General features: G+C 65.1%; 102 protein-coding genes and 1 pseudogene (1 of these 103 running past the window's edge). 58 read left to right on the plus strand and 45 right to left on the minus strand.

Features of this window, described 5'->3' with window-relative positions; genetic code table 11:
* The 3 genes and pseudogenes from ILT44_RS30720 to yddG all read left to right on the plus strand — a co-directional run.
* A pseudogene (locus tag ILT44_RS30720) lies at positions 1-77 on the plus strand (beta-ketoacyl-ACP reductase); the annotation flags it as partial.
* Between the two features lie 73 nt (positions 78-150).
* Positions 151-897: an SDR family NAD(P)-dependent oxidoreductase gene (locus ILT44_RS05975; RefSeq protein WP_204238658.1), complete on the plus strand. Its 747-nt coding sequence runs from the start codon at positions 151-153 to the stop codon at positions 895-897.
* A 433-nt stretch (positions 898-1,330) separates the two neighbouring features.
* Positions 1,331-2,206, plus strand: coding sequence for an aromatic amino acid exporter YddG (yddG, locus tag ILT44_RS05980; protein ID WP_204238659.1), 876 nt, complete (start codon positions 1,331-1,333; stop codon positions 2,204-2,206).
* Here yddG and ILT44_RS05985 read toward each other — a convergent pair.
* Complete coding sequence (locus tag ILT44_RS05985) at positions 2,178-2,942, minus strand: GNAT family N-acetyltransferase (protein WP_204238660.1); 765 nt, start codon at positions 2,940-2,942, stop codon at positions 2,178-2,180. The genes yddG and ILT44_RS05985 overlap by 29 nt on opposite strands.
* 34 nt (positions 2,943-2,976) lie before the next feature.
* Positions 2,977-3,744 carry a hydroxyacylglutathione hydrolase gene (gene gloB, locus ILT44_RS05990; protein ID WP_204238661.1) on the minus strand — a complete coding sequence of 256 codons (768 nt, stop codon included), beginning with the start codon at positions 3,742-3,744 and terminating at the stop codon, positions 2,977-2,979.
* 118 nt (positions 3,745-3,862) lie between these two features.
* On the opposite strand from gloB, the gene ILT44_RS05995 reads away from it, so the two are divergent.
* The 3 genes from ILT44_RS05995 (at position 3,863) to ILT44_RS06005 (ending at position 7,206) form a co-directional block, all read left to right on the plus strand.
* A complete protein-coding gene (locus ILT44_RS05995; RefSeq protein WP_204238662.1) occupies positions 3,863-4,606 on the plus strand; it encodes a class I SAM-dependent methyltransferase in 744 nt (247 codons plus the stop codon).
* A gap of 133 nt (positions 4,607-4,739) precedes the next feature.
* Positions 4,740-5,693: an acetyl-CoA carboxylase carboxyltransferase subunit alpha gene (locus tag ILT44_RS06000; RefSeq protein ID WP_204238663.1), complete on the plus strand. Its 954-nt coding sequence runs from the start codon at positions 4,740-4,742 to the stop codon at positions 5,691-5,693.
* Positions 5,694-5,931: 238 nt separating this feature from the next.
* A complete protein-coding gene (locus ILT44_RS06005) occupies positions 5,932-7,206 on the plus strand; it encodes a L,D-transpeptidase family protein (RefSeq protein WP_204238664.1) in 1,275 nt (424 codons plus the stop codon).
* Between the two features lie 156 nt (positions 7,207-7,362).
* On the opposite strand, the gene ILT44_RS06010 is transcribed toward ILT44_RS06005, so the two are convergent.
* The 3 genes from ILT44_RS06010 to ILT44_RS06020 form a co-directional block, all read right to left on the minus strand.
* Positions 7,363-8,070: a protein phosphatase CheZ gene (locus ILT44_RS06010; protein ID WP_204238665.1), complete on the minus strand. Its 708-nt coding sequence runs from the start codon at positions 8,068-8,070 to the stop codon at positions 7,363-7,365.
* Positions 8,071-8,075: 5 nt separating this feature from the next.
* The gene (locus ILT44_RS06015) at positions 8,076-8,459 is read right to left on the minus strand and encodes a response regulator (protein ID WP_239467953.1); all 384 of its coding nucleotides are present in this window, start codon (positions 8,457-8,459) and stop codon (positions 8,076-8,078) included.
* Positions 8,460-8,643: 184 nt separating this feature from the next.
* Entirely contained in the window at positions 8,644-10,266 is a 1,623-nt protein-coding gene (locus tag ILT44_RS06020; protein ID WP_204238666.1) for an ABC-F family ATP-binding cassette domain-containing protein, read from the minus strand.
* A 222-nt stretch (positions 10,267-10,488) separates the two neighbouring features.
* Here ILT44_RS06020 and ILT44_RS06025 point away from each other — a divergent pair, with 222 nt between their 5' ends.
* Both ILT44_RS06025 and ILT44_RS06030 read left to right on the plus strand, forming a co-directional pair.
* The gene (locus ILT44_RS06025; protein ID WP_204238667.1) at positions 10,489-10,929 is read left to right on the plus strand and encodes a c-type cytochrome; all 441 of its coding nucleotides are present in this window, start codon (positions 10,489-10,491) and stop codon (positions 10,927-10,929) included.
* A 68-nt stretch (positions 10,930-10,997) separates the two neighbouring features.
* The gene (locus tag ILT44_RS06030) at positions 10,998-11,840 is read left to right on the plus strand and encodes a DUF1194 domain-containing protein (RefSeq protein WP_204238668.1); all 843 of its coding nucleotides are present in this window, start codon (positions 10,998-11,000) and stop codon (positions 11,838-11,840) included.
* A 192-nt stretch (positions 11,841-12,032) separates the two neighbouring features.
* Here the strand turns inward: ILT44_RS06030 and secA are convergent, their stop codons facing one another.
* Positions 12,033-14,846, minus strand: a complete 2,814-nt coding sequence (secA, locus tag ILT44_RS06035; protein ID WP_204238669.1) for a preprotein translocase subunit SecA — start codon at positions 14,844-14,846, stop codon at positions 12,033-12,035.
* Between the two features lie 249 nt (positions 14,847-15,095).
* Here secA and ILT44_RS06040 point away from each other — a divergent pair, with 249 nt between their 5' ends.
* From ILT44_RS06040 to ILT44_RS06055, 4 genes are all read left to right on the plus strand, one after another.
* The gene (locus ILT44_RS06040) at positions 15,096-16,019 is read left to right on the plus strand and encodes a peptidylprolyl isomerase (RefSeq protein ID WP_372441141.1); all 924 of its coding nucleotides are present in this window, start codon (positions 15,096-15,098) and stop codon (positions 16,017-16,019) included.
* 920 nt (positions 16,020-16,939) lie between these two features.
* Entirely contained in the window at positions 16,940-18,181 is a 1,242-nt protein-coding gene (gene argJ / locus ILT44_RS06045) for a bifunctional glutamate N-acetyltransferase/amino-acid acetyltransferase ArgJ (RefSeq protein ID WP_204238670.1), read from the plus strand.
* 25 nt (positions 18,182-18,206) lie between these two features.
* Positions 18,207-18,617 (plus strand): (deoxy)nucleoside triphosphate pyrophosphohydrolase, encoded by a 411-nt coding sequence (locus tag ILT44_RS06050; RefSeq protein ID WP_204238671.1) that lies wholly within the window; start codon positions 18,207-18,209, stop codon positions 18,615-18,617.
* 8 nt (positions 18,618-18,625) lie between these two features.
* Positions 18,626-19,552 (plus strand): DMT family transporter, encoded by a 927-nt coding sequence (locus tag ILT44_RS06055; protein WP_204238672.1) that lies wholly within the window; start codon positions 18,626-18,628, stop codon positions 19,550-19,552.
* Here ILT44_RS06055 and ILT44_RS06060 read toward each other — a convergent pair.
* The 4 genes from ILT44_RS06060 to ILT44_RS06075 form a co-directional block, all read right to left on the minus strand.
* On the minus strand, positions 19,536-19,970 hold the full coding sequence (locus ILT44_RS06060) for an acyl-CoA thioesterase (RefSeq protein ID WP_204238673.1): 435 nt from the start codon (positions 19,968-19,970) through the stop codon (positions 19,536-19,538). The genes ILT44_RS06055 and ILT44_RS06060 overlap by 17 nt on opposite strands.
* Positions 19,971-19,978: 8 nt before the next feature.
* Positions 19,979-21,127, minus strand: a complete 1,149-nt coding sequence (locus tag ILT44_RS06065; RefSeq protein ID WP_204238674.1) for an iron-containing alcohol dehydrogenase — start codon at positions 21,125-21,127, stop codon at positions 19,979-19,981.
* Between the two features lie 93 nt (positions 21,128-21,220).
* The gene (locus ILT44_RS06070) at positions 21,221-21,586 is read right to left on the minus strand and encodes a DUF427 domain-containing protein (RefSeq protein WP_204238675.1); all 366 of its coding nucleotides are present in this window, start codon (positions 21,584-21,586) and stop codon (positions 21,221-21,223) included.
* An 82-nt stretch (positions 21,587-21,668) separates the two neighbouring features.
* Complete coding sequence (locus ILT44_RS06075) at positions 21,669-22,547, minus strand: methyltransferase domain-containing protein (RefSeq protein WP_204238676.1); 879 nt, start codon at positions 22,545-22,547, stop codon at positions 21,669-21,671.
* A 276-nt stretch (positions 22,548-22,823) separates the two neighbouring features.
* Here ILT44_RS06075 and ILT44_RS06080 point away from each other — a divergent pair, with 276 nt between their 5' ends.
* The 4 genes from ILT44_RS06080 to ILT44_RS06095 are packed head-to-tail and all read left to right on the plus strand — an operon-like array spanning position 22,824 to position 25,286.
* Positions 22,824-23,606, plus strand: coding sequence for a ComF family protein (locus ILT44_RS06080; protein ID WP_204238677.1), 783 nt, complete (start codon positions 22,824-22,826; stop codon positions 23,604-23,606).
* A gap of 51 nt (positions 23,607-23,657) precedes the next feature.
* Positions 23,658-23,915 (plus strand): glutaredoxin 3, encoded by a 258-nt coding sequence (gene grxC / locus ILT44_RS06085; protein ID WP_204238678.1) that lies wholly within the window; start codon positions 23,658-23,660, stop codon positions 23,913-23,915.
* Positions 23,916-23,930: 15 nt separating this feature from the next.
* Positions 23,931-24,794, plus strand: coding sequence for a carbon-nitrogen hydrolase family protein (locus ILT44_RS06090; protein ID WP_204238679.1), 864 nt, complete (start codon positions 23,931-23,933; stop codon positions 24,792-24,794).
* 45 nt (positions 24,795-24,839) lie between these two features.
* Positions 24,840-25,286 carry a DUF1178 family protein gene (locus ILT44_RS06095; RefSeq protein ID WP_204238680.1) on the plus strand — a complete coding sequence of 149 codons (447 nt, stop codon included), beginning with the start codon at positions 24,840-24,842 and terminating at the stop codon, positions 25,284-25,286.
* A gap of 39 nt (positions 25,287-25,325) precedes the next feature.
* Here ILT44_RS06095 and ILT44_RS06100 read toward each other — a convergent pair whose 3' ends face one another.
* Together ILT44_RS06100 and ILT44_RS06105 are read right to left on the minus strand one after the other, a co-directional pair.
* Positions 25,326-25,703: a hypothetical protein gene (locus ILT44_RS06100; RefSeq protein WP_204238681.1), complete on the minus strand. Its 378-nt coding sequence runs from the start codon at positions 25,701-25,703 to the stop codon at positions 25,326-25,328.
* A 127-nt stretch (positions 25,704-25,830) separates the two neighbouring features.
* A complete protein-coding gene (locus ILT44_RS06105) occupies positions 25,831-26,160 on the minus strand; it encodes a hypothetical protein (RefSeq protein WP_204238682.1) in 330 nt (109 codons plus the stop codon).
* Positions 26,161-26,423: 263 nt separating this feature from the next.
* Here ILT44_RS06105 and ILT44_RS06110 point away from each other — a divergent pair, with 263 nt between their 5' ends.
* Entirely contained in the window at positions 26,424-26,945 is a 522-nt protein-coding gene (locus ILT44_RS06110; protein ID WP_204238683.1) for a metallophosphoesterase family protein, read from the plus strand.
* A 103-nt stretch (positions 26,946-27,048) separates the two neighbouring features.
* On the plus strand, positions 27,049-28,269 hold the full coding sequence (gene nhaA, locus ILT44_RS06115) for a Na+/H+ antiporter NhaA (RefSeq protein ID WP_204238684.1): 1,221 nt from the start codon (positions 27,049-27,051) through the stop codon (positions 28,267-28,269).
* Here nhaA and ubiG read toward each other — a convergent pair.
* Positions 28,238-28,966 carry a bifunctional 2-polyprenyl-6-hydroxyphenol methylase/3-demethylubiquinol 3-O-methyltransferase UbiG gene (ubiG, locus tag ILT44_RS06120; protein ID WP_204238685.1) on the minus strand — a complete coding sequence of 243 codons (729 nt, stop codon included), beginning with the start codon at positions 28,964-28,966 and terminating at the stop codon, positions 28,238-28,240. The two genes, nhaA and ubiG, sit on opposite strands and share 32 nt — an antisense overlap.
* A 335-nt stretch (positions 28,967-29,301) precedes the next feature.
* Between ubiG and ILT44_RS06125 the strand changes: the two genes are divergently transcribed.
* The 6 genes from ILT44_RS06125 to ILT44_RS06150 all read left to right on the plus strand — a co-directional run bounded on the left by ILT44_RS06125 (position 29,302) and on the right by ILT44_RS06150 (position 39,555).
* Positions 29,302-30,540 carry an aspartate kinase gene (locus ILT44_RS06125; RefSeq protein WP_204238686.1) on the plus strand — a complete coding sequence of 413 codons (1,239 nt, stop codon included), beginning with the start codon at positions 29,302-29,304 and terminating at the stop codon, positions 30,538-30,540.
* Between the two features lie 89 nt (positions 30,541-30,629).
* Positions 30,630-32,897, plus strand: a complete 2,268-nt coding sequence (gene ptsP, locus ILT44_RS06130) for a phosphoenolpyruvate--protein phosphotransferase (RefSeq protein ID WP_204238687.1) — start codon at positions 30,630-30,632, stop codon at positions 32,895-32,897.
* Positions 32,897-33,985: a peptide chain release factor 1 gene (prfA, locus tag ILT44_RS06135; protein WP_204238688.1), complete on the plus strand. Its 1,089-nt coding sequence runs from the start codon at positions 32,897-32,899 to the stop codon at positions 33,983-33,985. The genes ptsP and prfA overlap by 1 nt, the downstream gene beginning before the upstream one ends.
* Before the next feature lie 22 nt (positions 33,986-34,007).
* Positions 34,008-34,856, plus strand: coding sequence for a peptide chain release factor N(5)-glutamine methyltransferase (gene prmC / locus ILT44_RS06140; protein WP_204238689.1), 849 nt, complete (start codon positions 34,008-34,010; stop codon positions 34,854-34,856).
* 384 nt (positions 34,857-35,240) lie between these two features.
* Positions 35,241-36,272: a DUF4167 domain-containing protein gene (locus tag ILT44_RS06145; protein ID WP_204238690.1), complete on the plus strand. Its 1,032-nt coding sequence runs from the start codon at positions 35,241-35,243 to the stop codon at positions 36,270-36,272.
* Positions 36,273-36,411: 139 nt separating this feature from the next.
* The gene (locus tag ILT44_RS06150) at positions 36,412-39,555 is read left to right on the plus strand and encodes a calcium-binding protein (protein ID WP_204238691.1); all 3,144 of its coding nucleotides are present in this window, start codon (positions 36,412-36,414) and stop codon (positions 39,553-39,555) included.
* Between the two features lie 9 nt (positions 39,556-39,564).
* Here the strand turns inward: ILT44_RS06150 and ILT44_RS06155 are convergent, their stop codons facing one another.
* Complete coding sequence (locus tag ILT44_RS06155) at positions 39,565-40,347, minus strand: MOSC domain-containing protein (protein ID WP_204238692.1); 783 nt, start codon at positions 40,345-40,347, stop codon at positions 39,565-39,567.
* A gap of 165 nt (positions 40,348-40,512) precedes the next feature.
* On the opposite strand from ILT44_RS06155, the gene ILT44_RS06160 reads away from it, so the two are divergent.
* A complete protein-coding gene (locus tag ILT44_RS06160; protein WP_204238693.1) occupies positions 40,513-41,244 on the plus strand; it encodes a Crp/Fnr family transcriptional regulator in 732 nt (243 codons plus the stop codon).
* A 131-nt stretch (positions 41,245-41,375) separates the two neighbouring features.
* On the opposite strand, the gene ILT44_RS06165 is transcribed toward ILT44_RS06160, so the two are convergent.
* Positions 41,376-41,654: a hypothetical protein gene (locus ILT44_RS06165; RefSeq protein WP_204238694.1), complete on the minus strand. Its 279-nt coding sequence runs from the start codon at positions 41,652-41,654 to the stop codon at positions 41,376-41,378.
* 6 nt (positions 41,655-41,660) lie between these two features.
* A complete protein-coding gene (locus ILT44_RS06170; RefSeq protein WP_204238695.1) occupies positions 41,661-41,987 on the minus strand; it encodes a hypothetical protein in 327 nt (108 codons plus the stop codon).
* Between the two features lie 177 nt (positions 41,988-42,164).
* On the opposite strand from ILT44_RS06170, the gene clpB reads away from it, so the two are divergent.
* A complete protein-coding gene (clpB, locus tag ILT44_RS06175) occupies positions 42,165-44,786 on the plus strand; it encodes an ATP-dependent chaperone ClpB (protein WP_204238696.1) in 2,622 nt (873 codons plus the stop codon).
* 167 nt (positions 44,787-44,953) lie between these two features.
* Here clpB and hpf read toward each other — a convergent pair whose 3' ends face one another.
* Positions 44,954-45,394, minus strand: a complete 441-nt coding sequence (gene hpf, locus ILT44_RS06180; protein WP_204238697.1) for a ribosome hibernation-promoting factor, HPF/YfiA family — start codon at positions 45,392-45,394, stop codon at positions 44,954-44,956.
* A gap of 88 nt (positions 45,395-45,482) precedes the next feature.
* A complete protein-coding gene (locus tag ILT44_RS06185) occupies positions 45,483-46,589 on the minus strand; it encodes a S1C family serine protease (protein WP_204238698.1) in 1,107 nt (368 codons plus the stop codon).
* A 187-nt stretch (positions 46,590-46,776) separates the two neighbouring features.
* On the opposite strand from ILT44_RS06185, the gene ILT44_RS06190 reads away from it, so the two are divergent.
* The 6 genes from ILT44_RS06190 to ILT44_RS06215 all read left to right on the plus strand — a co-directional run bounded on the left by ILT44_RS06190 (position 46,777) and on the right by ILT44_RS06215 (position 52,179).
* A complete protein-coding gene (locus ILT44_RS06190) occupies positions 46,777-48,057 on the plus strand; it encodes a glycoside hydrolase family 1 protein (protein WP_204238699.1) in 1,281 nt (426 codons plus the stop codon).
* Positions 48,058-48,160: 103 nt separating this feature from the next.
* Positions 48,161-49,006, plus strand: a complete 846-nt coding sequence (locus ILT44_RS06195; protein WP_204238700.1) for an EamA family transporter — start codon at positions 48,161-48,163, stop codon at positions 49,004-49,006.
* An 81-nt stretch (positions 49,007-49,087) separates the two neighbouring features.
* Complete coding sequence (locus ILT44_RS06200) at positions 49,088-49,822, plus strand: DUF4142 domain-containing protein (protein ID WP_204238701.1); 735 nt, start codon at positions 49,088-49,090, stop codon at positions 49,820-49,822.
* A gap of 173 nt (positions 49,823-49,995) precedes the next feature.
* Positions 49,996-50,610, plus strand: a complete 615-nt coding sequence (locus ILT44_RS06205; protein WP_204238702.1) for a hypothetical protein — start codon at positions 49,996-49,998, stop codon at positions 50,608-50,610.
* Between the two features lie 168 nt (positions 50,611-50,778).
* Positions 50,779-51,870 (plus strand): TRAP transporter substrate-binding protein, encoded by a 1,092-nt coding sequence (locus ILT44_RS06210; RefSeq protein WP_204238703.1) that lies wholly within the window; start codon positions 50,779-50,781, stop codon positions 51,868-51,870.
* Positions 51,871-51,996: 126 nt separating this feature from the next.
* Complete coding sequence (locus ILT44_RS06215; protein WP_204238704.1) at positions 51,997-52,179, plus strand: hypothetical protein; 183 nt, start codon at positions 51,997-51,999, stop codon at positions 52,177-52,179.
* Between the two features lie 51 nt (positions 52,180-52,230).
* Here ILT44_RS06215 and ILT44_RS06220 read toward each other — a convergent pair whose 3' ends face one another.
* On the minus strand, positions 52,231-53,097 hold the full coding sequence (locus ILT44_RS06220) for a DMT family transporter (RefSeq protein WP_204238705.1): 867 nt from the start codon (positions 53,095-53,097) through the stop codon (positions 52,231-52,233).
* A 410-nt stretch (positions 53,098-53,507) separates the two neighbouring features.
* On the opposite strand from ILT44_RS06220, the gene ILT44_RS06225 reads away from it, so the two are divergent.
* Complete coding sequence (locus tag ILT44_RS06225; RefSeq protein WP_204238706.1) at positions 53,508-54,398, plus strand: YihY/virulence factor BrkB family protein; 891 nt, start codon at positions 53,508-53,510, stop codon at positions 54,396-54,398.
* Between the two features lie 170 nt (positions 54,399-54,568).
* Here the strand turns inward: ILT44_RS06225 and ILT44_RS06230 are convergent, their stop codons facing one another.
* The 4 genes from ILT44_RS06230 to ILT44_RS06245 all read right to left on the minus strand — a co-directional run bounded on the left by ILT44_RS06230 (position 54,569) and on the right by ILT44_RS06245 (position 58,561).
* On the minus strand, positions 54,569-54,712 hold the full coding sequence (locus ILT44_RS06230) for a hypothetical protein (protein WP_204238707.1): 144 nt from the start codon (positions 54,710-54,712) through the stop codon (positions 54,569-54,571).
* 121 nt (positions 54,713-54,833) lie between these two features.
* The gene (locus tag ILT44_RS06235) at positions 54,834-55,058 is read right to left on the minus strand and encodes a hypothetical protein (RefSeq protein ID WP_204238708.1); all 225 of its coding nucleotides are present in this window, start codon (positions 55,056-55,058) and stop codon (positions 54,834-54,836) included.
* A 129-nt stretch (positions 55,059-55,187) separates the two neighbouring features.
* Positions 55,188-57,131, minus strand: a complete 1,944-nt coding sequence (locus ILT44_RS06240; protein ID WP_204238709.1) for a bifunctional 2',3'-cyclic-nucleotide 2'-phosphodiesterase/3'-nucleotidase — start codon at positions 57,129-57,131, stop codon at positions 55,188-55,190.
* A gap of 278 nt (positions 57,132-57,409) precedes the next feature.
* Positions 57,410-58,561 (minus strand): trans-sulfuration enzyme family protein, encoded by a 1,152-nt coding sequence (locus ILT44_RS06245; RefSeq protein WP_204238710.1) that lies wholly within the window; start codon positions 58,559-58,561, stop codon positions 57,410-57,412.
* Positions 58,562-58,635: 74 nt separating this feature from the next.
* On the opposite strand from ILT44_RS06245, the gene ILT44_RS06250 reads away from it, so the two are divergent.
* Positions 58,636-59,145 (plus strand): TspO/MBR family protein, encoded by a 510-nt coding sequence (locus ILT44_RS06250; RefSeq protein ID WP_204238711.1) that lies wholly within the window; start codon positions 58,636-58,638, stop codon positions 59,143-59,145.
* Here ILT44_RS06250 and hpt read toward each other — a convergent pair whose 3' ends face one another.
* A complete protein-coding gene (gene hpt / locus ILT44_RS06255; protein WP_204238712.1) occupies positions 59,146-59,730 on the minus strand; it encodes a hypoxanthine phosphoribosyltransferase in 585 nt (194 codons plus the stop codon). It lies immediately after the preceding gene.
* A gap of 607 nt (positions 59,731-60,337) precedes the next feature.
* Here hpt and ILT44_RS06260 point away from each other — a divergent pair.
* From ILT44_RS06260 to ILT44_RS06280, 5 genes are all read left to right on the plus strand, one after another.
* Complete coding sequence (locus ILT44_RS06260; RefSeq protein WP_239467956.1) at positions 60,338-60,961, plus strand: cell division ATP-binding protein FtsE; 624 nt, start codon at positions 60,338-60,340, stop codon at positions 60,959-60,961.
* Positions 60,962-60,966: 5 nt separating this feature from the next.
* A complete protein-coding gene (locus ILT44_RS06265) occupies positions 60,967-61,941 on the plus strand; it encodes a cell division protein FtsX (RefSeq protein WP_204238714.1) in 975 nt (324 codons plus the stop codon).
* Positions 61,942-62,048: 107 nt separating this feature from the next.
* Positions 62,049-62,789: a YdcF family protein gene (locus tag ILT44_RS06270; RefSeq protein ID WP_204238715.1), complete on the plus strand. Its 741-nt coding sequence runs from the start codon at positions 62,049-62,051 to the stop codon at positions 62,787-62,789.
* 171 nt (positions 62,790-62,960) lie between these two features.
* Positions 62,961-63,728, plus strand: coding sequence for a lysophospholipid acyltransferase family protein (locus ILT44_RS06275; RefSeq protein WP_204238716.1), 768 nt, complete (start codon positions 62,961-62,963; stop codon positions 63,726-63,728).
* Between the two features lie 202 nt (positions 63,729-63,930).
* Positions 63,931-64,365 carry a hypothetical protein gene (locus ILT44_RS06280; RefSeq protein WP_204238717.1) on the plus strand — a complete coding sequence of 145 codons (435 nt, stop codon included), beginning with the start codon at positions 63,931-63,933 and terminating at the stop codon, positions 64,363-64,365.
* Here ILT44_RS06280 and ILT44_RS06285 read toward each other — a convergent pair.
* On the minus strand, positions 64,353-64,889 hold the full coding sequence (locus tag ILT44_RS06285) for a gamma-glutamylcyclotransferase (RefSeq protein ID WP_204238718.1): 537 nt from the start codon (positions 64,887-64,889) through the stop codon (positions 64,353-64,355). The two genes, ILT44_RS06280 and ILT44_RS06285, sit on opposite strands and share 13 nt — an antisense overlap.
* Positions 64,890-65,077: 188 nt before the next feature.
* Between ILT44_RS06285 and ILT44_RS06290 the strand changes: the two genes are divergently transcribed.
* Positions 65,078-66,130 carry a DUF2125 domain-containing protein gene (locus ILT44_RS06290; RefSeq protein ID WP_204238719.1) on the plus strand — a complete coding sequence of 351 codons (1,053 nt, stop codon included), beginning with the start codon at positions 65,078-65,080 and terminating at the stop codon, positions 66,128-66,130.
* Between the two features lie 316 nt (positions 66,131-66,446).
* Here ILT44_RS06290 and ILT44_RS06295 read toward each other — a convergent pair whose 3' ends face one another.
* Genes ILT44_RS06295 through ILT44_RS06305 form a run of 3 tightly spaced genes read right to left on the minus strand, consistent with a single transcriptional unit; the run spans position 66,447 to position 69,396 of the window.
* On the minus strand, positions 66,447-67,397 hold the full coding sequence (locus ILT44_RS06295) for a prephenate/arogenate dehydrogenase family protein (RefSeq protein ID WP_204238720.1): 951 nt from the start codon (positions 67,395-67,397) through the stop codon (positions 66,447-66,449).
* On the minus strand, positions 67,390-68,490 hold the full coding sequence (gene hisC / locus ILT44_RS06300; protein ID WP_204238721.1) for a histidinol-phosphate transaminase: 1,101 nt from the start codon (positions 68,488-68,490) through the stop codon (positions 67,390-67,392). Before hisC ends, ILT44_RS06295 begins: the two co-directional genes overlap by 8 nt.
* Positions 68,491-68,544: 54 nt before the next feature.
* The gene (locus tag ILT44_RS06305; protein WP_204238722.1) at positions 68,545-69,396 is read right to left on the minus strand and encodes a chorismate mutase; all 852 of its coding nucleotides are present in this window, start codon (positions 69,394-69,396) and stop codon (positions 68,545-68,547) included.
* 869 nt (positions 69,397-70,265) lie between these two features.
* On the opposite strand from ILT44_RS06305, the gene metX reads away from it, so the two are divergent.
* On the plus strand, positions 70,266-71,435 hold the full coding sequence (metX, locus tag ILT44_RS06310; RefSeq protein WP_204238723.1) for a homoserine O-acetyltransferase MetX: 1,170 nt from the start codon (positions 70,266-70,268) through the stop codon (positions 71,433-71,435).
* Complete coding sequence (gene metW / locus ILT44_RS06315; RefSeq protein WP_204238724.1) at positions 71,432-72,076, plus strand: methionine biosynthesis protein MetW; 645 nt, start codon at positions 71,432-71,434, stop codon at positions 72,074-72,076. The genes metX and metW overlap by 4 nt, the downstream gene beginning before the upstream one ends.
* Positions 72,077-72,379: 303 nt before the next feature.
* Here metW and xerD read toward each other — a convergent pair whose 3' ends face one another.
* Complete coding sequence (xerD, locus tag ILT44_RS06320; RefSeq protein ID WP_204238725.1) at positions 72,380-73,312, minus strand: site-specific tyrosine recombinase XerD; 933 nt, start codon at positions 73,310-73,312, stop codon at positions 72,380-72,382.
* A complete protein-coding gene (locus tag ILT44_RS06325; RefSeq protein WP_204238726.1) occupies positions 73,309-73,458 on the minus strand; it encodes a hypothetical protein in 150 nt (49 codons plus the stop codon). The genes xerD and ILT44_RS06325 overlap by 4 nt, the downstream gene beginning before the upstream one ends.
* Positions 73,459-73,596: 138 nt before the next feature.
* Between ILT44_RS06325 and ILT44_RS06330 the strand changes: the two genes are divergently transcribed.
* The 3 genes from ILT44_RS06330 to ILT44_RS06340 are packed head-to-tail and all read left to right on the plus strand — an operon-like array spanning position 73,597 to position 76,669.
* The gene (locus ILT44_RS06330) at positions 73,597-74,229 is read left to right on the plus strand and encodes a shikimate kinase (protein ID WP_204238727.1); all 633 of its coding nucleotides are present in this window, start codon (positions 73,597-73,599) and stop codon (positions 74,227-74,229) included.
* Positions 74,226-75,365, plus strand: coding sequence for a 3-dehydroquinate synthase (aroB, locus tag ILT44_RS06335; RefSeq protein WP_204238728.1), 1,140 nt, complete (start codon positions 74,226-74,228; stop codon positions 75,363-75,365). The genes ILT44_RS06330 and aroB overlap by 4 nt, the downstream gene beginning before the upstream one ends.
* A gap of 5 nt (positions 75,366-75,370) precedes the next feature.
* Positions 75,371-76,669 (plus strand): HlyC/CorC family transporter, encoded by a 1,299-nt coding sequence (locus ILT44_RS06340; RefSeq protein ID WP_204238729.1) that lies wholly within the window; start codon positions 75,371-75,373, stop codon positions 76,667-76,669.
* A 98-nt stretch (positions 76,670-76,767) separates the two neighbouring features.
* Here the strand turns inward: ILT44_RS06340 and ILT44_RS06345 are convergent, their stop codons facing one another.
* From ILT44_RS06345 to ILT44_RS06370, 6 genes are all read right to left on the minus strand, one after another.
* Positions 76,768-77,637 (minus strand): alpha/beta fold hydrolase, encoded by an 870-nt coding sequence (locus ILT44_RS06345; protein ID WP_204238730.1) that lies wholly within the window; start codon positions 77,635-77,637, stop codon positions 76,768-76,770.
* A complete protein-coding gene (locus ILT44_RS06350; RefSeq protein ID WP_204238731.1) occupies positions 77,634-79,430 on the minus strand; it encodes a glucan ABC transporter ATP-binding protein/ permease in 1,797 nt (598 codons plus the stop codon). Before ILT44_RS06350 ends, ILT44_RS06345 begins: the two co-directional genes overlap by 4 nt.
* Positions 79,431-79,518: 88 nt before the next feature.
* Positions 79,519-81,522 (minus strand): ABC transporter ATP-binding protein/permease, encoded by a 2,004-nt coding sequence (locus ILT44_RS06355; RefSeq protein WP_204238732.1) that lies wholly within the window; start codon positions 81,520-81,522, stop codon positions 79,519-79,521.
* A 100-nt stretch (positions 81,523-81,622) separates the two neighbouring features.
* Positions 81,623-82,132, minus strand: a complete 510-nt coding sequence (locus ILT44_RS06360) for a CAP domain-containing protein (RefSeq protein WP_204238733.1) — start codon at positions 82,130-82,132, stop codon at positions 81,623-81,625.
* The gene (locus ILT44_RS06365; protein WP_204238734.1) at positions 82,129-84,675 is read right to left on the minus strand and encodes a DUF3772 domain-containing protein; all 2,547 of its coding nucleotides are present in this window, start codon (positions 84,673-84,675) and stop codon (positions 82,129-82,131) included. The genes ILT44_RS06360 and ILT44_RS06365 overlap by 4 nt, the downstream gene beginning before the upstream one ends.
* Before the next feature lie 155 nt (positions 84,676-84,830).
* Positions 84,831-85,121, minus strand: coding sequence for a hypothetical protein (locus tag ILT44_RS06370; RefSeq protein WP_204238735.1), 291 nt, complete (start codon positions 85,119-85,121; stop codon positions 84,831-84,833).
* A 333-nt stretch (positions 85,122-85,454) separates the two neighbouring features.
* On the opposite strand from ILT44_RS06370, the gene ILT44_RS06375 reads away from it, so the two are divergent.
* Positions 85,455-88,205: a glycoside hydrolase family 2 protein gene (locus ILT44_RS06375; protein ID WP_204238736.1), complete on the plus strand. Its 2,751-nt coding sequence runs from the start codon at positions 85,455-85,457 to the stop codon at positions 88,203-88,205.
* A gap of 132 nt (positions 88,206-88,337) precedes the next feature.
* Here ILT44_RS06375 and ILT44_RS06380 read toward each other — a convergent pair whose 3' ends face one another.
* The 7 genes from ILT44_RS06380 to ILT44_RS06410 all read right to left on the minus strand — a co-directional run bounded on the left by ILT44_RS06380 (position 88,338) and on the right by ILT44_RS06410 (position 94,804).
* On the minus strand, positions 88,338-90,509 hold the full coding sequence (locus ILT44_RS06380; protein ID WP_204238737.1) for a family 1 glycosylhydrolase: 2,172 nt from the start codon (positions 90,507-90,509) through the stop codon (positions 88,338-88,340).
* A 72-nt stretch (positions 90,510-90,581) separates the two neighbouring features.
* Positions 90,582-91,736, minus strand: coding sequence for a UDP-galactopyranose mutase (gene glf / locus ILT44_RS06385; RefSeq protein ID WP_204238738.1), 1,155 nt, complete (start codon positions 91,734-91,736; stop codon positions 90,582-90,584).
* A 6-nt stretch (positions 91,737-91,742) separates the two neighbouring features.
* Entirely contained in the window at positions 91,743-92,960 is a 1,218-nt protein-coding gene (locus ILT44_RS06390; protein WP_204238739.1) for a glycosyltransferase family 1 protein, read from the minus strand.
* A 193-nt stretch (positions 92,961-93,153) separates the two neighbouring features.
* Positions 93,154-93,468 carry a polyhydroxyalkanoic acid system family protein gene (locus tag ILT44_RS06395; protein ID WP_204238740.1) on the minus strand — a complete coding sequence of 105 codons (315 nt, stop codon included), beginning with the start codon at positions 93,466-93,468 and terminating at the stop codon, positions 93,154-93,156.
* A gap of 51 nt (positions 93,469-93,519) precedes the next feature.
* Positions 93,520-93,825, minus strand: coding sequence for a hypothetical protein (locus ILT44_RS06400; protein ID WP_204238741.1), 306 nt, complete (start codon positions 93,823-93,825; stop codon positions 93,520-93,522).
* Between the two features lie 144 nt (positions 93,826-93,969).
* Positions 93,970-94,326 carry a hypothetical protein gene (locus tag ILT44_RS06405; protein WP_204238742.1) on the minus strand — a complete coding sequence of 119 codons (357 nt, stop codon included), beginning with the start codon at positions 94,324-94,326 and terminating at the stop codon, positions 93,970-93,972.
* A gap of 58 nt (positions 94,327-94,384) precedes the next feature.
* On the minus strand, positions 94,385-94,804 hold the full coding sequence (locus ILT44_RS06410) for a septal ring lytic transglycosylase RlpA family protein (RefSeq protein ID WP_204238743.1): 420 nt from the start codon (positions 94,802-94,804) through the stop codon (positions 94,385-94,387).
* Positions 94,805-95,092: 288 nt separating this feature from the next.
* Here ILT44_RS06410 and crtI point away from each other — a divergent pair, with 288 nt between their 5' ends.
* The 8 genes from crtI (at position 95,093) to ispH (ending at position 105,279) form a co-directional block, all read left to right on the plus strand.
* Positions 95,093-96,643: a phytoene desaturase family protein gene (gene crtI / locus ILT44_RS06415; protein WP_204238744.1), complete on the plus strand. Its 1,551-nt coding sequence runs from the start codon at positions 95,093-95,095 to the stop codon at positions 96,641-96,643.
* Between the two features lie 72 nt (positions 96,644-96,715).
* On the plus strand, positions 96,716-97,813 hold the full coding sequence (locus tag ILT44_RS06420) for a class I SAM-dependent methyltransferase (RefSeq protein ID WP_204238745.1): 1,098 nt from the start codon (positions 96,716-96,718) through the stop codon (positions 97,811-97,813).
* An 82-nt stretch (positions 97,814-97,895) separates the two neighbouring features.
* Positions 97,896-99,431, plus strand: coding sequence for a phytoene desaturase family protein (locus tag ILT44_RS06425; protein ID WP_204238746.1), 1,536 nt, complete (start codon positions 97,896-97,898; stop codon positions 99,429-99,431).
* A gap of 95 nt (positions 99,432-99,526) precedes the next feature.
* A complete protein-coding gene (locus ILT44_RS06430) occupies positions 99,527-100,267 on the plus strand; it encodes a lysophospholipid acyltransferase family protein (protein WP_239467958.1) in 741 nt (246 codons plus the stop codon).
* On the plus strand, positions 100,264-101,376 hold the full coding sequence (locus ILT44_RS06435; protein WP_204238748.1) for a glycosyltransferase family 2 protein: 1,113 nt from the start codon (positions 100,264-100,266) through the stop codon (positions 101,374-101,376). The genes ILT44_RS06430 and ILT44_RS06435 overlap by 4 nt, the downstream gene beginning before the upstream one ends.
* Positions 101,373-103,031: a squalene/phytoene synthase family protein gene (locus ILT44_RS06440; RefSeq protein ID WP_204238749.1), complete on the plus strand. Its 1,659-nt coding sequence runs from the start codon at positions 101,373-101,375 to the stop codon at positions 103,029-103,031. The genes ILT44_RS06435 and ILT44_RS06440 overlap by 4 nt, the downstream gene beginning before the upstream one ends.
* Positions 103,028-104,314 carry a hydroxysqualene dehydroxylase gene (locus ILT44_RS06445; protein ID WP_204238750.1) on the plus strand — a complete coding sequence of 429 codons (1,287 nt, stop codon included), beginning with the start codon at positions 103,028-103,030 and terminating at the stop codon, positions 104,312-104,314. Before ILT44_RS06440 ends, ILT44_RS06445 begins: the two co-directional genes overlap by 4 nt.
* Positions 104,311-105,279: a 4-hydroxy-3-methylbut-2-enyl diphosphate reductase gene (gene ispH / locus ILT44_RS06450; protein ID WP_204238751.1), complete on the plus strand. Its 969-nt coding sequence runs from the start codon at positions 104,311-104,313 to the stop codon at positions 105,277-105,279. Before ILT44_RS06445 ends, ispH begins: the two co-directional genes overlap by 4 nt.
* On the opposite strand, the gene ILT44_RS06455 is transcribed toward ispH, so the two are convergent.
* On the minus strand, positions 105,258-106,679 hold the full coding sequence (locus ILT44_RS06455; protein WP_204238752.1) for an MATE family efflux transporter: 1,422 nt from the start codon (positions 106,677-106,679) through the stop codon (positions 105,258-105,260). The genes ispH and ILT44_RS06455 overlap by 22 nt on opposite strands.
* A gap of 215 nt (positions 106,680-106,894) precedes the next feature.
* Between ILT44_RS06455 and ILT44_RS06460 the strand changes: the two genes are divergently transcribed.
* Both ILT44_RS06460 and ILT44_RS06465 read left to right on the plus strand, forming a co-directional pair.
* On the plus strand, positions 106,895-107,872 hold the full coding sequence (locus ILT44_RS06460; RefSeq protein ID WP_204238753.1) for an amidoligase family protein: 978 nt from the start codon (positions 106,895-106,897) through the stop codon (positions 107,870-107,872).
* Complete coding sequence (locus ILT44_RS06465) at positions 107,869-108,570, plus strand: gamma-glutamyl-gamma-aminobutyrate hydrolase family protein (protein WP_204238754.1); 702 nt, start codon at positions 107,869-107,871, stop codon at positions 108,568-108,570. The genes ILT44_RS06460 and ILT44_RS06465 overlap by 4 nt, the downstream gene beginning before the upstream one ends.
* A 1-nt stretch (position 108,571) precedes the next feature.
* Here the strand turns inward: ILT44_RS06465 and ILT44_RS06470 are convergent, their stop codons facing one another.
* Positions 108,572-110,086 carry a response regulator gene (locus ILT44_RS06470; protein WP_204238755.1) on the minus strand — a complete coding sequence of 505 codons (1,515 nt, stop codon included), beginning with the start codon at positions 110,084-110,086 and terminating at the stop codon, positions 108,572-108,574.
* A gap of 135 nt (positions 110,087-110,221) precedes the next feature.
* Between ILT44_RS06470 and bglX the strand changes: the two genes are divergently transcribed.
* The gene (gene bglX, locus ILT44_RS06475; protein ID WP_204238756.1) at positions 110,222-112,474 is read left to right on the plus strand and encodes a beta-glucosidase BglX; all 2,253 of its coding nucleotides are present in this window, start codon (positions 110,222-110,224) and stop codon (positions 112,472-112,474) included.
* 316 nt (positions 112,475-112,790) lie between these two features.
* Positions 112,791-113,918, plus strand: the 5' portion of a protein-coding gene (locus tag ILT44_RS06480; RefSeq protein ID WP_204238757.1) for an AI-2E family transporter. The gene runs 18 nt beyond the window's last position; 1,128 of the gene's 1,146 nt are visible here — the first part of the coding sequence; its start codon is at positions 112,791-112,793; its stop codon lies off the right edge, out of view.

Below are 113,918 nucleotides of genomic sequence, written 5' to 3' on the forward strand. Positions count from 1 at the left end.
TCTATCTCGCTGCGGACGAGGCCGGCTTCATCACGGGCTCGACCCTGTCGGTGAACGGCGGCCAGTACATGGCCTGACCTGATCTCCCGATCCCGGATGAAGACCATCCGGGATCGGGCTTCACATCCCGTCCAAGGCAAGAGCTTCCTCATGAATCGCATCGACATGGCCGGCCGAACCGTTGTCATCACCGGCGGCGCCCGCGGCATCGGCTATGCGATCGGCGAAAGGCTGGTGCAGTCGGGCGCGCGCGTTGCCCTCTGGGACCTGCGGCAGGAAGAGGCCGAAGCAAGCGCTGCGGCGCTCTCGCAGGAGAGCATCGGTCTCAGCGTCGATGTGTCGGACAGCCTCTCCGTCGAACATGCGGCTCAGCAGACGCAGGCCGCGTTCGGCCGCATCGACGGCCTGGTGAACGGAGCGGGAATCACCGGTCCGGTGAAGCCCCTGACCGAATACTCCCTCGACGAGTGGCGCAGCGTCGTCGAGGTCAACCTGACGGGCACCTTCAACTGCTGCCGGGCCATCGTGCCGATCATGCAGGCGAACGATTATGGCCGCATCGTCAACATCTCATCCGTAGCCGGCAAGGAAGGCAACCCGAACCTTGCCGCTTACAGCGCCGCCAAGGCCGGCATCATCGGGCTCACCAAGTCGCTGGGCAAGGAACTGGCCAAGACGGGCATTGCGGTCAACTGCATCACGCCCACCACCGCCAAGACGAAGATCCTCGATTCTCTGACCCCGGAATTCATCGAGTACATGCGGGTCCGGATTCCGAGGGACCGCTTCGCCGAATTGCACGAGATCGCCGCCATGGTGACCTGGATGCTCTCCGAGGAGAACTCCTTCACCACCGCAGCCACTTTCGATCTCAGCGGCGGGCGCACGACGTATTAAAGCATCTCACGCCCCTCATCCTGAGAGGCTGGCTCATAAAGCCACGCGCTGCTTTCCCCTCCCCCTTGCGGGGAGGGGCAGGGGTGGGGGTGGTGCGACCGGGTGAGACGTCGCCGTCATGGCCGGCCCCGGACTTGATCCGGGGATCAGTCCCGGCCATCCCGATAGGAAGAATGCGACGCTCAAGCAATCGGGATCACCGGCACAAGGCCGGTGATGACGTGGTAGAGTCGTCTTCTGCGTTGAATTCGATGCAGCGCTCTGACTTTGCGACCCCCACCCTTCATCCCTCCCTGCAAGGGGGAGGGAAACACCCGCCACGCCTTTACGAACCAGATTTTCAGGATGAGGCTCGGTGTGTTTTACAAGGGGCGCTGAGATTCATTGCGCCTCCCGCTTCGCTTTCACGGGTGACCCATGCTAGGTGGCGGCCATGACCACACGCACCGCCACCACCATCGGCCTGATCGCCATCCTGCTCTGGTCCATGCTCGCCCTGTTCACGGCGGCAACCGGCACGATCCCGCCGTTTCAGCTCAATGCCATGACCTTCCTCATCGGCGGCCTGGTGGGCGTGACAAGCTGGATCGCCCGTCCACAAGGGCTCAAGGCCCTGCGCCAGAAGCCCGTCGTCTGGGCCTTGGGCATCGGCGGCCTGTTCGGATACCACGCGCTCTATTTCGCCGCCCTGCGCTGGGCGCCCCCGGCCGAGTCGGGGCTCATCAACTATCTTTGGCCGCTCCTGATCGTGCTGTTTTCCTCATTCCTGCCTGGCGAGCACCTGCGGCGGGCGCATATCGTCGGAGCGCTGCTCGGCTTTGCCGGCGTCATCGTGCTGATCGCTGGCCGCGGCGCCTTCGATGCGCGGGCCGAATACATGCCCGGCTACATTTGCGCCTTCATCGCGGCCTTCGTCTGGGCCGGCTACTCGGTCCTGTCCCGGCGCTTCGGCCAGGTGCCGACCGATGCGGTGGCCGGCTTCTGCCTCATGACATCGCTCCTGAGCCTCGTCTGCCATCTGGCGTTCGAGACCACCCTGTGGCCCGAGACGACGACGCAGTGGCTCGCCCTTCTGGCCCTCGGCCTCGGTCCGGTGGGTGCAGCGTTCTATGTGTGGGACATCGGCATGAAGCGGGGCGACATCCGCTTTCTCGGCGTGGCGTCCTACGCGACGCCGGTGCTCTCGACCCTGCTGCTGGTGGTCGCCGGCTACGCGGAGCTGACCCTCTCCCTTGCGCTGGCCTGCGGTCTCATCGTGGCAGGCGCGCTTGTTGCCACCCTCACACCGAAGAAGAGCGTCCCGGCATGACCCGGTGGGTGTAGCGGTAGGCGGTCTGGAAGCCGAGTGCGCCGTAGAGCGAGCGGGCAATCTCGTTCTCCTCGCGCACTTGGAGATACGCCGTATGAGCCCCCTGCCCGCAGCCCCAGGCCATGAGGCTTGCGACGACGCGGCGGCCTAAGCCGATGCCGCGCAGATCCGGCGCAACCACGATATCGTAGAGCCCGACATAGCCTCGCTCCACGACCCCCAAACCCCAGGCCACGGGCCTGTCGTCGAGGCTGAGCGTCGCAAAGGCCGTCTTCTGCCGAATGCGCGAGACGATCTTCATCAGGGTATCGTCATCGGCCTTGTCGCCGCCATAGGATTCCGCAGCCGCGCGCACCCAGCGCTTGGAAACCTGCGGTTCCAGGTTTACCTCGGGATCGAGCTCGCAATCACCCTGCAGGATGGAGGCCGTGAGCACATGCGTGGGCTCGATCTCCTTGAAGCCGCGCAGCTTCAGCCTCTCATCCACATCCTGCGCCTCCACCCCGTTGAGCCGGAAGGTCGGGCGCACATTGGCCTCGACGAAACGGGCGGTCATGTAGTCGATGAGTTCATCGTCGAGGCTCACCCCTGGAAGAAAGGGGGTCACGGAATTGGCGCGCTTCGAATACCCATTGGCGAGCCGCAGGATCCAGCCGTCATAGGTCTGGTAATCGAACGAGGGCCAGGCGTTCAGAAGCCGGCTCTCGAGTCCGATGATGAGGCTGTGGTCGTTCATGAGACTGTCCGCTCCTGCAGGGTCGCGCCTTTCATCAGAACCTGTTCTTCCATTCGCGCAGGGCTTGGAACACCTCCACGGGACTGGCTCCTTCCCTGTCAACGGATTTGGCGAGCGCCGGCTCCCCGGCCCGTAAAAAAGGATTAGTGGCCTTCTCCTGCCCGATGGTGGTCGGCACCAGGAAGCGGCCTTGCGCCTTGGCGTCCTCCGCTTCCCGCGCTCGCGCCTTCAGCGCCGCGTTGTCCGGATCGGCGGCGAGCGCGAAGCGTGCGTTCGAAAGCGTGTAGTCGTGCCCGCAATAGACCCGCGCCTCGTCCGGCAGGGCTGCGAGACGCTGAAGCGAGTGCCAGAAGCCGGCATAGGTGCCCTCGAACATCCGTCCGCAGCCGAGGGTGAACAGGGTATCGCCGGCAAAGAGCGCGCGATCCGCCGCGAACCAGTATGAGACATGGTCGGCACAATGGCCCGGCGTTTCCCACACATGCGCCTGAAGGCCGCCGACATGCACCGTGTCGCCCTCACGAACATAGGCATCGGCGGACGGCACCGCCTCGCGCGCCTTCACCGGCGCCACGACCCGGCAGCCGGTGCGGCGCTTCAGGGCTTCGACACCCTGCACGTGGTCAGCATGGCGATGGGTGACGAGGATGTCGGTGAGCTGCCAGCCCTTCTCGGCCAAAGCCGCCAGGATCGGCCCGTCCTCCGGCGCATCGATGGCGGCGCAGGCGCCCGTATTGGGATCGTGGATCAGAACACCGATATTGTCCTGCAGGCAGAGAAAGGCGTGGATCTGGGCTGACATCGAGGAACCTTGTCTTGATGTGCTCTGAGCTATCATGGAACAGTCGGCCCGTGAAACCAGACCCTAAAACCCTCTATTGCCGTTGTCGGATCAATTCGAGAGGCAGCCTGTTGAGGTCATGAGCATCGACATCACCGATCTGCGCGGCTTCTACGCCAGTCCCCTCGGGGCTGTGACGCGCCGCTTCGTCGGACGGGCCGTCGACCGGTTCTGGGGCCCGCTCACGGGCCTGCGCGTGCTCGGCCTCGGCTATGCGCCACCCTACCTCTCAGCCGTGAAGAACGACAGCGAGCGTACGCTCGCCTTCATGCCGGCAAACCAGGGCGTGGTGAACTGGCCCCGGTCCGGGGCCTCCGCCTCGGCCCTTGTGGACCCGCTGATGATGCCCCTGCCCGACGCCTCCATCGACCGGGTTCTCGTGGTCCACGCCCTCGAGACGGTAGAGAGTCCGAGCGAGCTCCTGCACGAGATCTGGCGCATCCTCACCCCCGGCGGGCGGATCATCCTGGTGGCGCCCAACCGGCGCGGCCTCTGGGCCCGCATGGACACCACCCCCTTCGGCTATGGACAGCCCTACAGCCGCTCACAGCTGAAAAGCCTCATGCGCCAGACCTGGTTCTCGCCGGAGGGATGGGCCGAGACCCTCTACGTGCCGCCCTTGCGCAACCGCTTTCTCCTCCAGACTGCCCAGGCCTGGGAGCAGGTCGGCGCCGGCTTCTCCCTGCCCTTCGCCGGACTCCATATCGTCGAGGCGACGAAGCAGCTCTACCGGCCCGGCGCCGTGCGGGCGGTGCAGCGTTCCCGCCGCTTCTCCCCGGTTTTCATCCCCGCTCCGGCAGCTCCCGCCTCCCGGATGGGTTGATTGTCCTTGATTCCGCCGTGTTTTCGGGGAGTAAGGCAGAGCTCAACTTGACTTGGCCCCCCTGAAACGCCAGTGTCCGCCCCGCTTCGGCAGGGCCACAGGGTCACGCCGGTCTTTATTTCCATAGAGTCTGATGCGCAGTTATCTCGATTTCGAAAAGCCCGTCGCCGAGCTGGAAGCCAAGGTCGAGGAGCTTCGGGCTCTCGGTGAGAACCGGGATGCCGTCTCCATCACCGACGACATCTCCCGCCTGGAGGTGAAAGCCGCCGACGCCCTGAAGGAGCTTTATGCCAAGCTCACGCCCTGGCAGAAGACCCTTGTCGCCCGCCACCCCCAGCGTCCCCATTTCGTCGATTACTGCGCTGGCCTGATCACCGAGTTCACCCCGCTTGCCGGCGACCGCAAGTTCGCCGAGGACGAAGCCATCGTCGGCGGCTTCGGACGCTTCCGCGGCCAGGCCGTCTGCGTCATGGGCCAGGAGAAGGGCCACAACACCGAAACCCGCATCCGGCACAATTTCGGCATGGCCCGCCCCGAGGGGTACCGCAAGGCCGTGCGCCTCATGGAAATGGCGGATCGCTTCAGCCTTCCGGTGATCTCCTTCGTGGACACCGCCGGGGCCTATCCGGGCATCGAGGCGGAGGAGCGCGGCCAGGCCGAGGCCATCGCCCGCTCCACGGAGATGCAGCTGTCCCTCGGCGTGCCCAACGTTTCCGTCGTGATCGGCGAAGGCGGCTCGGGCGGCGCCATCGCCATTGCCACCGCCAACAAGGTGCTGATGCTGGAGCACGCCATCTACAGCGTGATCTCGCCGGAAGGCGCGGCCTCGATCCTCTGGCGCGATGCGGCCCGCGCCCAGGATGCCGCCACCAACATGAAGATCACGGCCCAGGATCTCCTGCGCCTCGGCATCATCGACGGCATCGTGACGGAGCCCGTGGGCGGCGCCCACCGCGAGCCCCAGGCAGCGATCGAGGCCACCGGCAACGCCATCGAGGAAGCCCTGCACGACCTCGGCAACATGGGGCCGGCCGAGATCCGCGACCACCGCGCCGACAAGTTCCTCAACATTGGCCGCAAGCTCTGACAGCGGCCCTATCGGCATTTGGGAGCCGCCGCTTCAGACGAATCCTTACCTCGAAAGAGATACATCGCTCTCCAAAGAGAAGCGCTGAAGTCGTCCAAGGGCCGATTTTTTACCTTCCATTAACGACGACTCCATCACGGCCCCGCTTGCAGTAAGGGCCGGTTAAGGCTAACGATCTAGGAGTAAAGGGGAACTGTTCGGCACAAAGTCGGGCAGATCAAAAATTGCGGGGTCCCCCATGATGAAGCGTATCGCATTGGCTGCGAGCCTGGTGCTCGCGCTTACAGCCTGCCAGGACGATAATCTCTCCCGAGGCTCCACGCGCCACTTGGCACCGATTCCAACAGCCACCATGGCGCTGATGTCGACCAAGGGCATGTCCAAGGAAGACCCAATCCTAGTCCGAGCCTATAAGAAGGAATCGGAGCTGGAGATCTGGAAGCGCGGTTCCAACGGAAAGTACGCGCTCCTCAAGACCTACCCGGTCTGCCGCTGGTCGGGCCAGCTCGGCCCCAAGACCCGTGAAGGCGATCGCCAGGTGCCGGAGGGCTTCTACACGGTCACCCCGGCGCAGATGAACCCCAACTCCAACTTCTATCTCTCGTTCGACACCGGCTATCCGAACGCCCTCGACCGGTCGCTCGGCCGCAGCGGCGGCGACATCATGGTGCACGGCTCCTGCTCGTCGCGCGGCTGCTTCGCCATGACGGACCAGAACGTGGCCGAGATCTACGCCATCGCCCGCGAGGCGCTCGGCGGCGGCCAGCGCGGCTTCCAGTTCCAGTCCTATCCGTTCCGGATGACGGCCGAGAATCTGGCCAAGCACCGCCTCGACCCCAACATCGCCTTCTGGAAGAACCTGAAGGAAGGCGCCGATTCCTTCGAGGTCACGAAGGAGGAAGTGCGGGTCGCCGTCGGCCGCGGACGCTACGAATTCAACCTGGATCCGGACGCCGCCTCCACCGTCGCGCAGAAGCGTGCCCACGACGAGCAGGAAGTGGCCGAACTGGTTGCCAAGGGCGAGAAGCCGGTCAAGCTCGTCTACCACGATGGCGACACGCACGAATCCTTCCGCACGGCGCTGGCGAACTTCACGGGCGTGTCCGACGACAAGCTCGGCTACGTGAGCCGCACCGAGGGTATTTCCTCCGGCCCGCGGGTGGTCGCCCTCAACGATTCCGGCAAGGAAGCACCGGAGGCTCCGTCGACGGCACTGGCCTTCGCTTCGATGAAGGAGGTTCCCGTCCCGCAGGCCGAGACCCGGGCCGCCGTGACCAAGCAGACAGCTCCGGTGGCGGTTGCGGCGGCAAGTCCGGCCTCGCAGGAGACGCCGTTCTACAAGAAGATGTTCGGCGGCGTGGCCGACCTCTTCAGCACCTCGTCCGCGCAGCCCGTCGCCGAGACGGTCCAAGTGGTTCCTGGCGCTCCGGCCAAAGCGACCCCTGCCGTAAAGCCGGTGCCGCAGAAGCGCGCTCAGACAGGAGCAGGCGTCAAGGTCGCGAACGCGAACTGATCCGCCCGATCATCACACATGCAAAAGCCCGCCTCACCGGCGGGCTTTTTGTTTGGGATGGCTCTCACGGCTTCTGAAGCGGCTTTCAGTCGGCAGTCATGAGAAACGCCGCCTTGTGAGGCGGCGTCCATGAGATCGGACCATCGAGGCGTCCGGTCACCCGAACAGGGCGTCGATGGCGTCCTGGGAGGTCCGCGTCGGGTCGCTGTCGAGGGCCGGTCCGTTGAGGAGAGCCTCGTCCCCTTCCCGCTCCGGCATCGTGAACGCCTCCACGTCGTTGAAGCTCTCCAGGCCGCCCCAGATCTGCGCCATCTGGGTCACGCGCTCCTCAATGAACTTCATGGAGCCGACGACCTTGCTGATGCGCTGGCCGGTAATGTCCTGGAAGTTGCAGGCCTCGAAGATCGTGATCACCCGGTCGGAGATCTGTCGCGCCATCTCGGCGTCGGGACCCGACAGCCGGGAAGCCAGCGTTCCCGTGATCTCGTCGATGGCCTCGGCCGCCTCAAGGATGCTGTTGGTGGCAGCCTCCGTGCCGCAGACCACGGCACCGAGCTCGTCGGTGACGCTGGTCACCTGCCCGCCCGGAGAGCGCGAGTGCAGGGTTGCGATCTCGCGCTTGGTGCGTTGAATCGATTCCGTGATGGCGTCGAGTTCGTCCTTGAGGTGGAGCGCCTCGCGCAGATCGGTCCGGATCTGATCCAGAAGAGCTTTCGAGGCCCCGCTGCTCGGCTCGAGAGCGGCATGGATCGCCGCCATGCCGCGCATGATCTCGGCATGCCGCCGGGCTGCGATGCTTTCACGAGACTGGGCCAGGAGATCCAGGCTCAGGGGATCGAAGGAAACAGGCGGTGGAAGACGCATGGCGATTACTCACCCAGAACGGCGGCGATCTTCGAGCGCAGGGTCTCCGCATTGAACGGCTTCACGATGTAGTTGTTGACGCCAGCCTGCTTGGCGGCGACCACGTTCTCGGTCTTGGCCTCTGCGGTGATCATGATGAACGGCAGGCTGTTGAGCTCCGCGTCGGCGCGAACCTGCTGGAGGAGCTCGAAGCCGGTCATGGGCGCCATGTTCCAATCGGAGATCACGAGGCCGTACTTCTTGTCCTTCAGCTTGCCCAGAGCCTCCGAGCCGTCCTTCGCCTCATCGACGTCGTTGAAGCCGATCTGCTTCAGGAGGTTTCGGATAATGCGCAGCATCGTCTGATAATCGTCGACGATGAGCACCGGAAGTGACGTATTCAATGCCATGATGTTTCGGCCCGGAGAGTGAGAAAGGAAATGTGAAGAAGGATCTTTGACGGATATTTCTTCAAAAAGGTTGTTGGGATCCCTGCCTTATCCCTCACCATGCTTGCCCCAGGCTGGCGTCGATGCAGCAAAAAAGCCCGGCTGGCAGGCCGGGCTTTCGGTTTTTACGCGCTCAATCCAGCCTTCAGTGCCGCAGGCCCGGAGCCTCCTGGCCGGTGCGCGCCACGTATTCGTTGTAGCCGCCGCCATAAAGGTGAACGCCCTCGGGCGTGAGTTCGAGAACCCGGTTGGAGAGAGCCGCCAGGAAGTGGCGGTCGTGCGAGACGAAGAGCATGGTGCCCTCGTATTTCGACAGCGCCTCGATCAGCATTTCCTTCGTTGCCATGTCGAGATGGTTCGTGGGCTCGTCGAGCACCAGGAAGTTCGGCGGGTCGTAGAGCATCTTGGCCATCACGAGGCGCGCCTTCTCGCCTCCCGAGAGCACCCGGCACTTCTTCTCCGCATCGTCACCCGAGAAGCCGAAGCAGCCGGCAAGCGTACGCAGCGATCCCTGCCCCGCCTGCGGGAAGGAATCCTCCAGGAACTCGAACACCGTGCGGTCGCCCTCCAGCACCTCCATGGCATGCTGGGCGAAGTAACCCATCTTGACGCTCGCCCCGACTGTGACCGCTCCCGCGTCGGGCGAGGTGGTGCCCGCCACCAGCTTCAGCAACGTCGATTTGCCGGCGCCGTTGACGCCCATGACGCACCAGCGCTCCTTGCGGCGGATCCCGAAGTCGAAGCCCTCATAGATGCTGCGGCTGCCATAGCGCTTGTGCACCTTCTTCAGGCTGACGACGTCGTCACCCGAGCGCGGCGCCGGAAGGAAATCGAACGCCACCGATTGTCGGCGCTTCGGAGGCTCCACCCGGTCGATCTTCTCCAGCTTCTTGACACGGCTCTGCACCTGGGCGGCGTGGGATGCGCGCGCCTTGAAGCGCTCGATGAACTTGATCTCCTTGGCAAGCATGGCCTGCTGGCGCTCGAACTGGGCCTGCTGCTGCTGCTCGTTGAGCGCACGCTGCTGCTCGTAGAATTCGTAATCGCCGGAATAGGTGGTCAGCGTCCCGCCGTCGATCTCCATGATCTTGTTGACGATGCGGTTCATAAAGGCGCGGTCGTGCGAGGTCATGAGCAGCGCGCCGTCATAGCCCTTCAGGAACTCCTCGAGCCAGATCAGGCTCTCGAGATCGAGATGGTTGCTCGGCTCGTCGAGCAGCATCGCGTCCGGACGCATGAGCAGGATGCGTCCTAAGGCCACGCGCATCTTCCAGCCGCCGGACAAGGCGCCCACGTCGCCATCCATCATCTCCTGGCTGAAGCCGAGACCCGCGAGAACCTCGCGGGCGCGGCCGTCGAGGGAATAGCCGTCGAGCTCCTCGTAGCGGGCCTGCACCTCGCCATAGCGCTCGATGATCGCGTCGAGATCGCCAGCCTTGTCCGGATCGACCATCGCGGCCTCGAGCTCCCGGAGTTCGGCCGCCACCGCGCTCACGGGGCCGGCGCCCTCCATCACCTCGGCCACGGCGCTGCGGCCTGCCATCTCGCCGACATCCTGGCTGAAATAACCGATGGTGACGCCGCGATCGACGGAGATCTGGCCCTCGTCCGGCAGCTCATCCTTGGTGACCATGCGAAACAGCGTCGTCTTACCCGCGCCGTTGGGGCCCACCAAACCGATCTTCTCCCCCTTCTGGAGGGTGCCGGAGGCCTCGATGAAGAGGATCCGGTGGCTGTTCTGCTTGCTGACGTTCTCGATGCGAATCATGGATCTTCAGGGACTTGAGGAGTTGCGGCGGCCTTATGGCATGGGATGTCCCAGGAGACGAGCGTCTCGGCTCGGGCAAAATGTCAGAGGCGGGAGCAAGTAGCGAAAGCCCGGCGGCCGACGGCACCTCAGCGGAATAGCCAGCCCTTACTCCTCTTTTCCCCATACCCCTCTGAGGAAGGAGCCGACATTCTGGTATCCGGGGGAACTAGGAGAGCCATCATGCAAAAGACAGTCATTGCTGCTCTCGGCGTACTGATCGTGAGCGGACTGGGGGTGCTCGCCCAGTCAGGTGATCCGATCACCCAACGCCAGAACCTGATGAAGAACAATCAGGAGCAGGTGCGGACCTTGACCGGCATGGCCCGAGGGCAGGCGCCGTTCAATGCCGCAACCGCCCAGGCGGCCTTCCAGCGGCTCGAGCAAAATGCTCAAGCAATCCCTCCCCTGTTTCCGCCGGGCTCGACCCAAGGCAAGACGGCCGCTCTTCCGGTCATCTGGGAGCGCAAAGCCGATTTCGACGCCCATGCGGCCAAGCTCGGGCAGGATGCCAAGACGGTTCAGACCGCGATCACGGATCAGGCCAGTCTGCAAGCTGCCATCCAGCGGGTGGGCCAGAACTGCGGCGGCTGTCACGAGACCTATCGCAGGAAAGACACCTGATGAACAGTCGAGGGCTCTGAGGAGAACAGGGCCCTCTCAGTCGGGGGAGATTGCGGAGGGAGATCGCCATGCGGTATCCCAAGGCTCCATGGCCTCTCTCCATCCTCGCGATGGGGCTTCTGATCTCTGTCTCTGCTTGGCACCGCGCTCCGACCGACGTCGACCTTGCGCTTGTCCTGGCTGTCGATGTCTCCACCTCGATGGATCCCGACGAGCAGGATCTCCAACGGCAGGGCTACGTGGAAGCGTTCCGCTCGCCTATGGTGCATCAGGCCATTCACAAAGGCATGGTCGGGCGCATTGCCGTGACCTACGTGGAATGGGCCGGAGCCCATCCGCGCTTCCAGAATGTCGTCGTGCCCTGGACCGTTCTGGAAAGCACCAAGGACAGCAACTCCTTCGCGGACCGGTTGGCGCGTGCCCCGATCTACCGCATGGCCGGCACTTCCATCTCGGAAGCCATCGACTTCAGCCTGTCCCTTCTCGCCTCAGGCCATTTCCTGGCCGGGCGCCGCGTGATCGACATCTCAGGCGACGGCTCGAACAACCAGGGGCCTCTGGTCACGGAGGCTCGCGACCAGGCCATCGCGCAGGGAGTCACGATCAACGGTCTTCCCATCACGCTCCGGGAACCTGACCGGCGGGAGAATGCGACCTTGGATGCGTATTACCGCGATTGCGTGATCGGAGGCTCAAGCGCGTTCATGATCCCTGTACGGACGCGAGGGCAATTCCTGATCGAAACCAGAACGAAGATCGTTCGCGAGATTGCCGATATACCGGACCCCGCCCGGCCGGCCCAGCCTGTGCGGAAAGTGACGCAAACGGACTGCGACACCAGCGAGAGCCTTTGGGACGATCCGGGACCGGATCCACACGCTCCAAGGCACAATGCGGGGCATAGTCTGTAAGAGAAAGGCGCTGAACACAGCTCTGTCGAACCAAATCCGCGTCAACAAAAAGCCCGGCAGTTGCGCCGGGCTTTCCTCGTTGATGTCCTCGTTCCTGCCTTAGAGATGATTCGACTCACGTGGAATCATCTCTCTTCTCTGGCTTGCCGCATATTTTGACGGCGAACCGGATCCACTTCGCCGAAATATGCTCTAAGCCACGAACTGTCCGTGGCAATGCTTGAACTTCTTGCCCGAGCCGCAGGGACAGGGTTCGTTGCGGCTGACGCGCCCCCAGGTGGAGGGGTCGTTCGGGTCGCGGGACGGAACAGGATCGGTCCCGGCAGTGGTTGCGGCATAGCCGAGTGCCGGGCCTGCCCCGAACGCGCCGCCTCGAGCCAAGTCGAACTCATTCTCGCCGGTCGCGGGATCGAGGTGCTGGGCGAACATGGGCGGAAGCTCCTGCGGCTCCGGCTGCTGGAACACCACCTGGATGCGCATGAGCTGGCCCGTCACCTGCTCGCGCAGGTGGCCGATCAGAGCGTTGAAGAGCTCGAAGGCCTCGGACTTGTACTCGTTGAGCGGATCGCGCTGCGCCATGCCGCGCCAGCCGATGACCTGACGCAGGTGGTCGAGCGTCACGAGGTGCTCGCGCCAGAGGTGATCGAGACTCTGGAGCAGAACCTGCTTCTCGACATAGTCCATGACCTCGGACGAGTTCGCCTCGATGCGCTGGGCATAGGCCTCATCGGCGGCCTTGGTGATGCGCTCGCGGATCTCGTCGTCGGCGATGCCCTCTTCCTTGGCCCATTCCTCGATCGGCAGATCGAGGTTGAGGAAGTTGGTGACGTTTGCCTTGAGGCCCTCCACATCCCATTGCTCGGCATAGGCCTGCTCGGGGATGGCGCGGGCGACGATGTCCTCGATGACCCCGTGGCGCATGTCGTCGATGGTCTCGCGCACGCTCTCCTGGGCCATGAACTCCTTGCGCTGCTCGAACACGACCTTGCGCTGGTCGTTCATGACGTTGTCGTATTTGAGGATGTTCTTGCGGATGTCGAAGTTGCGCGCCTCGACCTTCGCCTGCGCCCGCTCGATGGCCTTGTTGATCCACGGGTGGATGATGGCCTCGCCTTCCTTGAGACCCAGCTTCTGCAGCATTCCGTCCATGCGGTCGGAGCCGAAGATGCGCATCAGGTCGTCCTGGAGCGACAGGTAGAACTTGGAGCGGCCCGGATCGCCCTGGCGGCCCGAGCGGCCGCGCAACTGGTTGTCGATGCGGCGGGATTCGTGGCGCTCGGTGCCGAGCACGTAGAGACCGCCTGCCGCGAGCGCCTTTTCCTTGAAGGAGGCGACCTCGTCGAGGATCTCCTTCTCTCTGGCAGCGCGCTCCTCGCCCTCCAGGCCGGTGAGCTCGCGCTCGATGCGCATCTTGGCGTTGCCGCCGAGCTGAATGTCGGTGCCGCGGCCGGCCATGTTGGTGGCGATCGTGATCGCGCCCGGAACGCCGGCCTGGGCGACGATGAAGGCCTCCTGCTCGTGGAAGCGGGCGTTCAGCACCGCGAAGTGCTTGGTGCCGCGCCCGGCGCGGGCATCGCGGTAGAGGGGCTCGAGCGCCTGCGGGTTCTCGAAGTCGATGAGGGTATAGCCGTCCTTGATCAGCATCTCGGCCAGATGCTCGGACTTCTCGATGGAGGTGGTGCCGACCAGGATCGGCTGGCCTTTGGCCGAGGCCGCCTCGATGTCTCGGATGACCGCTTGATAGCGCTCCTCCACCGTGCGGTAGACCTCGTCGTCATCGTCGACGCGGGCGACGGGACGGTTGGTAGGGATCTCGACCACTTCGAGGTTGTAGATCTCCAGAAACTCGTCGGCCTCGGTCGCCGCCGTGCCGGTCATGCCGGCGAGCTTGTCGTAGAGGCGGAAGTAGTTCTGGAAGGTAATGGAGGCGAGCGTCTGGTTCTCGGGCTGGACCTGAACCTTCTCCTTGGCCTCGAGCGCCTGGTGCAGGCCTTCCGAATAGCGCCGGCCCTGCATCATGCGGCCGGTGAACTCGTCGATGATGACCACTTCGCCGTTGCGGACGATGTAATCCTTGTCGCGTTGGAACAGGGTGTGGGCGCGCAGCGCCTGATTCATGTGGTGCACCAGGGTGGCGTTCTGGGCGTCGTAGAGGTCGCCCTCCTTGAGCAGGCCGATCTCCCGCAGCAATCCCTCGATCTTTTCGGTGCCGTCTTCGGTCAGCGCTACGGAGCGCTGCTTCTCGTCGAGTTCGTAGTCCTGCTTGTCGAGGCGCGGGATCACCACGTCGATGGCGTTGTAGAGTTCGGAGCGGTCATCGAGCGGGCCGGAGATGATGAGCGGCGTGCGCGCCTCGTCGACCAGGATCGAATCCACCTCGTCCACGATGGCGAAGTTGTGGCCCCGCTGGACCATCTGCGCCATCTCATACTTCATGTTGTCGCGAAGATAGTCGAAGCCGTACTCGTTGTTGGTGCCGTAGGTGATGTCGCAGGCATAGGCCTGGGCGCGCTCCACATCGTCGAGCCCGTGGACGATGACGCCGACGGACAGGCCCAGGAAGCGGTAGATCTGGCCCATCCATTCGGAGTCGCGCTTGGCCAGGTAATCGTTCACCGTGACCACGTGGACGCCCTTGCCGGCCAGGGCATTGAGGTAGACCGGGAGCGTGGCGACCAGGGTCTTGCCCTCGCCGGTGCGCATCTCGGCGATGGAGCCCTCATGGAGGACCATGCCGCCGATGAGCTGCACGTCGAAGTGGCGCTGCCCGAGCGTCCGCTTGGCCGCTTCGCGGACGGTGGCGAAGGCCGGCACCAGGATGTCGTCCAGGGTCTTGCCGTCCGCGAGCAGGGCCTTGAAGTCCTCCGTGCGGGCGCGGAGTTGATCGTCCGACAGGGCCTCCAGCTCGGCCTCCATCGCGTTGATGGCCGCCACCTTGGGCCGATAGGACTTCAGCCGGCGATCGTTGACCGAACCAAAGATTTTCTTCGCGAGAGAGCCGAACATCGGGAGCCTTCGAAAATTCCGTAAAGAGACAAGGGGCGTTTGCGCCGCCTTATAGACCTAATTATGCCAGAGTGCATCTTAAAGCCTGTGCCTTTAGTGGCGCAGCCTCAAGGGTGCCCAGGAAGCCCGTTCAAGACCCCGCGAGCGGCGATGCTGTGACATAAATATGCCATCACTTGCAAACGTAAACACATTCGGCCATCTGATCGTCGCTGTCCGTGGGCGATCACGCTCACCAGAGGAAAAACAATGTCTCGCTCACTCACCCTTCGGAAGAGCCTTCTGACCCGGAGCCTTCTGACCCTTGGGGTTGCCCTGCCCGTCATGGCCGGCGCCGCCCTCGCCCAGACCCCTCCTGCCCAGACTCCTCCTGCTTCTGCCACGTCGGCTGCGGCCGTTCCGGCCGTCGATCCCTCCAAGGTGATCGCCCGGGTCAACGGCGTCGAGATCACCGAGGGCGACCTCGCCATCGCGGCCGAGGATTCGGCCCTGCAGATGCCGAACGTGCCCGACGAGCAGAAGCGCGAGCTGCTCACCGGCTACATGATCGACCTGAAGCTCGGCGCCAAGGCGGCCGAGGCCGCCAAGGTCGGCAGCGGAGCGGAATTTGCCCGCAAGCTCGCCTATAACCGGGACAAGACCCTGCTCGACGAGTACCTCGACCAGGAGGCCAAGAAGGCCGTGACCCCGGAGGCCGCCCGCAAGCTCTATGACGAGACCGTCAAGAGCGTGCCGGCCGAGCAGGAGGTCCGCGCCCGCCACATCCTGGTGGAGAACGAGGACGAGGCCAAGAAGATCGCGACCCGTGTGAAGGGCGGCGAGGATTTCGCCAAGGTGGCCGGCGAGGTCTCCAAGGACCCCGGCTCCAAGACCGACGGCGGCGACCTCGGCTTCTTCACCAAGGACCGCATGGTCGAGCCCTTCGCCGAAGCCGCCTTCAAGCTCGAGGCCGGGCAGATCTCCGATCCCGTCAAGAGCCAGTTCGGCTGGCACGTGATCAAGGTCGAGGAGAAGCGCAACAAGCCGGCGCCGAGCTTCGAGGAGACCAAGGACCAGGTGCAAACCTACCTTGCCCGCAAGGCCCAGCAGGACCTGATCCTCGGCCTGCGCAAGAATGCCAAGATCGAACGCCTGGACGACAAGGGCAAACTCGTCGAGCAGAAGCAGCCATAAGCGTCACGGAGCGGTAAGATCATCGGGCGGCCTTGAGGCCGCCCTTTTCATGGGCCTGAACCTCGACACTGTCATCCCCGCGCAGGCGGGGATCCATAACCGCTGACGTGACAAGAGGAGGTACGGCGGCAATGCCTGTGTGTTCTCCGTGAATGTCGTGGTTATGGATCCCGGGCTCTGCTGCGCAGCCCCGGGAGGACGGTGCTTTCCTGGTCTTGCGATCCCGGATCGGCTGCGCCGTCCGGGATGACGGATGTGTCTGTCAAAGAGCCAGCGCCTTGGGGCCCGCAGCGTGAGCTGCGAGCCTTGGGGTGAGATCGAGGGTGGCGCGTCAGGCAGCCCGGCTCGATGGTGTGATTGGAAAGTGAGAGCCGGACTGCTCGTCACGCGCGGTTTGTTTCAGCGGACCTGGATCAAGCCAGGATCGGCCACCCGCGATCACAGGGGTGCGAGGCCTGCGGCGGGACCGCTCCCTGCCCCACTCTTGCGACGCCTCGCGAGCGCGCCCCTCGAGGGCGGGGATAGGGAATGATATAGCCCAGCTTAGGACGATTGTCAAGAACAAAATGAGAACGCGCCACCTGCCCTCTCCCCTGTGCGGGAGAGGGTGGCCCTCGCGTCAGCGAGGGTCGGGAGAGGGGCAGTGCGAGACCGATGACGTCCCCTCTCCCGGCTCACTTTCGTTCGCCACCCTCCCCCGCAAAGGGGGAGGATTCGCGCTAGGCCCGTCCGGAATGACGGGATGCTGGCCTGTCACGGAAGGGCTCCATTCTTCTCAAACCGGATCAAAGGTACTGGCGAGGCGGCGCCGTTCAGCTAATTCGAAATGACGTTTGGTGAAGCTTGCACTTGACAAGAAGCCTTAAAAAACCACAGGTCGCGGGTCGCAACGTCGTATCCCCACATCGCCGAGTTCTCGCATGTCCAAGACCGTGTCTCCGCTTGCGCCCAAGTCGTTTCCGACGCTTCCCGCCCTTGAAGGCGTCAGGATCGCAACAGCGGAGGCCGGCATCCGATACAAGAATCGGACGGACGTGCTCTACGTGACCCTGCCGAAGGATACGAGTGTCGCAGGTGTCTTCACCCGCTCCAAATGCCCCTCGGCCCCTGTCGACTGGTGCCGCAAGAACTTAGGGAAGGGCACGGCCCGGGCGCTGGTCGTGAACTCGGGCAACGCCAATGCCTTCACCGGCAAGAAGGGCGCGGAAGCCGTCAAGCTCACCGCCGACATCGCCGCCGAGGCGGCGGGCTGCCGCGTCTCCCAGGTTTTCATCGCCTCCACCGGCGTCATCGGCGAACCGCTCGACGCCACGAAATTCGGCGGCGTGCTCGCGGCCTGCGAGAAGAAGGCGAAGCCCACCGCCTGGCTCGACGCCGCCAAGGCGATCATGACCACCGACACCTTCCCGAAGGTGGCGACCCGCAGGGCCACCATCGGCGGGGTCGAAGTCACCATCAACGGCATCGCCAAAGGCGCGGGCATGATCGCGCCCGACATGGCGACGATGCTCTCCTTCGTCTTCACCGACGCGCCCATCGCCGCCCCGGTGCTGCAGACGCTTTTGAAGAAGGGCGCCGACAAGAGCTTCAATTGCGTGACGGTGGACAGCGACACCTCGACCTCCGACACGCTTCTGTTCTTCGCCACTGGCGCGGCCGCCGCCAGGGGTGCGCCGGCGATCTCGCTGCCGAGCGACCGGCGCCTGAAGGAGTTTCGCGCAGCGCTCGAAGGCCTTCTGTGTGATCTCGCCCAGCAGGTCGCCCGCGACGGCGAGGGCGCGCGCAAGTTCGTGACCGTGAAGGTGACTGGCGCCACGGGCGCGACCTCCGCCAAGCGCATCGCCATGGCGATCGCCAACTCGCCGCTCGTGAAGACGGCGGTGGCCGGCGAGGATGCCAACTGGGGCCGCGTGGTCATGGCCGTCGGCAAGGCCGGCGAGCCCGCGGAGCGCGACAAGCTCGCGATCTGGTTCGGCGACATCCGCGTGGCCGTGAAGGGCGCTCGCGATCCGGAATACGACGAGGCCAAGACCTCCGCCTACATGCAGGGCGACGAGATCACGATCCGCGTGGATCTGGGCCTTGGCCGCGGCGAGGCAACCGCGTGGACCTGCGACCTGACCAAGGCCTATGTGGAGATCAACGGAGACTACCGGAGCTAATATCACTCAGGCCGTACGGATAAACATGCCCCCCCTCAAGCTCACCCTCGTCGTTGCCGTCGCCCTGATCGATACGGACAACCGAATCCTCCTGGCGCAGCGGCCTGAAGGGAAGCAGCTGGCCGGCCTGTGGGAGTTTCCCGGCGGCAAGGTCGAGCCGGGCGAGCGGCCGGAGGAGACGCTGATCCGGGAGCTGCGCGAGGAGCTCGGCATCACCGTGAAGGAGGCCTGCCTCGCGCCGCTGACGTTCGCGAGCCACCCTTACGAGACCTTCCACCTGCTCATGCCGCTCTATGTCTGCCGCCGCTGGGACGGCTTCGTGCAGCCGCTGGAAGGGCAGGGTTTGAAATGGGTCAGGCCGCAGGAGCTGCGCTCCTATCCCATGCCGCCGGCCGACGAGCCGCTGATCCCCTTCCTCGTCGATCTCCTGGTCTGAGGTTGCGCATGTCCGCCGCACCTGGGGAAGCCGCCGCGCTTCCCGCAGCCCCGACCCCAGTCTTCATGGTGGTGAACCTCCTCGTCTGCTCGATGCTGTGGTCTACCTCCTTCCTGTTCATCAAGTTGAGCGGAGACATAAACCCCTTCGTGCTGGCCTCCATCCGTGGCCTCGTCGGCGCGTCCGCCCTCGTCTCGTGGTTCGCCGTGCAGGCCAAGAGCTTCCGCCCCGACAATGGCCAATGGCATCATTGGGTGGTCCTCGGCGCCTTCAACGGTTGGATCCCGAACGTCTTGACGGCGTATGCGCTGACTCAGATCGGAACCGCTCCGGCGGCCATGATCCAGGCGTCCGGGCCGCTCATCGTCGCGGTTCTGTCGCACCTGCTTTACGCGGATGAGCGGCTGACCCCGCGGCGCTTCGCGGGCGTCCTCATCGGCTTTGGGGGCATGGGCATCCTCATCGGACCTGCGGCCCTGCCGGATAGCGGCATCAGCCCCTGGGGTGCGCTGATCATGGTGGCGACCGCCCTCAGCTATGCCACCGCGAACCTCTATGTCCGCTCGATCAAACATGCGGATCCGGCCCGTCTTGCTCTCGGTCAGCAGATCTGCTCCGCCATTCCGGCGACCGCGCTGGCGCTCATCGTCACCGGCCCGTCCGCCTATGCAGCGGTGCAGAACAGCGCGGCTTCGCTGCTGGCGCTTGGCATCATCTCGACCGCCCTGCCGATTCTGCTCTTCATGCGGCTCATCCGCCGCGCCGGTCCGACCCGAGCCTCGATGGTCGGCTATCTCCAGCCGGTCTGGACGGCGACCCTTGCCGTCCTCTTCCTCAACGAGAGCATCGGCCTGCGCGAGATGATCGGCGGTGCCGTGGTGCTGACCGGCGTCGCGCTCGTGTCCTTGAGCGGACGCCTCAGGCAAGCTCGCTGAGAGCTCTGCGTGTCTCGGGCGGGATCTCCACCGGTCGCTGGGTGGCACGGTCCACATAGACATGGACGAAATGCCCCTGTGCCGCCGCCGCTTGAGCGCCGTGCTTGAAGATCCCGATCCGGTAGCGCACCGAGGAGCGCCCGAGATGCGCGACCGCAATCCCCGCCTCCAGCGCCTCGGGGAAGACGACGCTCTCGAAATAGCTGCAGCCGGACTCCACCACGAGACCGATGACGGGGCTCTCGGTAATGGTGAGAAGCCCTTTCTCGACGAGCCAGCCGTTCACCGCCGAGTCGAAATACGAGTAGTAATGCACGTTGTTCACGTGCCCGTAGGCATCGTTGTCCATCCAGCGGGTGGCGATGGGGCGAAACAGCCGGAAAGCCGAGCGATCGGGGCGCGAGGGACGGTCTGACATCGCGCGTCTCACCAGGCCGCTTCGTAGATGGCGCGCGCATCGTCAAGCGTGAGAGGGCGCGGATTGTTCACGAGCAGACGCGTCTGATTCATCGCATCCTCGGCCATCATCGGCACCGCATCCCTAGGGATGCCCACATCGCGCAGGCGCGGCTGCAAGCCCACCTTCGCGCAGAGGGAAGCCAGAGCCTCGACGAAGGCCGAGGCGCTGGCGCGGCTTTCCAGTTCAGGGAAAGCAAAGGGTGCGAGTTCCGCATAAGCGGCCTCGCAGGCGCTCGCGTTGAAGCGCAGGACATGCGGCAGCACGAGGGCGTTGGAGAGCCCGTGGGGAATGCCGAAATGCCCGCCGACAGGATAGGCCAGCGCGTGGACGGCGGCGACCGGCGCGTTGGCGAAGGCCTGGCCCGCCAGCATGGAGCCGAGCAGCATGGCCGAGCGCGCCTCGACGTCGCGCCCTTGGTGCACGGCGCGCTCGATGTTGCGGCCCAGGAGCCGCAGGGCTTCCTTCGCCAGCGCCTGCGAGACCGGATTGTTGTTGGCGCTCGTCGAGGTATAGGCCTCGATGGCGTGCACCATCGCGTCGATGCCGGTGGCTGCCGTCACATGCGGCGGCAGGCCGAGGGTGAGATCGGGGTCGAGAAGCGCAATATCCGGGATGATGAGCGGCGAGACGACGCCCTTCTTCTCATGCGCTCCCGTGGTGACGATGGAGATCGGGGTCACCTCCGATCCCGTGCCGGCGGTCGTGGGAATGGCGAGCAGCGGCAGCCGGGGTCCCTTCGCGAGGCCGACACCATAGATGTCGGAAAGGCTCTCGCCGCTCGCCGCAAGCAGCGCCACGAGCTTTGCCACATCGATGGAGGAGCCGCCGCCGAAGCCGATGACCGCCCTCGCATCGAAGGCTCTGGCCTTCGCAACGGCGGCGAGCACTACCTCCTCCGGCGGATCGGCGACGACCGCATCGAACACATCGACCGCGATGCCGGCTTCCTCCAGTGCATGGAGGGCCGGCGCAATGAGCCCTGCCTTCACGAGCCCGGCATCGGTGACCAGCGCCACACGCGGCCCGAGGCGCTGGGCGACGATTTGGCCGAGGCGCGCGATGCTGCCGGAGCCGAAGACGAGGGAGGGTGCGGTATTGAAGGTGAACGGCGACATGGATGTTTCCCGAGGTGGGATTTCTTTGCGCCGAAGATGCCTCGTGCTTGCCGAGGCAGCAACCGGCCTCCCTTACGCCATTAGGAGAACATCCTAGTCCTTGAACTCCTCGATGGCATCCACCTTCTCCGGATAGAAGGCCAGATGCTCCTTGATGGCGACGACCGAGGGGAACGGCTCCTCATAGCTCCAGGCCGCATTCTCGCGCACGAGCCCGCCTCCGTTGACGGTGAAATAGGAGGCATTGCCCTTGTAGGGGCAATGGGTGTGATGATCCGTGGAATCCAGGAGATCCATGTGCACATCCTGGCGCGGAATGTAGTGCACGGGTGGAAGGGTCGCCTCCTGCAGGGTGAGCGCCTGCGTCGTCTCCGCGACGATGAAGCCGCCGAGCATAACCCGGATGCGGTGCGGATTGCTCGTGATGGTGATCGGATGATCCGGACCGGGCTCCTTCATGGCGTTTCCTTCTCCAAGACGTGTCCCCTGGAGAATGAAGATAGGGCAACCTAGGTGCACCCCAAGGCGTCAAGCCGACCGGCTACTCCTTACCGGGCTTGGGTGCGCCTTCCTTCACGCCGAGCGCATCGGCCAACCGCACCTTGGCCGAACCGGGGCGCAGCGGCTTCTGCTGGCTTTCATGCGGGGTCCAGCCCGAGAGCCAGACGATCTCGAAGGTGGCCGGGATCCGTCCGTCCGGCTCGCCGAAACGCTCCGCATAGATCTCGGCCGCCCGCATGAGGGTGGCGCGCCGCAGCGGGGTTTTGCGGCGGTCGTTGAGCGCGTTGGTCAGGCCCATCCGGCGCAGGTCCCGCATGAGGGCGAAGGCATTGGCATAGCGTACCCGAACGACGTCGGAATCGGTCACCGGCAGGGCAAAGCCCGCGCGCTGAAGCAGGCCGCCGATGTCGCGCAGATCGGCAAAGGGAGCCACGCGGGGACTCACGCCGCCCTCCACCTCCGATTCGGCCTGCGTGAGGGATTGGCGCAGCTCGGTGAGCGTGCTCCCGCCGAGCAGCGCCCCGATGAACAGGCCGTCGGGTTTCAGCGCCCGGCGGATCTGGATGAGGGAGCCAGGCAGGTCGTTGACGGAATGCAGGGACAGGAGAGACACGGCGAGGTCGAAGCGCTCGCCGGAAAACGGCAGATGCTCCTCGTCCCCCAGGGTGCTGCCCGGCTCCGGCACCAGCGACAGCCGGACCACCGTCCCAGCGCGCCCGCTCCGGCGCAAAGCCTCGGCAGCGGCGGGCGTCGGGGTTCCCACATCGAGCGCGAGCGGGAACTCCCGCAGCACGGCGGAGAGCCGCTCCTCCAGATCCTCGACGGTACGAACCAGCAGGAAATCGGCATAGCCCTGATGCAGCGCGCGAGCGAGGCGCCGGCGGACGAGGGAGCGGTCGAAGACGAGGGGCGTGCTCATGAGGCGCTGGATATGGCGTGTACTGGACGAAGCTCAAAGGATTTTTTGAGTGGAACGCCTCTTCCCTCCCCCTTGCGGGGAGGGATTAAGGGTGGGGGTCGCAAAGTCGGCATGCTGACCCTCATCCAGAGAGCACGATGGCCGCTACAGCACCTGTCTGGATTAGAGGTCTCGCCGGTTGGACCACCCCCACCCCTGCCTCTCCCCGCAAGGGGGAGGGGAAAAGCCTTGGCTACCCTTCTCGCCCCTCACCGGCTGTTCAGCTAATCTTCATCCATGAGCAAGCCTCTCGACGCTGAGCCGATTCAACTCCACGACCGCTTCCGCCTCGGAGCGAGGGAAACTTGGCGTTCGGCTCTGGGGCTCATCTACCCGCCCACCTGCATCGCCTGCCAGGCCGCGACGGGAGAGCCTCATTCCCTCTGTGCCGGCTGCTGGTCTCAGGTGCGCTTCATCGAGCGTCCCTTCTGCGACCGGCTCGGAACGCCGTTCGCCGTCGATCTCGGCCAACCGCTGCTCTCGCCGGCGGCCATCGCCGATCCGCCGGTTTTTGGGCGCGCTCGGGCCGTGGCCGAGTATGAGGGAACCGCGAGCCTCCTCGTGCACCAGCTGAAATACAACGACCGGCTCGAACTCGCCCGGGCCCTCGGCGGCATGATGGCCCGGGCCGGGGCAGAGCTTCTAGCCGATGCGGACGTGATCGTGCCGGTCCCGCTCCATCGCTGGCGGCTCTGGTGGCGCCGCTTCAACCAGGCGATGGCTCTCGCCAGGGCCGTGTCGGCCGGGAGCGGCGTGCCCTGCGACCCGTTCCTGCTCGCCCGCGTCAAACACACCCGCCGTCAGGTCGGTCTGACCAAGGCGCAGCGGCAGGAAAACCTGCAGGGTGCCTTCCGCGTGCCTGCCGAGGCCAGGGCGCGGCTGGAGGAGAAGCGGGTGCTTCTCATCGACGATGTTCTGACCACGGGCTCCACCGCCAATGCCGCCGCGCGGGCGCTCTTGCGCGGCGGAGCGGCCAAGGTGGATATTCTCGCCTTCGCGCGAGTTGTGAAGGAGTTGTGATTGGAGCCTAAAGCTTCCTATATCCCCTCCAACACAGGAGAATTCTCTGCCATGCAGCCTATCACTATTTATACCAAGGGCTGGTGCCCATATTGCTCGGCCGCCAAGAAGCTTCTCGACGACAAAGGCGCCGCCTTCACCGAGATCGACATCGAGAAGAAGCCGGAAGCCCGGGCCGAGATGATCCAGAAGGCCAAGGGCCGCACCACCGTGCCGCAGATCTTCATCGGGGAAAAGCATGTCGGCGGCTGCGACGACCTGTATGCTCTTGATGACAGGGGCCAGCTCGAGCCTTTACTGCAGGCCTGACGGAGACCAGATTCGATGAACCCGACCCGCTTCACCGCCGCCTGCATCCAGATGCGCTCCGGGCGCGACGTGCTCAAGAACCGCGACGATGCGGTGGCCTTGGTCCGTCAGGCCGCAGACCAAGGCGCGCATTTCGCCCAGACCCCGGAGATGACCTCGCTGGTGTGCCGGGACCGGGCCGAACTCTTCGACAAGGTCGGGCCCGAAGCGCAGGATCCGGTGCTGGCCTCCTTGCGCGAGGTGGCGCGGGAGCGGGGCATCGTGGTCCAGATCGGCTCGATCGCCGTCAAGGAAGGCGACAAGGTCGCCAACCGGGCGTTCCTGATCGACGCGAGCGGCGAAGTGGTGACCTCCTACGACAAGATCCACCTCTATGATGTCGACCTGCCGAACGGTGAGAGCTGGCGCGAATCGGCCACCTATACGGGCGGCACCTCAGCCATCGCAGCCGAGACACCCTGGGGCTATCTCGGCATGACCATCTGCTACGACGTGCGCTTCGCCGCCCTCTACAAGGCTCTAGCCGAGAACGGAGCCTCGTTCCTGTCGGCGCCGGCTGCCTTCACCAAACAGACCGGCGAGGCGCATTGGCATGTGCTGCACCGGGCGCGGGCCATCGAGACGGGTTCCTTCATGATCTCCGCCGCCCAGGCCGGACTGCATGAGGACGGGCGCGAAACCTACGGCCATTCGCTGATCATCGATCCCTGGGGCCGGGTTCTGGCGGAAGGCGGTACGGAGCCCGGCGTGTTCCTGGCCGAGATCGACACGGCCCTCGTGGCGGAGGTCCGCGGCCGCATCCCGACCCTCAAGAACGCTAAGGCATTCAAGGTCGAGGTCGTTCCCGCCATCGAGACGGATCGGGCGGCCACCGCCTGATCCCCCTTCCCTTTTCGAGCCCTCATCCATACGTCTTACCAGGACATGATCAAGTACGCCCTGGCCTGCGAGCAGGCCCATGAGTTCGAAAGCTGGTTCCCCTCAAGCGAGGCGTTCGAGACGCAGCGCAAGCGCGGCTTCGTGACCTGCCCGTTCTGCAACTCCGCGAAGGTCGAGAAGCAGATCATGGCGCCCTCCGTCGCCCGCACGGACAAGGCACTTACGGCACCGGCGCCGGAGGCCCAGCCGATGGCGGTTCTCTCCGAGCGGGAGCGGGAATTGCGCGCTGCGCTGCGAGCCCTGCGCGAACACGTGATGAAGAACGCCGAGAACGTCGGCAAAGACTTCGTCGAGGAAGCCCGCAAGATGCATTACGGCGAGACGGAGGAGCGTTCGATCTTCGGCGAGGCGGACCTCACTGAGGCCAAGGCACTTCTGGAGGAAGGCATCGACGTGCTTCCCCTGCCCATCGTGCCTGACGACAGAAATTAGGGGCAGTGCTCCGCCTGTCCCAACCCTTGAAAGATCGGGCTATTTCTTCGGCGAGATCATCTCGATGCCGAGCTGCGTCTCGTTTCTGAACGCCCAGATGCTCTTGTAGCCGCCCTTGTTCTCGTCGTCCTCGACGAGAAGCGCCGTTCCGCTGGAGCCTTTGCTGGAGAAGCTCGCAGCCAGAATGCGCTCGTCGCCGATGGCGAAACCATCGTACCGCTCGCCGGCGATGTTCCAGGTGAGCTTGAACGTATCCTTGCTCGTCTGGACGATGGTCAGCGTTCCCGTGTAGTCGCTGTCGGGCTCGCCATTGTTCCCCTTGACCGTATACACACCCGGCCCTCCGGCCATAGCCGGAACGCTCAGGCCCATGGCAAGGCCTGTCAGGACCAGCCCGAAAAGCTTAGACTTGATCATCTGTTTTCCCCGTGAAGATCTTCGGAGCCCTAGAGCTGTTTCCACTGACGTGGAATCATCTCTCTTCTTTTGCTCGCCGCATATTTGACGGCGAACCGGATCCGCTTCGCCGAAATATGCTCTGGGCTCAGCGACGATAGGTGAATTTCGAGATCGAGCAGACGTCGACCGAGCGTCTAACGTGGGAGCTGCCATCGGTGAACACCGCCTTGAAGTCGAACTTGCATGCGCCGGTGCCGTCATCGATGTCGATGTCGAACACCTCTCCGACTGCCAGGGTATCCGAACCGAGGATATCTTCCTCCCAATCGTCCGTGCCGGTCGCGGAAGCATAGAACTCGGACATGGTCATTCCGGTATCGTTGACAATATCGACATGCCGATTGGCAGCAATCGCTGCGCTGAAAGCGGACACGGCAAAGAAGCCGGTCACGGCGAGAGTGGTGATGATCTTCAAGGTTTGCCCCTTAAGGTTGCAGCGGTGGCAGGTTTGGCCTGCGTAAATGCACCTCAGTCACAGCGAGCCTAGCTGTTGGGGACTTTTATTGTCTCGATTTGGCCAGATGCGGATTGGAAATAGCATAGCTTACGTTAAGGAAACATTGTCGGCCCGATCGAATTCCGATCCGGAATTCGAAGCCGTGTCGGGCTGAACTCTGTTCCAGGGTCGACGTTTCAACCTCGAACTCCATTTCATCGAAACCAATCGCAGGGGCTCATTTGGCGGTCTTCTTCACCAGCGATACCCATTTCGGCGACCCGCGGGTGCTGCGCATCGACAAGCGTCCGTTCAAGACGATTCCCGAACATGACGAGGCGCTCATCGTCAACTGGAACGAGGTCGTCTCACCGGGAGACGACGTCTGGCACCTCGGTGACTTCGCCCTGCATGTGCGGCCGGAACGGATCGATGAACTGCTCGGGCTGCTCAACGGCCGCAAGCACCTGATCACCGGCAACAACGATGGGACCGCGACCCTTGCTGCGAGGGGCTGGGAGAGCGTGCAGGCCTACGCGGAGCTCATGCTCGACGGGCGTGCGGTCGTGATGTGCCATTACGCCTTTCGCACCTGGAAGAACATGGGCCGCGGCTGGATCGACCTGCATGGGCACTCCCATGGCAAGCTCAAGCCGCAGACGCGGCAATACGATGTGGGCGTGGACGCCTGGGACTACCGGCCCGTCACCCTCGAAACCGTGCTCGGCACGCGACGCCGGCACATGGCTGCCGGAGCGGCCTGATCCGGCAGAGTTGCTCCTGGTATTGTGTCTGGACCGGATCATTTCCGGACGCTTGATCCGAACCATTCGCTATAAATTCTTCTGGGGTCACAAGGAGGCAAGGATGGATCGGCCGGCAAGCAGCCCGAAGCCCACGCGACGCATCTCGCTGATGCGCATGTTCTTCGACAGCGAAGCCTCCGGCGGCTTGATCCTCATGGGCGTAACGGTGATCGCCCTCGCGATCGCCAATTCGCCGTTGGCCGACGCCTATTTCGGCCTGCTCAAGACCTATGTCTTCGGCCTCAGCATCCTGCACTGGATCAACGATGCGCTCATGGCGGTGTTCTTCCTGCTGGTCGGGCTCGAGATCAAGCGCGAGATGCTGGACGGGCAGCTCTCCACCTGGCCGCGCCGCATGCTGCCCGGCATCGCGGCCTTCGGCGGCATGGTCGTGCCGGCGCTCGTCTATCTCGCCATCACATTGAACGAGCCGCAGCTCCATCACGGCTGGGCCATCCCGGCCGCCACCGACATTGCCTTTGCGCTCGGCGTGCTGGCGATCCTCGGCTCCAGGGTCCCGGCGTCGCTCAAGATCTTCCTGACGGCGCTGGCGATCCTCGATGATCTCGGCGCAATCGTCATCATCGCCTTCTTCTACACCAGCGACCTGTCGCTGATGATGCTGGGCGCAGCCGCCCTGTGCCTCGTTGCGCTGGTGGCCTTCAACCGTTTCGGGATCGTGTCGCTCCTGCCTTATCTCACTGTTGGCGCGGTGCTGTGGTTCTTCGTCCTGAAATCGGGCATTCACGCCACCCTTGCCGGCGTTGCGCTAGCGCTCACCATCCCGCTTCAGGCGGATCCGAAGAAGACACGCGCCGAGGATGCGCCCCTCCACCGGCTCGAGCATGCCCTTCACGGCTGGGTCGCCTATGCGATCATCCCGATCTTCGGCCTCGCCAATGCGGGCGTGTCTTTGTCCGGGCTTTCTCTCGATGCCATCCTGAGCCCCCTGCCCCTCGGCATCGCCCTGGGCCTCTTCATCGGAAAGCAGGCTGGCGTCTTCGCGTTCTCGGAGCTCGCGATCAGGCTCAACCTCGCCGATGTCCCGGCAGGCGCGACGCGCGCCCAATGCTATGGCGTTGCCCTGTTGTGCGGCATCGGTTTCACCATGAGCCTCTTCATCGGGGCGCTCGCGTTCCCGAGCCAGCCGGAACTGGGGGATGCCACCAAGATCGGCGTGCTGATGGGCTCCGCCTTGTCGGCGCTTGCAGGCTATCTGCTGCTTCGCATCGCGCCGCGGGAAAGGCCGCTCAAGCCTTCGAGGCCAGCAGCATATAATTGACGGCCGTATCGGATGAGAGGGACCAGCTGTCCCGCAGCGGGTTGTAGGCGACGCCCTTGAGGTCGTCGACCCTGAAGCCTGCCGTCTCGATGGCGGAGGCCAATTCCTCGGGCGTGACGAACTTGTCCCATTCGTGGGTGCCCTTGGGCAGCCAGCCGAGGATGTATTCGGCTCCCACGATGGCGGAGGCGAAGGAGCGCAGGGTGCGGTTGATCGTTGCCATGGCGAGAGAGCCTCCCGGCTTCACCGCCTGGGCGCAGGCCTTCACGAAGGCCTGCCGGTCGGCCACGTGCTCCACCACTTCCATGGCGAGCACCATGTCGAAGGTCTCACCCCTGGCGACGACCGATTCCACGGTCTCGTTGCGGTAATCGATGGTCACTCCCGCACGCTCCGCATGGAGCTGGGCCACCGAGATGTTGGTGGGGGCCGGATCGAGCCCCGTCACCCGGGCCCCGAGGCGCGCGAGCGGCTCGGAGAGAACGCCACCGCCGCAGCCTACGTCCAGAATCGCAATGCCCTCCAGCGAGCGGGCGGAGCGCGGGTCGCGCCCGAAGCGGCGGCAGGCCTCGTCGCGGATATAGCCTAAGCGCACCGGATTGAACTTGTGCAGCACCTTCATGGGCCCCTTCGGGTCCCACCAGGTCTCGGCGATCTTGTCGAAACGGGCGACCTCGGCGGGGTCGATGGTCGTCATAAGATCCTCCGCGAGGCTTCCCTCCCCCTTGCGGGGAGGGGTAGGGGTGGGGGTGGTGCGACCGGGTGAGCGATCACCGAATGAGAGCACTGCATTCGCCTTGCAACTGCTCATAGGACGAAGTGCTTGGCTTTGCGACCCCCACCCTGAATCCCTCCCCATCACAAGTCGGGTGTTCCCGACTTGTGCAAAATACGGTCCATCTCGGGTAAACCCGAGGTGGATGGAGAGGGAAAACGCGCGTTGACAGGGCGCGGCCCTACCGTCATGTATACGCGCCTTTCGCACCGCGAAGGGCAAAATTTTCCCTGACCCTTAACGGCCCTTCCTCACCCATGCCCCGTCTCGTCATGAAGTTTGGTGGAACCTCCGTCGCCACCGTAGAGCGCATCCGCAACGTGGCGCGGCATGTCAAACGCGAGGTCGAGGCCGGCTACGACGTGGCCGTGGTGGTTTCCGCCATGGCGGGCAAGACCAACGAGCTCGTCGGCTGGGTCAAGGAGGCCTCGACCCTCTACGATTCCAAGGAATACGACGTGGTTGTCGCCTCCGGCGAGCAGGTGACGTCCGGCCTTCTCGCCCTTGCCTTGCAGGAGATGGGACTCAAGGCCCGCTCCTGGCAGGGTTGGCAGATCCCGATCATGACCTCGGAGGCCCATGGCTCGGCCCGCATCGCCGCCATCGACGGAACAGGGATCCTCAAGAGCTTCACCGACAGAAAGGAAGTCGCCGTCGTCTCCGGCTTCCAGGGCGTTCACCAGCCCACGGGCCGCGTCACCACCCTCGGCCGCGGCGGCTCCGACACCAGCGCCGTGGCGCTCGCCGGCGCCATCCAGGCCGAGCGCTGCGACATCTATACGGACGTCGACGGCGTCTACACCACCGATCCGCGCATCGTGCCCAAGGCCCGGCGCCTGGACAAGGTTTCTTACGAGGAAATGCTGGAAATGGCCTCGCTGGGGGCCAAGGTGCTTCAGGTGCGCTCGGTCGAGCTCGCCATGATGCATCGCGTACCCACCTATGTCCGCTCCAGCTTCGACGATCCCGCCGATCCCAAGCTCGGCACCCTCATCTGCGACGAGGAAGACATCATGGAACAGCAGGTCGTCACGGGCATCGCCTATTCGCGCGACGAAGCCCAGATCACGCTGCGGGACATTGCCGACAAGCCGGGCATCGCCGCGTCGATCTTCGTGCCCCTGGCCGAGGCCAACATCAACGTGGACATGATCATCCAGGTCGTGTCCGACAATGCCGCCACCACGGACCTCACCTTCACGGTGCCCACGGCCGATTACGAGCGGGCCTGCGCGCTCCTGAACGCCCACCGGGACGAGATCGCCTTCAAGGAGCTCCAGGGTGCGACCGACGTGGTCAAGGTCTCCGCCATCGGCGTGGGGATGCGCAGCCATGCCGGCGTGGCGGCCCGGGCCTTCAAGGCCTTGGCGGACAAGGGGATCAACATCCGCGCGATCACCACGTCTGAGATTAAATTCTCAGTGCTGATCGAATCGGCCTATACGGAGCTTGCGGTTCGTACGCTCCACTCGCTATACGGCCTAGATCAAGCCTGATTGACGAGGGATCGGTCAGGCTGCGACAGTGAACGAGTCAGCCGCCGGTCCACCTTGCCGGCCCTTGAAGGACGGGAACAGATAAGCTCATGCCAAGTGCTCCCGGCGGTCCGCGCCTTCTGCTGCGCCGCCTCCGCGAGATCATGGCGGAGCCGGTCGGGGCGCAGGACCGTCTCGACAAGATCGTCACCCAGATTGCTGCGAACATGGTGGCGGAGGTGTGCTCCGTCTACGTGATGCGCGGCGACGGTGTGCTCGAGCTCTTCGCCACCGAGGGCCTGAACCGGGAAGCCGTCCACCTCACGGTCATGCGGTCGGGCGAAGGCCTCGTGGGCCTCATCGCCTCGACGGCCGAGCCCCTGGCGCTTTCCGACGCCCAGAGCCATCCTTCCTTCTCCTACAAGCCCGAGACGGGCGAAGAAATCTACCACGCCTTCCTGGGCGTGCCGCTGCTTCGCGCCGGCAATACGCTCGGCGTCCTCGTCGTCCAGAACCGCACCTATCGCGTCTATACCGAGGAAGAGGTCGAGGCCCTCCAGACCACCGCGATGGTGGTGGCCGAGATGCTCGCCACGGGCGAGCTGCAGGCCCTGGCGCCGGTCGAAACGGGCATTGCCCTGCGCCGCCCCGTCTACCAGAAGGGCGTCGCCCTCGCCGACGGTGTGGGACTGGGATACGTGGTGCTCCACGAGCCTCGCGTGGTCGTCAAGAACCTCATCGCCGAGAACATCGAAGCGGAGCTGACGCGTCTCGACGCGGCCATCGCCGAGGTGCGCCTGTCCATCGACGAGCTCATCGAACGCGGGGATGTGGCCCATCACGGCGAGCACCGGGAGGTTCTCGAAACCTTCCGCATGTTCGCCCACGATCAGGGCTGGCTCAGGCGCATGCGCGAGGCGGTGACCTCCGGCCTGACGGCCGAAGCCGCCGTGGAGCGGGTCCAGTCCGACAACCGCGCCCGCATGCTGCGCCAGACCGATCCGTACCTGCGCGAGCGCCTGCACGACCTCGATGACCTCGCCAATCGCCTGCTCCACAAGCTCGTGGGGCGGGACTTCGTCGCGGAACGCGGGCAGCTGCCGGAGAACGCCATCATCGTGGCCCGCTCCATGGGACCCGCCGCCCTGCTCGACTACGACCGCTCGCGCCTGCGCGGCCTGGTCCTCGAAGAGGGCGGGCCGACAAGCCACATCGCCATCGTCGCCCGGGCGCTGGGCATCCCGGCAGTCGGCGAGGTAGCGAATGCGACATCGCTCACGGAACCGGGCGACGCCATCATCGTCGACGGCGCCGCGGGTGAGATCCAGATCCGGCCGAACCCGGATGTGGAGGCGGCTTATGCCGAAAAGGCACGGTTGCGCGCCCGTCGGCAGGAGCAGTACCTCAAGCTGCGCGACGTGCCGTCCGTCAGCAAGGACGGGGTCGAGGTGAGCTTGCAGCTCAATGCCGGCCTCGTGGTCGACCTGCCGCATCTGGCCGAGACCGGCGCTGCGGGCGTCGGCCTGTTCCGCACCGAGTTGCAGTTCATGATCGCCGAGCGGATGCCCTCGGCCTCCGAGCAGCAGGCGCTCTACAGCACCGTCTTTGCGGAAGCCGGCGGCAGGCCCGTCACCTTTCGTACCCTGGATATCGGCGGCGACAAGATCCTGCCTTACATGCAATCCGTCGAGGAGGAGAACCCGGCCCTCGGCTGGCGCGCGATCCGCATCGGCCTCGACCGTCCGGGCCTGCTGCGCGCCCAGATCAGGGCTCTTCTCAAGGCCGCTGCCGGCCGGCCTTTGAAGATCATGTTTCCCATGGTGGCGACCTGCGACGAGTTCGAGCGCGCCAAGCAGTACGTGGAGCGGGAGAAGATTCACCTCGCCAATCACAACCACCCCCTGCCGGCGGACCTGAAGCTCGGCGTCATGCTGGAAGTTCCCTCCCTCCTGTTCCAGCTCAAGGAAATCTGCGCGAGCGCCGACTTCATCTCGCTCGGCACGAACGACCTGATGCAGTTTCTCTTCGCCAGCGACCGCGAGAACCGGCGCGTGGCGGACCGTTTCGACCCGTTGAGCGCACCCATGCTGCGGGCCCTGAGCATGGTGGCGGAGCATGCTCAAGCGTCGGGCTGCCTGGCCACGGTCTGCGGCGAGATCGGCGGGCGCCCCCTCGAAGCCATGGCTTTGATCGGCCTGGGCTTCCGCTCGTTATCCATGTCTCCGGCCTCCATCGGTCCGGTGAAGGCCATGTTGCTGGAGATGAACGTCGCGGATATCAGCGCCTTGATCCGCGAGGAACTGAAGAGCGCCGGGGGCGGCGAAACGCTGCGTCCGAAGCTTGCCCATTTTGCGGAAACCCGTGGTATTCCGGTCTGATGTCGATTGCCCCTCCCTCTGATCGCCTGAACGCCATTCTCGCCCGCCATGACATCATCACGGCGACGCTCAATGCCGGACCGGACCCGGAAACATTCGTCGCCCTCTCCCGTGAGCTCGCCGAGCTCGACGGAGTGGCGGAGGCCATCCGCGCCTATCGGGCGATGGAGGACAACCTGCAGGGCCTGCAGGCGCTCCTGGACGACCCCTCCATGGATTCCGAGATGCGTTCGCTCGCTGAGGACGAGCTGCCCCAGGCTCGAGACGATCTGGAGAAGGCGGCGCAGGCTCTGCGCCTGATGCTGCTGCCCAAGGACGAGGCGGACGAGAAGAGCGCCATCCTCGAGATCCGCGCCGGCACCGGCGGCGACGAGGCCGCCCTCTTCGCCGGCGACCTGCTGCGCATGTACACCCGCTATGCGGACCTGAAGGGCTGGAAGGTCGAGATCGTCTCCGAGAGCGAGGGGACGGCGGGCGGCTACAAGGAAGTGGTGGCCGAGATCAAGGGCCGGAGCGTGTTTGCGCGCCTCAAGTTCGAGAGCGGGGTCCACCGGGTCCAGCGCGTGCCGGATACGGAAACGCAAGGGCGCATCCACACCTCCGCCGCCACGGTCGCCGTGCTGCCGGAGGCCGAGGATGTGGATATCACGCTCAACGACGCCGACCTGAAGATCGACACCATGCGCGCGCAGGGTGCCGGCGGCCAGCACGTGAACAAGACCGAATCGGCGATCCGCATCACCCATATCCCGACCGGCATGGTGGTGTTCGTCCAGGACGAGCGCTCCCAGCACAAGAACCGCGCGCGGGCCATGGCCCTGCTGCGCGCCCGCCTCTACGACGCCGAGCGCACCGCCAAGGACGCGGCCCGCGCCGCCGACCGCAAGGCGCAGGTGGGCTCCGGCGACCGCTCGGAGCGCATCCGAACCTACAACTTTCCGCAAGGGCGCGTGACCGACCATCGCATCAACCTGACCCTCTACAAGCTGGAGGAAGTGATGGCGGGCAATGCCCTCGACGAGCTGATCGACGCCCTGGTGACCGAGCATCAGGCGGCCCAGCTCGCCGCTCAGGACCAGGCTGCGTGAGCGGGCGGCAAGGCCTGTTGCCTTGAAAACCCGTGCCGAGGCCCTGAAGGAGCTGCGCCGAACCCTCAGCGAGGCCGGATTCGAGACCGCAGCCCTGGACGCCCGGCTGCTGCTTCTGGAAGCGTTAGGCATCTCGGCGACAGATCTTGTCAGCCAGCCTGACACGCCCCTGAAGCCGGAGCAGGCGGACACCCTCGCCGCCTTCGCCCGGCGCCGCCTGAACCATGAGCCGGTGGCGCGGATCCTCGGCGGGCGGGAGTTCTGGGGCCTGCCCTTCCGCCTCTCCCCGGAGACCCTGGTGCCCCGTCCGGACACCGAGACCCTGGTCGAGACCGCCCTCGCCCTGCTTCCCGACCGTCAGGCACCCTTGAGAATCGTCGATTTCGGCACCGGGTCGGGCTGCATCCTGGTCGCGCTCCTTCACGAACTGCCGAGCGCCACGGGCCTCGGGATCGACCTGTCCTTCGGTGCCCTTGTGACAGCGCGTGCCAATGCCATTGACAACCGGGTCAGCCGCCGCTGCCACTTCGCCCTCTCTCGCTGGGCGGATGCGGTTTCCGGGTCGTTCGACCTGATCGTCTCGAATCCGCCCTACATCGCCTCCGAGGTGATCCCAACCCTCGACGAGGAAGTACGGGAGCATGACCCGCTTCTGGCCCTGGACGGGGGGCCGGACGGGCTGGAGCCCTACCGGGTCATTTTACGGGAAGCGGGGCGGCTGCTGGCTCCCCAGGGGCTGCTGGTGGTCGAGATCGGCTATGATCAGGCCGAGGCCTTATCGAGCTTGGCCGGGGTCCACGGCCTTGAAATCCTGCGGACCGCACACGATCTATCAGACAACCCGCGCTGCGTCGCCATGAAGCGATTGTGATGGCCCGGGTGAGGCTTTCTTGCCCCACAACTGGATAAAGTCGGAAATAGGCCTTGTTGGACTGCAAGGAACCCGCTAGATTCAGAAGCAGAGATCGTCTCCGGTCTAAACAAATCGGCAGCCCCTGAAGGGCATGCCGGAAGACCAAACGATATCAATCGCGCAGGCAGGGGCTTTTTAAACGGAACAGCCTGGCGCGATCACTTGAACCCGACACTGAAGGCTGGCCAAGCTTCTTGAAGGCTATGGCTGAACGACAGACGGTTTGCCACGCGAACGGTGGGCGTTGAGCCCGTTCGGTGAACATTGGCTTGCATATCGCGTGGGCTTTAAAGAACCAGCGAGGCTCGTAGAGCGAAAATGAGACCAGGACAAAACAGGCGTATGCGCGGTCGTAGCAACAACAACCGCAACAACAACAAGGGGCCCAATCCCCTGACGAAGAGCTATGAGTCGAACGGCCCGGACGTGAAGATCCGCGGCACGGCTCAGCATATCGCCGAGAAATACAGCCAGCTTGCCCGCGATGCGCAGTCGAGCGGCGACCCGGTGGCGGCCGAGAACTACTTCCAGCACGCCGAGCACTACTTCCGCATCATCGCCGCCGCCCAGGAGCAGCTGCGCGAGCAGTATGGCTACCAGCAGCCGCGGTCCTTCGACGAGGACGGCAACGAGGAAGACGGCTTCGGCCAGGGCGAGCGCCCGAGCTTCGAGCGCGCCGGAGCCAGTGCCCAGGATTTCGGCAACGGCGAGGAAGGCGATTACGGCTCGCAGCCGCAGCCTTACGAGAACCGGGCCGAGCGTAATGAACAACGCCCTGCCCGCTTCGACCGTAACGATCGCCAGGATCGGGGGGATCGCCAAGAGCGTTCTGACCGGCCGGATCGCAACGACCGGAACGACAGGAACGACCGCCAGGATCGCGGCGACCGCCGCGACCGCTTCCAGCCCCGCGACCGCGGCCCGCGCCAGGATTTCCAGCCGCGCGACGAGCAGCCCTTCGAGGCCCGCCCCGAGAACGGTGAGCGCCCCGAGCGCAACGAACAACGCCCTGCCCGCTTCGACCGGGGTGACCGCCCCGAGCGCGGCGACCGGCCGGACCGCAACGACCGCTTCGAGCGTGGAGATCGTCCGGAGCGCCGCGAGCGCTTCCCGCGCGACCGCCGCAGGGACGACGAGGTGTCCGATCAGGGCACCCTGCCGGCCTTCCTGACGAATCCGGTCCGCACGCCCGCTCCCGCGGCCGCCCAGGATGAGGTCCCGAGCGCCGCTCCGATGGTGCAGGAGCCCGCCAACGACGAGGCTGCGGTTCGCCCGCGCCGCCGCCGTCGCACCCGTCAGGAGATGATCGACGCGGCCAATGCGGAGAACGCCGGCTTCGCCCCGGATCCGGTGGAGACCCCGGCCGCCGAGTAAATCGGACCCATCGAACAAGACGAAAAGGGAGAGCCTAGCTCTCCCTTTTTTGTTGCGCCTTCCGGATTTCGGAACGAATTGATTCATAATAACATATAACTTAGCTTAACGGCCAAGCTTCCTTCGTCAGGGGTTTCGCATGGCCACGCTCAAATCCCGATTTGTCGCCCTCCCCGCGCTCAAGACCCGCAAGCCCGATCCCCTCGAGGCCCTGAACGCTCGCGAGGACGGGAGTGCCCTCGCCTCCCCCACCAGCAAGACCCTGTCCGGCACGCCGCGGGCCGACCGGCTGTTCGGCACCTCGGCCAACGACGTGCTCTCGGGGCTCGGCGGCAACGACCTGCTCGACGGCCGCAAGGGCCGCGACCGCATGACGGGAGGCGCCGGCAACGACACCTACATCGTCGACAACACCGGCGACCGGGTGACCGAGAAGGCCAAGGGCGGCACCGACCTGGTCAAGACTTCCGTGAATTGGACCCTCGGCTCCCAGATCGAGAATCTCACCCTCACCGGTCGCGCAAACCTCAAGGGCATCGGCAACAGCCTCACCAACACCATCACCGGAAACAGCGGCCACAACGTTCTCGACGGCGAGGCCGGTGCCGACAGGCTCGCCGGGGGCAAGGGCAACGACATCTACATCGTCGACAATACGCAGGACCGGATCACCGAGAAGGCGAACGAGGGCATCGACACTGTTCAGGCGTCCGTGAGCTTTAGCTTGAGCGCCCATGTGGAGAACCTCGTCCTGCTCGGCAGCGCCGTGTCGGGAACAGGCAACGATCTCGCCAACCGGATCACAGGCACTGCCCAGGCTAACCGGCTCGACGGGGCGGCCGGTGACGATACTCTCTTGGGAGGCGCCGGCGACGACACGATCTCGGGCGGCACCGGCGCCGATTCGCTCCAGGGCGGCGACGGCAGCGACGATCTCAGCGGCGGATCAGATCGTGATTCCCTCAGTGGCGGCAACGGCAACGACCGGCTCGACGGCGAGGTCGGCGCGGACACCATGGCCGGTGGCCAAGGCGACGACGTGTACTTCGTCGACGATGCCGGCGACATGGCGGTCGAAGGGGGCGACGGCGGCACCGATACGATATGGACGGAGATCAACTACACACTCGCCGCTCATGTCGAGCGGCTGGTGCTCACCGCCGCCGCGCTTCGCGGCACGGGCAACGATCTCGACAATAGGATCACGGGCACGGGCGGAAACAACACGCTCGACGGTGGCGGCGCCGCCGATACGCTCGACGGCGGGGCGGGCAACGATCTCTATCTCGTCGACGATGCGGGGGACGTGATCGTGGAGGCCCAGGGCGGCGGCACGGACACGGTGCAGGCTGCCTCCAGCTACACGCTCGGCGCCCATGTCGAGCGGCTGGTTCTGACGGGCGGCGCCCTTTTCGGCACCGGCAATTCCCTCGACAACGCCATCACCGGCAATGCCCTGGCAAACACCCTCAAGGGTGAGGCGGGCCATGACACCCTCGACGGTGCTGCGGGAGCGGACGTGCTGCAAGGCGGCGCAGGCAACGACCTCTACCTCGTCGACGATGCGAATGACGAGATCCTGGAGGCGACCGGCGACGGCTACGACAGCGTCCAGGCCTCGGTCGATCATATTCTCGGCGACAATGTCGAGCGGCTCATCCTCATTGGAGCCGCCATTGCCGGTACGGGCAATGCCATCGACAATCTCATCGTCGGAAACGCGCTCGCGAATTCCCTCATGGGGGGCGAAGGCAACGACACCCTCGACGGCGGCACTGGAGCCGATACGCTGGAGGGCGGCGCCCATAACGACATCTACCTCATCGGCAATGCTGAAGCTGTGGTCGTCGAGCAGGCCGACGGTGGGTATGACACGGTCCATGCCACCATCGATTACACAATCGGCGACCACGTGGAGCATCTCGTTCTGCTCGGCAAGGCCACTGCCGGCACGGGCAACGCCCAGAACAACCTCATCACCGGAAACACGATGCTCGCGAACAGTCTCGCAGGCGCGGACGGCGACGACACGCTTGAAGGCGGCCTGCGGGACGACACGCTCATCGGCGGGATCGGCCGGGACTCGCTCGTCGGCGGCGTCGGCAACGATGTCTATGTGATCGACGATACTGACGATGTGATCGACGATCAGGGTGATCCCGAGGATATCGACACCGTTCGAACGACGCTTGCGGATTACACGCTCGGTGCCGGCCTGGAGGCGCTTGTGATCCTCAACAACGGCCGTTTCAACGTCGCGCAGGGCAACGGCCTTGCCAATGATATCACCACCGGCAGCAACGACGATTATCTCTACGGTTACGGCGGCAACGACACCCTGCGCGGCGGGCTCGGGCAGGACTCCTATTTCGTCGATGATGCCGGTGACGTGGTGATCGAAGCAGCAGATGCCGGTTTCGACAGCATCTTCAGCAGCATCGATTTCGTTCTGCCGGATCATGTGGAGAGGCTCATCCTGCAGCCTCCGGTGCTCGAGGGACGCCGCGGCACCGGCAACGACCTCGACAACGTCATGACCGGCGGTCAATGGAACGACACCCTCTATGGCGGCATCGGCAACGATCGACTCGAAGGAGGGTTCGTCAACGGCAATTCAGGCCAGGACAGCCTGGTGGGAGGTGTTGGCAATGACACTTATGTGGTCGACAGGGACGACGATGTGGTGACCGAACTTGCTGGTGAAGGAACCGATCTCGTCCAGTCGGCCTCGGCGAACTACACGCTCTCGGCCCATGTCGAGAACATGACGCTCATCGGCACCATGGGCGCCAACGGCTACGGCAACAATCTCGACAATCACCTTATCGGCAATATCGGCGGCAACATCCTGGAAGGACGAGACGGGAACGACACGCTCGACGACGGCGGCGGGCGCGATGGCCTTCGCGGCGGTCTCGGCCGCGACACCTTCGTGTTCAGCAGCCTCGCCGACCTCAATCCCGACCCGAGTTCCAGCGATGTGCTTTCCGACTTCGACCATTCTCTGGCCGGCGGCGTCGATGGCTCGACCCTCGACGTCATCGATCTGTCCCGCATCGACGCGATCACTGGAGGATCGGACAACGCTTTCAGCGGGTCGATCTTGATGGGGTCAACGGCGCCTGGACAGCAGAACGCCGGCTTTCTCTACTACAACATGACGAGCGGCGTTCTTTACGGATATGTCGGAGCGCAGGGCATGGCGGTGTCTCCCAGCTTCGCCATCACTGTCGGAACCGGGGTCATCTGGAACAGCACGGCCGGCGGGAACATCATCCTCTAGCGCAATGCGCTAGAGGGCCAACGCTCCCTGCTCCCGATCGAGACTGTCGCCCGCTTGCAGCGTTCCGCCGCTCAACACCTCCGCGTAGATGCCGCAGTCGAAATGACCGTAGGCCTTCATCAGGGTCTTCGGGATCTCCAGGTCGCGCAGGCCGGTGTCAGGATCGACGTTGGTGGCCGCGCAGCGCTCGATTCGCTTGGTCACCTTCAGGCGCACGCCGGAGGGCGCGGTCAAGATCTTGCCGACGAGGTCGAACTCCGCCCATGGCGCGAGACCCTCGATGTGGATGTTGCCGCGAAAGCGTAAGGGATCGACGGGTGCGCCGACCACGCTCTCCAGCTCCCGCACGCTCGCCAGGTTGACGAGCGAGACGAAGCCGCGGCGGGAATCGGTGAAGCGGAAGCCGTCAGGGGCTGCGAGCACCTTCGGCGGGCCGCGCAGCTCCTTGGGCATGAAGCGGCGGAAGAACGCCTCGATGGCGAGCCGCCCCTCCCGGGTCGAGAGATCGCCCCGGGCCACCTCGCGCCCGCCCTGCTCGATGAAGAGCGTGGTGATGCTGTCGAGATAGCGGGTCTTGAGCCGCGCCAGGCTCTCGTTCCGCATCAGCATCAGGAACTTGATCTTGGGCTGGTGCTGCGGGTTGTCCGGCTCGAAGCCGGCCGGGCCGTTCTCGACGGCGAACAGCCGGTCGCCGGGGAAGTAATCGCCCTTGGTGAGCGCGACGGAGGACAGCGGCTCGGGCGAGAGGCCCTTCACGGGATAACGCTGGAGGGAAGCGATGCGGATGCTCATGCCGCCATGGATACGGTCTCAGCCGGAGGCGGGCAAGATGGATGCCGGTGTCATGCCCGGGTTCCGAGCCGGGAGCCTTGCGAATTCACTCATCCGTGGACCATACCGCCCCTCTGGCGCGTTAGATGATTTGGGGCTTATTCCGGCTGAATCGGAGCCTCTGCCATGGCACAGGTTCGAAAAACTCCGCAGCACCGGGACAACCGGCTTCTCGCGACCCTGACGCCGGATGATTTTGCCTTTCTGGAGCCACATCTGACCACCATCGACCTCAAGCGAGGCGAGACGCTCTACGAGACGGGCGAGACCATCGCGCATACCTATTTTCCTCACGATGCGATGGTGTCCCTCGTCACGGTCATGCATGACGGCAAGACTGTCGAGATGGCCACCTTCGGCTGTGAGGGGTTGTTCGGCCTGGTGAGCGCATTCGTGACCCGCCGATCGTTCGGGCGCTACATCGTGCAGATGAGTGGCACGGCGTCCCGCATCGAGCTCGGTAAGATGCACGAGGCCATGGCGGCTCGGCCGAACATCCAGCGCCTGGTCCTGCTCTTCAGCGAGGCGCTGTTGGCACAGACCCTTCAAACCGTGGCCTGCAACGCCGTCCACGGGGTGGAAGCCCGTTGCTGCCGATGGATCCTCATGAGCCACGACAGAGCAGGCCAGCCCGATCTGCCGCTCACCCACGAGTTCCTGGCGGAGATGCTCGGGGTTCAGCGCTCGACGGTCAGCGACGTCGCCCGCGCTCTTCAGGACAAGGGCCTGATCCGCCAGGGCAGAGGCGTCATCACGGTCACGGATCGCCGGAGTCTCGAGGAAACCGCCTGCGAATGCTACGGGATCATCAGGCAGAAGTTCCAGCAGCTCCTGCCGAACACCTATGAGCGAGGCTGAACGGCGCTGCCGGCACCGTCGATATGCGCCCTGAAGCTCGCTTCGGCGACCATGCAGAGAAGCCTTGGCGCATGAGAAAAAGCCCTGCCGCAAGGCAGGGCTCCGTTGCTTTCAGCTAAACGACCCCGGGCCTACGAGGCATCTCCCGAACGGGCCACCTTGGAGCGCTTCAGCTGAGGGGTGAAGCCGGCTTCGCGGCCGCGGGAGGCATCAATCTCCACCTGATGAGGATCCTGGTGCATGCCCTCATGGGCGGTCTGGTGCTCGGGGATATTGGTTTGAGGACCGGCCTCCTGCTTCATGCGCAGGGCCTTCTCGGCATTGGCCACCAGCTCCTGGCGGGCCTTTTCAGCCTGTTCGGCCTTGCGTTTCTTCGGGTTCAGGCGGGCAAGAAGATCGGAAAGAGCCATTTCTTGTTACTCCTTGGCGCGGGAGAGGACGCCGTCCTCTTCGTCGCTGCGATGGGTTGGCGGGGCTTTGACGTTCTGGCGCGACACGGGGATGTCGCGGGAGGTCGCGATGGTGCCGGTGGAATCGCCGATGTCGCGGCTTTCCGCGATGCGTTCGGGGGTATCGTCCAGGTTCGAGCGCACACGGCCGTTTTCGGTGGTGTCGCCGAAGGTCTCCGGCGTCACCGAGGGCTGCTGCTCGATCGGGCTTTGCGGCACGCCCAAACCCATTTCCGCATTGCGGGCGAGGTCGGCGCGGGCTTTTTCGGCTTCCGAGCGCGGGTCGCGTGTCATGGGAACCTCCTCAAACTGTCGGGGGGTCAATGCCAGGACAGGAAGTGGGTTCCCCCTCTTGTTGTGTCCAATTAGACACACCACCTTAACGCCAGCGGACGCCTCCGGAGAGGGTCCGACATCGCAGGGTCTGTCTGTGCCTCCAGGAGGGCGGGTGGACCTGAGGAGGGATGATTGATGAATTTCGAAAAATACACCGAACGTGCCCGGGGTTTCGTTCAGGCTGCGCAGAATCTGGCCATGCGGGAAGGCCATCCGCAGCTGTCGCCGGGCCATGTCCTCAAAGTCCTGCTGGACGATCCGGAAGGCCTCTGCGCCGGTCTCATCGACCAGGCCGGCGGCCGCTCCCGCGACGCTCATGCGGCGGTCGAGCAATGGCTCGCCAAGCAGCCGAAGGTTTCGGGCTCCGCCGCGCAGCCCCAGGCCACCCGCGACCTGATGCGCTTCTTCGACACCGCCGAGAAGGCCGCCGAGAAGGCGGGCGATTCCTACGTCACCGTCGAGCGGATGCTGCTGGCGCTGGCCGTCGAGAAGGACTCGGAGGCCGGCCGCATTCTCGCCCAGGCCGGCGTGACCGCCCAGGGGCTGAACACCGCCATCAATACCCTGCGCAAGGGCCGCACCGCCGACAACGCGACGGCGGAGAACGCCTATGACGCGCTCAAAAAATATGCCCGCGACCTCACCGAGGCGGCCCGCGACGGCAAGCTCGATCCGGTGATCGGCCGCGACGAGGAGATCCGCCGCACGATTCAGGTGCTCTCGCGGCGCACCAAGAACAACCCGGTTCTCATCGGCGAGCCCGGCGTCGGCAAGACCGCCATCGTCGAAGGCCTCGCTTTGCGCATCGTCAACGGCGACGTGCCGGAATCGCTCAAGGACAAGCAGCTGCTGGCCCTCGACATGGGCGCGCTGATCGCCGGCGCGAAATATCGCGGCGAGTTCGAGGAGCGCCTGAAAAGCGTACTCAGCGAAGTGACGTCGGCCGAGGGCGGCATCATCCTGTTCATCGACGAGATGCACACGCTGGTCGGCGCCGGCAAGGCCGACGGCGCGATGGATGCGTCGAACTTGCTTAAGCCTGCGCTCGCCCGCGGGGAGCTGCACTGCGTCGGCGCGACCACCCTCGACGAGTACCGCAAGCACGTGGAGAAGGACGCGGCTTTGGCCCGCAGATTCCAGCCGGTCTTCGTGAGCGAGCCCACGGTGGAGGACACCGTGTCGATCCTGCGCGGTCTCAAGGAAAAGTACGAGCAGCATCACGGGGTGCGCATCACCGACTCGGCGCTGGTGGCTGCAGCGACGCTGTCGAACCGCTACATCACCGACCGCTTCCTGCCGGACAAGGCCATCGACCTCGTCGACGAGGCCTCCTCGCGCCTGCGCATGCAGGTCGATTCGAAGCCCGAGGAGCTCGACAACATCGACCGCGAGATCGTGCGCCTGAAGATCGAGCAGGAGGCCCTGAAGAAGGAGACGGATTCCGCCTCCAGGGACCGCCTCGAGCGCCTCACCAAGGAGCTGGCGGAGCTTGAGGAGCAGTCGGCCGCCATCACGGCGCGCTGGAAGGCGGAGAAGGACAAGCTCGGCACCGCGGCCGACCTGAAGAAGAAGCTCGAGGAGGCCCGCAACCAACTCGCCTCCGCGCAGCGCGCGGGCGATTGGGCCAAGGCCGGCGAGCTCTCCTACGGCGTCATCCCAGGGCTCGAGAAGGAGCTCTCCGAGGTCGAGGCCAGGGCCGATGGCGGCGGTCTGATGGAAGAGGCGGTGACGCCCGACCACGTGGCCGGCGTCGTCTCGCGCTGGACCGGCGTGCCCGTCGACAAGATGCTGGAGGGCGAGCGTGAGAAGCTGCTGCAAATGGAGCAGGCGATTGCCAAGCGCGTCGTCGGCCAGAGCGAGGCGGTGGCAGCGGTTTCCACCGCCGTGCGGCGCGCCCGCGCCGGCCTGCAGGATCCGAACCGGCCCATCGGCTCGTTCATGTTCCTCGGCCCCACGGGCGTCGGCAAGACGGAGCTGACCAAGGCGCTCGCTGCCTTCCTGTTCGACGACGAGACCGCGCTCGTGCGCCTCGATATGTCGGAATACATGGAGAAGCACTCGGTGGCCCGGCTCATCGGCGCGCCTCCCGGCTATGTGGGCTACGAGGAGGGCGGCGCGCTCACCGAGGCCGTCCGCCGCAGGCCCTATCAGGTGGTTTTGTTCGACGAGATCGAGAAGGCGCATCCGGACGTGTTCAACGTCCTGCTGCAGGTGCTCGACGACGGACGCCTCACGGACGGGCAAGGGCGCACCGTGGACTTCCGCAACACCCTCATCATCATGACCTCGAACCTGGGCGCCGAGTACCTGGTGAACCAGGGTGAAGGCCATGATACGGACGAGGTTCGCGACGAGGTCATGGGCGTGGTGCGCGCGCATTTCCGGCCCGAATTCCTCAACCGCGTGGACGAGATCATCCTGTTCCACCGGCTGCAGCGGTCCGAGATGGGCGCCATCGTCGACATCCAGCTCGGCCGCCTGCAGAAGCTGCTGGAGGATCGCAAGATCACCCTCGAGCTCGACGGGGATGCAAGAGCCTGGCTCGCCGACAAGGGCTATGACCCGGCTTACGGCGCGCGTCCGTTGAAGCGCGTGATCCAGAAGCACGTGCAGGATCCGCTGGCGGAGCTGATTCTCGCCGGCGAGATCAAGGACGGCGAAACCGTGCCCGTGCACGCGGGCCCCATGGGCCTGATGATCGGCGACGTCACGGTCAGCGGCACTGAGCGCCCGCCGCAGGGCGTGCGGTTGAACTAAAGCTCTCTCTGCTTCGAAACGAGAATGGCCGGGCGTTTGCCCGGCCTTTTTTCATTCTCTTTCGTCATCCCCGGGCTTGTCCCGGGGATCCACGCCTTTACCGTCGCTGAAAACGTGGATGGCCGGAACAAGTCCGGCCATGACTGGGAGGATGATGCTATCTCCGATCACTCCGCAGCGGCGCGGAAATCGTCCTCGTCATTGGCGAAGGGCACACCCTCGCTCTGGCGCTCGGAGCGAAGGGGCGCGTTGCCCTCGCGCAGGAGCATGTCCTTGTCGGTGCGCTCCGCCTTGTCCTCCCGCAGCTCGCGCTTGGAGCGGCGAAGCTGCTTCGCCGTCTTCTGCAGCGCAGCCCGGAAGGCGGTGTAGAGGTCCTTGTCCTTGGCCTCCCCGCTCATCATCTTGAGCGCGCCCATCTGCATGTTGACCGTGCACCGATAGGTGATGCCCTCCCGCGTGACATGAACCGATGCCAGGCTGAGGTGCCCGAAATACTTGCTCGCCACCTGGCGGATGTTCGTCTTCGCGTAGTCCGGGAAATTGTCGCCTAGATCGACATTGGCGCTTTGCACGAGGATGTTGTTGTCGCCGTCATTGGTCTGCTTCATTCACTCCTCCGTCGCATGAAGGTTCGGGGGCTAACGGTCTGTGAGCGTGAAGGTTGCGAAGTAACAGAAATGAGTTTCCTGCAACGCTTCAAGGCCGGCGGGTGCGTGTTCCCTGCTCGCCCACGTCCACGACCGTAACCTCGACGGTTTCCGAGCGATTGTTCCGCCTGATCGCGAGCTTGACCGTGTTCCCGACGCCGACGCGCTCGAGCCTGTCCGTCAGGTCCGAAAGGCGCCGCACGGGCGCGTCATCGACGCCCACGATCACATCGCCGATGATGCCGGCCCTGGTGTCCACGCCGCGCAGGCCGGCCCGCTCCGCCGGCGAGTCCGGCACGATTCCTGCCACGATCACGCCCGTCACACCAAGCTGGGCCGTGAGCGTCTCGTCGCCGGCGAGAATGCCGATGCCGGGCGTGGGCACCCGGCCGGTGCGGATGAGCTCCGGCACCACCCGGTTGACCACGTCGACCGGAATGGCGAAGCCGATGCCCGCGCTCGTGCCGGAGGGCGAATAGATCGCCGTGTTGACGCCGATCAGGCGACCGGCGGAATCGAGCAGCGGCCCGCCGGAATTGCCGGGATTGATGGCGGCATCGGTCTGGATCACGTCGGCGATCTCACGCCCGCCGCTGGTCGGCAGGCGGCGCTTGAGCGCGCTGATGATCCCGCTGGTGAGCGACTGGTCGAGACCGAACGGGTTGCCGATGGCGAAGGCTGCTTGGCCCACCTTCAGATCGGCCGAGCTTCCCACGTTGAGGGGCGCCGGCAGGCCGCTTTGCCGCTGGAGACGCAGGACCGCGAGATCGTAGTTCGGCGCGCGCCCCACCACCTCGGCCGGCAGCACCTCTCCCGAGGCCAAGCGGACGACGAAGGAGGCTCCGTTCTCCACCACGTGCTCGTTCGTCACCACATGGCCCGCTGCGTCCCAGACGAAGCCCGTGCCGGATCCGGCCTGTTCCGCTTCCGTCGTGCGGCCTCGACCCGACAGGCTCACCACCTGGACGACGGAGGGCGCCACGGTCTCGAAGACCTGGATCGTCGTGCGCTCGAATTCCGCCAGATCGCCCCGCGCCGCGACGGGCCGCGGCTCACGCGCGGACGTGAGATAGGTGTTCACGTAAGGCTGCAGCACGAGGATCGCGAGCAGCACCGCCACGACCAGCATGATGATTCGCGTCGTCCGGTCCTGCATTGTACCTCCCGCTCCCAATCAGCCCCTCTCACAACGGACACGCTTGAGCGAAGTTCACCGCACCTTGCCGAAGCCGGTTCGAGGAACCTCGGGCGCAGCATCCGCTTGTCCCTGCTGATGGATGGTTGAGCTTCTCTGGCGAAAGACAAGCCCTCCCCTCTCACCTTGGCCCAAGGAGGATGCCGCCTTGCATGAGCCGTCATTGCCGGGAAGCGCGAAACGGCCCGCCGTTCAGGCAGGCATCTTTCCAACGTTCTTCCTGTCCGGGTTTGAGTGCTCCACCTTCATCTGGAAGGATCGGGGACGCCGGGACCTCGTGGCCGAGACGCAGCACCGCGAGCATGTGGACGAGGATTACGCCTTCCTGCGCTCGCTCGGCATCGCGGTGGCGCGCCAGGGCATTCCCTGGCCCTTCGTGGACAAGGGCGGCACTTACGATTTCTCGGGCCTCGATCCGTTCATCGTCGCCATGAACCGCCACCAGATCCTGCCGATCTGGGACCTGTGCCATTACGGCTATCCCGACGACGTCGATCCTTTCGCCCCGGACTTCGCCGAGCGCTTCGCGGCCTATGCCAGGGCGGCGGCGGAATACGTGACGCCGCGGATTCGCGGGCCGCATTTCTTCACGCCGATCAATGAGATCACCTTCTTCGCCTTCATGGGCGGCGAATGGGGCTGGACCGCGCCCTTCGGCAAGACCGACGAGCTGCGGCAGAACCTGCGGCTGGCCCTGTGCCGAGCCGACATTGCAGCGGTGAACGCCATTCGCGCGGTCGACCCGCAAGCGCGCATGGTGCACATCGATCCGCTGATCCTCGTGGTCGCCCCGCGCGACCGGCCCGACCTCAAGGATGAGGCGGACCGCGAGACCTATGAGGACACCTTCTACGCCTGGGACGTGATCGCCGGACGGCGGCACCCGGAGCTTGGCGGCTCGCCGGAGGTGCTCGATATCGTCGGCGTCAACTGCTACTCGTTCGGCCAGATGGAATATCGCGAGAACGGACCGCACGCCTCGCTGGAGCCGCATGACGAGCGCATCCGCCCCCTGGGCGACCTGCTCACCTTCGCCTGGGAACGCTACCGCCGCCCGATGGTCGTCGGCGAGACGAGCGGCCTGCGCGAAGGACGCCCCGACTGGCTGTGCGACATCGTCGAGGAATCGCTCGCCGCCGTGCGCAAGGGTATCGACCTGCACGGCGTGTGCCTCTTCCCCGCCGTCGACATGCCCGACTGGCACAACGGCGAATGGCTGCACAATGGGCTCTGCGATCTGGTGGAGGAGAACGGGCGCCTGAAGCGGGTGCCGTTCCAGCCCTATATCGACGAGCTGCGGCTCTGGCAGAAGCGCCTGAACCGGGTGACGGAACTCGACGAGGATCCGTTCAGCGATCCGGTGGATCTTGCCGACATCAAGCGCGCCGCCGAGGAGATGCAAATCACCTCCGACAAGGATTGGTGCTGATCACCGGGGAGGGATCAGAGGCCGGAGCGGCATTTCACCTTTCCCCCATGGCAGCCATGCAATAGCATTCGCCGGGCGCCCGCCTCTCACCACCCGGCCGACCATGTCCCTCGACGTCTTCGCCATCATTCTCGTCGCCGCGTTCCTGCATGCGAGCTGGAACGCCATTGCCAAAGCCGGCAAGGGCGATCCTCTGGTTCAGGCCAACCGGATCGCCGTCGGGTCGGCTGTCGCCGCGGTTCCGGCGCTGCTCGTCTCAGGCCTGCCTGACGCGGCCAGCTCCCTTCATGTAGTGGGATCGGCGCTGATCCATGTGGCGTATTTCGTTCTGATCGGCCTCGCCTACCGCTACGCCGACTACTCCGCCATCTACCCTCTCGTGCGGGGCAGCGCGCCGCTGTTCACCACGCTTCTTGCGATGCTCCTCCTAGGGGAAGCGCTCACGCCCATGACGTGGGCGGGAATCGGTGTGTTGTGCGGCGGGATCCTTGGTCTCGGCATCGATGCCATCCGCCGCGGCGGATTGAATGCCCGAAGCCTGACGATTGCAGCCCTGACGGCCGGCATCGTGGTCAGCTACACGCTTGTCGACGGTGTGGGCGCGCGCCTGTCGGGCCATTCCAGCGCATACGTGCTGTCGATGATGGCGCTCACGGGGGCGCTCATGGTGCTGGTGATGATGGCCTTCCAGAGAGAGGCCTTGTTCAGCACGCCGGCCTCCCTGTGGGGCAAGAGCATCGCCGTTGGAGCCGTGGCCAACGTCTCCTATGGAACGGCCCTCTGGGCCATGACGAAAGCGCCGATCGGACTGGTCGGCGCCGTGCGCGAGACCTCGGTCCTGTTCGCCGCGCTGATTGCCATGGTGGCCCTGAAGGAACGTTTCGGCGTTGCCCGATGGGCGGCGGCCCTGATGATCGTAACCGGCCTGGGGCTTACGAAAGCGGGATAGGGCAAGCGGGAGGCGCCCGTTCTCCGAACCAAACCCTCCCGCAAACGTTCGCTCTCACAATCCCGTTTGCAGGAGCCACTCATGTCGTCACGCCGTCTCGTGATCGCCGGCCTCATGGCCGCCGCTGCCGTTCCCGCCTTCGCCCAGCAGGTGCAGCAGAATCAGGCCATCCCCTTTTCCGTCACGCCGCAGCCCGCCGAAGGCCAGACCAATCCGGCGCTCGGCCAGAATGCGCAGGAGCGCCAGCAGCGCACGCAGCAGGGTGGGGCGCCGCAGGATACGCAGACTCCCGCCCGCCAGGGCCAGGCCAGCAGCGCGCCTGCCGCCATGGGCCAGCAGCAATCGCAGGCCGACCGGCAGTACATCCAGCAGGCGCTGGCGCTCGGCACCGTCTCCCTGCAGCAATCGAACTTTGCCTTGAGCAAGGCCCAGAACCCGCGGGTCAAACAATTCGCGGAGTTCGAGATCGGCGAGCAGAACCTTTTGACCGAGATCATGCATTCCTTCGCCGATCCGAACGCCACCGCCTCCACTACGCAGGGGGCGCAAGCGGCCGCCTCCACGGCGCCCGAGCTGCCGGCGAAGGACTCGCAGTCCATGGAGCGCCTGTCGAAGGCGCAAGCCGGCGCCGCATTCGACAAGGATTATGTCGCGCTGCAGATCCAGGGCCATCAGGAACTGCTGAAGCTGCAGGAAACCTATCTGCAGCAGGGTTCCGGCAACCGCGAGACCACGAGCGTGGCCAAGCTCGCCCGCAACCAGATCCAGGAACATCTCGCGATGCTGCAGGACATCCAGAAGGATCTTGGACGGTAAAGCATCGTCCGGCGAAGGGGGATGCCAGTTCGCTGTAAGATGATGCGTCGCAATGATCGTCCGGCCCTGCATTTCACCGTCGCAAGGCCGGAACACCCTTCCACGACAGCACGTTCCATTGAAGACCGGCAGGCCACTCCGCCTGCCCCAGAACCCAGGAAGAGGAATAGCCCATGGCGCGAGACAAGCGAGGCCGCCCTCCGGAGCCTGACGTGGACGAGGTGATGAACGAGGTCACCCAGGAAGAGACCGGCGATGACTTCGTCGCAGGGCCGACCCAGCGCAACGACGTCGGCAACACCAAGCGTGCCGCCGCCAAAGCCACCGGCGCCATGGGCGCCTCGAAGAAGCTCGATCCCGATCTCGATATCGATCACGTGGACGACAACCGCGTGACGAGCGGCTCCAGGGCCGGCCTTCACTCCTTCAAGGAGGTGCCGGAGGAGGAAGACGACGACGCCGGCTTCCAGATGTCGAATGAGGAGATCGCCGAAGGCGTGAACACGACCGCCACCAAGAGCCCTGCCCCGCGCGGCGCCCAGACCGAGGGCACGTCCGGCCCCACCGGCATGAGCGGCGGTGCGGCCTCCCGCGCCCGGGTGCCGGCGCCAGGCACCGCGGTGGACGTGACAAAAGGCACCCTGGTTCGTGGCCATCCGACCGCCAGCCAGTCCGGCGGAAAGTCGACCTCCTCCACGGGCGACCAGAAGCCGCCGAAGCGCTCCGCCCGCGCCCAAAGCGGGCAGCAGCAGCGGCCGCTGTCGAAGGGCGGCTCGGAGGAACGCTAACCTCCATAGTACCCGTCATCCCGGACGCCACAGGCGCTCCGGGATGACATCAATGCCCCTGCTGCATAGCTGTCTTTACGGAAGGTGACGTGACAGCACCGTACCTCCCGCTTTATGGATTGTTCAGCCGAACCGGCAGTGACGATATAAACGGTTGAGGAAACGCTCATGGACAGAAGAAAAGTTCTCAAAGGCGCAGGCCTTGCGGCAGCCGCAGGCGTTGTTGCCTCCCCCGCCATCGCCCAGGCGCAGCCGGAAATCCGCTGGCGCATGGCCTCGGCCTATCCAAAGAGCCTCGACACCCTCTTCGGCGCAGGCGAGATGATCTCCAAGCGTGTAGCCGCTGCCACCGACAACAAGTTCCAGATCCAGCCCTTCGCCGCGGGCGAGATCGTCGGCGCGCTCCAGACCCTCGACGCCACGCAGAACGGTACGATCGAGTGCTCCTACACCCTGTCGAGCTTCTTCATCGGCAAGGACCCGACCTTCATGTTCGAGACCTCTGTGCCGTGGGGCATGAACGTGCGCCAGCACAATGCCTGGATGTATTACGGCGGCGGTCTCGATCTCGTGCGCGAGTTCATGAAGGACTACAACGTCTACCCGATCCCGGCCGGCCAGACCGGCGCGCAGATGGGCGGCTGGTTCCGCAAGGAGATCAAGTCGATCGCGGACCTGCAGGGCCTCAAGATGCGCATCGCCGGCATGGGCGGGCAGATCATGCAGAAGCTCGGCGTGGTGCCCCAGGTGCTCGCTGCCGGCGACATCTATCCGGCGCTCGAGCGCGGCACCCTCGATGCGGTGGAATTCTCCGGCCCGCACGACGACGAGAAGCTCGGCTTCGTGAAGGTGGCCCAGTACTACTACTATCCCGGCTTCTGGGAAGGCGGCGCGCAGCCCTCGCTCTACGTGAACATGAACAAGTGGAACGAGCTGCCGGCGAATTACAAGGCGATCTTGGAGGCGGCCTGCGCCGAGGCCAATGCGATGTGCGTCGCGAAATACGATGCGCAGAACGCCGACGCAATCCGCCGCCTCGTAGGCCAGGGCGTGCAGCTGCGTCCCTTCCCGCGCGACGTGATGGAGCAGAGCTACAAGGAAGCCTACAAGCTCTATGGCGAACTCGCGGCCTCGAACCCCAAGTTCAAGAAGGTGTTCGATTCCTGGAACGCCTTCCGCGAGAAGGAGCTTACCTGGTTCCGCATCGCCGAACTGCCCTTCGACTACTTCGTCAATCAGCAGCAGGGCCAGCCGCGCTAGAAGATCTTAAATTTAGTAACGGCGCCTTCGGGCGCCGTTTTCGTTTGTGGGCTCAAAGCGGATCGAAGCTTGGCCCGATGCGTTGTCTTCACAACAGGCATTGCAATCCAACAATGGAGACAGGTCATGACGGACAAGAGCCGTGAACAGGACACCCCGCAGGATCGGAGCGCCGCTAAGGACAAGGATAGCCGCAAGGACGAGAAGCAGTCGGAGAACAACCGGAAGCACCAGGAGGATCTGCTCGACGAAGGCGTGGAGGAAAGTTTCCCCGCAAGCGATCCGGTTTCCGTGAAAATCTCTAAGTAGATCCGGTCTCTGACGAAGCCCCGAAGCGCGAGCTTCGGGGCTTCGTGCGTTTCAGTTCCGGCTCGCCACGGCAACGCCCAAGGCGGCCAGCGCCATGCCGGCGAGCTGGATCAGGCTCAGGGTCTCGCCGAAAAACGCGAAGGCCATGAGCGCCGCGACCGGCGGCACGAGATAGAGCAGCGCCGCGACACCCACCACCGCGCCCTGCCGGATCAGGAAGAGCAGCAGCCCAATCGCGCCGATGGAGAGGCCGAACACCGCCCAGGCGAGGCCGCCCAGCAACGGAAGCGTGAGGTCCATGTGCCCCTCTTCCAGCAGCAGCATCAGGGGCAGGGTGACGATGGCGGCCCCGATATACTGAATCGTCGCATTGACCCGCATGTCGAGCGTGCTGCCGGTGCGCTTCTGCCAAATCGTCCCGAAGGTGATGGAGAGCATCCCGAGCACGCAGATTCCGAGCGCGAGCGGCGGCACGCCGCCCTCCCCCAGCTTCGGCGCCACCACGAGCGCCGCTCCGAGAAAACCGATGCCGATTCCGGTCCAGCGCCGTGGCGAAACGCGCTCGCCCAGCAGAGGTCCGGCGAGAAGACCCGTGGCCAGCGGCTGCAGGCCGGCCACCAGGGCAGAGATGCCGGCGGGCAGCCCGTGCTTCACAGACCAGAACACGGCGCCGAGATAGAACCCGTGCAGGAGAACGCCGGCGATCATGCTGTTGCGCCAGTCGCTCCACCGGCGCGGCCATGAGACCCGCGCGATGGTGACGATGACGGCCAGGACCAGGGTGGCGAGCACATAGCGCACGAACAGAAAGGTCAGCGGCTCGGTATGGGGCGCCACGAGGCGCGCCACGATGAATCCCGTCGCCCAGATGAGCACGAAGAGCGGCGGCGCGAGGCGGGCGAAGAGGGAGGGATTCATGGGGTGACGCAGAGTGGAAGCCGGAAGAGGAATGGCCTTGTAGGCCCGAGCATCAGTGTTTGTCGATGCGCGATGAGGAGCGACTTCACCTCTCCCTGAGGGAGAGGTCGCGCCGGAGGCGCGGGCGAGGGGTTGCAGGTCTCTCAGGAGAGCGCTCTCCCCCTCACCCTCGCTGCGCTCGACCTCTCTCCATCGCAAGTCGGGTGTTCCCGACTTGCGCAAGCAAAGCGGATCTCGGGAACACCCGAGATCCGGGGAGAGGTGTGGCGGCGGTACTCGCAGAGCTAACCTTTTAAGAATAACGGAAGGTGTGCTTTTCATTTTACGCTTCGCAACCCAGCAGCCTCGGAGTTCGTTTCCTTGTCCTTAACCTCTGCCGCACCATCTCCAGCCTCCTGGAGACCCCGCTGTTGAACCGCTTTCGCCTCTGGCTCGAACTCGTCGCCATCGCCTCCACCCGCTTCGTTCTGCACGATGCCTGGGCCATCGCGAGCCATATTGCGCTGTCCGTGCTGACCTCGATGTTCCCGTTTCTCATCCTGGTCACCGCGCTGGCGAGCCTGTTCGGTACCGGGACGCTGGCCGACGAGGTGGCTGACATCATTCTCGAGGCCTGGCCGCGCGAAATCGCTGGCCCCATTGCGGGCGAAGTGCACAACATCCTCTCGGTCAAGCGCAGCGACGTGGTGACCTTGGGCCTGGTGCTGGCGCTCTATTTCGCTTCGAGCGGCGTGGAGAGTTTGCGGGTCGGGCTCAACCGCGCCTATGGCGTGCGCGAGACCCGCGCCTGGTGGCTGACGCGGCTCGAATCCATCGCCTTCGTGATCGCCGGAGCCCTGATGCTGCTGGCGCTTGCCCTGCTTGTGGTGCTCGGCCCCCTTCTCTGGCGCATCGTGCTGTCCTGGGTACCGGCCTTGCACCCCTTCGACGGGCTGATCGCCTTCCTGCGGATCGGCGTGGCGAGCATCGTCATCGTGGCAGGCCTGCTGCTTGCCTACAAGCTCGTTCCTTCGGGACGGCGAAGCTTCCGCGCGGTGCTGCCGGGGGTGGGCGTGACGCTGGCCCTCTGGCTTCTCGGCGGCTTCGCCTTCAGCTGGTATCTCGAGTTCTATCCGGGGGCTTACGCGTCCACCTATGGCGGCCTCGCCACCGCCATGGTGGCCCTGATCTTCCTCTATACGCTCAGCGCCATCTTCCTGTTCGGCGGAGAGCTCAACGGGACCATCATCCTGGCCAAGCGCCGCCGCCTCGGCAAGGAGCCGAAGCCCGAGCACATGACCGATCTGATCGCCCTGCCCTGACCCTTCATCGTGACGGCTCAGGGGGTCAGGATCGCCATCAGAACAAGACCGAAGGCGCCGATGGCGGCGATGCCGATGAGGCTGAGCCAGAGATGCTTGCGGTCAGGGTCCCGATCCAAGAGCGTGGTTCCCTTTATGTGCTCTGCCTAGAGCACTGCGGGCGAACGGTTTCACATACCCAAGGTGACGATCCAGAGGCAGAGACCAAGTCCGACGACAACGGCGAGCCAGTTCAGAGAGCGGTCGAAGACCAGGTTCCATGAAGCCGGAACGGTCTGGGCTAGCTTCTTCTGAGGGGGGAGATCGACGGGCATGACTCACGCTCCAAAGCCTGGACAGCTTCGAGACGCAGCATGCGCCCAAAAGGGCAGCGGTCGACTAGGGAATCGCTGATGGAGGGACCATACAGGGCCAATGCGTCATTTGTAAGTGGGGTCAGATGATCGTCGAGCCGTCGGACCTCACCCGCTCGTCCCCGATCTGACGCACGAGCTTGTCGGCCTCCTCGTCGCCGACATGGATGCGCACCAGGGTCCATTCCTTCTCCGATTTCCACATGCGGAACGAGAGCATGAATCCGTCGCCGTCCTTCTGTGCACCGGCATGGGTCGCATTGGGCAGGTCATAGGGGCCAAGGCCATCGAAGGTGATCTGTCCCACGGCGTTCTCCGGTCACGAGGATCGAGAACCCAACGGTTGAAAGCCTGACAGGTTCAGGCGGGCCGTTTCCCACCGAACGAAAACGGCCGGGCTGATGCCCGGCCGTTGCGCGTTCTAGTCGAAGAGCGATCAGCTCACGATCTTGTACTTCACGAAGCCTTCCGGCGCATCGCCCATCTTCTCGACCTTGATGCCGGCCGGCTGGTAGTTGGCGGCGTTCGGGCCGGTGGTGAAGGTCATGGTGACGCCGGCGGGAACCGCCAGCGACCAGGAGCCGTCGGCCTTCGGCGCGACTTCCTTCTTCTCCAGGATGAAGCGCATGATGGCGTCGCGGGTGAGATCCGGCGCCTCGAACACGATGGTGGTGCCGTCGGCGCCCGGGAAGTTGCCGCCGCCGCCCGCGCGGTAGTTGTTGCTCACTACGAGGAATTGCTGGTCGTCCGTCACGGGCTTGCCGTTATAGGTCAGGTCCTTGATGCGATGGGCATCGGCATTCATGACCTTGCCATTGTCGTCGTAGCGCGAGGCCTGCGTGGGATCGATCTTGTACTGCACGCCGGCGATGACGTCGAAGTTGTAGGCCGGGAATTTTTGGTTGATGAGCTCCTGCTCGCCGCCCTTGGCCACGTCGATCTGGTTATAGATGCCGGCCGAGCGCTCGAGCCACTCGCGCACCTGTGCGCCGGTGACCTTCACCACGCGGATCGTGTTCGGATAGATGTAGATGTCCGCCATGTCCTTGATGGCGAGCGGACCCGGCTTGATCTCCGTGAAGTAATTGGGACCGCCGCGGCCGCCGGCCTTGAAGGGCGCTGCCGCCGACAGGATCGGCAGGTCCTTGAAGGCGGAGGCTTTCAGCTGATCGGCCACGTACCAGGACTGCGCCTCGGCCACGAGCTTCACGGAGGCATCGTCCGCCACGAGCGAGTAGTAGGAGTGGATCGGAACGGCCGTGGTGCCGACGGGCTCGCGCACGTATTTCAGCGTCGCCTCATGGCCTGCCTTCGCCGCCGCCAGCACGGCCGCATCGGAATCCACCTTCGCGACAACTTTACGGTCGACGCGGTCGTAGATCGGGCGCGCCTCGGTGCGGAAATTCGCGACCTTCCAGGCATTGCCGTCCTTGGTGAGCTCCAGGTCGATGAGGCCGAGATGGCTGCCCCAGAAGCCGGCCATGACGGCGGGCTTGCCGTGCAGCGTGCCCTTCTGCACGTCGACGCCGGGGATGTTGTTGAACTCCTTGCCGCCGGGGAACGTGAAGTGCTGGTGGCCGGTGAGGATCACGTCGATGCCCTCGACCTTGGCGAGGTGCAAAGCCGCGTTCTCCTCGCCGCCCTTGCGCTCGCCGCCGGCAATGCCGGAATGGCAGAGCGCCACGACGATGTCGGCGCCGGCCTTCTTCAGGTCGGGCACATGCTTGTTCGCCGCATCGACGATGTCGATGGTGGTGGCCTTGCCGTCGAGATGCGACTTGTCCCACTGCACGATCTGTGGCGGCACGAAGCCGATCACGCCGATCTTGATCGCCTGCTTGGCGCCGGATTCGTCGGTGAACTCGCGGTCGAGGACGAGCCAGGGCTTCTGCAGGGTCTCGCCGTTCGCCTTGATCACGTTGGCGCAGACCAGCGGGAATTTCGCGGCGCCCAGCGAATTCTGCAGGAACTCGAGGCCGTAGTTGAACTCGTGGTTGCCCAGCGTGCCACAATCGTAGTTCAGCTCGTTCATGGCGGCGACCATGGGATGCACGTCGCCCTTCTTCATGCCCTGCCGGTAGGCGACGAAATCGCCCAGCGGCGAGCCCTGGATGAGGTCGCCGTTGTCGAAGAGCAGGGAGTTCTTGGCCTCGGCGCGAGCGCCCTTCACCAGGGTCGCCGTGCGGGCGAGACCCACCGTGTCGTCCGCCGCGTCACGGTAATAGTCGTAAGGGAAGATGTTCACATGCAGGTCGGTGGTCTCCAGGATGCGGAGCTTCACGACCGGGCCGGCGGCCCAGCTGGTCTGCGGCAGGCCGGCAATAGCGGCGGCGGCCACGCCGGTCTGCAGGACGCGGCGGCGGGTGATGGATTGAGTCATGGTCTTCCCTTGGTCTTGTTGTGTTGCGAAACAGAATTCGCCTGTAGCGGAGAGAAGCACAGGTTTTGTGACAAGATCAATATAGCTGGCAAAGGGACGGCCAATTAGTTTCGACGCGAATTCCCTCTCCCGTTTGGGAGAGGGCTGGGGTGAGGGCAGGCCGCTGCCAGAGGAGGTGCTGAGGTTTGGGCCTGAAACGGAGAGAACGGTGCTAGGCTGGTGATGCGTCACACCCTCACCCCTACCCCTCTCCCGCCCGGGAGAGGGGTAAAGGAGCCTCAGCCCCGCAGCGCCTCGTCGAGATCGCGATACAGGTCCTCGACATCCTCGATGCCGGTGGAGAGGCGCAGGAGGTCCGGCGGGCAGGGCGTTCCCGGACCCTCGATGGAGGCGCGGTGTTCGATCAGGCTCTCGACGCCGCCGAGCGACGTCGCCCGCTTCCACAGGCCGACCCGCGCCGCCGTGCGGATCGCGGCGGCCTCGCCCTCGGAGACCTGGATGGACAGCATGTAGCCGAAGCCGTTCTCCATCTGCCGGGCGGCGATGTCGTGGCCCGGATGCTGCGGCAGGCCGGGATAGAGCACGCGGGCGACCTTGGGGTGGGCGGAGAAGCGCTGCGCGAGGTCGAGCGCGCTTTTCGCCTGGGCGGCGGTCCGGACATGGAGCGTGCGCATGCCGCGCATCAGGAGATAGGCCTCGAAGGGGCCGAGGATCGCACCCTGCATCTTGCGGATATTGGCGACCCGCGCCCAGAACGCGTCCGCCTTCGCACCGGCCAGCGCACCCGCCACCACGTCGGAATGGCCGTTCAGCACCTTGGTCGCCGCATGCATGACGATGTCGGCACCGAGGTTGAGCGGGCGGGTGTGGATCGGCGAGGCGGTTGTGGAATCGACCGCCAGCCTCGCGCCGGCCGCATGCGCGATCTCGGCGGCGCCCGCGATGTCGGTGATGGTCCAGAGCGGGTTGGAGGGCGTCTCGATCCAGACGAGCTTCGTCTGCCCTGGCTTCACGGCCTCGCTCAGGGCGTCGAGGTTGTCCGTCTCCACGAAATCGACCTTGAGGCCCCAGCGGACGGCCTCCGTCATCAGCCAGCTGCGCAGGGCCCAGTACATGACCTTGGAGGCGACGATGTGGTCGCCCGGATCGAGAGCCTGGAACACGGCGGTGGCGGCCGCCATGCCGGACGAGAACAGAAGCGCGCCGGCCTCGGCCTCCTCCAGCATGGCCAGCACTTCTTCCGCCTCGCGGATCGTGGCATTGTCCGGCCTTCCATAGACGAAGCCGGAGGAATAGGCGTTATCCTCATCGCGGATATAGGTGGTCGCCACATGGATCGGCGGCACGACCGCCTTGGTGATCGGATCCACATGGCCCATGGCCTGGGCGGTCAGGCTGCGCTTCGACCATGGAGAACGCGATGACGGCATAGGGAACCTCCGGGGAACGTGACAGGTTGCGTCACTGGAAACGGACACGCTGTCCTTAAAGGGATTTTTCGGGGATGCATACAGACCAAACTGCGCCGGGCAGCCATGCAATGCCGCCGCTGCCGCGTTTTCTCGTGGCCGTTCTGCCGGTGGTCGCGGTGGCGGTTTCGGCGAGCCTGATCACGCAGCCGAACATCCCGACCTGGTATGCCGGCCTCGAGAAACCTGCCTTCACCCCGCCGAACTGGGCCTTCCCGGTCGCCTGGACGCTGCTCTACGCCCTGATGGCCTATGCGCTTTGGCGCATTCTCTCCCTGCCGGAGACCCAGCCCGGCCGCGCGGCGGCCATCGTTGCCTTCTTCGTGCAGCTGGTCTTGAACGGGATGTGGTCCTTCGCCTTCTTCGGCGGGCGGAGCCCGATGGCCGGTCTTATCGTCATCGCGGCCCTGATCGCGGCGATCCTCGCCACGATCCGCGCCTTCTGGCGGCTCGACCGCCCTGCGGCCCTGCTGCTCGTGCCCTATCTGGCCTGGGTAGCCTATGCGACCCTGCTCAACGGAACGATCTGGCGGCTCAACGGCTGATCAGCGCGATTTCCCCTGCTCGGGCTCGTCGAACAGATCCGGGTCCTTGTCGTGATGATCGAGGACGCCGACATAGGGCAGCTGACGGTAGGAATGGGCCACGTCCATGCCGTAGCCGATCACGAACACGTCCGGGCAGGTGAAGCCCACGTAATCCGGATGGATCTGCACGGCGCGCTTGCCTGGCTTTTCCAGCAGCACGGCCGTCTTCACGCTCTTGGCGCCGCGCGCCATGAGCAGGTCCTTGGCGAAGGTGACGGTGCGGCCCGACTCGAGAATGTCGTCCACGAGCAGCACGTCGCGCCCGCGCACGTCGCTTTCGATGTCGCGCAAGATGGTGACGTTGCCCGTCGAGACGGTCCCGTCCAGATAGCTCGACAGGTGCACGAACTCGACCTGGGGGCTCAGCCCGACCCGGTGCAGGGCGCGGATCAGGTCCGCCGCGAACATGAAGCTGCCCTTGAGGATGGCGACGACGAGCAGGTTCTCAGGCTTGGCGGCCGCGATCTCCTGAGCCAGTGTCTCGTTGCGCTTGGCGATAATGTCTTCGTCGAAGAGAACCCGGAGGCGGTGGGCATTGCTCATCATGATCGTCCAGAAAATAAATATGAGGCTCTCAAAGCCGCCCCTTCACGACCATGCCTGCCCGAGGATGTCAAACGAAGTTGATGGGTTTTTGAACCAGGAGAGGGCCCTGTCTCCCCTCTCCCGAGCGGGAGAGGGGCAGGGGTGAGGGTATGAAGTTTCACCAGCAAAGCGCCACCTCCTCCACATCTACACAGCACCCACCGCACTTCATTCGGCACTGGCCTTCCCTCACCCCAGCCCTCTCCCAAACGGGAGAGGGAGATCCCTCCTGCGGCAATGTCCCGCGAGAGGCTCGCTTCCCGTCCTCCACCGGCAAGTTTATGGCTTGCTAACCATAACGGGGCGATAAGGAAGCGAATCGCGGACTTCTCCCGCCAAAGCGCATCGTGCGGATAAAGTGGATCCGGTTTTCCGCATCAACGATGCGCTCATCAAAGAGAGAGCACCGGATGGGACCCACTTTTGGGTCCCATCCGGTGCTCTAGGTCCGCAACGCTCAAGGATGGCTCGAGTACGCGTGAAAGCTTTCGATCACGAGGACTATCACTACGATGAAGGCACGGCGCCGGTCGTGCACTTCGAGAATGTGGGCGTGCGCTACGGCATGGGGCCCGAGGTCCTGCGCGACCTGACCTTCTCCATCGAGCCGAATTCCTTCCAGTTCCTCACCGGCCCGTCCGGCGCCGGCAAGACGACGCTTCTGCGCCTCATCCTCATGTCGGTGAAGCCGACCCGCGGCCTGATCTCCCTCTTCGGTGAGGACGTCTCCCGGATCTCGAAGGACGAGCTCACAGGGCTTCGCCGCCGCATGGGCGTGGTCTTCCAGGATTTCCGCCTGCTCGATCACCTGACGACCTATGAAAACGTGGCCCTCCCCTTACGGGCGCAGGGCAAGGAGGAGGCGAGCTACCGGGCCGAAGTGGTCGAGCTCCTGCGCTGGGTGGGCCTCGGCGACCGCATGCACATGCTGCCGCCGGTGCTCTCGGGCGGCGAGAAGCAGCGCGCGGCGATTGCCCGCGCCCTGATCGTTCGCCCCGACCTGCTGCTGGCGGACGAGCCCACCGGCAACGTGGACCCGTCGCTCGCCCGCCGCCTGCTGCGCCTCTTCATCGAACTCAACCGGCTCGGAACCTCCGTGGTCATCGCCACCCACGATTTCAGCCTCATGGATCAGCTCGACGTTCGCCGCCTCGTGCTCGGCGACGGCCAGCTGCATATCGACGAGTGAGCCGGATGAGCGCTCCCCCGCAACCGCGCCTGAGGAAGGCCGCCGCCTCCGACGGGCAGAAGCGCCCCCTGCCCGCTTCGCTGAGCCGGAATGCCCCTCTCGTGCCGGTGGATTCCGCCGGAGGCCAGGCGCTGGCCGCCGTCATCGCGATCCTCACCTTCCTGGCGGCTCTCTGCGCCGGCGGCGCGGAGCTCGTGGCCGCCAGCTCCGCCCAGTGGCGTTCCGAGATCGCCCGCGAAGTCACCATCCAGATCCGCCCGAATGCCCAGCGCTCCATCGACCAGGACGTGGAACGCGCGGTGGCGCTGGCCCGGCAGGCGCCGGGGGTGGAGCAGGCCCAGGCCTTTTCCAAAGAAGAATCCGAGCGCCTGCTCGAGCCCTGGCTCGGAACCGGGCTCGACTTCAACGACCTGCCGGTGCCGCGCCTGATCGTGATCAAGATCAGGCAGGACGCGAAGCCGGATTTCAACCCCTTGCGGCAATCCCTGCAGCGCGATGTGCCGGGCGCGACGCTGGACGATCACGCCCTCTGGGTGTCGCGGCTCTCGACCATGGCCAACACCATCATCGGCGTCGGCGTGTTCCTGGTGACCCTAGTGTTGATCGCGGCGGCGCTCGCCGTCATCTTCGCCACCCGCGGCGCCATGGCGAGCAACCGGGAGGTGGTGGACGTGCTCCATTTCGTGGGCGCGAACGACGACTTCATCGCCCGGGAGTTCCAGCGCCGCTTCTTCCGCTTAGGGCTTCGCGGCGCCGCCATCGGAGCCGGTGCGGCCCTGATCCTGACCCTGGCCTTGGGATTTGTAACCCGATCCTTGCGGGCAAGCCCGACGGGCGATCAGATCGAGGCCCTGTTCGGGGCCTTCACGATCAGCTGGAGCGGCTATGCGGTCGTCATTCTCATCGCCCTGTTCGTGGCCCTCACGACAGGCATCGTGTCGCGCCTGACCGTAAGACGCTTTCTTAACGAAAATGGTTGATGGTGAGGGTTAATAGGAAAAAGCGGGTTGCCTCTCCATTGCCGCAATCTCCATTATCCTCGTCCAGGATGACCTCGCAAACGCAGAGCTGGGGTGCGCCGAGCGCCATGGACCACACGGAAGCCGTCGGCTGGGGCTGGACGATGCAGGAATCGCCTGAAGTCTCCGCGCGGCGGTCATGGACGAGACGCGTGCTCGGCCTCGGCTTCTGGACCGTGACCCTCGCGGCAATCGTCGGGTTCCTGGGCTTCCTGGGCTTCGTCTACAGCCTCGACCGTTTCGAGCAGCCCCCGGAGACCCGTGCCGACGGGATCGTCGCCATGACAGGCGGCGCCCAGCGCATCGGCGATGCCATCGACCTTCTGGCTAAGGGCTATGCCAAGCGACTCCTGATCTCGGGGGTCAACGAGAACACCAGTCGGGACCAGATCGCCAAGCTCAATCCCGGTCAGCGGCGCCTGTTCGATTGCTGCGTGGACCTCGACTACCGAGCCCGCAACACCATCGGCAATGCCATCGAGACTCGGCGCTGGGCCGAGCAGAACAATTTCGACGCCATCATCGTGGTGACCTCGAACTACCACATGCCCCGCACCCTGGTGGAGCTCGAGCACGCCCTGCCGAACCTCCAGAAGATCCCCTACCCGGTTGCGGCGACCATCGATCCGCACGACTGGTGGCATAAGCCGTCCGTGGCGCGGGTGGTCTTCACCGAATACCTGAAATTCCTGGCGGTCTGGGTGCGCACCCGCTTCGAGGGCGACCCGGAGCGCTCCTCGGTGGCCCACCTCATCAGCGGCGGGTCTCCCGTCAAGAAGCAGCTGATCGCCGAGCCCATCTGGCGTTAGGGAAGCGCGAGACAACCCTTCCGCCGTCGCATCGTCCGGTGCGGACCCGGAGGGCCACGCCAGTGACCCGAAGGGCCGCGTCAGCGAAAACCGGGTCCCCTTTTCCACACGATGCGATATGGTGAGCGCGACCGCGGAGCCTCTTGCTCCGCTTTTCGTTTTCAAGAATCCATGCTGATCCTCCGCTCCCTGCTCTTCAACGTCGCCTTCTACGCCAACCTGATCCTCTGGCTGATCCTGCTGATTCCGGGCCTCCTGGTGCCGCGCCGGGTCTTCATGGAGATGGTCAAGCTCTGGGGCCGCACCTCGATCTGGCTTCTGCGCGTCATTGCCGGCGTCAAGGTCGAGATCACCGGCCGGGAGAAGATCCCGCCGGGCGGGGCGCTGGTAGCGGCCAAGCACCAGTCGTTCCTCGAAACCTTCGCCATCGTGACGATCCTGGAGGATCCGACCTACATCCTGAAGCGGGAGCTGATGTGGATCCCGGTTTTCGGCTGGCATCTGGCGAAGGCCCGCTGTGTGCCGGTGAACCGCAAGGCCGGCTCGCTCGCCCTGGTGCAGATGACCCAGCGCGCGAAGGAGGAAGCCCAGCACGGGCGCCAGATCATCATCTTTCCCGAGGGAACCCGCCGCCCGCCGGGCGCTCCGCCGGCCTACAAGTACGGGGTGGCGCATCTCTATCAGAATCTCGGCTTTCCCTGCATTCCGATCGCCCTGAATGCCGGGCTCTACTGGCCCCGCCGCCAGTTCATCCGCCGCCCCGGCACGGTGCGGATCGAAGTGCTCGACCCCATCCCGCCAGGCCTGTCGCGCGACGAATTCTTCCAGCGGGTGCAGATCGAGATCGAGACGGCTTCCACCCGGCTTTACGAGCAGGGCCGGCAGGAACTCGGTCTGGGTTCCGCAACGGCTTCGGAGACCTCGTTGTCGAAGGCGTGATCACGTCATCATGGCCGGGCTTGTCCCGGCCATCCATGTCTTGGAACTGCAGCATCGCAAGGACGTGGATCCCCGGAACGAGCCCGGGGATGACGAAGGGGACTTCATCAACGGTGCTCCTAGAAAATCCCTCAAACCCAAGTCCAGCCAAGCTTTTCGCAACCTTGACGACTCACCTCGCCGCTCTTACATATAAGAACATATGGCGAACAAACGAACCATATCCTGGAATGCGGCCATGCGGGATCTCCGCAACGACCGGATGCGGAGGGCTGGCGTGCGCGAGGAACGGCTACGGGCGACCGCAGGGCTTCGCTCCTCTTCCACCTTAAGTTCCTGGCGCGGCCGTTCGGGCCGCCGCTACATCGTCGGCGTGCATCCTCTCAACGAAGCGGAACTGCTCGACGTCACGGACGCCGTGATCCTCGCCGTGCGGCGGGATCGGGACGGGACCGGCACGGTGATCGACGCCGCCATGGCCGCCTCCGAGCCGGCCGAGCACACCCGGATGCGCTGGCTTGCCAAGGTTCAAGAGCTGGGCGCCACCGAGCTGCATATCCATAGGCTTGCAGCGACGGACGAGGATCGCCGCGCGATCTTCGAGGATCTGCGCGAGGACGAGACTCAGGCCTCCTGATCAAGCGCATCCACGATCTTGTGCAGCAGCGGATCGACCACGCTCATGCCGATGAGATGGTCGTAGGTGTTGCGCACATAATCCGGATTACGCCCCGAAATCCCGTTGCCCTGCCGTACGTGCTTCAGGACATCGTCGAAGGAAAGACGGCCCGCATATTGCCTATGATAACGGTCGACCACGTAAGCCAGGGCGCGAACCCGCCGGGCGTCGGCCAGCCGGACCGGCAGGCGGCGCTCCAGATAGACCGCCGTGACCTGCTCGCGCTCGCGCAAATATTGGATCGTGGCCTCCGCCTCCTCCGGCGCGACCCGAAACGCCACGCCATGGCAGCGCCCGCCGCGGTCGAGACCGAGCACCAGCCCAGGATCCTCGGGCGTTCCGCGATGGACATGTGAGAAGACGCAGAGCGAGCGGTGATAGCCGTAGAGATGGGCATGCATGCGCTCAACATAGGGAAAGCCCGGCCGCCACATGAGCGAGCCGTAGCCGAACACCCATAAATCCTCCGTGAGGTCCTTCATGTCACCGCGCCCGAACCTTGCCTGCACCGGGCCTATAGCATCGAACCTGAAGGTGGAAACCACTTTTGGGACTGAATTCGATGCTTTGTCTTTTTCATGAGCGCAGCGTTCTCGCGGAAAAGTGGGCTCCACTTTTTCTCACGAGGCGCTAAGCAGCTACCACGCACCAGCGGAACAGGAGATCGCGCATGGACCAGGCCGCCCCGACGGGGAACGTTCGCCGCAGCCGTTTCTGGCTCTACACGCCCTTCGTTCTGCTGCTTCTCGTGGCCATCGCCTGGAGCATCGCCTGGTTCGTGATCCGCAACCGCACGGCGGAGGCCCTCGACGGCTGGATCGCCGCCGAGGCGAGAGCCGGGCGGGAATGGACCTGCGCAGACCGCACCGTCGCCGGTTATCCCTTCCGCATCGAGGTGATCTGCAACGCCCTCGACCTGAAGCGCGGCGCGGTGACCGCCTCCTTCGGACGCACCGAGGCCGTGGCGCAGGTCTATCAGCCGCGCCGCATCATCACCGAGGTGGCCGGTCCCTTGAAGGTGACGGACGGAACCGTGACGGTGCAGGGCAGCTGGGATCTGCTGCAGGCGAGCCTCAACACTTCGGCGAGGGGATTGCAGCGGCTGTCGCTCGCCGCCAATGCGCCTAGGGTGACGGTTACCGGCCTGCCGGCCGGCGAGGTCTCCGGCTCCGGAAAGCATTTGGAGCTTCATGTGAGGCCCAACCCCTCACGGGCCGCCGAGCAGGCCGGCGACGTGGCGGCCTCGGTGACCGAGGCCCGCATCCCTCTTCTCGATGCGCTCATCGGCGGCGCGGAGCCGACGAACCTGAACGCGGACATCACGGTCACGCAGGCCGACGGCTTCAAGGGCGGCACCATCGCGGAGGAGCTGGAGCTCTGGCGCAAGGCGGGCGGCACGCTCGACGTGCTGATGCTGTCAGCCACCAAGGGCTCGCGCCAGATCGAGACCAAGGGCGAGCTGCGCCTCGACGAGCAGCACCGGCCTGCCGGGCAGATCAGCGTAGCCGCCGCAGGCCTCGACGCATTGCTCGGCAACCTGACCGGCGGCCGTGTCGGCGGCAACCTTTTGGGGATGCTGCTCGGGCAGGGCCCGCGCGCCAGCGCGGCTCAGCCGAACGCCAAGCCGCAGCTCGCCTCCCTGCCGCCTCTGCGGCTCGAGAACGGCCTTGTGGCGATGGGTCCCTTCGTGATCCCCAATGTGAGACTGCAGCCGCTTTATTGATGACGAGCGTTTTTCCCTCCCCCTTGCAGGGAGGGACTGAGGGTGGGGGTCGCAAAGTCTGAACTCGTCGCTCATCCAGAAGGCGTGAGAGACATACAGCTTCACCTCTCCCCGGTGGGGAGAGGTCGAGCGTAGCGAGGGTGAGGGGGAGAGCGCTTTCCGGAGAGGACTGTAACCCCTCACCCGCCGCGCTGACGCGCGTCGACCTCTCCCTCAAGGACAGGTGAAGCGGCGTCTCGCTGTTCCACGCCTCACCCGGTCGTTCCACCCCCACCCCTGCCCCTCCCCGCAAGGGGGAGGGAAGAGGTTCTGCCAACTACGCCTTGTCCTCGCGTCTTCGACCGAAATCCGGCTCCGGCGTTTCCTGGCCCGACGAGATGATACCGCGGCGGATGGCGCGGGTGCGGGTGAAGAGATCGAAGAGCTTGTCGCCCTCGCCCCAGCGGATGGCGCGCGCGAGCAAGGCGATGTCTTCGTTGAGGCGCCCCAGCATCTCCAGCACGGCCTCGCGGTTGTGCAGGAAGACGTCGCGCCACATGGTCGGATCGGACGCCGCGATGCGGGTGAAATCGCGAAAGCCGCCAGCGGAGAACTTGATCACCTCGCCTTGCGTGACGGTCTCGAGATCCGCCGCCGTGCCGACGATGTTGTAGGCGATCAGATGCGGCACGTGGCTGGTGATGGCGAGCACGAGGTCGTGGTGCTGTGCACTCATGACCTCCACGTTGGAGCCCATCGCTTCCCAGAAGGCGCGCACACGCTCGATCGCCGCCTCGTCCGTGCCCTCGGGCGGGGTGAGGATGCTCCAGCGGTTATGGAACAGCGTCGAGAAGCCTGCATCGGGGCCGGAGTGCTCCGTGCCCGCCACGGGATGGGCCGGCACGAAATGCACGCCGTCGGGCAGATGCGGCTGCACCTGAGCGATCACGGAGGCCTTCACCGAGCCTACGTCCGACACGATGCAGCCGGGCTTCAATCCTGACCGCATCGCTTCTGCGACCTTGCCGCAGACCCCGACCGGCACGCAGAGGATCACGAGATTCGCATCCCGCACGCCCGCCGCCGCATCGGTGGTGGCCTCATTGGCAATCCCGAGTTCCCGCACCCGCGCCGTCACCGCCTCGCTCGCATCGACCGCCACGATGGTGCGCGCGAGATTGAGATGCCGGCTAGCGCGGGCGATCGAGGAGCCGATCAGCCCGAGGCCGATGAGGGTGACACGATCAAAGAGCGGCGTTTCACGCGGGGGGCCGAGACGTTCAGGCATTCTTAGCCCCCATAAAGTCGCGCAGAGCCGCGACGACGAGGCCGTTCGCCTCCTCGTCGCCCACGGTCAGGCGCAAGGCATCGGGCAGGCCGTAGGCCTCGACCTGGCGCAGGATGAGCCCGCGCCCGGTGAGGAACGCATCGGCGTCCTTCGCCGTTCGGCCCGCTTCGTTCGGAAAATGAATGAGAAGAAAATTGGCGACGCTCGGCGTGACCTTGAGGCCGAGAACCTCGATCTCGCGGGTGAGCCACCTGAGCCATTTCTCGTTGTGCTCGACGGCCCTTGCGATATGCGTCTCGTCCTGGATCGCCGCGATGCCGGCAGCGATAGCCGGGCCGCTGACGTTGAACGGCCCGCGGATGCGGTTGACCGCGTCCACAATGTGAGCGGGAGCCACCATCCAGCCGAGGCGTAAGGCGGCCAGCCCATAGATCTTCGAGAAGGTGCGGGTCATCACCACGTTCTCCGACGTGGCGACGAGCTCGAGGCCGGCCTCGTAGTCGTTGCGGCGCACGTATTCCGCATAAGCCGCGTCGAGCACCAGCACCACCTGGGGCGGCAGGCCTGCATGCAGGCGCTTCACCTCGTCGAAGGGGATGTAGGTGCCGGTCGGATTGTTGGGATTGGCGAGAAAGACGATCCTGGTCCTGTCCGTCACCCGCGCCAGGATCGCATCCACGTCGGCGCGCAGATCCTTCTCCGGCGCCACGACCGGCGTGCCGCCCGCGGCCTGGATCGCGACGCGATAGATCAGGAAGCCGTGCTCGGTGAAGATGCCCTCGTCGCCCGGCCCCACATAGGCGCTCGTGACGAGCGACAGGAGTTCGTCCGAGCCCGCGCCGCAGATGATGCGGCTCGGATCGAGCCCGTAGCGGGCCGCGACCGCCTCGCGCAGCTTCGTCGCCGCTCCGTCCGGGTACAGCTCGAGATGGTCGAAGGTCCGGATCGCTGCAAGCGCCTTCGGCGAGGGGCCGAGCGGCGTCTCGTTGGAGGAGAGCTTATGGACCTTGGCAACCCCTGCGGCCTTGCTCTTGCCGGGCACATAGGCCTCGATCTGCATCACGCCGGGACGGGGTTGGGGACGAGCGGACATCATCAATTCCTAAACAGTGAATTCGCTGGGACAGGCTCTAGCGCAGCTTCAGGTTCATTTCACGTGGAAACGTTCGGCATGGCTGCCGACCTCGGCGAGCTGGGCGAGGCTCGCGCCCGCCTTCGTCAAGGTTTCATGCAGCTGCGACGGCTCGACCTGACCCGGCACGGCGATGAGCTCCGACAGGCCATGGGCGTCGGCAGCGCTCGCCACCACCTCGCCGCCGAGGCGGATCAGGGCTTCGTTGGCGCCCCGGTGCCAGCGCTCGAACTGGGCGGCATAGAGCACCACGTCGCGCACCGCCGCATCCACCAGCGGCTTCGAGATGACGAAGACCGGAGTGCCGGCCGGATGATCCGGCCGCTCGATGAAGGGCAGGCGCGCGATGACCTTCGGACGGTCCCGATCGGCCAGCGTGCGCCACCAGGCGCCGCTGGTGGCGCCCTGGTCGAGGCGGAAGATGCCGAGATCGCCGCCGGAGGAGGCCACCGCCTCGATCACCGCCGCGGCGCTCGGATGCATGACGTAAGGCACCGTGAAGCCGAAATGGAACCGGGCCGAGTCGCGCATGGGAGCATCGCCGCCGGAGATGTCCGCATGGACCGAGTAGTTGGACTGCACATAGGTGAAGGTGCCGATGATCACCCGCCAGATGCCCTCCACCGTGTCGAGGGGCAGCAGACCCTCGTGGCGCTCGGCGAGCGCTTTCATCATCGAGGCCTCGCGGCCCGGGCGGAAGGCCGAAGCGAGACCCGTCTTCGAGGCCTTCTTGGAGGCGATCAGCCGGTCGATGATGGTGCCGCGCTCCATGAGCAGCCGGTGCATCGCCTCGTCGATGCGGTCGATCTCCTGGCGGAGTTCGGCAAGGGCGGGCGCGGCCTTCTCGGCAGGCTTCTTGGCGGACATGGGCGGGTTCCTCAGGGTCGCGTCCTTCTTTGGCGTTTTTGGCCCGGCTTGTCATCATCGATTGCCTGATGGGATTTGGGGCAGACATAGACGGGAAGTGACGCCACCTCTCCTGACGCACTCCCCGTCATCCCCGGCCTTGTGCCGGAGATCCACGTCTTTTGCAGCGTGTGGTTCGAAGACGTGGATGGCCGGATCAAGTCCAGCCATGACGGATGCGGATGTTCGAGTGTGTCTGTGTCAAAACTCCAGCGCCTTGGGGCCCGCAGCCTAAGCTGCGAGCCTTTACGGTGAGATCGAGGGTGGCGCGTCGGGCAGCCCGGCTCGATGATGTGTGGTGAAAGGGAAGAGCCGAACTGCTCGTCACGCGCGGTTTGTTTCAGCGGACCTGGATCGAAGCCAGGATCGGCCACCCGCGATCACAGGTGTGCGAGACCTGCGGCGGGACCGCTCTCCGCCCCACTCTTGCGACGCCTCGCGAGCGCGCCCCTCGAGGGCGGGGATAGGGAATGATATAGCCGAGCTTAGGAACCTTGTCAAGAACAAAGTGAGAACATGCGCAACCGGCCCTCTCCCCCCTGCGGGAGAGGGTGGCCCTCGCGTCAGCGAGGGTCGGGAGAGGGGCGGTGCTCAGTCCCTACTCCCCCTCTCCCGGCTCACTTTCGTTCGCCACCCTCCCCCGCACAGGGGGGAGGGGAAGGCCGCGCCCGATCCTAAGGAGCAGAGGGAGTCGTGCTGAGGCAAAGACGGGGCCCCCGAAGCAAGCACGGGGATGGCATGCCTGCATCATGAAGCAGCGTGATGTTCGTTGACGCGGCCGCCGCCCCGCAGTACCGGTTGTTCGAAAGAACGAACATTTCCGCTGAAATATGTCCTTTGCTCCCCTGTCCTCCGAACCGCGAAGCCAGGTCGACGACCCGTCGAGTCCGGTCATGCGCTTTGGCGCGGACGAGCCCCTGATGATGGATGCGGGCGTGGCGCTCGCGCCCTGGCAGATCGCCTATCAGACCTACGGCACGCTCAATGCGGACAAGTCCAACGCGGTCCTGATCTGCCATGCGCTCACAGGCGACCAGCATGTGGCGAACGACAATCCCGTCACGGGCAAGCCCGGCTGGTGGCTGACCATGGTCGGCCCCGGCCGGCCGGTGGACACCGACCGCTTCTTCGTGATCTGCGCCAACGTGATCGGCGGCTGCATGGGCACCACGGGTCCCGCCTCGAACAATCCGTCCACCGGCAAGCCCTATGCCCTCGATTTCCCGGTCGTCACCATCCACGACATGGTGCGGGCGCAGGCGGCCCTCATCGACCGGCTCGGCATCGACAAGCTGTTCTGCGTCCTCGGCGGCTCCATGGGCGGCATGCAGGTGCTGCAATGGGCAGTAAGCTATCCGGACCGGGTCTTTTCCGCCCTGCCCATCGCGGCGGCGGCCCGCCACTCGGCCCAGAACATCGCCTTCCACGAGGTCGGACGCCAGGCCGTGATGGCCGATCCGGACTGGCGCGGCGGGCGCTACCTGACGGAAGGCACGCGCCCCTCCAAAGGGCTCGCCGTCGCCCGCATGGGGGCGCACATCACCTATCTGTCGGAGATGACCCTGCACCGGAAGTTCGGGCGCAATTTCCAGGATCGGGCCGCGCCCACCTTCTCCTTCGACGCCGATTTCCAGATCGAGAGCTACCTGCGCTATCAGGGCATCTCCTTCGTGGAGCGCTTCGACGCCAATTCCTATCTCTACGTCACCCGGGCGATGGACTATTTCGACATCGCGGCGGAGCATGGCGGCTCGCTGGCAAAAGCCTTCAAGGGCACGCCCACACGCTTCTGCGTGATCTCGTTCACCTCCGACTGGCTCTTCCCCACCTCGGACTCGCGCGCCATCGTCCATGCGCTCAACGCCGCGGCGGCCTCCGTCGCCTTCGTCGAGGTGGAGAGCGACAAGGGCCACGACGCCTTCCTGCTCGAGGAGCCCGAGATGTTCGCCGCGGCGCGCGGCTTCATCGATGCGGCCGCACGGGTCCGGGGGATCGCATGAATCTGCCGGCCACCCTGCCCCTGACCCACGCGGAAAGCGGCCACCGCCTCGACTTTCTGCTGGTCACCGACATGGTCGAGCCCGGCTCCCGCGTGCTCGATGTCGGCTGCGGCGACGGGGCGCTTCTCTCGCTGCTGCGCGACCGCAAAGGCGTCGACGGGCGAGGCATCGAGATCTCCCGCGAGGGCGTGAACTCCTGCCTCGCCAAGGGCTTAGCCGTGATCCAGGGCGACGCGGACACGGACCTCGCCGATTACCCGGACGACGCCTTCGACTACGTGATCCTCTCGCAGACGATCCAGGCCACGCGGCAGCCGAAAGTGGTGCTGGAGCATCTGTTGCGCATCGGCCGCCGGGCCATCGTGTCCTTCCCGAATTTCGGCCATTGGCGCGTGCGCTTCGACCTCGGGGTCCGGGGGCGGATGCCGGTGACCGAAAACATGCCCTATTCCTGGTACGACACCCCCAACATCCACTTCTGCACCATCCGCGACTTCGTGGAATTGTGCCGTGAGGTCGGCGCCCAGATGGAAAAGGCCGTGGCGCTCAACGCCGGCGGCCAGCCCATGCGGGTCACCCTGCCCTGGTGGGTGTGGAACCTCTTCGGCGAGCAGGGCGTGTTTCTGCTCAAGCGGCGGTGAGTGCTTTCCCTCCCCCTTGCGGGGAGGGATTGAGGGTGGGGGTCGGAAAGTCGGAGCGCGGTGCGGTTAATTCAAAAGGCGCGGCGATCAGTACAGCCCTACCTCTCCCCAGTGGGGAGAGGTCGAGCGCAGCGAGGGTGAGGGGGAGAGCGCTATCCGGACAAACCTGTAACCCCTCACCCGCGCCTTTGGCGCGACCTCTCCCACAAGGAGAGGTAAGCCAGTGCCTGACTCAACCACCGCTCACCCAGCCAAACCACCCCCACCCCTGCCCCTCCCCGCAAGGGGGAGGGAGGAGCGAACTTACTCCCCGCCTTCCGCCAGCGGGTGCAGATCCCGCACCATGCTCTTCAGGCGCTCGTCGAGCACGTGGGTGTAGATCTGCGTCGTCGAGATGTCGGAATGGCCCAGAAGCTCCTGCACCACGCGCAGGTCCGCTCCGTTCTGCAGCAGGTGACTCGCGAAGGCGTGCCGGAGCACGTGGGGGCTGACCTTGTCGGCGCGAAGCCCCGCAGCGCCGGCGACCGATTTCAGATCGCGGGCAAAGGCCTGCCGGGTGAGGTGGCCGCTCTCGCTGTCGGCCGGGAACAGCCAGGGGCTGGCGGCCTTCTTCTGCTCCTCCAGCAGGGCCAGATAGGAACGGGCGGCCTCCCGCGCCACTTCGGTGAGCGGCACCAGCCGCTCCTTGGCGCCCTTGCCGCGCACCACGAGGAACCGGTCGCGGGTCTTGGCGGCGCTGCGGGGAAGCGCCACGAGCTCCGAGACGCGCAGGCCCGTGGCGTAGAGGAGCTCCAGCAGGCAGGTCATCCGAGCGGCCCGCAGGCGCTCCGCCGGAGACGCCTCGGGGTGCCGGATGCCCTCGGAGGCCACCTGCAGCAGGCGGTCGACCTCGGAGACGGAAAGCACCTTGGGGAGCGCCCTACCCCGTTTGGGCGCCGACACAGCGGCGGTCGGGTCGGCCGGGGCATAGCCCTCCACGTAGAGGAACTTGTGGAACTGGCGGACGGCCGAGAGCCGGCGGGCGGCGGAGGTGGCCTTCAGGCCCCGCTCTTCCAGGCTTGCCATGAAGCCCCGGATGGTAGCGGAGGTCGCGTTGTCGGGCTGCCCACCGGCCTCGCTCAGAAAGGCGAGGTAATCGTCGAGGTCGCGCCCGTAGGCATCGAGCGTGTTCTTGGAGGCGCCGCGCTCGGCGGCAAGCATGTCGAGGAAGAGGCTGGCGTGGCGGGCGCCGTTCATGAAGATGAAGACGGGCGGCTGGTCTGGACCGGAACGCTGATCTCGCGCGGGCTGGGGTCGACAAGGGTCGCCAGGGCAAACATGGCGGCAAAGCCAAGGCCCGCGAGAATGGCGACGACGAGGAGAAATCGAAAGAGCGTGGGCACCTGAGCCTCTTGAAGCGTTAGACCGCTAGAACCATGCCGGGGCCGGGAAGGCAAGCCCCTCTGGTCTGTTAAGTTTCCGGGGGTCAGAAGGTAACGCCCTTGTGACAGGCCGCCGCGCCCGTGATAGGACATGGGACCATGAACAAAATCAGCCGCTTCAATTCGCTCGATGAAGTCGGCGGGCAAGACCAGGCAAGCCAGCGCGGCCATCCCTTGAGCCGCCAGCTCGGCACGCGATCGATTGTGCTCGTCGGCCTCATGGGCGCCGGGAAAAGCACCGTGGGCCGAAGGCTCGCACAGACGCTCAAGCTGCCTTTCCGTGACGCCGATCACGAGATCGAGGCCGCGGCCGGCATGACCATCCCCGAGATCTTCGCCATCCATGGCGAGGACCACTTTCGCGACGGCGAGCGCCGCGTGATCGCCCGTCTCCTGCAGGAGGGCCCGATCGTGCTCGCCACGGGCGGCGGCGCCTTCATGAACGAGGAGACGCGCCAGCGGGTGGCCGAGAACGGCATCTCGATCTGGCTCAAGGCCGATCTCGACGTTCTCATGCGCCGCGTCCGCAAGCGCTCGACCCGCCCCCTTCTGCAGAACCCGGACCCCGAGGGCACCATGCGCCGCCTCATGGAGGTGCGCCACCCGGTCTATGCCACCGCCGACATCACCATCGATTCCCATGAGGCGCCGCACGACAAGGTGGTGGCCGAAGTCGTCAGGGCCCTGAACGAATGGTTCGAACGAGACGAGCAGGGGAGCGCTCGAGGATGACGCGCGCAACCGCCCGGATGGAGAATCCATCCTTCATCACCGTGCCGGTCCCGCTCGGCGACAGGGCCTACGACATCCTGGTCGGGCGTGGCCTGGTCGAGACCGCAGGCGCCCGCATCGCGGCCTTGGGCGCCCGCGCAGCCGCCATCGTGACCGATGAGCATGTGGGACCCCTCTATGCGGACGCGCTCGCGCGCTCCCTGGAGGCGCAGGGCCTGCGTGTCTCGGTGATCGCCCTGCCTCCCGGCGAGGCCACGAAATCCTATGCCAGCCTGGAGCGGGTCTGCGACGCCGTGCTTGCCGCCAGGATCGAGCGCGGCGACCTGGTGGTGGCGCTCGGCGGCGGCGTGATCGGGGATCTTGCGGGCTTTGCGGCTGCGGTGGTGCGCCGGGGAATCCGCTTCGTCCAGGTGCCGACCACCCTGCTTTCCCAGGTCGATTCCTCCGTCGGCGGCAAGACCGGCATCAATTCGCGCCACGGCAAGAATCTCGTCGGCGCCTTCCACCAGCCGAGCCTCGTGCTGGCCGACACCGCGCTGCTCGACACGCTGCCGCTGCGCGAGATGCGCGCCGGCTATGCGGAGGTCGTGAAATACGGCCTCATCGACGACGAGCGCTTCTTCGCCTGGTGCGAGGCGAACTGGTCCGGCGTCTTCGCCGGCGGGTCCGAGCGTGACGAGGCCGTCGCCCAGAGCTGTCGCGCCAAAGCCGACGTGGTGGTGCGCGACGAGCACGAGAACGGCGACCGCGCGCTGCTCAATCTCGGCCACACCTTCGGCCACGCCCTCGAGAAGATCACGGCCTACGATTCCGCACGCCTCGTCCATGGCGAGGGCGTGGCCATCGGCCTCTCCCTCGCCTTCCGTTTCTCCGCCTTCCTCGGCCTCTGCCCGCCAGCGGATACGGAGCGCGTCGAGGCCCATCTCAAGGCCGCCGGATTGCCCACGCGTCTTTCCGATGTTCCAGGCGGCTGCGGCACGGTCGACGAACTCCTCGACGCCATGGCCCAGGACAAGAAGGTCAAGGGCGGGGCGCTCACCTTCATCCTGGCCCGGGGCATCGGCCGGAGCTTCATCGCGCCTGGGATCGAAGCCGACAGGGTTCGCTCATTCCTGGCAGGCGAAATCAGCACATAACGGTCATGCTCGAAGATTCCTCCGGCGATCTCTGGTTTGCGGCAGCTTTCGTCGTCTTCTGCCTTCTGCTCTCGTCTTTCTTCTCGGCGGGCGAGACGGCCTTCACGGCAGCCTCCCGCGCCCGGATGCTGGTGCTGGAAAAGGGCGGCGACAGGCGCGCCAGGCTGGTGAACCGCCTGCTCGCGATACGCGAGCGCTTCATCGGCACGGTGCTGATCGGCAACAACATCGTCAATATCGGCGTCTCGGCCTTTGCCACCAGCGTGCTGGTCGCGATCTTCGGCGATGGCGGCGCGATCTATGCCACCGTGATCATGTCGGTCCTGGTGATCGTGTTCGCGGAAGTCCTGCCGAAGACGGTCGCGATTTCGTCGCCCGAGACCGTGTCGCTCTTTCTGTCGCGGCCCATGTCCTGGGCCGTGGCCCTGCTGGGTCCGCTCGCGATCACCATCGAACGGGTCGTGCGGCTCATGCTGCTGCCCTTCGGCATCCGCATCGGCGAGAACACGCCGATCCTGTCCGCGAGCGAAGAGATCCGCGGCCAGGTGGCGCTGCTGCATAAGGAAGGCGGCGTCGCAAAGGCCGACCGCGACATGCTGGGCGGCCTGCTCGACCTCAAGGACCTGAGCGTCTCTGAGGTCATGGTCCACCGCACCAAAATGCGCACGATCAACGCGGATCTGACATCGGAGGAGATCGTGCGCGAGGTGCTCTCCTCGCCCTATACCCGCATGCCGCTCTGGCGCGAAAGCCAGGAGAACATCGTGGGCGTTCTCCACGCCAAGGACCTGCTGCGGGCCCTCGATGCGGTCAGTGGCGACGCGAGCAGGCTCAAGGTCGAGGCGATTGCGCTGGAAACCTGGTTCGTGCCCGATACCACGTCGCTGCGCGACCAGCTGAAGGCCTTTCTCGCGAAGAAGACCCACTTCGCCCTCGTGGTCGACGAATACGGCGAGGTGATGGGTCTCGTCACGCTGGAAGACATCCTCGAAGAGATCGTCGGCGACATCAAGGACGAGCACGATCTCTCGGTGCAGGGCGTGCGGCCCCAGCCCAACGGCTCGGTGAACGTGGACGGCTCCGTGCCGATTCGCGACGTCAACCGCGCCATGGACTGGAACCTGCCGGACGAGGAGGCCACCACCATCGCGGGCCTCGTCATCCACGAGGCGCGGACCATTCCCGACACGGGCCAGATCTTCACCTTCCACGGCTTCCGCTTCCAGGTGCTGCGCAAGTCGCGCAACCGGATCATGGCGCTCAGGATCACGCCTCTTTCGGCTGCTCGCGCGAAGGCGGAGTGATCGTCACATCAAAAATCTGGCGCACCATTCGTCGCAAGGCTTCACGCATCTTCCCTCCCCCTTGCGGGGAGGGAAACGTGCCGCGCTTCTTTGGTCAGTCAGGCTTTCAGGAAATCCACCAGCGCCGCGTTCACCGCCTCCGGTTCCTCGTGCTGGACCCAGTGCGTGGCATTCTCGATCCAGCGAACGCTGCCTTTCTCGCAGAGCGCGACGCTCGCCTCCGCGAGCCCCTTCTCCAGGAACCGGTCCTTGCTGCCCCAGATGACGAGGGTGGGCGGGCGGACGGTCGCGTCCTTCATGGCGGGCTTGAACGGCAGGGCGCGGTACCAGTTGAGCATGGCCGTCAGCGCCCCCGGCTGCGACCACGCCTTCTCGTAATGCGCGATGTCCTCGTCCGAGAACGTGCCGGGACGGCTCGTGCGCCGGAGCGCATCCTTCAGACTGCGGTAGCCGTCCGCCGCGAGCATGGTCTCGGGCAGGAACGGGATCTGGAAGAACCCGACATAGAGGCTTCTCATCATCTGACTCGGATGAGCGCGCATATAGGCGCCCGCAACGCTCGGATGCGGCGCATTGAGGATGCCGAGCTTCGACACGCGATCCGGATGGCGGGAGGCCGTCCACCACGCCGCCAAGCCGCCCCAGTCATGACCGACCAGGGAGAATGTCTGGCGACTGAGAGCATCGGCCAATCCGACGACATCCTCCGCCAGAGTGTCGAGATCATAGGCGCGCCGGGCCTCCGGCTTGCCGCTCAGGTTGTAGCCGCGCTGATCGGGCACGAGCACGCGGAACCCGGCCTCGGCCAGCGGGCCGATCTGGTAGCGCCATCCCCACCAGAACTCCGGAAAGCCATGAAGCAGGATGACGAGCGGACCGTCCTCCGGTCCTGCCTCGATGCAGTGGAGCGCGATGCCGTTGACCTGATAGCGGATGCCGGGAGATTGAGGATTAAGGCTCCGCGTCATGCGTGCGCCGAGACCCTGGCCTTCCGTTTCGGCGGCTCGTCGGAGGCCATGAACTGTGCCTTGGCGAGTTCCGCGAAGCGCCCGCCCCTGGCCACCAGCTCGTCGAAGGTGCCGCTTTCGATGACGCGCCCCTGATCGAAGACGAGGATGCGGTTGGCATTGCGGATGGTCGCCAGACGATGGGCGATGACGAAAGTGGTGCGGCCGCGCATCACCTCGTCCAGGGCCATCTGCAGCTTGCGCTCGGTGGCGGCGTCCAATGCGCTCGTCGCCTCGTCGAGAATGAGGATCGGAGGGTTCTTCAACAGCGCGCGCGCGATCGACAGGCGCTGGCGCTCGCCGCCGGAGAGGGAGCGCCCGCGCTCGCCGATCACCGTGTCGAGCCCTTCGGCCTGGCGGGCAATGAACTCGATGGCCTGCGCCCGCTCCAGCGCCTCGATCATCTCCGCGTCGGTCGCATCGGGCCGTCCGACCTGCAGGTTCTCGCGGATGGTGCGGGCAAACAGCATCGGCTCCTGGAACACCACGCCGATGTTCCGGCGAAGCGACGACAAGGTGACATCGCGGATATCGAGTCCGTCGATGCGGATAGAGCCCGATTGCGGATCGAACGCCCGGTGCAGAAGACCCAGCGTGGTCGACTTGCCGGAGCCTGTGGCGCCGACAAGCGCCACGTTCTCCCCCTCATGGACCGTGAAGGACACGTCCTGCACGGCGGAACGCTTGCCGTCATAGGAGAAGCTCACGTTGTCGAAGATCACCTCGCCCCTGTAGCGGTCCACGTTCCTGGCATTGGATCGGTCGTGAACGACGGGGGCCGTGTCCAGGATCTCGAAGAACTCCTGCAGCTTCGGCGCCTGCATGAAGAGCTGGTTGATGAAGCTCACCGCCTGCTCCAGCCGCCCGATCAGCATGGTCGCCATGCTCATGAAGGTCACGATCTCGCCGATGGTGGCAAGGCCGTTCAGGTGCAGCCAGGTGCCGAGGATGAAGATCGCCGTGACGGTGATGGTGGCGGAGGCGCGGGACGCGACGGAGGCCAGCGCCCACCAGGACAAGACCGGATTCTGGGCCTGGAGCAATTGCTGAATGATGGTCTTGAGCGAACGGGTTTCGGCCTCGACGCGGGTGAAGGACTGGATGACCGGTACGTTGCCCAGGGCATCCGAGGCATGCTCGGCAAGGCTCGAATGATAGCGCTCGACCGAACCCTGGAGCGTTTCCGTCTTGCGCAGGACGATGGCGGTGAGAGCGGCAAAGACCGTCACCAATGCGACAAGCAGAAGCCCCAGGCGCCAGTTCAGGAACACCGTGAGCGGCAGCAGCACGACGAGCGCGATGAGGGCGGACATGTGCTCACGGAAAAACCCGAGCCAGAGCCAGGACATGCCGCCGGAGCCTTCCAGCATCACCTTCAGCACACGGCCTGAATGGGTCGAGGTGTGGAAGGCGAGTGGCAGTTCGAGCACATGCTCGAAGTAGTTCGCCACCACGGCCAAGCGCCTCCGGTGAGCCAGCCTGTCCGCGTGCAGCGCTACGAGAGCGCCCGCGGCGATGGAGAACAGTCCGAAGCCCACCCAGGCCAGAAGGAGGGGCGTCAGAACCCCGAAGGTCACGGGCGGCGTGCCCGGCACCTGGCCGCGGGTGAGCACGTCGATGATGCGGCCGAACAGGATGGGCTCCGCGAAGGCCGAGATGGCGAGGGCCACGTTGGCCAGCGCAAGTATGGCACCGACCCGCAGATCGGACCCAAGCTCACCGAGGACGCGGACGTAAAGCCTGATCAGCCGCATGCGGATCTACCTGCTGGGGAAGTCGATACTAGAGCGGAAACTCCGCTCTCGATGGAGAGTTGCGCCTCGCGCTGTCTGGAATGCTACGTTACCCAACCTGCATCGTCTTATCCCCCTGGGCGTGAGAAGGCCGCAGCTTGCGCCGGAACCGGCCGATCCATTTCGGACCCAGCCTCGTCCTCGAGCTGTGCTTATGCTGGGATGAAGGCCGTGCCAGGAGGACAGCGCCCTCTTCCGTCTTACGGATATGCAGGGTCCGCGTGTGAAACTCCTCCAGGCCGGGCCGGTGGCCGATGGACATGACGCTCGCGCCTTTCAGCTCGTTCTCGAACAGCGCCAGCATGGAGGCCTGGTTGTCCTCGTCGAGGGCCGATGTCGCCTCGTCCATGAAGACCCATTGCGGCTTGTGCAGGATCACGCGCGCGAAAGCCACCCGCTGCTGCTGTCCGAGGGACAGAGAGCGGTCCCAGCGCTCGTGCCGGTCGAGCATGTCGACGAACTCGCCCAGGCCGCAGCGCTTCAGGGCCGCGCGGACGTCCGCATCGTCGAAGGTATCCGGCGAGGCGGGATAGCTGATGGCGGCGCGCAGGGTTCCCAACGGCAGGTAGGGGCGTTGCGGCAGGAACATCATCTGCTCCGGCTTTGGAACACGGATCTTGCCGGAGCCCCAGGGCCAGAGGGCCGAGATGGCCCGGAAGAGCGTGCTCTTGCCCGCGCCCGATTCGCCCATGATCAGCACCCGCTCGCCCGGCTTGATCTCGGCCGTCGCGTCCTCGATGAGGATGCTGCCGTCGCTCAGGGCAATCGAGACGCCCTCGAAGCTGAGCCAGCCCTGAGGGTGAGGGCCGATGTCGATCCTGCGGCTCTCGGCAGCGACTTCATCGAGCTCGAGGGCGGTCTGCCGGAAGGTGGCGACCCGCAGCACCGCCGAGCGCCAATCGGCGATCTTCGGGAAGTTGTCGACGAAGTAGCGCAGGGCCGCCTGCACCTGGTTGAAGGCGCCGACCACCATCATCATCTCGCCGAAGGACAGTCGCCCCGCGAAGTAATCCGGCGCGGCCGCCAGGATCGGGACCACGATGGCGAGCCAGCCATAGCCGGAGGTGATCCAGGTCAGTCGCGCAAGACCGCCGGAGAGACGCCGGGAGGCCTTGAGGACCGCCTCGACGAATTGGTCGAGGTTGCGCCGCTCGTCCGGTTCGCCGTTATAGAGGGCGACGCTCTCGGCGCTCTCGTTCACGCGCACGAGGGCGAAGCGCAGCTCCGCCTCGCGGGCATAGCGCTCCGTGTTGAGGCGGATCAGCGGACGGCCCACGAGCCAGGTCAATCCCGAGCCGATCCCCGCATAGCCCAGGGCGACCCACACCATGTAGCCGGGGATCGTGATGGCCGTGCCGCCCAGCGTGAAGGTGACCGGGCTCGACAGGCCCCAGAGCACGCCGATAAAGCTGACGAGCAGGAGCAGCGCCTGCAGCATGCCGACCCCGAGCTCCGTCGAAAGCTCGGAAAACAGGCGGCAATCCTCCTGCATGCGCTGATCCGGCTGGGAGCCGTTCTTGCCCATGAAGCCGAGCTGATAGGCGTGGTTGGGCTTGAGCCAGAGATCGAGCAGGATCTGGGTCAGACGCTCCCGCAGACGGATCTTGAGACGCTCCTGCAGCCATGTCTGCGCCACCACGAGCGCCAGGAGCACGGCGACGATGACGAGGAAGACGAGAAGCTGGCTGAAGAAGGAGGAGGTGTCGCGCTTTTCCACCGCGTCGAAGAAGGCGCCGTTCCACTCGTTGAGCCGCACCTGACCGAACATGTTGCCGATGAGGACGACGAGAATGGCAGCGGAGAGCCGCAGCATGGGCCAGCCCTTGCGGCTCCGGAACATATCGCGGAAGAGCAGGAAAAGCTCCCGCCCGATGCTCGGCTTCACCTCGGAGGTCTCGGCCTCAAGAGCCTGCTCGGGCGGCGGCTGATGAGAGGCAGCCGTCTTGGCTTCCTTGGCCAGGGTGTTGTCTTGACCGGGACCGACCTCCTGTTCGCGCCCGGTTGCGGGGGGCGGCGGCACCTGCCTGCCCAATTTGGGGTCGAAGTCCGGCATGTTTCGAAACGCGCACCCGTACAGCTTGAGAGTTCTCAAGCTAAAGCCCGGTAACCTATGTTAAGTTCCGAACGGGCGCATTTCCGATGGCCGCAAACCCTCAGCGCCTGTCGGCGGCGACAGCCAGGGCCCAGTAGACCTTGTACTTCGAATTCGGCGCATAGGCCGTGGCGATGCCGATCCGGGTCGCCTTGGCGTCGAGCAGCACCCGGTTGTGCTGCGGGCTCTCCCGCCAGCCGGAAAAGGCCTCGGCCAGGGTGTGGTATCCGGCGGAGAGGTTGGCGGCGGGCTGTGCATAGCCACCCGAGGCCAGGCGGGCTTTGAAGGCGTCCGCCGAGCTGGGCTTGTCGGCTCTTGCCATGGCATCGGCCTCCGCCTGCGCGGCAGCCTGGAGCTCGGGATCGAGGGTCAGAGGCTTCAGGCCATTGTTGCCGCGGTAGGCGCCGATCATGTCGCGGGCCATGGCGGCATCCACTTGCGCCCCGGCCTGCGCTAGGGAGACGTAAAAGCTCGGAGTCTGGCTGCGCGTGACGGGCTTCTCGCTCTGGCAGGCGGCCAGGGCAAGGACGGAGGCAAGGACGGACAGGCTGATCAGGACAGGACGCTTCATGCAGGCGTCTTATCCTTGAGAAGGGTTAAGGTTTCGTCGTCTTTCTCCTCCGCCTTCGGAGCTTTCTCCTTCGGCTCCTCCTCGGGCTCGGGAGCCGGTGCGGGGGCAGGAACCCCGATGCCGCCCTTGCGAAGGCCCCGGAAGATCTCGAAGTAGAGATCGCTCGAAACCCGGGCCGCCGCGTCGATGTCGTCGACGAAGCAGACGAGGTCGAAGTCGATGGTGTTCTCCGTCACCTTCTTGAAGATCACGCGGGGATTGGGCTCGCTCATCACCTCGCGGTGCGCCAATGCGGCCTTGCGCATGATCTCCGCCACCTGATCCGGATCGGACGCCCGGGGAACGGGAACCGAGACAAGCACGCGCCCCACCCGGTCGTTGCGCACCCGGTTGCGCACGATGCCGGAGATCAGGTTCGAGTTCGGCACGATCAGCATGGAGCGGTCGAAGGCCTGGATCTCGGTCGAGCGCACGTTGATCCGGCGCACATAGCCCTCGCCGTCGCCCACCACCACGAGGTCGCCGACGCGGATCGGGCGCTCCCAGAGGAGAATCAGGCCTGAAATGAAGTTGTTGACGATGGATTGCAGGCCGAAACCGATACCGACCGAAAGCGCACCGGCCACGATGGTGAGCCGCTCCAGGCTCAGGCCCAGATAGGTGAAGGCGACGACGCCCGCGGTGATGATGCCCACATAGCCTGCCGCCGTGCGGATCGAGTTGCGCAGGCCTGCGTCAAGATCGGTGGCCGGCAGGAAGGTGTTGTCGAGCCAGCGCTGGATGATGCGGGTGATGGTGAAGCCCAGCGCGAAGAGCAGGGCCGCAATCAGGATCGACGACAGGGAGATGGTGACGTCGCCGACATTGAACCCGAAGAACAGGGCTCTGAGCGACCCCATCACGTCGGTCGATTCGATGCCCCAGGGCAGCAGCACGAGCAGGATCGCGATGATGATCAGCGCGAGGCGCGCGACGCCGCTCACCAGAATGCCGATCTGCTCCAGGGAGCGGCGGCGCAGGCCCGTATTGGCCTGCAGCGTCGTCGCGATCCGGCTCTGGCTGCGCAGCGACCCGCCGATGAACTCGTCCGCGAAGGCGATGCCGAGGATCAGCAGGGCGATGATGATGGAAATGCCCATCGCCTGGTCGACCAGGAAGGAGGCCAGCGCCACATAGCCGCCGATCACGCTGCCGACGACGAGGACCACGATGAACCAGCCGAGGCTCCGCAAGGGACCGCCGATATCGACCTCCTGCGGCACATAAGGGCCGAGGCAGGCCTCATCCTGATTCTCCCGGGCCGCGAAGCGCCGCAGGAGTTCGGCGAAGATGAGCGCCGCCCCCAAGGCGAAGACGGCGCGGGTGATCACCGTGATCGGCAGGGCGGCCGCAATGGCCTTGTTGAAGGCCTCGATCACCTTGCCGACGACCATGAATGTCGCCAGGGTAACGGAGAAGCTCATGATCCGGGCGGCGGAGGCATCCCGCACCGGAATCAGCCGCCACGAGGTGTGGTCCGGCGCCAGGATCGCATCGATCAGGGCCCGCACGAAGGCGATGAAGGCGAGGCCCCCAAGAAGCCCCTTCACCACCTGCTCCAGCCGCGTCGGCACGACATCGACCGAATCGAAGGCGATCCAGACCACCCAGCTGCCGGCGACGGCCGGGGCTGCTCCCAGGATCAGGACGCCCAGCGCCGCGAGCAGGCGGCTGCGGCGGGACGGATCGGTGACGGCCGGATCGCGCCGCACGAGGCGCGGAGCGATGGAGCGCCGGCCGACATAGAGGGCAATGGCCGCGCCCGTGGCCAACCCGAGAAGGAGCAGGATCCCCAGGGACGTATTGCGCCGGAGCTGATCCAGGGCGTCCTCGGCGATGATCCCGAGGGCGCGCACTTCGCGCGGGACAGCCTGGACTACGTTCATCCAGAGGCTCGGACTCAACAAGCCATCGCTCTGCTCGAACAGGGCGCGGGTGAAGCCCGAGCGGCGCAGGTCGCCGATCTGGGTGCTCAGCTGCTCGGCCTGCACGAGCAGAGCGCGGCCGAGCCGCTGGGTCTCGTCGAGCTCCGCCACGGCGGCCTCGCGCTCGGCGCGGTCCCGGGCCACATCGGCGCTTTCCTCGGGCTGCCCCTTCTCGGGCTTGGGTCCGAGCTGGGTCAGGCGCTGCTTGCTGGCCTCAAGCCGGGGAGCCTGCTCATCGACGACGGAGCGGATATCCGCGATGATCGGCTCGATCTGCTGGCGGATGTTCTGCAGGTCCGCATCGGACATGGTCCGGCCCTGGATGGCCGCTTCCTTCTGATCGAGATCGGCCTTGTATCCATCGAGCTTGGCGCGGGCAGCCTTGGTCTCCGCCGAAATGGCCGCAGGCGCGGGGGTCGGTACCGCCTGCGGTTGAGCCTGGGTTTGCGCTTGGGCCGGAGCCTGCGTCTGAGGATTGGGAGCGGTCTGAGTCTGCTGCGCATGGGACGGGCTGCCCGCTGCAACGCTCAGTGCGATCACGGCGGCCCGAAAGAGCCGCGTCAGTCCAACACTCATCATCCAGTCTACCCTATCGCATTCCCGTGCGGGCGTTTTCCCCGGCGGGCGGTTCTTTGCGAATCATTACGGCGAAAACTCGCCGCCGGGCAGACCCAGCGCAACAAAAAAGCCGGGGAGGCGCAGGGCGCCTCCCCGGCTTACCGAACGGAATAGTCTTACTGCTTCGGCGCTTCGTTGGCCGTGGGCCGGGCCTCGGGGGCAGGATAGGCCGGGTTGGCCGGCGAAATTCGGTTGGTCGGATTGGCGTTGGACGAACCGGTCGTCGAACCGGTCGTGGCCGAGCGGGCCGCATCCGTGCCCGGATCGTCGGGCGAAGTCGAGCCGACCCAGATCAGGTAACCGGTCACTGCAACAGCCAGAAGCAACAGCGAACCGATCAGGACACCCAGGACCGGACGGCCGGAACCTCCCTGGCGTGTGCGATCATCAGGAACCAATTGAGCCATCTCGATCCTCTTTGAAAAGCATGACGTTTTGTCGGGCGAGCAGCAAGGCTCGGCATTATCAGAGCAACGCCAGATAGCAGGGGCGGTTCCTGCCGATCTGAATCGTGGCTGTTAGCTGGTTGATGGCCGTCACGCTGGCGGGATCCAATGAAGCAGTTTCCCGTTGTCCGACACAGGCCACTAATCAGGGTCAGAGACGAGGGGCCAATGGGTCGAGCAAGCTTGCATGGCACGAGGTGTCGCAGGGCGGGCAACCGCCTGCGCCTCGCTGCGCTCAGCCATGTTTTCGCCGTTTTCGAAACCCTTGGGTAATCTCTGATTCAAGGAGAGATCATGCTGGACAATCGCATCAGTCTGGACGGGACTTGGGAATTTTTGCATGTGGCCGACGACCGTCTGTCGGGTCCTGCGGAGGTTCGCCAGATCACGGTGCCCAGTCCTTGGCAGGCCCAGTTCTCGGATCTGCGCATGCGGGCCGGCATCGGCATTTACCGCAGGACGATCCAGGTCGAGGAAGAGTGGCTCCACGACAGCATCTGGATCCGCTTCGGCGCCGTCTTTCACAACACGAAGGTTTTCGTGAACGACCAAGTGGTCGGCCATAACGAGGGCGGCTTCCTGCCCTTCTCCTTCGACGTGACCCCTCACCTCAAGCCAGGCCCGAACGAGATCAAGGTCCGCGTCGACAGCCCCACCGACAACCCGGCCGAATTCCCCGACTCGCCCTTTGCCGAGATTCCGTTCGGTAAGCAGAGCTGGTATGGCCCCCTCTCCGGCATCTGGCAGCCGGTCTATCTCGAGCGCCGCATTCCGGATCATATGAGCCGCGTGCGCCTCGTGCCCAACCTGACCACGGGGCGCGTGACGTCGGGCGTGTTCTTCGCGCGCCCGCTGACGGAGGCGACGCAGATCCGCATCCAGGTGACCGACCCGTCAGGCGATGTGGTGCTCGACGAGATGCACGAGACCCAGGTGGGCGTCACATCCATGCCGTTCGAGTTCACCCTCGACGACGTGCAGGCCTGGTCTCCGGACTTCCCCAATCTCTACCGCATCCGCCTGGAGCTCACGCGCAACGGCGAGGTGAGGGACGAGATCGGCGACACGTTCGGCTTCCGCTCCATCGAGACCCGGAACGGCAAGTTCTATCTCAACGGCGAGCCGCTCTACCTGCGCTCGGCTCTCGACCAGGATTATTACCCCGATACGATCTGCACCGTGCCGTCGGTCGAATTCCTCGAGGACCAGTTCCGCAAGGCGAAGGAGCTGGGCCTCAACTGCCTGCGCTGCCACATCAAGGCGGCCGATCCCCGCTACTACGAGGTGGCCGACCGGATGGGCATGCTCATCTGGACGGAGCTGCCCAACGGCGGCATGGCCACCGACCGCTCGCGCGGGCGCAAGGAAAAGCTCCTGAAGGGCATCGTCGACCGCGACTGCAACCACCCGTCGATCGTCATCTGGACGATCATCAACGAGAACTGGGGCGTCGACCTCGTCAACGATGCGGACCATCGCGACTGGCTCAAGCGCACCTTCGCCTGGCTGAAGGCCTATGACCCGACGCGCCTCGTGGTCGACAACTCGCCGCTGGCTCCGAGCTTCCATGTGGAATCCGACATCGCGGATTATCACTTCTACGCCGCCTATCCCGATCACCGGGAGCAGTGGGACCAGTTCGTGGACGAGTTGTCGGGCCGCGCCTCCTGGCTCTACTCGCCCCACGGCGATGCGGTGATCACCGGCCGCGAGCCGCTCATGTGCTCGGAATTCGGCAACTGGGGCCTGCCCTATCCGAAGGATCTGCGCGACGAGAAGGGCGAGGAGCCCTGGTGGTTCGAGACCGGCCACGACTGGGGCGAGGGCGTCATGTATGCCCACGGTGTCGAGAACCGCTTCTCGGACTGGAGCCTGGACCGCGTGTTCGGCGATCTGCGCCGCTTTGTGATCGCGGCCCAGTGGCAGCAGTTCCGGGCCTTCAAATACGAAATCGAGGCCATGCGCCGGAAGCCGAACCTCGCCGGCTACGTGATCACCGAGCTGCATGACTGCCACTGGGAATCGAACGGCCTTCTGGACATGCGCCGCAACACGCGCGTGTTCCACGAACTCTTCCCCATCATCAACTCGGACACGGTGATCGTGCCGAAATGGGAGCGCGCATCCTACTGGTCCGGCGAGAAGGTCTCTCTCGGATTGGCCATCGCGCATGGCGCCGGGCCTGTCCTGGAGGATTGCAAGCTGGAGATCACGGTCTGCGGTGAGACTCAGATGCTCTTGGTCCCGCGGATTGAAGCGCCGGATGTGCTCGACTTAGGGCGTATCGAGATCGAGCTGCCTCAGATGGACGAATCGTCGTTGCGTCGGGTCAGCCTTGATCTGCGCAGCTCCGACGGCCGCGTGATCGCGCACAACCACCACGACATTGCGATTCACCCCAAGCGCGGCCGCCCCGTGCATGCGCGCGAGCTGGTGTGGTCGCCGGACGAGGATATCCGTGAGCGCTTCCGCGCCTTGGGCTACACCATGGCCCGTGCCTTCGAGGAATCGACGCTCGTCGTGTCTCGCACGCACAACAAGGCGATTGCCGATCATGTACGCGCCGGCGCCAAGCTCCTGCTTCTGCCGGAAACCGACATGAGCCTCTATCCCTTCTTCCCGCACTGGCAGGCGGTGAAGGTGCAGGCGCGTCATGGCACGCTCTGGTCGGGCGACTGGGCTTCGTCCTTCGCCTGGCTGCGGCGCTCGGGCCATTTCGGCCGCTTCCCTTCCGGTCCCCTGCTGGACGAGACCATGGACCGTGTCCTGCCGGATTACGTGATCTCCGGCTGCAACCTGCTCGACTTCCAGGCTCGTGTCTTTGCCGGACTGGTGGTGGGCTGGATCCACAAGCCGGTCGCGCTCGGCGTCGAGCGCTCTTACGGACGCGGGCGCCTGGTGGCTTCGACCCTGCGGCTTCTGCGGGATGCCCCCCTGGCGGATCCGACCGCCACCCTGCTGACGGATGCCCTGGTGGAGCTCGCCGTCGAGTCTCGCGCGGCCCGTCTGGAAGAGGCGGTCCGGGCCGCCGAAGCGGCCGCTTAAAGCCATTCGACGATCATCGATACGGAAAAGGGCGGTGCAGAGATCTCTGCACCGCCCTTTCTTTTGCTCGCTCATAAAAGACATGGCTGGCGAGAGGCCAGTCATGTCTAAAGCTCCGCTGAAGCCAGGAGGTTACTCGGCGGCAACCTTCATGGCCTTGTCGGACCACTCCACTTCATTGTCGACGAAGAAGCGGTCGAGGGCGCTCTCGAGGCGGGGCATGAGGATGCCCCGCTCCGTGGAAAGAGCCGTGTTGAGTACGGGCAGATCGCCTGCATCCGTCACCAAGTTCGGATCGAAGCCTGCCCGCTCGGCCGCCATGGCGGCGAGATCGCACCAGGAGGTCTCGCCGATATTGGCCATGTGCCAGATGCCCGTGCCGCCGTCGATCAGGAGGTCAAGGGAGGTGTTCACGAGATCGGGCACATAGGTCGGCGATACGATGTCGAGACTGGCCTCCACCCCTTCGCCCTTGCTTAAGGTGTTGAGGATGGACCATACGAAGTTGTAGCGGTCCCATGGGCCGAAGAAGGCGCTCGTGCGCAGGATGAGCGCCCTGTCGTGCGCCTTAAGGATCCGGCGCTCGGCCTCGGCTTTGCTTTCGCCATAGACCGTGGTGGGGCTGACCGCATCGCTCTCCACATAAGGCCGTCCGAGAGTTCCGTCGAAGACCAGATCGGACGAGAAGGTGACCAGAGGGATGCCGAGATCGGCGCAGACCTTCGCCAGCACGGCGGCGCCCGTGGCGTTCTCCCGGAAACAGGCTTTCCGGTCGTTCTCCGCCTCGGCGACACGCACATAGCCCGCCGTGTTGACGACCGCCCAGGGGCGGTGGCACTCAAGCGCCCTGGCGACGCTCTTGGGATCGGCGATGTCCATGTCCTGCCGTGAGAGCAGCACATGGTTGAGGCCGCGGAAATCGCAAAGTCGCGAATAGGCGCGGCCCAGGGTTCCGGTGGCGCCCGTGATCAGCAGCTGGCGCGGCTCGTCGGCAAGCCAGCAGGCGCGCGATTCCTTCGACGGACGCTTGTAGAAGCGGATATCCCGTTTCCACCAGCCGGCGCGATCAAGCACCGGATGATCGAAGTTGCCGGTCGTGGCGAGCGATTCGGCCGCGTGAGCGAGGGCCGTACGCCGAGGCGCAGATGCACGAACGTCGAACGGACCGGGCTCGTAGAAACCGTTGCGCCTGGTGAGAAGGCTGTTCCAATCCACGGCCCCGTAGAGAGACCACACGGTCACGGCACGGATTTCCGCGCCCTCGTCGCGCAGCGTGTTGACGTCGTTCCACACCTCCATCAGCCAGCGCAGCTGATCGTCGCGCGTGCTGCCGTGATGAGCCTCCGTGATGGCGATGGGCCGCTTGTAGCGCTCCCACACCTCGCGCAGACGCGCAGCCGGACCGAGATCCGCGGACGGCAGCGGCATGCGCACGGCTTCCACATCCGCATAGCGGTGCCGGCCGTTTCCGCCCCAATGGTGCTCGGGATAGCGGTTCATGCGCTCGTCGAGATAGCGCTCGCTCGTCAGGTAATGGTTGATGCCGATGATGTCGGGTGCCGCATCGGCTTCGAGCAGAAGCTCGAGATCGGCCTGCGCAACGCCGTGATCGAGCAGGATCCGCCACCAGGGATGATTCCGGTCGACCATGCCGCACAGGAGATCGAAGCTCAGGAAACGACGCTGGTTCTCGTGCTCTGCCTGATAGGCCAGCGTCGGCGTCGAGAAGGTCTTGCCCATGTCGTCAGTCTGCACGAGCTGCGCATCGGGGCGGACCTTGCGAATGGCGCGCATGGACAGGACGGTCGCCTTGCACTCGTTGACGAGGATCTTGAGGAAAGACTCGTAGCTCGTGCCGTGCGGATGCCAATGTCCGTAAAGACCGCAGAATCTCGCCGTGGTGAGCGGCTCGTTGACCGGTGTGTAGAGATCCAGATGAGGATAGCGCTCAGCCACATTGGCGGCATGGCGCGCCAGCAGTTCCGGCCATGCGGGATCGAGCATATGGGTGTAGCGGGGGCCGCTGCCGTGATGGCACAGACCCGCGATGGCGCGGATTTTCAGCTCCTGGAGACGTTTCAGGCGCGTATCCTGCCAGGAGAAGTCCGTCCGGTCCGGGCTTTCGGGAGAGATCTTCTCCCAGAGCACCGGATGCCGGAGCGTGCGGATCCCGAGCTCAGCGATACGGTCCAGATCCTCGATGCGATCGTGGTAGCCGGTCTCCAGGCTTTGGTCGCGGTAGTCGTCGCCTACTCTTGCGACAGTACATTCCAAACCGCCCCAAAGCTCTAGTGGTTTATTCATCATTCAACTCCGAGCCTGAACATCAGATCGTAAGAACTATGCGTAGCGCGGATTGTTCGATGACTATTTTCATCAGGAAACGAGACCTGCCGATGCCGACACGACCTTGACGGCGGAGGTATCTGCGCCGACCGGCAGGGACTCGTTGATGCGCCGGAAGGTAGCGAGCGCCTGGCCGACGATCTGGTCCATGTTGTAGTAGCGGTAGGTGGCCAGACGGCCCACGAACCACACGTCGGGGGTGGCGAGCGCCAGGCGCTCGTACTTCTTGAAGAGCTCCTGGTTCTCCGCCTTCGGGATCGGATAATAGGGGTCGCCTTCGGCCGACGGGTACTCATAGGTGAGCGCCGTCTTGGCGTGCTCCTGACCCGTCAGGTGCTTGTATTCCGTGACGCGGGTGTAATCATTCGTCTGCGGGAAGTTCACCACGCCGACAGACTGATGCCAAGCCTTGTCGAGCGTCACGTGCTCGAAGCGCAGCGAACGGTAGGGCAGCTTGCCGAACTGGAAATTGAAGTATTCGTCGATCGGGCCGCAATAGATGACGCGACGATGCGGGATGACGTTCTTGACGTCGTCGTACTCGGTCTGCGTCATGATGTCGATGTTCGGATGGCTCACCATCTTCTCGAACATCCGGGTGTAGCCGTGCTTGGGCATGAACTGGAACTCGTCCGTGAAGTAACGGTCGTCCCGGTTCGTGCGGGTCGGCACGCGCGAGGTCACGGACTTGTCGAGTTCGGACGGGTCGAGGCCCCATTGCTTGCGGGTGTAGCCGCGGAAGAATTTTTCATAGAGCTCGCGGCCCACAACGGAGACCACAACGTCCTCCGACGTCTTGATCTCGCCGATCGTCTCGGCGCGCTCGGCAAACCAGTCCTGCAGCTGCTCGGAGGTGAGGTTCAGGCCATAGAGCTTGTTGACCGTGTCGAGGTTGATCGGGATCGGCACCTGCATGCCGTCCACTTCCGCCAGAACCCGATGCTCGTAGAAGCGCCATTCGGTGAACCGGGAGAGATGGTCGAAGATCTGCTTGGAGTTGGTGTGGAAGATGTGCGGTCCATATTGGTGGATCAGCAGCCCGTCATCGTCGTACCGGTCATAGGCGTTGCCGCCGATATGAGGACGGCGGTCAATAAGAAGGACGCGCTCGTTGCGCTCGCTCGCAAGACGTTCGGCTAGAACGCTGCCTGCAAAGCCGGCGCCGACAATCAGCCAATCATACATTCCAGATCACTCCGCAGGCGTGGTGGCATAAACGGGAAGAGACGATGTGGGACGCTCCGAGGCGGTATCGCCCATGGCGTCCAGCATCAGCCTGTGCATGGATCCCCAGGTCTTGTCCCAGGAGCCGGCGGCGAGATGCCGGTCCACCTTGGAAAGCCAGGAATCCTTCGGACGAGCCAGGATCGTCTCGACCTTGGCCACCACCTCCTTGGCATCCTTGGCGATCTCGACGAGGCCCTTTTCGCCGTAGGGGCGCACCACATCCGTGATGGCCGTCGAAACCACAGGTACGCCTGCCGCCAGGAATTCAGGGGTTTTGGTCGGGCTGATGAATTTCGTTGCCTCGTTGAGGGCGAAGTTCATGAAGCCCACGTCCCAGCCGGAGAGATAGCGCGGCAGTTCAGTGTAGGACTTGCCGCCGAGCCAGTGGATATTGGACCGCTGCGGCAGGCTTGACGGGTCGATCTTCACCACCGGACCGATCATCACGAAGTTCCAGTCGGGGCGCAGATCGGCTACCTCTGCCAGAAGATCGATGTCCATGCGCTCGTCGACGACGCCGAAGAAGCCGAGGCGGATGTGAGGAATGCTCGCCTGATCCTCCGGATCCTGCTGAATCGAGCGGGCCTGTGAGAAGTGATTGAAATCGATGGAGGACGGGAAGCCATGGACGCTGCGGTGGCGGTGCTTCTTGGCTTCATAGAGGCTCATGCCGCCCGTGAACACGAGATCGCAGCGCGAGAAGAGCGCATTCTCCAGGTCGATGAGCTCCTGGGATGCGCCGCGGAAGAGCGAAAGCTCATCCATGTTGTCATAGATGCACAGCTCGCATTCGAAATCGCTGGTGAAGGCCATCGCCATGGGCGTGTAGTACCAGAACACGCGCGGGCTCGTCGCCTCGCGGCCGATCAGTTCCTCGATCAGATCGTGCTGCTCGGAAAGGACGTCGTCATGGGACAGCCCTTCCGGAAGCATCGGAACGGCCACTGTGACACCCTGCGGCCGATCGCTCACATCCATATGCGGGGTCACGCCGGCCTTGAAAATCGGCTCTTCGATGATCAGCACGTTATAGTGCTTGACGGCACGGCTGAGAAGGTGCTGCGGGCGCTGCCAGACGAAGTCCCAACGGAGATGCGAGAAACAAACGAGAAGAGGCTTTTCCGAACCGGTTTTGAAAGGCAAACGAGGGGCATAGGACTGCGTCGTCAAACGCTCATGCATAGCGCGAACCTCAGATAAAGATGTGTTGTCACGGTCGGACAGAAGAACACGGTCCGGGGCGAATAAAGCGATGTCTTTAATGAAGCGCACCGGCGAAGGGTCGCGGTCGCAATCGATTTTACAACGCAGACGGAGCCGTTTGGTTCCATCTGCGTTCATCTTCGTGAACGCCTATTCATGCAAATAGCCGAGGCTATTTCTTCTCAAGCATGAGTGTTCCTTGCCTTTGGATGAAGGTCTTTGCTTTCTCCGCGACCATCGCAAGAATCCACGGCAACTGGACTTCGACGCGTACCTGATCCTGCATGACTTCGAGCTGGCCGCTGACGTTCTGCCCCATGGCACCAACGTGAAAATCCATCCGGTTTCCGCTCCATGTCTCATTGATGGACGCGACCTTGTCACCGAACTGCGATTTCAGGCTCGTCATGCCGCCTTGAAGCCGCCGCATGGCCTCGGCCTGGCCGAGATTATGGGGAATGGAAACGATAAGAGGCTTTGCCATCATGTTGCTCCGCTTTGCCACGACAAGCGAAGCAGCGCGGGTCAGGTTCCGTGGCTACAGCATCTCCACGCGAATCGCCCGGATCACGATGGCCTCCTGATCAAAGCGGCGCTCCAATTCAGCGCGGTAGCGCTCCCACCAGGCATGATCGAGTTCACGCGCCATCACCTCGAAGACGACGATATCGTCATGCGCCGTATGGCCGCCCTCCTTCCAGACGCCCTCGGCCGGCGCGCGCGTGAAGCTCGTAACGCCGCCGAAGCGCTCGGACAGTTCCGAGCGCACACGCCCATAGGCTGCGCCGTCAAAACGGCGGCCTGCATTGTCGGCCAGCGGCAGAAGGATCTGAACCAGATGCATCACCATCCCCCGGAACGCCATGGAGAGATGCAGGAGATAGTTCAGAGGACGGGAAAGGCGAGACCCTCAGGCACCGGTCCAGATGTGAGGGCCTGTTCCAGTCCCGATGCCTCTTGCTTCGATGTCTCCTGCCGGCGTGGCGCATCAGGCCTGCAGGGCGGCGAACAAATCCCTATCCGTCTCGGGGATGTCGTCATCACTGCAATAACGGCTCGAAGGCTTGGAGACGCGCCAGGGCCAATCGGTCGAGGCATGAAAGGCCTCGGACGGACGAAGCCGTCGGGCCATGCCGCCGGGCTTGATTTCGTCGATGACGACGAAGCCGAAGATGGTGAGCCGCGTGGCCATGGCCTTCGTGATGCGGTCGCCGGCCCCGATCGTCAGAGAGCCCGCAGCATAGACCGCATCCATGAGGCTCTTCTGATCGCGGCGGGAATTGGCCGACGAGCGTGCACCCGGAAAGCGTATGACGTTCGTCGGCTGAGACGATCTCGATTCCATGTAAGCAACCCTTGGTCCCGAATCGGGCCAAGAATCGCCGGAAGGGATTAAGAAGCGCCTAATTCAGCCGGTGGAGGGACACGTAGCCGACGCCGGACGAGGTCAGCCCGAGCGCCTGGGCCGGCCCCTTGGCAAGATCGATGATCCGCCGGTGGGCGAAGGGACCGCGATCGTTCACCCGGACGACCACGGAACGGCCGTTGGTTTCGTTGACCACCTTGAGCCGGGTTCCGAAGGGAAGGGAGCGGTGAGCCGCCGTCATGTCGTAGGAATTGAAGCGCTCGCCGCTGGCGGTCTTACGCCCGTGGAAGCCGGGCCCGTACCAGGAAGCTGCGCCCCGCTGAAACGCTTTTGCTGTCTCGAGATTCGCTTGCGAGATGGATCCTGTCACATCAGGGTCGTTGGAGGCGGTTGTATTGCAGGCCGTCATGAAAAGAAGTGGCATCATTGCTGATGCGAGGGTGAGGATATTCTTCAAGGACAGTCTCCCCTTCCGTTGTACTTGGAAGTGAAGCTGAACTTTAAAAAGGCAAGAATAAGGCGATAAGATTTTTCGAACGCCCACTCATACTTCAGAGATATGGATCTATTGGCAAAACTAGCCTGAAGAATTTTTCTTGAAGGCGACTATATGTGGAACAACGTTTCCTTTAACGCAGAGGAAAATTTCACCATCTCGTGATCTCCAGATTGCGTCTCTGGCCGAATAGTCAAGTCGCTATAGGTAAGTCTCCTACTGTCCCAAGACAGGTGAGGCCGCCGTTCGATGCTGAAAACTTCCCCATCCCAGCATGTCGCCATCGTCGGGGCCGGTCCGGGGGGCCTGGCATCCGCCATGTTGCTGGCACGCGAGGGGATTCCGGTCACGATCTTCGAGCGCGGGCCCGCCGTCGGCGGGCGCACGCGCACGATTCAGGCTCCGGGCGGCTACAAGTTCGACATCGGCCCCACCTTCTTCCTGTATCCGCGCATCCTGAAGGATATTTTCGAGGCCTGCGGCGAGCGCCTGGAAGATCATGTCGAGCTCAGGCGGCTCGACCCGCAATATCACATCGTCTTCGAAGGCGGCGGCAGCATCCGGGCCACCTATGACCTCGACCGCCTTGAGCAGGAAATCGCTCGCCTCGCCCCCGCCGACGCCCGCAACGTGCGCCGCTTTCTCGACGACAACCGCGAAAAGCTCGCGGCTTTCCGGCCCGTGCTGGAGCAGGCCTTTTCGAGCCCAGCGGATCTTTTCTCGCCCGCCATGCTGGCGGCTTTGCCGAAGCTCAGGCCGTTTTCCAGTGTCGACAGCGATCTCAAGCGCTATTTCGCCGATCCGCGCGTACGCCTCGCCTTCTCGTTCCAGACGAAATATCTCGGCATGTCGCCGTTTCAGTGCCCGAGCCTGTTCACGATCCTGTCGTTTCTCGAATACGAGCATGGCGTGTTTCACCCGATGGGCGGCTGCGGCGCGGTGTCGGAGGCCATGGCGAATGTCGCACGCAAGATGGGCGTCGACATTCGCCTGAACACGCCCGTCGACCGCATTGTCTACGAGAACGGGGAAGCGGTCGGCATCGAGGCCGGCGGCGAGCGGTTCGAGGCCGGCTCGGTTGTGGTCAACGGCGATTTCGGCCATGCCATGCGCCGACTCGTGCCCGAGGCCATGCGCCCGCGCTGGAAGAACAAGAAGCTCGATCGCGCCAAGATCTCGTGCTCCACCTTCATGCTCTATCTCGGCATCGAGGGCGATGCGGGCGATCTGGCCCATCACACCATCCTTCTCTCGAAGGAATACGAGCGCAACATTCACGAGATCACGAACGGCATCCTGCCGGAGGAGCCTTCGATCTACGTGCATCATGCCGGCGTCACCGATCCGTCCCTGGCGCCGAAGGGACATACGAGCCTTTACGTACTGGTGCCCGTGCCGAACCTGCGCTGCGGAATCGACTGGCAGCGCGAGGCCCCGCGTTATCGGAAGCTGGCGCTCGAGCGTCTCAAGATGCTCGGCCTCACCGACATTGAGAGCCGCATCCGCTTCGAGCGCGTGGTGACGCCGCGCGGCTGGCAGGACGACTTCGCCGTGTTCGAAGGCGCCACATTCAACCTCGCGCACAATCTCACGCAGATGCTCTACTTCCGGCCGCACAACCGCTTCGGCCGCAACGTGTATCTAGTGGGCGGCGGAACCCATCCCGGCAGCGGATTGCCCGTGATCTACGAGGGCGCACGCATCACGACGCGTCTTCTGCTGGAGGATCGGGAGCGCCGCAGGGTCGAGCGAGGCGAGCCGGAGCCGTCCGCCGCGCCTATGGGCGAGGCAGTCCTGTGAGGGAGGCCATCATGAGACGATTCGAGCAGCCTGGATGTCTCCTCCTCGCGGCTCCAAGCCGTTAGAGCGGCCATGTTGTGGCGCGCCTACGCCCTTCTGTCCCACGGGGGAGATCGCATCGGCCTCGGCTTCATGGGCTTTGGATCGTGGCGTATCCCGAGCCACTCATCGGCCTGCCGAAAAGCCGATGACGTCGTGAAAGTGCTCGAAGAAGCCGACACAGCCATCTGGTCGGCGAATGCATTGTCGGCCTGTGCCGAGACCGGCCTGCTCACGCGCCTCGCGCAGCCTGTCACCGTCGAAGAGCTGTCAGCCGATCTTTCCCTGCAGCATGCTCTCGTCCGGAGCCTGCTCGGCGTGCTCACGAGCTTCGGCTTCGTCGTCTGGGACCATGACAGGGCGCAAGCCTCGCCCGCCCTGATGCCCTTCACGTCACGCGAGGGGGCGGAGACCTTCAAGGCCGCCCTGCGCGCTCCGCTGCTGCAGGCGGAGGATTTCCGGCGCAGGATGAACACCGGCAATCTGCGCCTCGACGGCTGGTCCCACACGGATGATGCCATCATCGAGGCGCAAGGAGCGTTGACCCGGCACTGGACGACCCGGGCGCTGCCGAAACTGAAATTCCTGCCGGGCCTCGTCCCACGCCTGGACAGGCCCGGAGCGGCGCTTCTCGATGTGGGCGCGGGGGCGGCCGGTCTTTCGATCGCCCTCTGCCGGCACTTCCCTCATCTGAGCGCCGTGGCGCTCGAACCTGCTCCGCATCCGGCCGAGCTTGGCGAGAAGCACGTCCGCGAAGCCGGCCTTGCCGGCCGCATCGCCGTTCGCCGGGAACGGGTCGAGAGCTTGCAGGACGAACAGGCCTTCGACCTCGCATTCCTGCCCCAGATGTTCCTGCCCGACACGGTCATCGAAGAGGCGCTCCACCGGATCTTCCGCTCCTTACGGCCGGGCGGCTGGCTTCTGGTCGCGGTGCTCCCCCATGAAGGCCAGGGCATTGTCTCGGCGGTCAACCGGCTGAAGAACCTGCTCTGGGGCGGGAACACCCGGGATGTGATGCAGATCAAGCCGCTTCTGGAAGCGGCGGGCTTCGATCCGGTGATCCGGGCCCCGGGACGGCAGGCGCTGCGCATGGTCTGCGCCCGCCGCCCAAACCTGCGTGATCCGCCTTGAACTGGGTCATGCCATTCCTAGAAACAACACAACTGGACATGGGCTCGGGAACGAATACGCTCGTGTGCTGCGGGAGGACATCGTGAGCGCTCAAGGAACTTCGGTTGCAGTCATCGGCGGAGGCCTGGGCGGATTGGCAGCGGCCTGCGTCGCAGCGGCCCGCGGCCATACGGTCACGCTCTACGATAAGAACGCCTGGATCGGCGGCAAGGCGGCCGTCCTGCACGAGGACGGATTCCGCTTCGACATGGGGCCGACCATCCTCACCGTGCCGCGGGTTCTGGAGCGGATCTTCACGGAGGCAGGGCGCAACCTCTCGGATTATCTCGACCTTGTGCGGCTCGACCCGCAATGGCGCTGCTTCTTCGACGACGGCACGCAGATCGACCTGCAGGAAAACATCGATGCGATGGCCGGGGCCATGGACCGCTTTGCACCCGGCAAGAACACCGGCGAGGGTTATAAGCGCTTTCAGGAGATCTCCGCCCATCTTCACGACATTTCGAACAAGTTCTTCTTCTGGAAGCCGGTGGAGGATCTCTTCGACACGATCAACATCCGCGCCAACATGAATCCCGGGACCTTGAAGGATGTGCTGTCGCTCCGCATGGGCTCGTCCGTTGCCGGCACCATCCGCTCCAAGGTGAAGGACGAGCGCCTGGCGCAGATGCTCGACCACTTCACGCAATATGTCGGCTCGTCGCCTTACGGATCGCCCGCCGTGCTCTGCGCCATCGCTCATATGCAGGCAGCGGACGGCGTGTGGTATCCCATGGGCGGCACCCGCGCGGTGGCCGAGGCGCTGGCGAAGCTCGCAACGGAACTTGGCGCCACCATCAAGACCGACAGCGACGTGTCATCTCTCAGGATCGTGAACGGTGCGGTGCAAGGCGTTGTTCTCGCCAATGGCGACACGGTGGCCTACGACAGCGTCATCTCCAACATGGACTCCATCCGCACCTATCGCGAGCTCGTCGGCGGCGAGGTGGGCGAACATTACGCCCGCAAGGATTTCGAGCCGGCCTGCTCCGGCGTGGTGCTCTATCTCGGGCTCAACAAACGCTACGATCACGTTCTCCACCACGATTTCGTGTTCTCCCGCGATCCGGAGGAGGAGTTCGATTATATCTACCGCCGGGGCGAGCCTGCGCCGGATCCGACCTGCTATCTGGCGGCGCCGGCCATGACGGATCCGAGCGTTGCGCCGGACGGCGGCGAGGCGCTCTACGTACTCGTGCACACGCCTTATCTGCGCCCGCACCACGACTGGTCGCAGATGTTTCCGGCCTATCGCCGGGTGATCCTCGACAAGCTGAAACGCACGGCCGGCATGGGCGACATCGAGGAGCGCATCGTCGTCGAGCGCCACCTCACGCCGCAGGACATCCACGATCGCTACAAGGTGCTCAACGGCGCCATCTACGGGCTCGCGAGTCACGGCAAGTTCATGGGAGCCTTCAAGCCGGGCAACCGCAGCCGCCAGGTGCAGGGCCTCTATCTCGCCGGCGGCGCGGCCCATCCCGGTCCCGGCATGCCGATGGTCATGATGTCGGGCTGGATCGCCGCCGATGCCCTCGATGCGGATTGCAAGGCCACGAACCTACGGAACGTGTCTTGAAGCAGCAAACGAGCAACGCCGCGACGGTACGCCTCCCGCTTGACTGCGTGGAGCCATCGCCCGTCGCGCGCCGCTCTCCCCTCATCCACCGCTTCATGGTGTCGACGTTCCGCCGCTATTTCACGCGGCACATGAATGCGCTGCGGATCGCTTCCTGGGGAATGCCTGCGATGCCTGCGACAGGTCCCGTCATCGTCTATTCCAATCACCCCGCCTGGTGGGATGCAGCCGTTTATATCCTGGCAGCGGATCGCTTCTTCCCCGCTTATGAGAGCTACGCCCCCATCGATGCCGCGATGCTCAGGCAATACGGCGTCTTCGGACGCATCGGCGCTTTCGGGGTCGATCTCGAGAGCCCGCGCGGAGCAGCGCGTTTCCTGCAAGCCAGTGCGGAGATTCTGTCGTCTCCGCATCGCGCTCTGTGGATCACGGCACAAGGCCGCTTCGGCGATGTGCGCGAGCGTCCGCTCGGGCTCAGGCCTGGCGTGGCACGTGTCGTCGAATGCGCGCCCGACTGCACCATCCTTCCGCTTGCCATCGAGTACGGCTTCTGGCTGGAGCGCGGGGCGGAAGCCTTCATCGCCTTCGGCCAGCCGATGCGCGGGCGGGATCTTCTGGACCTTCCGCGCCCTGCCCGGCTGGAGCGTCTCGAGACCGACCTCACCGCAACACTCGACCGCTTGAGCGCCGATGTGCAGAGCCGCGATCCGGCGAGGTTTCGTTCCGTGCTCGCGGGCCACGCCGGGATCGGCGGCATCTATGACGGCTGGCGTCGGATGGCGGCGGCCCTGCGCGGCCGCGCCTTCGATCCATCGCATGAGGGGCGCTCCTCATGATGGTGCTCGGCCTCGTTCTCCTGATGCTGGCGGCTCTTCCTTTCGTTCTCGCTCTCGTGAACCTGAGCATCCTGCGCGCGACGCCTCGGCACATGCCGCGGGGCGACGTTCTCGTCTCGCTTCTCATCCCTGCCCGCAACGAGGCCAAGAACATCGGCCCCGCTCTCGATGCCGCTCTCGCCAGCGTCGGCGTGCCGGTCGAGATCCTGGTCATGGACGACGGCTCGACGGACGCCACGCCCGAGATCGTCCGCGCCTATGCCGCGCGCGATGGACGCGTGCGGCTTCTCACCGCGCCGCCTCTGGCGGATGGATGGACCGGCAAGGTCCATGCCTGCCACCACCTCTCCGAAGCGGCCAATGGCACGCACTTTCTGTTCGTGGATGCCGACGTGCGTTTGGGCCCTCATGCGGCAGCCGTGCTGGCGGGCCATGCGCAGGATACCAGTGCCGGCCTGGTGAGCGCCGTGCCGCGCCAGATCATGCGCTCTCTCGGCGAACTCCTCACCGTGCCGACGATCAACCTGCTGCTTCTCGGCTACCTTCCCATGGGCTTCATGCGCCTGTCCCGTGATCCGGGTCTCGGCGCGGCCTGCGGCCAGCTCATGCTCGTGGAGCGCGACGCCTATCGCGCAAGCGGGGGCCATGCGGCTATCCATGCACGGATTCACGACGGCATCCAGCTCGCGCGGCTCTTTCGCCGCAAGGGATTCATGACGGATCTCGTGCCGGGAGAGTCGCTTGCCTCCTGCCGGATGTATACGCGCTTCGACGAGGCCTGGAGCGGCTTTACCAAGAACGCTCATGAGGGCATGGCGACGCCCGTTGCCCTGCCGGTCTGGACCGTGCTTCTTCTCGGCGGGCATGTTCTGCCCTTTGTGCTGCTGCCCTTCGCACCAACCCTTCCTGTCGTCGCCGCTGCGCTCCTGTCGCTCGCGGCCCGGACGCTCGTGACGGTGACGACACGGGAGAATCCCTGGTCGATCCCCTTGCATCCCTTCACCATGCTGGTCGGGCTCGCCATTCAATGGAGCGTGCTCCTGCGCATCGGCACGGCCCGTCGGGCCGGATGGAAGGGGCGGCTTTATCCCGTGGGGGTGAAGCCATGAGCCTGAGGACGGCACAGGCACCGAAGCAACCGCGGGACGAGAACTTTCCCGTGGCGTCCCTGGTGCTCTCGCCTGAGCACCGGGAGGCGGTTCTCGCCTTCTATGCCTTTGCCCGAATGGCGGATGACATCGCAGACGCCCCCACCCTCAAGGCCGCCGAAAAACTCCAGCGGCTCGATGCACTCGAGCAGGCGCTGATTGCCGGCGATCCTGCGGTTCCCCAGGCGGCGCGTCTGCACGCCGCCGACAAGCGGCACAAGGCCGGGCTCGTCCAGGCGCGCGATCTCCTGCGCGCCTTTCGCCAGGACGTGGTGAAGGCCCGCTACAACGAGTGGTCGGAGCTCATCGAGTACTGCCGTTTCTCGGCCAATCCGGTCGGCCGCTTTCTCCTCGCTCTGCACCGGGAGCGCATCGCTGCTCAAGGACCGGCGGATGCCTTATGCACGGCGCTGCAGATCCTCAACCACCTGCAGGATTGCGGCAGGGATCATGAGGAACTCGGCCGCATCTACATCCCCTTGCGCTGGATGATGGGAGCAGGCTCCGAGAAGGCTTTCTTCGCTCCGGCCCAGGCCGCTCTGCGCCGCAGCGTGTTCGATGCCATGCTCGATCGGGTCGACACCCTGATCGATCAGGCGCAATCCCTGCCGGAGCGCCTGCAGAACAGGCGCCTGCGCGCCCAGAGCATCGCCACGATCGCCCTTGCCCGTCGTTTGAGCGAACGCCTGCGCCGCGGCGATCCGCTCCTCGAGCGTGTGCAGGTGAGCAGAGCCGATGCCGGTCTGGCCTTCCTGCGCGGTCTTGGCGGAACGCTCCGCCGGCCGGCCGGCAGCGACCAGCGCATCACGGCCGCGATGGTGCGGCGTTCCGGCTCGTCCTTCCGCCTCGGCATGCGGAGTCTGCCTCACGAGCGCCGCCGCGCCATGCATGCGGTCTATGCGTTCTGCCGGGCTGCCGACGACATCGCCGACGGCGCCGCGCCGCCTTCCGAGAAGCGCGCATTCCTAAGCGAGTGGCGGCGCGAACTCGACCGTCTGCACCGTGCCCCGGAAACGCCCATCGGGCGGGAGCTTGCCCGCGCCTCGACCCTCTTCAAGCTGCCGGTGGAGGAGTATCATGTGCTCCTCGACGGCATGGAAATGGACAGTGCCGATCGCGTGCGGATCACGAACGATTACGAACTGAGCCTCTACGGCCGTCGTGTGGCGGGCTCGGTCGGAGCCCTGTCGATCCGGATCTTCGGCGTTCCTTCGGCCCATGACTTCGCGCTCGATCTCGGACGCACCCTGCAGCTCGTGAACATCTTACGCGATGTGGACGAGGATGCAGCTTGCGAGCGCGTCTATGTTCCGCTCTCACGCCTTGCCCAGCTCGGGCTTCAGGATGCGCCGGCAGCCACCCTCGTGGCTGATCCTCGTTTCGCACGCGTTTGCGAAGGCCTGGCCGAAGACGCTCGCGCAGGATTTGCCGCAGCGGATGCCGCCCTGATGCACTTCGATCGCGCGGCGCTCAAGCCGGCAATCCTGATGATGGAGAATTACCGGCGCGTGCTCGCCCGGCTGCAGGCTCGCGGCTGGGGTGTGCGGCAGGGCAAGCTTCGCCTGAGCACCTCCGATCGCCTGCATCTCCTCACCCGCGCCATGAGGCCCGCATGATCGCACGACGCACCCATATCGTCGGAGCGGGGATCGCGGGCCTGAGCGCCGCGCTGGCCGTCACGGCCGATGGCGGCGAGGCCATTCTCTATGAGGCGGCACCGCATCCGGGCGGGCGCTGCCGCACGCTGCATCCCGCCGATGGCTTCACTCATGACAACGGCACCCATGTGCTGTTCACGGCCAACGGACGGGCGCTCGATCTCCTGAAAACCGTCGGCGCCCGCGAGCGCTGGTTCGAACCCGAGCCCAAGGGCCTGCCCCTCTATGACGGGCGGACGGGAATCATGCGCCGCGTCGGCCTCTCTCCCTGGTCCTGGCTCATTCCGTCGCGCCGCCCGCAGGGTCTGACCCTGCCCGATCTCGCCCGGATCGTAAGGCTCGTCTTTGCCGCGAAGGATTGTCCGGTCGCCGCCATCATCGGGAAGCGCCCGATCATGGACAGCCTGATCGAGCCGCTGACGGTCGCGGTTCTGAACACGCCTCCCTCTCAGGCTTCGGCCCAGCGGCTCGCCTGTGCCCTGCGGCAGCTCATCCGCCCCGGCGCCGGACGGCTCCTGGTGGCGAAGAACGGCCTGAGCGAGGATCTGATCGAACCGGCCGTCGCCACCCTCCGGGCCAGAGGCATATCCCTTCTCGCCGGGCAGCGCCTGCGCATGCTTCTCACGGCGGACGAGCGCGTCATCGGACTGGCGCTCACGGACCGGACGGTGATGCTCGGTCCCGACGACCGGGTGATCCTGGCGCTTCCTCCCTACGAAGTGGAACGGCTTCTGCCGGCTCTTCCGGTTCCGACGCAGTTCGAACCGATCCTCAACGTGCATTACCGCATGCCCGGGCTCGAGCCCCCCCGTTTCATCGGCTTCACGGGCACACTCGCGCAATGGGCGCTGATCCGCGAAAACCATGTGAGCGTCACCGTTTCGGCTGCCGATGCGGTGGTCGATCAGAACGCATCCGACGTGGCCGCACGGATATGGCGCGAAATCGCGCCCGCCTTGCGCGTACTCGGCCTCGATGCGGTTGCAGAGCGGCAACCCGAAACGCGGGTGGTGAAGGAAAAGCGCGCGACGATCCGACAGGCCGCTGAAATTCTGCCCCAGCCGCCGTTGCGGCCGCTGGCGAACCTGGCTCTCGCCGGTGACTGGATCGGCTCGCTTCCCGCTACCATCGAGAGCGCCGTCATGGCCGGCGAACACGCCGCTTCCATCCTGCACCATGCCCGGGGCACCCGGGCCATCATTGCCCGGGACCGAACCCTGAAGACGGAGGATGCAGCATGATTCAAGAGCATCCCCCGCTGACCGTTCTGCTCGCAGCCCCGCGCGGCTTCTGCGCCGGGGTGGAGCGGGCCATCCGCGCCGTCGAGGATGCCCTCGAGCAGACGGGAAAACCCGTCTATGTGCGCCATGAGATCGTCCACAACAACCGCGTGGTGGAGGACCTTAGACGCAAGGGCGCGATCTTCGTCGAAGATATGGCGCAGATCCCCGATGGCGCGGTTGCCATCTTCAGTGCCCACGGCGTGTCCCGTACGGTCGAGCTTGAGGCGGAGAGTCGGGGATTCTCCGTGCTCGATGCCACCTGCCCGCTCGTGCGCCGCGTTCACCTCGAAGGACAACGCCATGCCAAGGCCGGGCGCGAGGTCATCGTCATCGGGCATCGGGGGCACGTGGAGATCGAAGGCACCACCGGGCAGATCGACGGCACCGTGCACGTGATCGAGAGCGTCGAAGAGGCGCTTCGGCTGCCGGTCACGAACCCGGAGCGCATCGCCTACATCACTCAGACCACGCTTTCCGTGGACGATACGCGCGAGATCATCGCTGCCCTGAAATCACGCTTTCCAGCCATTCAGGGGCCGGACATCAAGACGATCTGCTACGCGACGCAGAACCGGCAGATGGCGGTGCGCGTCATCGCCCGGCGCGCGGAGCGGATCATCGTGTGCGGCGCGCGCAACTCGTCGAACACCAACCGCTTGTGCGAGGTGGCTGTCAACGAGGGCCGCCGGGCGCTTCTCATGCAGGATCCGAAGGATCTGACGCTCTCCTTCGTCGATGGCGCCGCCGTCATCGGCCTGACGGCCGGAGCCTCCGCTCCTGAGGACCTGGTGCAGGAGGCCCTGGCACGGCTCGCGCAATGGCGGCGCGTCACGGTTGAGGAGGTGCGCGTCACTCATGAGGACGCGCAGTTCGCCCCCGTGGATCTCTCTCGTCTCGTGTCTCAGCTGGCGAACGCTTCCTGAACGTCCTGCGGCGTGGCCGTGACCAGCCCCAGCCGGTCGCGGTGCAGCCAGCGCCACAACATCAGGCAAGCCACCACGGCAAGCCCGCTGGCAAGGCCGATCCAGATGCCGATGCCGCGCAGGGGCGTGCCGAAGGCCAGGATGACGCCGAGCGGGAAACCGACTCCCCAGTAGCCCATAGCCGCATAGATCATCGGCACCCGTGTGTCCTGCAGCCCGCGCAGCATGCCCGCGCCGACAACCTGCGCACCGTCCACCAATTGGAAGATGGCGGCCACCACCAGGAAGGAGCGGGCCAGATCGACGACCATCGCGTTCTTGGGATCGCTCAGGTCGAGGAAGGCCCCGAGGAGAAGGTGGGGCGCGAACATCATCAGCGATGCCGTGACGACCATGAAGCCCGTGCCCAGCGCGAACGAGGTCCAGCCGGCCCGGGTGACGCCCTCGGCATCCTGTGCGCCATAGGCGCGCCCCACGCGCACCGTTACGGCCTGCCCGATGCCGAGAGGAATGGAGAAGCAGAACGAGGCGATCTGGAGAGCCACCGCATGAGCCGCCAGTTCGCTTGCACCGATACGGCCCATCAGCATGGCCGCGGCGTTGAAGATCGTGACCTCGAACATGAGCGTCAGGCCGATGGGAACGCCGAGCCGCCACAGGGTGCGATAGCGCGGCCAGTCGGACCGCCAGAAGCGCCCGAAGATGTGATAGCGCCTCAGCTTCGGATCGAGGACGATCAAGAGGGCCAGCGCCAGGAACATGAAGGTGCTGGAGATCACGGTCCCGAGCCCGGCTCCGATGAGGCCCAGGGCCGGCAGGCCGAAGGAGCCGAACATCAGTGCATAGGCGGCGGCGAAATTGACCGGGATGGCCAGCAGCCCGATGAACAGGGCCCAGCCCGGACGCTCCAGTGCCGCCAGGAAAGACCGCAGCACCAGAAAGAACAGGAAGGGCAGAAGGCTCCACTGAAGCGCGCGCATGTACGCGCCGGCATTGTGGGCGAGGCCGGGCTCCTGGCCGATGGCGAGCAGGATCGCCTCGCCGTTCCAGGCGACGATCCAGATCGGGATCGCGACCGTCACCGAGGCCCACAGGCCCTGACGGACCGTGCGCCGCACCTCGCGCACGGAATGGCGCTTCCGGCCAAGCTCCTCGGCAATGATCGGCGAGGTGGCGTTGACGAGGCCGATGCCGAAGATCAGGAAGGCGAAATAGAGATTGGTGCCGAGCGCACCTGCGGCGAGAGATTCTGAGCCCATCCAGCCCATCAGGATCACGTCGGTCGTGATCAGGGCATTCTGCGCCAGGGTGGCGAGGATGAGGGGCCAGCCGAGAGCCAGGGTCGCGCGGAGTTCCGCCAGCCAGGCTGTGCGCTCTGTCAGTGAGGTGCAAGAAATCATGGTGCCGGGCTTGTAGACAACCTGCAGGCGGAAAGCCACACCTGAAGACCGGCAGGAACTCTCGCCTACGATGCTCTCATCCAAGAAGAAGCATCGGATGGATCCCGAAAGTGGTCTCCACCTTTGGGTCCGATGCTTTGGGCAAGGAACCTGAGCTCTAGCGCGCCCGTTCACCCCTTCACTCACGCTTTCGTGGTGTTGTTCCGGAGTTTTCGATGGCGCAGCCGGCGCTCTCCACCGCAATCGACTTCGTGCTGCCGCCGATCCTGCACAACGAGCAGGGGCAGGTGCGCACGGTCGGCGTCGAGATCGAGTTCGTCGGCCCCTCCGCCGAGAAGACGGTGCAGGCCTTGCAGGAGGCCCTCGGAGGACGGCTCATCGAGGAGGACCCCCATGCCTTCGCACTGAAGGAATCGGTCATCGGCGACCTGACGGTGGAGCTCGACAGCCGGATCCTGCACCCTGGCAAGCAGGCGGGAACGCAGCGCGGCGTGCTGCCCAAGATCGCAGCCCTCTTCGGCTTTGCCGCGAGCTACCTCGTCCCGTGCGAACTCGTCACGGCACCGACGCCCATCGATCGGCTCCAGGACCTCAACCGGATCCTTGACATCCTGCGCGGGCTCGGCGCCAAAGGCACGCAGGATGCGCCCTTTTACGCCTTCGGCCTGCATTTCAATCCGGAGATCCCGCGTCAGGACGCGGCCACCCTCACCGCTTTCATGAAGAGCTTCGCGCTCCTCAACCCCTGGCTCCGGCGCGAAGCCTCGCCGGACACGACCCGCAATCTCCTCGGCTTCGCAGATCCTTTCCCGGCCGAATACGTGCGCAGGATCGCCTCGCTCGATTACTGGCCGGACATTCCCACCTTCATCGACGATTACCTGAGCCAGAATCCGACCCGGAACCGCGATCTCGATCTCCTGCCGCTGCTGCATTACTTCGACGAGAAGCGCGTGCGCGCCGTGCTGCCGAACGAGAAGATCAATGGGCGCCCCACCTTCCATTACCGCCTGCCCGATGCACGGGTGAGCGATCCCGGCTGGAGCATCGCGCCGGACTGGAATCGCTGGGTCTGCGTGGAGCGTCTGGCCGCAGACCGCGAGAAGCTCGATGCGGTCTGCACCGCCTATCTGTCCTTCGAGGGCGAGGACAAGAGCTGGGCCAATGTGGTGGAGCAGGTGGCGCGGTCATGACGAGTCCCCTCATCGGCGTCACCACATCCCGGCAAGGCGGATGGCGCAGCTACCTCATGCACCGGCTGGCCCTCTATCGCGCGGGCGCGCGGTCGGTGCGTCTCGTGCCGGGCAGCCGCTTGCCCGCCGAGCCGCTCCACGGCCTTGTCATCGGCGGCGGCGACGATATCGGCGCTGAGATCTATGGCGGCAAGGTTCTTCCCGACGTGCGCATCGATCCCGAGCGCGACAAGCTGGAGCTCGGCCTCCTCAAGGCTGCGCTTCCGGCGGGGTTGCCGGTCCTTGGCATCTGCCGCGGGTCGCAGATGATCAATGTGGCGCTCGGCGGCACCCTGCACACGGACATCTACGAGGTCTACGTGCAGGCCCCGAAGATGCGCACCGTGCTGCCGCGCAAGACGGTCTCCATCGAGCCAGGCTCGCGGCTGGATCGGATCTTGAGCTGCAATCCGTGCCTGGTGAACGCCCTTCATCATCAGTCGGTGGATCGCCTCGGGCAGGGACTCACCATCGCAGCCCGCGACGAGAGCGGCATCGTGCAGGCCATCGAGAGTCAGACCGCGCCGTTCCTGCTCGGCGTTCAATGGCATCCGGAACTGCTGGTCTGGAAGAAGCCGCAGCAGCGGCTGTTCGCAGCCCTTGCCGATGCGGCCCGCGGGGCCGCACTTCCCCTCTCCGCAGCAGCGCTCGCGAGCTAGCTCAGCGAGCCCGCCTGGAGGTGCGCGGGAAGAGAGGAATCACCTTGCCGTCTCTCGGCGGATTCAGGTGCCGCTGGATCGCCGCGTGCAGGTCGCGGCTCACGATAGGCTTCTGCAGGAGCGGGAATTCGCTGCTCTCGTCGGCCGCAACGGGATTGCCCGTGATCAGGAGCACAGGCATGGAAGGAGCGATCTGTCTCACCTCACGGGCCAGCATGACGCCGTTCATCGTGCCGGGCATGGCGACATCCGCAAGCACCAATGCGGGCCTGCGGGCATTCAGGGACTTGATGGCCTGCACGGCATCGGTGGCGATGTTGGCCAGGTAGCCGAATTCCTCGAGGCTCGACTGGAGGGCCAGCGCAACCTCGAGTTCGTCGTCCACCACCAGGATTTCCGTGTGGTTCGGCACGCGCTCATCCGGCGCGTCATCCTCGCTCAGGGGACCGGGCGGCAACAGGGTCGCCGCATCGGCGCGCGGAAGATAAAGGATGATCGAGGTGCCCATGTCGTGCCGACGCACCTCCGAGGCGCCGCCGAGCCCTTCCAGGAAGTGCAGGCTCTGCCGGAGGGACAGCCAGGATGACAGATCGAGGTCGCGCAGGACGAAAGCCTGTTCGAGATCGGCCTCCGGCGCGTGGCGCGCATCCTGGAGGCCGGAGCTGCGGATCGTGAGCTGCACGAAATCGCCTTCGCGCGTCAGGTCAGGCAGGGATCCCTTTTCCACCCGCACGTTGCGGGCCTCGAGCGTAATCGTGCCGCCCTGAGGCAGCGCATCCCGCACATGCCCGCTCAAGGTCACGATGGCCGTCTGGATATCGTCCGGATCGGCTTCGACGGACCAGAGATGCTCCGCAAGGGACAGCCGCATCTCGACCGTGTCGCGCAGCAGCGAGCGGCTCATCAGGTCGGCGACCGAGCTCACCTGCTCCGCGATGCTCACGTACTGGACCTTTGCTTCGCCCTGCCGGGCGAAGGCTGCCGACCGGGCGATGAGCTTGGCCGCCTGGTCGGCAGCCACCAGGGCGGACAGGAGCTTGCGCTGCAGGATCGGCTGCTCCTTCAGCTGGCGGGCCGCGGCATCGATATTGGCGCTGATCACCATGAGCCGGTTGTTGAGGTCATGGGTGATCCCGTCGCGCAGCCGGTCGACGGCCTGCGCCTTCTGGAGACGGCGCAGGGCTTCGTCCTCATCCGGTGCGGAGGCCTCCACAGGAAAGCTGTCGTCAGGAAAGGCGAATGTTTCGGCGGGAGCCTGCATCTGACCGGTCGTCACGTCCTCGAAGACGGAGAATTCGTCGGAGGAGTCGGTTTCCTTTTCCCGGAGAGCCTGCCTGATCTGCCGCCCGAGCAGCAGGGGAGCCCCGGCAGCCACCAGCAGGAAGAGGCCCGCGGAAGCCGCGATCAACGCAGGGTTCCTGACATAGGCAGCACCGGCCAGTGCGAACCCCGACATGATCAGAGCGCAGGACAGGGTCAGGAGAGACAGCTTCAGCTGGGCCGGCAGCAAAGGCACTTGAGGTTTCCAAAATATGAATTGACCCGGCGCCCCTCAGACGCCACTTCCAACGCTTATCTTGTGTAGCACGAACCGCGGGCAAGCGAGGCTGCTCTCGCGATAAAGTGTTACTGTCCGACAAAGGAGATGATTGTGCGGCTTTCTGATGTCCAAGGCTTGGCAGGGCTGGCGCTTGCGCTGGTTCTGGCAACCCCGTTTTCCCTGCAGGCTGAGGCGCAGGAGACCGCCGTGCAATCCATCGAGCGACGCATCAACGAACTCCTTGGGAAGATGACCCTGGAGGAGAAGGTCGGTCAGCTGAACCTCGTCTCGCATGGCCCGCTCCTGCGCTGGGAGGACATTTCGGAAGGCAAGGCCGGGGCCCTGCTCAACTTCAACAGCGCCCAGGACGTCGCCCGCGCCCAGGCTCTGGCGCGCCAGAGCCGCCTCAAGATCCCGCCGCTCTTCGGCCTCGACGTGCTGCACGGCTTCCGCACCCAGTTCCCGCTTCCCTTAGGCGAAGCCGCGGCCTTCAGCCCGCGCATCTCCCGGCTCGCCTCCGAATGGGCTGCGAAGGAGGCGGCCTATGTGGGCGTGAACTGGACCTTCGCGCCCATGGCGGACCTCTCCCGCGACAGCCGCTGGGGCCGCATCGTCGAAGGGTTCGGAGAGGATCCCACTCTCGGCGCCGCCCTGACAGCCGCCCGCGTGGAAGGCTTCCGCAGCGGTGGCCTCGCCGCCGCGACGAAGCATTTCGCCGGCTACGGCGCCCCGCAGGGCGGGCGCGACTACGACACTACCTACATCCCCCGCGCCGAGATGTACGACACCTATCTGCCGCCGTTCAGGGCAGCGGTGGAGGCGGGATCCGCAAGCTTCATGGCCGCCTTCAATGCGCTGAACGGCGAGCCCTCGACGGCCAATCCCTGGCTGCTCACGGACGTGCTGCGGCAGCAATGGGGCTTTGACGGCTTCGTCACCTCCGACTGGGTCGGCATCGGCGAGCTGATCAACCACGGCATCGCGGCGGATGGCGCGGAGGCCGCCCGCAAGGCGATCCTCGCCGGGGTCGACATGGACATGATGGGGCTGCTCTATATCAAGCACCTGCCCGACGAGGTGCGCGCCGGCCGGGTGCCGGAAAGCATCGTGGACGAGTCGGTGCGCCGCGTCCTGCGCACCAAGTTCCGCATGGGCCTGTTCGACCGCCCGGGCATCGATCCGTCGCGCCTGGACTCGGCTTTCCCGTCGCCGGAATCGCGCCAGACGGCCCGCGAAGTGGCGCGCGAAACCTTCGTACTGCTGCAGAACCGCGACGGCGTGCTGCCCGTGCCGGCCGGCGCCCGCTCCATTGCGGTGATCGGCCCCCTGGCCGATGCGCCGCACGACCAGATGGGGCCGCATGCCGCCCGCGGTCACAAGGAGGACAGCGTCACGATCCTCGAAGGCATTCGCCGTCACGCGCAGGGCGCCGGCATCACGATCCGCCATGCTCCGGCCTGCGACCTGTTCTGCCGCAACACCGAGGCTCTGCCCGCCGCTCTTGAGGCAGCCCGGCAGTCGGACTTCGTCATCGCTGTCTTCGGCGAGCCGCAGGAGCTGTCCGGCGAGGCTGCATCCCGCGCCCATCTGGAGCTGAACGGCCGTCAGATCGAGGTGCTGGAAGAGCTCGCCAAGACCGGCAAGCCCATGGCCCTCGTCCTCATGGGCGGACGGCCGCTGGTGCTGGGATCGGTCGCCGAGCGCATTCCGGCCATCCTCATGGCCTGGTATCCGGGCACGGAGGCGGGCCCTGCCGTCGCCGACGTGCTGTTCGGCGACGTGAGCCCGAGCGGCAAGCTGCCTCTTACCTGGCCGCGCGCCACGGGACAACTGCCGCTCTACTACAACCGGCTGCCCTCCGGCCGTCCGACCAAGCCGGAGAACCGCTTCACCCTGCAATACATCGACGAGGCGATCACGCCGCTCTACCCGTTCGGCTGGGGCCTGAGCTACACGCAGTTCGCCTATTCCGATGCGGCTATCGGCCGGAAGCAGCTCGGTGAAGGCCAGGCGCTGGAGGTCTCGGTGAGCGTCAAGAACACGGGCGCGCGGGAAGGCCAGGAGGTCGTGCAGCTCTATACCCGCGATCCGGTGGCGAGCCGCAGCCGCCCGTTGCGCGAGCTGAAGGCCTTCGAGAAGATCGCCCTGAAGCCCGGCGAGACGAAGCGCGTGACCCTGCGGGTGCCGGTGGAGTCCTTGGGCTTCCACCTCGATGACGGCACCTACCTGGTCGAGGAAGGCGCGATCCAGGTCTTCGTCGGCGGCTCTTCGCTCGCCGAACAGGTCGGAGAGGCCGAGATCGCGAGGACGTTCCGCATACCACCCATGGAGCGGCGCGCCTCGGCCTCGACCATCGTGCAGTGAGCCGGCAAAGGCTGCCGGACGCCGGCAGCCTTTCGACGCATTGGATCCGTTAAGGGATCGGCGGCAGGCTCACGCCTATGAGCACCCGGTCGTCGGAAAACGGAGGTCCGCGATCTATCGTTTCGGGCCGGCAGAAGCTGAGAGGCCATTGGCTGGCGCGATCTGAATCCTAGCGCATCGTGCGGACCCAGAGGGCCGCGTCAGCGAAAAGTGTTTCCGGTTTTCCGCGCCTAACGATGCGCCAGCCAAGAGAAGGAGCATCGGAGTGGACCCAAAAGTGGGTCCACTTTTGGGTCCGATGCTCTAGAATCCGGCCATGCCAGAGCAAGCTGCAGGCCCATCCCCAGACCGCCCCGACAGCGATGCGCCGGACGCCCGCGGCCGGCGCGCGACCCGCCTCATCGGCGCGACCGCTCTTCTGGCGCTCACCCTCTGGACGATCCGATCCTATCTCACCGCACTCGGCTGGGCTGTCATCCTCGCCATCAGCGTCTGGCCGCTCTATCGCCACGTCCGCGCGCGCCTGGGAGGCTCACGTCTCACGGCGCCGCTGCTGGTCACGGCGTGTTTGGCCGTTCTCCTCGTCTTTCCCATTGCCCTCGCCCTCACCGAGATCGGCCGGGAAAGCCAATTCGTGGTGCAGTGGCTGACGGGCCTGCAGCAGAACGGCCTGCCGATGCCGGACTGGATCCAACGCCTGCCGCTCATCGGTCAACATCTGGATGCCTGGTGGCAGGCCCATCTGGCAAAGCCTCAATCGGCCGAGCAGTTCCTGAACGGACTCGACAGCGCGACGCTGACCAACTGGACGGAAGCCCTCGGCGGCGCCGTGCTGACCCGGCTCCTGCATGCCTTTCTCACCTTCGTGAGCCTGTTCCTCCTGCTGCGCAACGGCGACGCCATCGGCGATCGGGTGCTCACCACCACCGACCGCTGGTTCGGGCGCCCGGGCGAGCGCCTGGCCGAGGACATGGCGTCAGCCATGCGGGGCACGGTGAACGGAACGATCCTGGTGGCTGTCGGCGAGGGCATTCTGATCGGCATCGGGTTCATGGTGGCGGGCGTGCCGAACGCCGCCCTGTTCGCCATTCTCACCACCGCCTTCGCCATGCTGCCCATGGGGGCATGGCTGGCCTTCGGCACCGCTGCCATCGTTCTGGTTGTCACAGGCGGTTCCATGGCAGCCGCAGCCGGTGTCTTCGGCTGGGGCGCCGCAATCATGCTGATCGGTGACAACGTAGTTCAGCCGGCGCTGATCGGCGGTGCGGTGCGGCTGCCTTTCCTTTGGACCCTACTCGGCATTCTCGGCGGCCTTGAGACCTTCGGCCTGATCGGACTCTTTCTCGGCCCCGTCCTGATGGCGGCTCTTCTGACCATATGGCGCCAGCAGAGCGAGCCTCGCCCAAGCCCATCCTTCCTGGAGGGAACCGCCGTCATCCGAAGG

This window comes from Microvirga arvi (assembly GCF_016892765.1).
Classification (GTDB): domain Bacteria; phylum Pseudomonadota; class Alphaproteobacteria; order Rhizobiales; family Beijerinckiaceae; genus Microvirga; species Microvirga arvi.

Coding starts and splice junctions, on each gene's coding strand:
- argJ (WP_204238670.1), top strand. CDS start 16,940: ATGTCCAAGACCGTGTCTCCGCTTGCGCCCAAGTCGTTTCCGACGCTT.
- ILT44_RS06050 (WP_204238671.1), top strand. CDS start 18,207: ATGCCCCCCCTCAAGCTCACCCTCGTCGTTGCCGTCGCCCTGATCGAT.
- ILT44_RS06430 (WP_239467958.1), top strand. CDS start 99,527: ATGGTGTCGACGTTCCGCCGCTATTTCACGCGGCACATGAATGCGCTG.
- ILT44_RS06370 (WP_204238735.1), bottom strand. CDS start 85,121: ATGGCTCAATTGGTTCCTGATGATCGCACACGCCAGGGAGGTTCCGGC.
- yddG (WP_204238659.1), top strand. CDS start 1,331: ATGACCACACGCACCGCCACCACCATCGGCCTGATCGCCATCCTGCTC.
- ILT44_RS05985 (WP_204238660.1), bottom strand. CDS start 2,942: ATGAACGACCACAGCCTCATCATCGGACTCGAGAGCCGGCTTCTGAAC.
- hpf (WP_204238697.1), bottom strand. CDS start 45,394: ATGAAGCAGACCAATGACGGCGACAACAACATCCTCGTGCAAAGCGCC.
- ILT44_RS06455 (WP_204238752.1), bottom strand. CDS start 106,679: ATGATTTCTTGCACCTCACTGACAGAGCGCACAGCCTGGCTGGCGGAA.
- gloB (WP_204238661.1), bottom strand. CDS start 3,744: ATGTCAGCCCAGATCCACGCCTTTCTCTGCCTGCAGGACAATATCGGT.
- ILT44_RS06345 (WP_204238730.1), bottom strand. CDS start 77,637: ATGACGCGGAGCCTTAATCCTCAATCTCCCGGCATCCGCTATCAGGTC.
- ILT44_RS06350 (WP_204238731.1), bottom strand. CDS start 79,430: ATGCGGCTGATCAGGCTTTACGTCCGCGTCCTCGGTGAGCTTGGGTCC.
- hisC (WP_204238721.1), bottom strand. CDS start 68,490: ATGTCCGCTCGTCCCCAACCCCGTCCCGGCGTGATGCAGATCGAGGCC.
- ILT44_RS06160 (WP_204238693.1), top strand. CDS start 40,513: ATGGCACAGGTTCGAAAAACTCCGCAGCACCGGGACAACCGGCTTCTC.
- ILT44_RS06240 (WP_204238709.1), bottom strand. CDS start 57,131: ATGACTCAATCCATCACCCGCCGCCGCGTCCTGCAGACCGGCGTGGCC.
- ILT44_RS06230 (WP_204238707.1), bottom strand. CDS start 54,712: ATGCCCGTCGATCTCCCCCCTCAGAAGAAGCTAGCCCAGACCGTTCCG.
- ILT44_RS06170 (WP_204238695.1), bottom strand. CDS start 41,987: ATGACACGCGACCCGCGCTCGGAAGCCGAAAAAGCCCGCGCCGACCTC.
- ILT44_RS06460 (WP_204238753.1), top strand. CDS start 106,895: ATGGCGCAGCCGGCGCTCTCCACCGCAATCGACTTCGTGCTGCCGCCG.
- ILT44_RS06005 (WP_204238664.1), top strand. CDS start 5,932: ATGATGAAGCGTATCGCATTGGCTGCGAGCCTGGTGCTCGCGCTTACA.
- ILT44_RS06220 (WP_204238705.1), bottom strand. CDS start 53,097: ATGAATCCCTCCCTCTTCGCCCGCCTCGCGCCGCCGCTCTTCGTGCTC.
- ILT44_RS06375 (WP_204238736.1), top strand. CDS start 85,455: ATGCTGGACAATCGCATCAGTCTGGACGGGACTTGGGAATTTTTGCAT.
- ILT44_RS06060 (WP_204238673.1), bottom strand. CDS start 19,970: ATGTCAGACCGTCCCTCGCGCCCCGATCGCTCGGCTTTCCGGCTGTTT.
- ILT44_RS06100 (WP_204238681.1), bottom strand. CDS start 25,703: ATGATCAAGTCTAAGCTTTTCGGGCTGGTCCTGACAGGCCTTGCCATG.
- ILT44_RS06420 (WP_204238745.1), top strand. CDS start 96,716: ATGTTGTGGCGCGCCTACGCCCTTCTGTCCCACGGGGGAGATCGCATC.
- xerD (WP_204238725.1), bottom strand. CDS start 73,312: ATGAACGGCGCCCGCCACGCCAGCCTCTTCCTCGACATGCTTGCCGCC.
- ILT44_RS06030 (WP_204238668.1), top strand. CDS start 10,998: ATGCGGTATCCCAAGGCTCCATGGCCTCTCTCCATCCTCGCGATGGGG.
- glf (WP_204238738.1), bottom strand. CDS start 91,736: ATGTATGATTGGCTGATTGTCGGCGCCGGCTTTGCAGGCAGCGTTCTA.
- ILT44_RS06340 (WP_204238729.1), top strand. CDS start 75,371: ATGCTCGAAGATTCCTCCGGCGATCTCTGGTTTGCGGCAGCTTTCGTC.
- ILT44_RS06070 (WP_204238675.1), bottom strand. CDS start 21,586: ATGAAGGAGCCCGGTCCGGATCATCCGATCACCATCACGAGCAATCCG.
- ILT44_RS06360 (WP_204238733.1), bottom strand. CDS start 82,132: ATGAAGCGTCCTGTCCTGATCAGCCTGTCCGTCCTTGCCTCCGTCCTT.
- ILT44_RS06405 (WP_204238742.1), bottom strand. CDS start 94,326: ATGGAATCGAGATCGTCTCAGCCGACGAACGTCATACGCTTTCCGGGT.
- ILT44_RS06355 (WP_204238732.1), bottom strand. CDS start 81,522: ATGCCGGACTTCGACCCCAAATTGGGCAGGCAGGTGCCGCCGCCCCCC.
- ispH (WP_204238751.1), top strand. CDS start 104,311: ATGATTCAAGAGCATCCCCCGCTGACCGTTCTGCTCGCAGCCCCGCGC.
- ILT44_RS06010 (WP_204238665.1), bottom strand. CDS start 8,070: ATGCGTCTTCCACCGCCTGTTTCCTTCGATCCCCTGAGCCTGGATCTC.
- ILT44_RS06395 (WP_204238740.1), bottom strand. CDS start 93,468: ATGATGGCAAAGCCTCTTATCGTTTCCATTCCCCATAATCTCGGCCAG.
- ILT44_RS06260 (WP_239467956.1), top strand. CDS start 60,338: ATGGGGCCCGAGGTCCTGCGCGACCTGACCTTCTCCATCGAGCCGAAT.
- ILT44_RS06380 (WP_204238737.1), bottom strand. CDS start 90,509: ATGAATAAACCACTAGAGCTTTGGGGCGGTTTGGAATGTACTGTCGCA.
- ILT44_RS06080 (WP_204238677.1), top strand. CDS start 22,824: ATGAGCAAGCCTCTCGACGCTGAGCCGATTCAACTCCACGACCGCTTC.
- ILT44_RS06390 (WP_204238739.1), bottom strand. CDS start 92,960: ATGCATGAGCGTTTGACGACGCAGTCCTATGCCCCTCGTTTGCCTTTC.
- ILT44_RS06245 (WP_204238710.1), bottom strand. CDS start 58,561: ATGCCGTCATCGCGTTCTCCATGGTCGAAGCGCAGCCTGACCGCCCAG.
- grxC (WP_204238678.1), top strand. CDS start 23,658: ATGCAGCCTATCACTATTTATACCAAGGGCTGGTGCCCATATTGCTCG.
- ILT44_RS06210 (WP_204238703.1), top strand. CDS start 50,779: ATGGACAGAAGAAAAGTTCTCAAAGGCGCAGGCCTTGCGGCAGCCGCA.
- ILT44_RS06365 (WP_204238734.1), bottom strand. CDS start 84,675: ATGATGAGTGTTGGACTGACGCGGCTCTTTCGGGCCGCCGTGATCGCA.
- ILT44_RS06330 (WP_204238727.1), top strand. CDS start 73,597: ATGAACAAAATCAGCCGCTTCAATTCGCTCGATGAAGTCGGCGGGCAA.
- ILT44_RS06020 (WP_204238666.1), bottom strand. CDS start 10,266: ATGATTCGCATCGAGAACGTCAGCAAGCAGAACAGCCACCGGATCCTC.
- ILT44_RS06305 (WP_204238722.1), bottom strand. CDS start 69,396: ATGTCCGCCAAGAAGCCTGCCGAGAAGGCCGCGCCCGCCCTTGCCGAA.
- ILT44_RS05995 (WP_204238662.1), top strand. CDS start 3,863: ATGAGCATCGACATCACCGATCTGCGCGGCTTCTACGCCAGTCCCCTC.
- ILT44_RS06200 (WP_204238701.1), top strand. CDS start 49,088: ATGTCGTCACGCCGTCTCGTGATCGCCGGCCTCATGGCCGCCGCTGCC.
- ILT44_RS06095 (WP_204238680.1), top strand. CDS start 24,840: ATGATCAAGTACGCCCTGGCCTGCGAGCAGGCCCATGAGTTCGAAAGC.
- ILT44_RS06040 (WP_372441141.1), top strand. CDS start 15,096: ATGTCTCGCTCACTCACCCTTCGGAAGAGCCTTCTGACCCGGAGCCTT.
- ILT44_RS06185 (WP_204238698.1), bottom strand. CDS start 46,589: ATGCAGGACCGGACGACGCGAATCATCATGCTGGTCGTGGCGGTGCTG.
- ILT44_RS06465 (WP_204238754.1), top strand. CDS start 107,869: ATGACGAGTCCCCTCATCGGCGTCACCACATCCCGGCAAGGCGGATGG.
- ILT44_RS06075 (WP_204238676.1), bottom strand. CDS start 22,547: ATGAGCACGCCCCTCGTCTTCGACCGCTCCCTCGTCCGCCGGCGCCTC.
- ILT44_RS05975 (WP_204238658.1), top strand. CDS start 151: ATGAATCGCATCGACATGGCCGGCCGAACCGTTGTCATCACCGGCGGC.
- ILT44_RS06400 (WP_204238741.1), bottom strand. CDS start 93,825: ATGCATCTGGTTCAGATCCTTCTGCCGCTGGCCGACAATGCAGGCCGC.
- ILT44_RS06295 (WP_204238720.1), bottom strand. CDS start 67,397: ATGCCTGAACGTCTCGGCCCCCCGCGTGAAACGCCGCTCTTTGATCGT.
- crtI (WP_204238744.1), top strand. CDS start 95,093: ATGCTGAAAACTTCCCCATCCCAGCATGTCGCCATCGTCGGGGCCGGT.
- ILT44_RS06150 (WP_204238691.1), top strand. CDS start 36,412: ATGGCCACGCTCAAATCCCGATTTGTCGCCCTCCCCGCGCTCAAGACC.
- ILT44_RS06270 (WP_204238715.1), top strand. CDS start 62,049: ATGGACCACACGGAAGCCGTCGGCTGGGGCTGGACGATGCAGGAATCG.
- ILT44_RS06285 (WP_204238718.1), bottom strand. CDS start 64,889: ATGAAGGACCTCACGGAGGATTTATGGGTGTTCGGCTACGGCTCGCTC.
- ILT44_RS06065 (WP_204238674.1), bottom strand. CDS start 21,127: ATGTCGCCGTTCACCTTCAATACCGCACCCTCCCTCGTCTTCGGCTCC.
- ILT44_RS06125 (WP_204238686.1), top strand. CDS start 29,302: ATGCCCCGTCTCGTCATGAAGTTTGGTGGAACCTCCGTCGCCACCGTA.
- ILT44_RS06280 (WP_204238717.1), top strand. CDS start 63,931: ATGGCGAACAAACGAACCATATCCTGGAATGCGGCCATGCGGGATCTC.
- ubiG (WP_204238685.1), bottom strand. CDS start 28,966: ATGACGACCATCGACCCCGCCGAGGTCGCCCGTTTCGACAAGATCGCC.
- ILT44_RS06440 (WP_204238749.1), top strand. CDS start 101,373: ATGAGCCTGAGGACGGCACAGGCACCGAAGCAACCGCGGGACGAGAAC.
- secA (WP_204238669.1), bottom strand. CDS start 14,846: ATGTTCGGCTCTCTCGCGAAGAAAATCTTTGGTTCGGTCAACGATCGC.
- ILT44_RS06145 (WP_204238690.1), top strand. CDS start 35,241: ATGCGCGGTCGTAGCAACAACAACCGCAACAACAACAAGGGGCCCAAT.
- ptsP (WP_204238687.1), top strand. CDS start 30,630: ATGCCAAGTGCTCCCGGCGGTCCGCGCCTTCTGCTGCGCCGCCTCCGC.
- ILT44_RS06015 (WP_239467953.1), bottom strand. CDS start 8,459: ATGGCATTGAATACGTCACTTCCGGTGCTCATCGTCGACGATTATCAG.
- ILT44_RS06290 (WP_204238719.1), top strand. CDS start 65,078: ATGGACCAGGCCGCCCCGACGGGGAACGTTCGCCGCAGCCGTTTCTGG.
- ILT44_RS06205 (WP_204238702.1), top strand. CDS start 49,996: ATGGCGCGAGACAAGCGAGGCCGCCCTCCGGAGCCTGACGTGGACGAG.
- ILT44_RS06090 (WP_204238679.1), top strand. CDS start 23,931: ATGAACCCGACCCGCTTCACCGCCGCCTGCATCCAGATGCGCTCCGGG.
- ILT44_RS06250 (WP_204238711.1), top strand. CDS start 58,636: ATGCATACAGACCAAACTGCGCCGGGCAGCCATGCAATGCCGCCGCTG.
- ILT44_RS06155 (WP_204238692.1), bottom strand. CDS start 40,347: ATGAGCATCCGCATCGCTTCCCTCCAGCGTTATCCCGTGAAGGGCCTC.
- ILT44_RS06055 (WP_204238672.1), top strand. CDS start 18,626: ATGTCCGCCGCACCTGGGGAAGCCGCCGCGCTTCCCGCAGCCCCGACC.
- ILT44_RS06435 (WP_204238748.1), top strand. CDS start 100,264: ATGATGGTGCTCGGCCTCGTTCTCCTGATGCTGGCGGCTCTTCCTTTC.
- prfA (WP_204238688.1), top strand. CDS start 32,897: ATGTCGATTGCCCCTCCCTCTGATCGCCTGAACGCCATTCTCGCCCGC.
- ILT44_RS06215 (WP_204238704.1), top strand. CDS start 51,997: ATGACGGACAAGAGCCGTGAACAGGACACCCCGCAGGATCGGAGCGCC.
- ILT44_RS06265 (WP_204238714.1), top strand. CDS start 60,967: ATGAGCGCTCCCCCGCAACCGCGCCTGAGGAAGGCCGCCGCCTCCGAC.
- ILT44_RS06165 (WP_204238694.1), bottom strand. CDS start 41,654: ATGGCTCTTTCCGATCTTCTTGCCCGCCTGAACCCGAAGAAACGCAAG.
- ILT44_RS06000 (WP_204238663.1), top strand. CDS start 4,740: ATGCGCAGTTATCTCGATTTCGAAAAGCCCGTCGCCGAGCTGGAAGCC.
- aroB (WP_204238728.1), top strand. CDS start 74,226: ATGACGCGCGCAACCGCCCGGATGGAGAATCCATCCTTCATCACCGTG.
- metX (WP_204238723.1), top strand. CDS start 70,266: ATGTCCTTTGCTCCCCTGTCCTCCGAACCGCGAAGCCAGGTCGACGAC.
- ILT44_RS06275 (WP_204238716.1), top strand. CDS start 62,961: ATGCTGATCCTCCGCTCCCTGCTCTTCAACGTCGCCTTCTACGCCAAC.
- ILT44_RS06445 (WP_204238750.1), top strand. CDS start 103,028: ATGATCGCACGACGCACCCATATCGTCGGAGCGGGGATCGCGGGCCTG.
- nhaA (WP_204238684.1), top strand. CDS start 27,049: ATGGATCGGCCGGCAAGCAGCCCGAAGCCCACGCGACGCATCTCGCTG.
- hpt (WP_204238712.1), bottom strand. CDS start 59,730: ATGAGCAATGCCCACCGCCTCCGGGTTCTCTTCGACGAAGACATTATC.
- metW (WP_204238724.1), top strand. CDS start 71,432: ATGAATCTGCCGGCCACCCTGCCCCTGACCCACGCGGAAAGCGGCCAC.
- clpB (WP_204238696.1), top strand. CDS start 42,165: ATGAATTTCGAAAAATACACCGAACGTGCCCGGGGTTTCGTTCAGGCT.
- ILT44_RS06195 (WP_204238700.1), top strand. CDS start 48,161: ATGTCCCTCGACGTCTTCGCCATCATTCTCGTCGCCGCGTTCCTGCAT.
- ILT44_RS06025 (WP_204238667.1), top strand. CDS start 10,489: ATGCAAAAGACAGTCATTGCTGCTCTCGGCGTACTGATCGTGAGCGGA.